Origin of the sequence: Streptomyces sp. Y20 (assembly GCF_043195475.1) — a bacterium.
Classification (GTDB): Bacteria; Actinomycetota; Actinomycetes; order Streptomycetales; family Streptomycetaceae; genus Streptomyces.
Genome location: NZ_JBIDDP010000015.1, coordinates 112,208 through 209,921, shown reverse-complemented (window position 1 = coordinate 209,921; position 97,714 = coordinate 112,208). Strand labels below are relative to the sequence as shown.

The 97,714-nt window shown below is 74.6% G+C and carries 68 protein-coding genes and 2 pseudogenes (1 of these 70 only partly in view); 27 read left to right on the top strand and 43 right to left on the bottom strand.

What is annotated here, in order from left to right; all coding sequences use genetic code 11:
* Together ACGFT1_RS30480 and ACGFT1_RS30475 are read right to left on the bottom strand one after the other, a co-directional pair.
* Window positions 1-838 (bottom strand): hypothetical protein (locus tag ACGFT1_RS30480; protein ID WP_373912201.1); only part of this gene is annotated, 838 nt, incomplete at its 3' end.
* Between the two features lie 141 nt (window positions 839-979).
* On the bottom strand, window positions 980-1,438 hold the full coding sequence (locus tag ACGFT1_RS30475) for a flavodoxin family protein (RefSeq protein WP_373912200.1): 459 nt from the start codon (window positions 1,436-1,438) through the stop codon (window positions 980-982).
* Window positions 1,439-1,557: 119 nt separating this feature from the next.
* On the opposite strand from ACGFT1_RS30475, the gene ACGFT1_RS30470 reads away from it, so the two are divergent.
* A complete protein-coding gene (locus ACGFT1_RS30470) occupies window positions 1,558-2,202 on the top strand; it encodes a class I SAM-dependent methyltransferase (RefSeq protein WP_373912199.1) in 645 nt (214 codons plus the stop codon).
* A 6-nt stretch (window positions 2,203-2,208) separates the two neighbouring features.
* On the opposite strand, the gene ACGFT1_RS30465 is transcribed toward ACGFT1_RS30470, so the two are convergent.
* Entirely contained in the window at window positions 2,209-3,537 is a 1,329-nt protein-coding gene (locus ACGFT1_RS30465) for a lipase family protein (RefSeq protein WP_373912198.1), read from the bottom strand.
* A 262-nt stretch (window positions 3,538-3,799) separates the two neighbouring features.
* Between ACGFT1_RS30465 and ACGFT1_RS30460 the strand changes: the two genes are divergently transcribed.
* Window positions 3,800-4,489 (top strand): lipoprotein, encoded by a 690-nt coding sequence (locus tag ACGFT1_RS30460; protein ID WP_373912197.1) that lies wholly within the window; start codon window positions 3,800-3,802, stop codon window positions 4,487-4,489.
* A 24-nt stretch (window positions 4,490-4,513) separates the two neighbouring features.
* Here the strand turns inward: ACGFT1_RS30460 and ACGFT1_RS30455 are convergent, their stop codons facing one another.
* Window positions 4,514-5,152: a GNAT family N-acetyltransferase gene (locus ACGFT1_RS30455; protein ID WP_373912196.1), complete on the bottom strand. Its 639-nt coding sequence runs from the start codon at window positions 5,150-5,152 to the stop codon at window positions 4,514-4,516.
* A gap of 55 nt (window positions 5,153-5,207) precedes the next feature.
* Here ACGFT1_RS30455 and ACGFT1_RS30450 point away from each other — a divergent pair.
* Window positions 5,208-6,021, top strand: a pseudogene (locus tag ACGFT1_RS30450) (DUF4158 domain-containing protein); the annotation flags it as partial.
* A 10-nt stretch (window positions 6,022-6,031) separates the two neighbouring features.
* On the opposite strand, the gene ACGFT1_RS30445 reads toward ACGFT1_RS30450, so the two are convergent.
* The 4 genes from ACGFT1_RS30445 to ACGFT1_RS30430 all read right to left on the bottom strand — a co-directional run bounded on the left by ACGFT1_RS30445 (window position 6,032) and on the right by ACGFT1_RS30430 (window position 9,472).
* Window positions 6,032-6,523: a hypothetical protein gene (locus ACGFT1_RS30445; protein WP_373912195.1), complete on the bottom strand. Its 492-nt coding sequence runs from the start codon at window positions 6,521-6,523 to the stop codon at window positions 6,032-6,034.
* A gap of 94 nt (window positions 6,524-6,617) precedes the next feature.
* The gene (locus ACGFT1_RS30440; protein WP_373912194.1) at window positions 6,618-7,130 is read right to left on the bottom strand and encodes a hypothetical protein; all 513 of its coding nucleotides are present in this window, start codon (window positions 7,128-7,130) and stop codon (window positions 6,618-6,620) included.
* Window positions 7,131-7,161: 31 nt separating this feature from the next.
* Window positions 7,162-7,770, bottom strand: a complete 609-nt coding sequence (locus tag ACGFT1_RS30435; RefSeq protein ID WP_373912193.1) for a DUF4328 domain-containing protein — start codon at window positions 7,768-7,770, stop codon at window positions 7,162-7,164.
* A 214-nt stretch (window positions 7,771-7,984) separates the two neighbouring features.
* On the bottom strand, window positions 7,985-9,472 hold the full coding sequence (locus ACGFT1_RS30430; protein ID WP_373912192.1) for a transferase: 1,488 nt from the start codon (window positions 9,470-9,472) through the stop codon (window positions 7,985-7,987).
* Window positions 9,473-9,621: 149 nt separating this feature from the next.
* On the opposite strand from ACGFT1_RS30430, the gene ACGFT1_RS30425 reads away from it, so the two are divergent.
* Window positions 9,622-9,774 (top strand): hypothetical protein, encoded by a 153-nt coding sequence (locus tag ACGFT1_RS30425; RefSeq protein WP_373912191.1) that lies wholly within the window; start codon window positions 9,622-9,624, stop codon window positions 9,772-9,774.
* Between the two features lie 62 nt (window positions 9,775-9,836).
* Complete coding sequence (locus ACGFT1_RS30420; protein WP_373912190.1) at window positions 9,837-10,262, top strand: recombinase family protein; 426 nt, start codon at window positions 9,837-9,839, stop codon at window positions 10,260-10,262.
* Window positions 10,263-10,413: 151 nt separating this feature from the next.
* Here ACGFT1_RS30420 and ACGFT1_RS30415 read toward each other — a convergent pair whose 3' ends face one another.
* On the bottom strand, window positions 10,414-12,510 hold the full coding sequence (locus ACGFT1_RS30415; protein WP_373912211.1) for a DUF1996 domain-containing protein: 2,097 nt from the start codon (window positions 12,508-12,510) through the stop codon (window positions 10,414-10,416).
* A 359-nt stretch (window positions 12,511-12,869) separates the two neighbouring features.
* Here ACGFT1_RS30415 and ACGFT1_RS30410 point away from each other — a divergent pair, with 359 nt between their 5' ends.
* The 4 genes from ACGFT1_RS30410 to ACGFT1_RS30395 all read left to right on the top strand — a co-directional run bounded on the left by ACGFT1_RS30410 (window position 12,870) and on the right by ACGFT1_RS30395 (window position 18,186).
* On the top strand, window positions 12,870-14,510 hold the full coding sequence (locus tag ACGFT1_RS30410) for an NlpC/P60 family protein (RefSeq protein WP_373912189.1): 1,641 nt from the start codon (window positions 12,870-12,872) through the stop codon (window positions 14,508-14,510).
* Window positions 14,511-14,679: 169 nt separating this feature from the next.
* Entirely contained in the window at window positions 14,680-16,044 is a 1,365-nt protein-coding gene (locus tag ACGFT1_RS30405; RefSeq protein ID WP_373912188.1) for an FAD-dependent oxidoreductase, read from the top strand.
* 551 nt (window positions 16,045-16,595) lie between these two features.
* Entirely contained in the window at window positions 16,596-17,849 is a 1,254-nt protein-coding gene (locus ACGFT1_RS30400) for a hypothetical protein (RefSeq protein WP_373912187.1), read from the top strand.
* A 49-nt stretch (window positions 17,850-17,898) separates the two neighbouring features.
* Window positions 17,899-18,186, top strand: coding sequence for a DUF1232 domain-containing protein (locus ACGFT1_RS30395; RefSeq protein ID WP_373912186.1), 288 nt, complete (start codon window positions 17,899-17,901; stop codon window positions 18,184-18,186).
* 216 nt (window positions 18,187-18,402) lie between these two features.
* Here ACGFT1_RS30395 and ACGFT1_RS30390 read toward each other — a convergent pair whose 3' ends face one another.
* Window positions 18,403-19,446 (bottom strand): hypothetical protein, encoded by a 1,044-nt coding sequence (locus ACGFT1_RS30390; protein WP_373912185.1) that lies wholly within the window; start codon window positions 19,444-19,446, stop codon window positions 18,403-18,405.
* Window positions 19,447-20,000: 554 nt separating this feature from the next.
* Here ACGFT1_RS30390 and ACGFT1_RS30385 point away from each other — a divergent pair.
* Window positions 20,001-22,589 (top strand): SpoIIE family protein phosphatase, encoded by a 2,589-nt coding sequence (locus tag ACGFT1_RS30385; RefSeq protein ID WP_373912184.1) that lies wholly within the window; start codon window positions 20,001-20,003, stop codon window positions 22,587-22,589.
* A 118-nt stretch (window positions 22,590-22,707) separates the two neighbouring features.
* Entirely contained in the window at window positions 22,708-25,446 is a 2,739-nt protein-coding gene (locus ACGFT1_RS30380; RefSeq protein WP_373912183.1) for a SpoIIE family protein phosphatase, read from the top strand.
* 98 nt (window positions 25,447-25,544) lie between these two features.
* Here the strand turns inward: ACGFT1_RS30380 and ACGFT1_RS30375 are convergent, their stop codons facing one another.
* Window positions 25,545-25,781 carry a hypothetical protein gene (locus ACGFT1_RS30375; protein ID WP_373912182.1) on the bottom strand — a complete coding sequence of 79 codons (237 nt, stop codon included), beginning with the start codon at window positions 25,779-25,781 and terminating at the stop codon, window positions 25,545-25,547.
* A gap of 174 nt (window positions 25,782-25,955) precedes the next feature.
* Window positions 25,956-27,791: a glycoside hydrolase family 15 protein gene (locus tag ACGFT1_RS30370; RefSeq protein WP_373912181.1), complete on the bottom strand. Its 1,836-nt coding sequence runs from the start codon at window positions 27,789-27,791 to the stop codon at window positions 25,956-25,958.
* Between the two features lie 226 nt (window positions 27,792-28,017).
* On the opposite strand from ACGFT1_RS30370, the gene ACGFT1_RS30365 reads away from it, so the two are divergent.
* The gene (locus ACGFT1_RS30365; protein WP_356822782.1) at window positions 28,018-28,227 is read left to right on the top strand and encodes a hypothetical protein; all 210 of its coding nucleotides are present in this window, start codon (window positions 28,018-28,020) and stop codon (window positions 28,225-28,227) included.
* Between the two features lie 129 nt (window positions 28,228-28,356).
* On the opposite strand, the gene ACGFT1_RS30360 is transcribed toward ACGFT1_RS30365, so the two are convergent.
* From ACGFT1_RS30360 to ACGFT1_RS30345, 4 genes are all read right to left on the bottom strand, one after another.
* Entirely contained in the window at window positions 28,357-28,842 is a 486-nt protein-coding gene (locus ACGFT1_RS30360; protein WP_373912180.1) for a DUF5709 domain-containing protein, read from the bottom strand.
* 282 nt (window positions 28,843-29,124) lie between these two features.
* Window positions 29,125-30,627: a hypothetical protein gene (locus tag ACGFT1_RS30355; protein WP_373912179.1), complete on the bottom strand. Its 1,503-nt coding sequence runs from the start codon at window positions 30,625-30,627 to the stop codon at window positions 29,125-29,127.
* 358 nt (window positions 30,628-30,985) lie between these two features.
* Window positions 30,986-33,340, bottom strand: a complete 2,355-nt coding sequence (locus tag ACGFT1_RS30350) for a glycoside hydrolase family 65 protein (protein WP_373912178.1) — start codon at window positions 33,338-33,340, stop codon at window positions 30,986-30,988.
* Window positions 33,337-34,074 (bottom strand): HAD family hydrolase, encoded by a 738-nt coding sequence (locus ACGFT1_RS30345; RefSeq protein WP_373912177.1) that lies wholly within the window; start codon window positions 34,072-34,074, stop codon window positions 33,337-33,339. Before ACGFT1_RS30345 ends, ACGFT1_RS30350 begins: the two co-directional genes overlap by 4 nt.
* Window positions 34,075-34,179: 105 nt before the next feature.
* Between ACGFT1_RS30345 and ACGFT1_RS30340 the strand changes: the two genes are divergently transcribed.
* The 5 genes from ACGFT1_RS30340 to ACGFT1_RS30320 all read left to right on the top strand — a co-directional run bounded on the left by ACGFT1_RS30340 (window position 34,180) and on the right by ACGFT1_RS30320 (window position 41,628).
* Entirely contained in the window at window positions 34,180-34,830 is a 651-nt protein-coding gene (locus ACGFT1_RS30340) for a nucleoside/nucleotide kinase family protein (RefSeq protein ID WP_373912176.1), read from the top strand.
* Between the two features lie 423 nt (window positions 34,831-35,253).
* A complete protein-coding gene (locus ACGFT1_RS30335; protein ID WP_373912175.1) occupies window positions 35,254-37,140 on the top strand; it encodes a phospholipid carrier-dependent glycosyltransferase in 1,887 nt (628 codons plus the stop codon).
* A gap of 78 nt (window positions 37,141-37,218) precedes the next feature.
* A complete protein-coding gene (locus ACGFT1_RS30330) occupies window positions 37,219-38,136 on the top strand; it encodes a MurR/RpiR family transcriptional regulator (RefSeq protein ID WP_373912174.1) in 918 nt (305 codons plus the stop codon).
* A gap of 411 nt (window positions 38,137-38,547) precedes the next feature.
* A complete protein-coding gene (locus ACGFT1_RS30325; RefSeq protein WP_356822797.1) occupies window positions 38,548-38,928 on the top strand; it encodes a hypothetical protein in 381 nt (126 codons plus the stop codon).
* Window positions 38,929-39,216: 288 nt separating this feature from the next.
* Window positions 39,217-41,628, top strand: coding sequence for a SpoIIE family protein phosphatase (locus ACGFT1_RS30320; protein ID WP_373912210.1), 2,412 nt, complete (start codon window positions 39,217-39,219; stop codon window positions 41,626-41,628).
* Between the two features lie 19 nt (window positions 41,629-41,647).
* On the opposite strand, the gene ACGFT1_RS30315 is transcribed toward ACGFT1_RS30320, so the two are convergent.
* The 3 genes from ACGFT1_RS30315 to ACGFT1_RS30305 form a co-directional block, all read right to left on the bottom strand.
* On the bottom strand, window positions 41,648-42,088 hold the full coding sequence (locus ACGFT1_RS30315; protein WP_373912209.1) for a flavin reductase family protein: 441 nt from the start codon (window positions 42,086-42,088) through the stop codon (window positions 41,648-41,650).
* A gap of 200 nt (window positions 42,089-42,288) precedes the next feature.
* Window positions 42,289-43,089: a peptidoglycan-binding protein gene (locus ACGFT1_RS30310; RefSeq protein WP_373912173.1), complete on the bottom strand. Its 801-nt coding sequence runs from the start codon at window positions 43,087-43,089 to the stop codon at window positions 42,289-42,291.
* A 113-nt stretch (window positions 43,090-43,202) separates the two neighbouring features.
* Window positions 43,203-44,051: a hypothetical protein gene (locus ACGFT1_RS30305; protein ID WP_373912172.1), complete on the bottom strand. Its 849-nt coding sequence runs from the start codon at window positions 44,049-44,051 to the stop codon at window positions 43,203-43,205.
* Between the two features lie 202 nt (window positions 44,052-44,253).
* On the opposite strand from ACGFT1_RS30305, the gene ACGFT1_RS30300 reads away from it, so the two are divergent.
* The 3 genes from ACGFT1_RS30300 (at window position 44,254) to ACGFT1_RS30290 (ending at window position 48,648) form a co-directional block, all read left to right on the top strand.
* Window positions 44,254-45,000: a TetR family transcriptional regulator gene (locus ACGFT1_RS30300; protein ID WP_373912171.1), complete on the top strand. Its 747-nt coding sequence runs from the start codon at window positions 44,254-44,256 to the stop codon at window positions 44,998-45,000.
* Between the two features lie 165 nt (window positions 45,001-45,165).
* Entirely contained in the window at window positions 45,166-45,582 is a 417-nt protein-coding gene (locus tag ACGFT1_RS30295; protein ID WP_373912170.1) for a Zn-ribbon domain-containing OB-fold protein, read from the top strand.
* A gap of 300 nt (window positions 45,583-45,882) precedes the next feature.
* Window positions 45,883-48,648, top strand: coding sequence for a hypothetical protein (locus ACGFT1_RS30290; RefSeq protein ID WP_373912169.1), 2,766 nt, complete (start codon window positions 45,883-45,885; stop codon window positions 48,646-48,648).
* 21 nt (window positions 48,649-48,669) lie between these two features.
* On the opposite strand, the gene ACGFT1_RS30285 is transcribed toward ACGFT1_RS30290, so the two are convergent.
* The gene (locus ACGFT1_RS30285) at window positions 48,670-49,056 is read right to left on the bottom strand and encodes a PPOX class F420-dependent oxidoreductase (RefSeq protein ID WP_373912168.1); all 387 of its coding nucleotides are present in this window, start codon (window positions 49,054-49,056) and stop codon (window positions 48,670-48,672) included.
* A 71-nt stretch (window positions 49,057-49,127) separates the two neighbouring features.
* Complete coding sequence (locus ACGFT1_RS30280) at window positions 49,128-50,306, bottom strand: MalY/PatB family protein (RefSeq protein ID WP_373912167.1); 1,179 nt, start codon at window positions 50,304-50,306, stop codon at window positions 49,128-49,130.
* 477 nt (window positions 50,307-50,783) lie between these two features.
* Here ACGFT1_RS30280 and ACGFT1_RS30275 point away from each other — a divergent pair, with 477 nt between their 5' ends.
* A complete protein-coding gene (locus ACGFT1_RS30275; protein ID WP_373912166.1) occupies window positions 50,784-52,178 on the top strand; it encodes a S1 family peptidase in 1,395 nt (464 codons plus the stop codon).
* 125 nt (window positions 52,179-52,303) lie between these two features.
* Here the strand turns inward: ACGFT1_RS30275 and ACGFT1_RS30270 are convergent, their stop codons facing one another.
* The 7 genes from ACGFT1_RS30270 to ACGFT1_RS30240 form a co-directional block, all read right to left on the bottom strand.
* Window positions 52,304-52,489 (bottom strand): hypothetical protein, encoded by a 186-nt coding sequence (locus ACGFT1_RS30270; RefSeq protein WP_356822814.1) that lies wholly within the window; start codon window positions 52,487-52,489, stop codon window positions 52,304-52,306.
* A gap of 191 nt (window positions 52,490-52,680) precedes the next feature.
* Window positions 52,681-53,376 (bottom strand): L,D-transpeptidase family protein, encoded by a 696-nt coding sequence (locus tag ACGFT1_RS30265; protein WP_373912165.1) that lies wholly within the window; start codon window positions 53,374-53,376, stop codon window positions 52,681-52,683.
* 190 nt (window positions 53,377-53,566) lie between these two features.
* Window positions 53,567-54,355, bottom strand: coding sequence for an SDR family NAD(P)-dependent oxidoreductase (locus ACGFT1_RS30260; RefSeq protein WP_373912164.1), 789 nt, complete (start codon window positions 54,353-54,355; stop codon window positions 53,567-53,569).
* Window positions 54,356-54,439: 84 nt separating this feature from the next.
* Window positions 54,440-54,808 carry a DUF4180 domain-containing protein gene (locus tag ACGFT1_RS30255; RefSeq protein WP_373912163.1) on the bottom strand — a complete coding sequence of 123 codons (369 nt, stop codon included), beginning with the start codon at window positions 54,806-54,808 and terminating at the stop codon, window positions 54,440-54,442.
* Between the two features lie 57 nt (window positions 54,809-54,865).
* On the bottom strand, window positions 54,866-55,495 hold the full coding sequence (locus ACGFT1_RS30250) for an MBL fold metallo-hydrolase (RefSeq protein ID WP_373912162.1): 630 nt from the start codon (window positions 55,493-55,495) through the stop codon (window positions 54,866-54,868).
* Window positions 55,495-56,583 (bottom strand): S-(hydroxymethyl)mycothiol dehydrogenase, encoded by a 1,089-nt coding sequence (locus tag ACGFT1_RS30245; protein WP_373912161.1) that lies wholly within the window; start codon window positions 56,581-56,583, stop codon window positions 55,495-55,497. Before ACGFT1_RS30245 ends, ACGFT1_RS30250 begins: the two co-directional genes overlap by 1 nt.
* A 143-nt stretch (window positions 56,584-56,726) precedes the next feature.
* The gene (locus ACGFT1_RS30240) at window positions 56,727-57,029 is read right to left on the bottom strand and encodes a hypothetical protein (RefSeq protein WP_373912160.1); all 303 of its coding nucleotides are present in this window, start codon (window positions 57,027-57,029) and stop codon (window positions 56,727-56,729) included.
* 170 nt (window positions 57,030-57,199) lie between these two features.
* On the opposite strand from ACGFT1_RS30240, the gene ACGFT1_RS30235 reads away from it, so the two are divergent.
* A complete protein-coding gene (locus tag ACGFT1_RS30235; RefSeq protein WP_373912159.1) occupies window positions 57,200-57,565 on the top strand; it encodes a nuclear transport factor 2 family protein in 366 nt (121 codons plus the stop codon).
* Between the two features lie 241 nt (window positions 57,566-57,806).
* Here ACGFT1_RS30235 and ACGFT1_RS30230 read toward each other — a convergent pair whose 3' ends face one another.
* Both ACGFT1_RS30230 and ACGFT1_RS30225 read right to left on the bottom strand, forming a co-directional pair.
* Window positions 57,807-58,781, bottom strand: coding sequence for a CU044_5270 family protein (locus ACGFT1_RS30230; protein ID WP_373912158.1), 975 nt, complete (start codon window positions 58,779-58,781; stop codon window positions 57,807-57,809).
* 736 nt (window positions 58,782-59,517) lie between these two features.
* A pseudogene (locus ACGFT1_RS30225) lies at window positions 59,518-60,018 on the bottom strand (RNA polymerase sigma factor); the annotation flags it as partial.
* 106 nt (window positions 60,019-60,124) lie between these two features.
* On the opposite strand from ACGFT1_RS30225, the gene ctaD reads away from it, so the two are divergent.
* A complete protein-coding gene (gene ctaD, locus ACGFT1_RS30220; RefSeq protein ID WP_373912157.1) occupies window positions 60,125-61,750 on the top strand; it encodes a cytochrome c oxidase subunit I in 1,626 nt (541 codons plus the stop codon).
* Between the two features lie 357 nt (window positions 61,751-62,107).
* Here ctaD and ACGFT1_RS30215 read toward each other — a convergent pair whose 3' ends face one another.
* Both ACGFT1_RS30215 and ACGFT1_RS30210 read right to left on the bottom strand, forming a co-directional pair.
* The gene (locus ACGFT1_RS30215; protein ID WP_373912156.1) at window positions 62,108-63,133 is read right to left on the bottom strand and encodes an alcohol dehydrogenase; all 1,026 of its coding nucleotides are present in this window, start codon (window positions 63,131-63,133) and stop codon (window positions 62,108-62,110) included.
* A 104-nt stretch (window positions 63,134-63,237) separates the two neighbouring features.
* Entirely contained in the window at window positions 63,238-63,900 is a 663-nt protein-coding gene (locus tag ACGFT1_RS30210) for a TetR/AcrR family transcriptional regulator (RefSeq protein WP_373912155.1), read from the bottom strand.
* 143 nt (window positions 63,901-64,043) lie between these two features.
* Between ACGFT1_RS30210 and ACGFT1_RS30205 the strand changes: the two genes are divergently transcribed.
* Window positions 64,044-65,297, top strand: coding sequence for a YncE family protein (locus ACGFT1_RS30205; protein ID WP_373912154.1), 1,254 nt, complete (start codon window positions 64,044-64,046; stop codon window positions 65,295-65,297).
* 247 nt (window positions 65,298-65,544) lie between these two features.
* On the opposite strand, the gene ACGFT1_RS30200 is transcribed toward ACGFT1_RS30205, so the two are convergent.
* Together ACGFT1_RS30200 and ACGFT1_RS30195 are read right to left on the bottom strand one after the other, a co-directional pair.
* On the bottom strand, window positions 65,545-66,045 hold the full coding sequence (locus tag ACGFT1_RS30200) for a metallophosphoesterase (RefSeq protein WP_373912153.1): 501 nt from the start codon (window positions 66,043-66,045) through the stop codon (window positions 65,545-65,547).
* Between the two features lie 9 nt (window positions 66,046-66,054).
* Window positions 66,055-67,065: an SDR family oxidoreductase gene (locus ACGFT1_RS30195; RefSeq protein WP_373912152.1), complete on the bottom strand. Its 1,011-nt coding sequence runs from the start codon at window positions 67,063-67,065 to the stop codon at window positions 66,055-66,057.
* Between the two features lie 481 nt (window positions 67,066-67,546).
* On the opposite strand from ACGFT1_RS30195, the gene ACGFT1_RS30190 reads away from it, so the two are divergent.
* Genes ACGFT1_RS30190 through ACGFT1_RS30180 form a run of 3 tightly spaced genes read left to right on the top strand, consistent with a single transcriptional unit; the run spans window position 67,547 to window position 69,970 of the window.
* Complete coding sequence (locus ACGFT1_RS30190; protein WP_356822865.1) at window positions 67,547-67,984, top strand: MarR family transcriptional regulator; 438 nt, start codon at window positions 67,547-67,549, stop codon at window positions 67,982-67,984.
* A complete protein-coding gene (locus ACGFT1_RS30185) occupies window positions 67,981-69,378 on the top strand; it encodes an MFS transporter (RefSeq protein WP_373912151.1) in 1,398 nt (465 codons plus the stop codon). Before ACGFT1_RS30190 ends, ACGFT1_RS30185 begins: the two co-directional genes overlap by 4 nt.
* A 7-nt stretch (window positions 69,379-69,385) precedes the next feature.
* Complete coding sequence (locus tag ACGFT1_RS30180; RefSeq protein WP_373912150.1) at window positions 69,386-69,970, top strand: isochorismatase family protein; 585 nt, start codon at window positions 69,386-69,388, stop codon at window positions 69,968-69,970.
* A gap of 34 nt (window positions 69,971-70,004) precedes the next feature.
* Here ACGFT1_RS30180 and ACGFT1_RS30175 read toward each other — a convergent pair whose 3' ends face one another.
* From ACGFT1_RS30175 to ACGFT1_RS30135, 9 genes are all read right to left on the bottom strand, one after another.
* Complete coding sequence (locus ACGFT1_RS30175) at window positions 70,005-70,190, bottom strand: hypothetical protein (protein WP_373912149.1); 186 nt, start codon at window positions 70,188-70,190, stop codon at window positions 70,005-70,007.
* 125 nt (window positions 70,191-70,315) lie between these two features.
* A complete protein-coding gene (locus ACGFT1_RS30170; protein ID WP_373912148.1) occupies window positions 70,316-70,681 on the bottom strand; it encodes a DUF6479 family protein in 366 nt (121 codons plus the stop codon).
* Between the two features lie 90 nt (window positions 70,682-70,771).
* Window positions 70,772-71,041, bottom strand: a complete 270-nt coding sequence (locus tag ACGFT1_RS30165) for a hypothetical protein (RefSeq protein ID WP_373912147.1) — start codon at window positions 71,039-71,041, stop codon at window positions 70,772-70,774.
* An 85-nt stretch (window positions 71,042-71,126) separates the two neighbouring features.
* The gene (locus ACGFT1_RS30160) at window positions 71,127-73,577 is read right to left on the bottom strand and encodes a SpoIIE family protein phosphatase (RefSeq protein WP_373912146.1); all 2,451 of its coding nucleotides are present in this window, start codon (window positions 73,575-73,577) and stop codon (window positions 71,127-71,129) included.
* Between the two features lie 50 nt (window positions 73,578-73,627).
* Window positions 73,628-74,878 carry an MFS transporter gene (locus ACGFT1_RS30155; protein ID WP_373912145.1) on the bottom strand — a complete coding sequence of 417 codons (1,251 nt, stop codon included), beginning with the start codon at window positions 74,876-74,878 and terminating at the stop codon, window positions 73,628-73,630.
* The gene (locus ACGFT1_RS30150; protein WP_373912144.1) at window positions 74,875-75,657 is read right to left on the bottom strand and encodes a GNAT family N-acetyltransferase; all 783 of its coding nucleotides are present in this window, start codon (window positions 75,655-75,657) and stop codon (window positions 74,875-74,877) included. The genes ACGFT1_RS30155 and ACGFT1_RS30150 overlap by 4 nt, the downstream gene beginning before the upstream one ends.
* Before the next feature lie 150 nt (window positions 75,658-75,807).
* Window positions 75,808-76,011: an MbtH family NRPS accessory protein gene (locus ACGFT1_RS30145; RefSeq protein ID WP_356822881.1), complete on the bottom strand. Its 204-nt coding sequence runs from the start codon at window positions 76,009-76,011 to the stop codon at window positions 75,808-75,810.
* Window positions 76,012-76,151: 140 nt separating this feature from the next.
* Window positions 76,152-96,104, bottom strand: coding sequence for a non-ribosomal peptide synthase/polyketide synthase (locus tag ACGFT1_RS30140; protein ID WP_373912143.1), 19,953 nt, complete (start codon window positions 96,102-96,104; stop codon window positions 76,152-76,154).
* A 13-nt stretch (window positions 96,105-96,117) separates the two neighbouring features.
* A protein-coding gene (locus ACGFT1_RS30135; RefSeq protein ID WP_373912142.1) for a non-ribosomal peptide synthase/polyketide synthase crosses the window boundary here: on the bottom strand, window positions 96,118-97,714 show its end. Its footprint extends 17,381 nt past the window's final position; the window shows 1,597 of its 18,978 coding nt (coding positions 17,382-18,978); its start codon lies off the right edge, out of view; the stop codon is at window positions 96,118-96,120.

The window sequence follows — 97,714 nt, the reverse complement described above, 5'->3', positions numbered from 1 at the left end:
GCCGGGGGGGTGGTGGGGGCGGGTACAACGTGAAGGAGCCGGACGCCTCGGCCGTCAGCAACGGCGGCCTCTCCGGGCAGCCGTCGGGCCGGAGGGTGCTGATCCGGTCGGTCCCGGTCACACGCCCCTCGCTGAAGTACCGGCCCGGAGGCCGCTCCACGGTCGCCCGGCAGCGCACGAAGTCCCCGGGGTCGAGGCTCGGGACGGTGTCGTCGCCGGCCGGGCAGACGATGCCGGGCGGCTGGAGCACGGGATCGGTGAGGCGGAGGTCGAACACCGGGCGGTTGCCGGTGTTCGACACGTCGTAGAGGACGGTGACCGGGCCGGGGGCCAGGGGCCGGCCCGGCACCCCCACCTCGGTCCCGACCGTCTCGGACAGGGCCAGCCGGCCGCCGACGCCGGCGTATCCGGAGCGGGCGGTGGCCCAGGACTCCTGGCCGAGGGAGGGGATGCGGCCGACGGCCGTGACGTCCGCGATCCAGGTGCCTTCGCGCGCGGTGGCCCACGCGGTGCAGGTGGCGGAGCCCAGGCCGCGGAGCATCGGGATGTGGTCGTCGCCGCCGGGGCAGCGGATCCTGGCGCCCGGCAGCCCCGGGTCGTTCACCCGCACGTCGTACAGGTCGGCTCCGCTGCGGTCGGTCAGCCGGTACGTCTTCACCAGCGGGTGGCCGACGCGGATGCCGGGGTGGGTCGCCCCGGTGCCCGGCCGGGTGTCGACGTCGACCTCCAGGGCGAGCCCGTCGCTGCCCGCGCCGTCGGCGACGGCGCGGTCCACCGGTCCGCCGGACACGGCCGCGAGCAGCGGCAGGACCACGGCGAGACGTGCCCCGAGGGCCACGCCAGCACCTCCCTAGTAGTCCTATGAACACACAAGTAGGACTAACAGAGCGGCTCGATGGCGTGCTCCGGTCCACGCCGTTCACGGCGCACAACCGCACAAGGATCACCCCGGTGGCCGCGCGGCCGGTACCGGGACGGCTCAGCCGTTCGGCATCAAACCCGCCGCGAGTGTGGCTCCCAGCTCCCAGCACGCCTGGGTGTCGCCCTTGTCCGGCGCACCGGTGACGGTCACCGCGTCGGCCGCCCGGCGCCAGGCGAGACCGGTGGTGACGGCCTCGACGGCGCGGACGGCTCCGGTGGCGTCGTTGCCGCCGTGGACGTAGTAGCCGAAGGGGCGGCCCCGGGTCTCGTCCAGGCAGGGGTAGTAGATCTGGTCGAAGAAGTGTTTGAGGGCGCCGGACATGTAGCCCAGGTTCGCGGGCGTGCCGAGCAGGTAGCCGTCGGCTTCGAGCACGTCGGAGGCGGTGGCGGACAGGGCCGCCCGGCGTACGACGCGCACGCCCTCGATCTCGGGTGTCGTCGCGCCGGCCACGACGGCTTCGAGCAGCGCCTGGCAGTTCGGGGACGGCGTGTGATGGACGATCAGCAAGGTAGGCACGCACCGCACCCTGCCGTGCGCACACCGCTGCCCGCAAACGCCGGGTGCCGGCAGGCGTCACCGGCGCCCGCCCGGGGTAGGACGGTTCCGGCAGCCCGCACGCGGCGACGGAAGGGGGCATGGTGGCGGAGGACGATCGCCGGGCACCGGCCGCCGAGGTGTTCGACGCGCTCGGAATCGCCTACGAGGAGGCGTTCGCCGCGTCCGAGCCGCACCGGGCGTCGCTGCGCAGGCTGCTGGAGCGGCTGGCGCCCGGCAGCAGGGTGCTTGACGTGGGCAGCGGGACCGGACGGCCGACCGCGCAGATCCTCACCGAGGCCGGGCACCGGGTGCTGGGCGTGGATGTCTCCCCGGTGATGACGGAGCTGGCCGCCCGACAGGTGCCCGCAGCGGATTTCCGGCTCGCCGACATCCGTGAACTGCCGCTGGACGATGCCTCGTTCGACGCCGTGTGCGCCTACTTCCCGTTGCTCCAGATGTCCCGCGTCGAGCAGGCCGCCGTCGTGGCGAAGCTGGCCCGCGCCGTGCGGCCCGGCGGGTCGGTCGCCCTGGCCACCGTGCCCCTCGACGTGGAGGACGCCGAGGGGTTCTTCATGGGACAGCCGGTACGGGTGACGAGCTTCACCGCCGGCGCCTTCACGGACCTGGTCACCCGGGTGGGCCTGACGGTGCTGGCCGAGGAGCACGCCGTGTTCACCCCGGCCCACCCCGGCGCCGTACCGGAGCCCCACCTGTTCCTGGACGCCCGGCGCGGGACGCCGTGACGCCGGTCAGGGCTGGAGGGGCAGCAGCCGGCAGGTCGAGCCGGCGGGCCGGCCCGCGAGCCGGTCGGTGAGCCAGTCGACGGCGTCACCCTGGTCGGCGAGCAGCGGCGCGAAATGGTTGAGCAGGGCCCGGCCCAACTGCGGTGCCAGCACCGGCACATAGGTGACGTCGGCGCCCTTGCGGCACCAGTCGACGGCCAGCCGGCGGGCCTGCGCGTGCGGGACCAGGTCGTCGTTGATCCCCGTCGCCACCCGCACCGGACCGGTGGGCCTCCCCGTGCCGATGCGCTGCCGGTCGAGGAAGTCCCGCAGAGCGGGCTCGGCCGCGACGACGTCGGCGAGGGAGGACCCGTCGGTGGTCCAGGCGGTGCTGTGCGCGGAGTTGTAAGAGAGGATCGCGTCGCCGACGCACATCGTGGACAGGTCGGCCAGCGCGGCCTTGCCCGCCGCGTTGAGATGCTTGTCGGCGATCGGCCTCAGCGCGGGGTCGGACTGCAGGAAGCCGTTGACGGCCCAGCCGAGCGCGCCGGCCAGGTCACTGCCGTCGATCGCCTCCGTCACCTTGGCGAGATCGGCGGGCGGTGCCCCCGAGTAGGTGCCGGACAGGGTGATGTCGGGGGCGTAGGAGGGCTGGAGTTCGGCCGCGGCGGCGGTCGCGCCGCCTCCCTGGCTGTAGCCGTACAGCCCGACGGGCGAGGCCGCCGTGACCGAGGCGCCCTCCAGGTTCCGGGCCGCGCGGACCGCGTCCAGCACGGCGTGGGCGCCGTCGAGCCGATTGACGTAGGTGTGCAGTCTGTCGGTCGTGCCGAGTCCGGCGTAGTCGGTGACGACGACGGCCACACCCTCGGCGAGCATCCGGTAGATCGCCAGGTCTTCGTAACCGACGGACACCGTGCGGCCGTTGAGGGTCAGCGGGTGTTCGAGGCCGAGCGAGGCAGCGCACTGGTCGCCCTGGCCCATGGTCCCGGGGGCCAGCGCGACCAGTGGGCGTGGTCCGCCGTGCTTCCACGAGGCCGCCGGTTCCAGGTAGGCGCCGGTCACCGCGACCGGCTGCCCGGCGGAGTCCGTCGACTTGTACATCAGCCGGGTGGCCCGGCCGGGCAGGGGTCCGTCGAGGCCCGGCAGGCTCAGCGCGAGCGGCAGCCGCTCGCTGCGCACGAGGGCGCCGTCGGCGGTGGGCAGCACGGAGGGCGGGGTGTAGAAGGCCGGGATGGTGACACCGCGGGACACGACGGTGTCCGTGGCGGTGGCGGGGAGCGCGGCGGCGGTCTGGGCGCCGAGGCAGGCGGCGACGGCGATCGCGAGGGCGGCGGGCACACGGGTGCGCACGGACATGGCGGACCTCCTGGGCGGCGGGGTGGGGCAGGGGGCTCCGGAGAGGCTGGCAGGGACCTTACTTTTCAGTAAGTTACTGGCGGTAGCCCCACGGCGGTCACGGTTGGGTAATGTTGACTTGTTGTCAGCAAGGGTTCCGAAGCCCGTCCGAGGCGCCGCTGTCCGCACGCTCGGCTACAGTGACCGGCCGGACAGCGGGGAGACGGAGGTGCAGGTCGAGGTGGGGGGCGTAAAGGCCGTGGGCTTCGTGCGGAGGGCAGCCATGGGCATGGGTGCGGCGGGCGCGGCCCTGCTGACGACGGTGCTCAGCGGATGCGCCGGGCCGAGTGGCACGGACGGCACGGGCCGACCGGGCGCATCCAGCACGGCACCGGCTTCAGCGTCGGCGTCGGCGTCGGCGTCGGCCAAGGCAGGTCCGAGCGGTGGCACGATCGGCGCCGCCGGCTCCGCCTGCGAACTGCCCGTCAGGTTCCACATCGCCCGGCACTGGAAGGCCAAGTCGATCGCCGCCGGGAATGAGCCCGGCGAGGGGTCGGACGAGAGTGACGGCGACCTCGGCGGGGCGCTCGCCGACAGCCTCCTCCGGCAGGGGCCGGTCACCGCGGCCTGTGAGATCGACGCCAAGCCCGCGGGGAACATCGGCTTCCTGCGCGTATGGACCGGCAGGACGGGCGATGCCGACGCCGGCGGCGTGCTGCGCGCGTTCGTCGCCGCGGAGGACGACGTCAGCAAGGCGACGTACCACTCCTTCACGACCGGCGGCGTCTCCGCCGTGGAGGTGGAGTACCTCTGCACGAGCAAACTCCTGGAGGAGACCAAGAGGGAGAGCGCCTTCGCGGTCAGCACGCCCGGCGGGCCGGTCGTCCTGCACCTCGGCGGCATGGACACCGAGGAGCACGAGGAGATGCGGCCCGCCTACGACCTCGCCAAGCGGACCCTCGAACTGGCCTGAGGGCCGTGCGGCCCCGCGGCGCGTTCAGGACGGGGCCGTCTCCCGGCCCAGGTAGGTGAGAGGGCCGGCGTCCGCGACCGGGATCACGTGGAAACCGAGCCGGTCGTAGAACGCGCGGGCGGCCGTGTTGGCGGTGACCATGCCGAGATGGACCGCCCGTACGCCCCGCCCGCACAGGGCGGCCAGGAAGGTGTGCAGCAACTCGCGGCCGTGGCCCCGCCGCTGCCAGTCCGGCAGCAGGTCGATGTGCAGATGGGCGGGATAGCCGGCGAGTTCGGGTACGAGCATCCGCTCCGGCCGGTGCAGGAGGTGGATCATCTCCTCGGTGGGTGTGCGGGGCGGCGCCGTGGGCTCAGGATAGCGGCCGGCCAGCCGGGGGATCCAGGCCTGCCGGAAGTCCCTGACGAAGCTTTCGGTGTCCGCGGTTCCGACGACGTACCCCACCGCCCGGCCCGTGCCGTCGTCCAGCACGAAGGCGAGGTCCGCATCGAAGTGGACGTACGGCTCGGCGAACAGCGCCGGCATGAGCCGCGTGTCGGGGTAGATCGCCCGGGAGTCGCCTCCGTTGTGCGCGGTGCGCACGCAGACGTCGGCCACGGCTTCGCGGTCGGTGGGGCGGCAGGGGCGGATAGCGGGAGCGGACCGCGGAGGAAGCGAAGGCATACCGGCATCCTGCATCCACTGGGAGCGCTCCCACAAGGGGATGGATCAGGATGCCATGCCAGTTGATTTCCTGTCTGACGATCAGGCCGAGGCGTACGGGACGTTCGCCGAGGAGCCGACGCGGCCCGAGCTGGAGCGGTTCTGCGTCCTGGATGACGTGGACCGGGAGCTGATCGCGCTGCGGCGTACGAAGCAGCACCAGCTCGGGTTCGCGCTTCGGATGGGCGCCGTGCGGTATGTGGGGCTGTTTCTGGGTGAGGATCCCTTGGCTGTGCCGTGGTCGGTGGTCGAGCATCTGGTATCGAGGACGCGTCGTGCGTGAAGCGGCGGTACGCGGAGCGGCGGCAGACGGTGTACGGCCACGCGTGGGAGATACGCGACGCGTACGGCTACCACGTGTACGAGGACCATGCGACGGGCCGGACGTCAGGGCGTTCCTGCACGGGCGGGCGTGGGCGGCGCACGCGGAGGGGCCGAAGGCGCTGTTCGATCACGCGGTGGGCTGGCTGCGCCGGAACCGCGTTCTGCGGACGGGTGTCTCGGTGCTGGCGCGGGAGGTGGCGGAGGTCCGGACGCTCGCGGAGAAGCGGCTGCACACCACGCTCGCGAAGGCCGCGCGACGGGTGGATCCGTCGTTGGCCGGGGACCTGGTGGCGCTACTGAAGACGCCGGAGGGCAAGCGGTACTCGTACCTGGAGCAACTGCGCCGGCCGCCGACGCGGACCACGGGCGCCGGGATGAAGAACGCGTTGCAGCGGGTGGATGAGATCGCCGCGTACCGGCTGGTCCGGGTGAAGCTGAACAAGGTCCCGCCGAACCGGTTGTCAGACCAGCCCCATGTCGTACTGCCTGCCGGCGGCCCGGAACTGGGCACAGGTGTCAGGTGCCGGACCTGAATGCATCAGGAGGCCATACGACGTCGACAGCCAACCCGGCCAGGCGGGCTGCGGCTACGGTGTCTGCCGTACCGCCGCCACGACCGGTGGGGGCGCTGCCGTCCCAAATGGCGACAAGGCGGTCCGCGCCCTGGAGAAGTCGGTGATTGGCCGCTTCGTAGGCGGCGCGGCCCGCGTGCTCGTACGGCAGGACCACCAATTCGGCGGCGGCGGCACGTAGAGCGTCGAAGGTGGCGAGGTCCGCTGGGCTGACGACCGCTTCCCGGTAGTCCCGGGACGGGATGATCGCCGACAGTCGGCCGCCGAGCGAGAGGATCTCCTCAGCGAAGACGGTGTCGGCGCCTCGGGCCAGGCACGAGCGCCCCACCAGCGCGTCGTCACTCAGGTCGGCCAGCAGCGCACGAAGGTCGGCCCGGATGCGGCCAACCGCCTCGTCGGCCAGGTCCATGTGACCGGTGACGGCGATGGTGACCATGTGACAACCCGCTTCCAGCCGAGGCATGTGCCCCTCACCCTAATCCGCTCCGGAGGCAGGGAGGGCGGGCGGGCCGTAGCGGGTAGCGTCGCCGTCACAGCCCGACGGCAGCGAAGCCCAGAAGGTAGGCCACGGCGAAGAGGACAGGGATCCAGCGTTCGACGCGGTTGAGCGGGAGATAGACGCGCCAGTCCCGCCCCTCGCCGAGGGCGCGCCATTCGGCGGCCACGAAGGCTCGGGCCGGCAACCGCTCCTCAAGCGCTCCTATCACCTCGAACTTGCCTCTGTTCAGCTGCTGGTAGGAACGAACGGTGAGCCACCAGGTGGCGCACATGCCCAGCAGGACGAGCAGTGCCGCGAGGGCGAGTGCGACCGGAGTCCGGCCGTGACGTTCCTGGGACAGCCAGGTGCTGAGGAAGACGAGCAGCGTGCTGTGGAGAGTCAGGAAGAAGGTGTTGGCGAGGTTGCGCCGAGCGCTGACGCGGTCGGCCATCTCCACGCACAGCTTGTACTGCTCGAAGATCGAGGCGTGATAGGTCGCGGCCGAGGCGCGGAAGTTCTCTGCGCTGATGTCCTCGTTCCACAGCGAGTCACTGATTCCGACCAAGGTGGCATCTCCGCTTCGTCGTTGAGGGGGCTCACACGGCGTTCCCGACATGCCCGCCGGTCTGCCACGTGGTGACGCGCCTGACGATGAGGAGCAGGAGCAGGCCGGCCGCCACGTAGAGCGCCGTGAGCAGGGTGGAGAGGTTCGCGTTGGTTAGCACCTGATGCTCGCTGTCCAAATTGTTGGCTACGCGCCACTGCATCGGCTTGACGACGATGTTGGCGGCCACGAACAGCGCCCACCAGGCGCTGACCAAGGTGACCGGGACGGATCGCCGGGGGGCGCTGGCCCGCCAAACGTCCGACACCACCTGGTACGGGATCCACAGATTGGCCACCGGCGTCATCCAGCCGCCCACCGCCCAGCCACGGGCCCGACGGTGCGCGGCGGCACCGCCCATCAGCTCGGAGTTGATCCGGGCCCGCCACAGCCAGACGGCCACCGCGATGCCGGCCGCGCCCCCTACCAGCACCAACACCCAGACCGATCCCAGCTTCGCGAGGGCATCGGAGTCGGCGGCCAGCACGTCCGCAGCCGTCGCCCTCCCGGCCAGGTAGTCGTGGAGGCGAAAGTACAGGCGCCAGTTGGCCACCGTGACCAATACCTCACGCACGAGTTCTGACGAGACCAGTAATGTCACGGCGGTGGCCGCTCCAGTCACCGCCCTGGGCCGCTCTGCACCGGCCTGGCTCGTATTCGCCGGCACGGGTTGTTGTGAACCGTCCATGATCGTCCCCCCCGGAGATCGCCGACCGCTCGCGCATGGCACGGGGGTCGGAATGCGGTTGGTCTTTGCCTCACGTACGTCCCCGGTTCCCCGTGACATCATGCGGGACGAACGTAACGGAACGGCACTAACCGAGGCCGAAGAGTTGCAGTGCTCGGCCCACGAGCCAGCCCAGCAGGCCAAGCACCGTGATCAACGCGAATCCCTTCCACAGCGACGTCTGCGTGGCGAAGTGGGCCCGCAAGGTCATAGTCCGCCTGCGGACGCCGGCGGACGCCAGAGCGTCCTTGATGGTGCGGGCCACGAGGTAGGCGGGCGTGTAGTTCATCATCGACGCCATGGCGGCCCTTGCGGCGCGGATTCCGCGGCGCAGGAGCGCGCGCCGCGGGAGCTCGGCACGGGTCACGGGTCCCACCGGGTGCAGTTGGGGAGTCCAGTCGGGGGCGAAGGTGATGACGGCGCCGGTCCAGGGATCGCCGCCGGTCACCTCGGCCAACCGGGACGCGGTCGGCAGGTGCGCGTCAAGCCGTTCGGCTACCTCGGGCACCCCGCCTGGCGCCAGCAGGACGAGCTTGCGGGCGGGCTGGGTGGCGCGGGCCTGCCCGACCTCCCACCACAGCCCCTCGCCCGGCCCCAGCCGTAACACGATGAATTGGGACAGTTCCATCAGCCGCAGCACCGTCGGCTGCCAGTCGTTGAGCGGCAGGTAGAACCGCGCCGCCCCCAGCCGCGGCATCGGCTCTCCGGGTCTGCCGACCGTGATCACGGGTCCGACGGCGCCCAACGCCCCCGTGAGCTGCTCCTCCCGCGAGTGGATGCTGACGAACGATGCCGAGTCGTCGACCTGGGCCGCCGCATCGTCGTCGGCGAAGCTGCGCAGGTAGAGCACCGGTTGGCGGCCGTCGGCCAGCAAGGCTTGAGCCGCGCCGCGCACCGAGCGCGGGCGGGTGTAGCGCAGACTCAGGAGTCCGGCACCGATCGCTGCCAGGCCGCCGACCAACGACCCCGCCATGGTCATCAGTGGCATCGTGTAGCCACGCCGCTGCGCCGCTCCGACGACGATGGCACCGCCCGCGAAAAGTACGTATCCGGTACCGCTGGCAAGCAGAAACACCGGACGCCGCCACCACGGCTGACGCGGCGCGAACCGGCTGACAACGCCGACGATCTCCGAGGCTCCCGACCGGCGCCGACGCCGCAGCCACAGCGCCACCCCGAGTAGCACCACGGCGGGCACCGCCCAGTACAGCGCGGTCGCGCGCGACGAGCCGAGTCTCCGGTCGAGCCTCAACCGGTCCCGCCGGATGTCCGCCGCCAGCCCTGCGACCCGCTCGCGAGCGAGGGAGCCACGGCCGTTCTCGACGCCAGCTGTGGCGGAGGAGACCACAGAGCGGCTCGCTCCCGACGGGGCGTTCTCCTTGAACCACGTGTCGCCCGCACGGATCTCGGCGCGCGCGGACTCCTCCCCGGCGGCATACCGGTCCAGGGCGGCCGTGAACGCGGTGGCCCGTGCGGGGGCATCGCGGAAGCGGTCGCAGGCCCGCAGGTCCATGCCCGCACTGATCGCCAGGTGTAGCGCGACATAGGCCGTGACGATCGCGACCGCCGTGATCAACCGGGTCAACGCCCGTAAACGCGAGGACACCTCGGCCCACCCCCCAGTCCCGCGGGCACCGCCACTCGGCGTGGACCGCGTCCCGTAGTACCACCTCGCCTCAACCGTGGCCAGTACAAGCCGCAACCACCAGCCGGGCGAAACCTCACATGCTCGCCAACGCACACTGCTCCCGCAGGTCCCGCGTGCTTCCGAGCACCGTCATCACCCGGGGCAGGCACAAGGGCAAGGGCAAGAACCCCAGCCTGCCCACCCTGTACCGCACCCTCGCCGAAGCCGCCGCACAGCGCGCGGACACATGACCACGACCGTGGGCTTGACCTGCTACGCGGCAAGATCAATCCCACCGATACTGGCTGTTCCGTTGGTCCCCAAGGCCGGTTACGGCCGCTCACTCAAGGACCTGGTGAACATGGTCGGCGAATCGCGACGCCGCGAGATCGGCTTCTGCTCGCTGCACGAGCGCCTCGACACCACCACCCCCGGAGGACGTCTGGTGTTCCACGTCTTCGCTGCCCCCGCCGCCGAGTCCATCCGAGAGCGAATAGTCTCCGGCACCCGCGAGGGTCTGGATGGCGCCCGCGCCCGCGGCCGGGTCGGGGGCCGCCCCACCGTCGCCACCCCCGAGATCGACCGCGCCGCCCGCGACATGCTCCCCAACCCCGAGAACTCGATCACCTCGATCGCCGAGATCCTCGGTGTCAGCCCCGGCACCCCCTACCACCACATCCCCGACCTGCAGGAACTCCGCGCCTCCGGCCGCATCCCCGGGCAGCTCACCTCAAGCTGACCGATACCGCTACTGGCCGTTCTGATCCTCCCCAGAGGCCAGGATTTGCCGCGGCGGCCCCCCTCGGTGGAGGAGGGCCGCCGTAGGGGCTGCCGGACGGACCGGCGTCGTCAGGTGCCGGGGGTCAGGGGCGGCCGGTGGGTGGCCGTGGTCAGTAGGGCAGGCGGCGGGCCCGGATCAGCATGAACAGGCCCGAGAGGGCGAGCAGCGTGCCGATGGCCGCGGGCCACAGGTGGGCCCCGGTCTCCGCCAGGCCGCCCCCGGCCGCCTGGGGCGGGGTCTGCGCGGTCGCGGGCGGGACGTACCCGGCGGCGGTGGCCCGGTCCGACGCCGAGGACGCGGGCGCCGACGGGGCCGGTACCGGCCGGGACGACGTGGGACGGGAAGGGGCCGAAGCGTCCGAAGCGGGCCTGCCTGCCCGGTCGCCCCCGCCCCCGGCGCCCGTCCCGTCCTGCTTGGTGGTGCGGGCCGGCGCGGTGGTCGCCTCGGTCCTCGGCGCCTCATCGGCGCGGGAGGCCGACGGCCCCGGCGCGGAAGTGGCGCCACCGCCGGGCTCCGTGGCCGTGTCCCCGCCGGGCTCCGTGCCGGTGTCCCCGCCGGGCTCCGTGCCGGTGTCCCCGCCGGGCTCCGTGCCGGTGCCCCCGCCGGGCTCCGTCGTGGTCCCGTAACCGGGGGCGGGGGTCGCCGGAGACCCGGAGGTCGCCGTGGGCGTCGCGGACGCACCCGGGCCGCCGGTACCCGCCGTGGGCGTCGCGCTCGCACCGTCGTCGCCGTCGCCGTTGCCGCCGACACCCCCGTTGCCGCCGGACGGACCGCACGTGCGGCCGGAGTTGATGCAGTCGACCATCTCGCGCATCAGGTCCTCGTCGAAGACGTTGATGAAGTCGCCGTGGTCGGTGACGGGCTTGTGCAGCTGCTCGGGGAAGGAGTCCACCGCGAACAGGGGGACGGTACGGCCGCCGTCCGCGAGGCTCGGTGCGGCGACGCCGTAGACGATGCGCTGCACCAGCTGCGGTATGGGCCGGAAGCCGGCCGGGCAGGAGCCGTCGACGGTGGCGAACGCGACGTGGGTGCGGTGGTTGGCGCTGTCGGTGTTGCGGCCGTCCCAGCAGCTCTGGAACCGGAAGGTGCGCACGACGTCGCTGCCCCGCGGGCACAGCGGATACTTGTCCTTCAGCTGCCGGTCCTCGTGACCGGTGCAGCTCCAGGACGCGTTGGCGTTGCCGGGACCGTTGACGAAGGCCTTGGCGTCGCCGGTGATGATGCGCAGCAGGCGCGGCATGGCGGTGACCTTGCCGCGCGGGTTGCCGACGAACGTCAGCGTCACCGCCTTGGGGGTGACGATCTGGCCGGCGTTGCCCTCCGTACCGCCGCCCGGGGCACCCGCGTCCCGTTCCTGCCTGCCGTTCTGCAGGCGCAGCACCGGCCAGTAGTACGTGGACCTGTCGCCCTGGTCGACACAGCTCGTGGCGGCCTTCGCCAGGTCGTCGTCGCCGGCGAAGGCGTTGTTGCCCTGGTTGCCGACGTAGTCGTGGAAGTGGTGGGCGCCGTTGGAGACGCCCGGGGCGACGATGACGTTGTCCGAGTTGAACAAGCCGTTCGCGTTGACGCCGCAGTCGGAGGTGAAGGAGCCGCGCGAGGCGTCGGACCCCGGGGAGGCGGCCGGCACGTCGGGCTGTACGGCGGTGATGTCCGCGTAGTCGGAGACGACCGGCCCGTTGCCGGCCTGACCCGCCCCGTTCTGGCCCTGGCCGGTACCGTTCTGTCCCTGCCCGGTTCCCCCCTGTCCCTGGCCCTGCCCGGTGCCGCTCGGGGTGGCCGTGGGCTGCCCGGTGTCGCCGGGGCGCAGGGTGCAGGCGGCCAGGTCGTCCAGGCCCCGCGGGTGCTCCCCCGCCCGGCCGAGGGCGTCCGTGATGCGCCCGATGGAGGCGGACCGCCTCCCCTTCAGCGGGTTCATGATCGCGTCGGGGGCGGATCCGGTGTCCTGGCCGGTGCCGCCCCGTCCCCACTGCTGGAGTTGCCGGTAGGCCGCCGCGGTCTGCTGGTCGAGCAGGGCGAGTTGGCGGTCGACGTCCGGGCGCGCTGCGTCCGGAACCGCCGTCAGCCGGCTGCCGACATCGGGGCAGTCGATCGTCGCCATACCCGTGGACAGCACGCGTGCGGTGGAGTCCGTGCCGGAGCCGTCGCCCCAGCCCTCGCCGGCCGAGGCGTAGACGTTCACCGCGGCCAAGCCGGCTCCGCCCAGCATCAGTGCGAGCGCCGCGAGGGTCGCGCGTCGTGCGCCGGTCGGGCGTCTGCGCCTGTTGCGTACCAAGGTCGTCCCCTGTGTGTGCTCGCGGTCGGACATGGAATTCCCCAGCCCCATACGGAGGACGGAGCCGTCGCGTTCAACGGAATCGCGAATTCACCGGAGTCTCACAGGAAAACACGCGCCTCGCCTCTTCCCACTCGAACCTCGTCGCGAACATCACGAATACGTATCGGACATTCCGCACCTCAACCTTCACACGAGGTACACACGTTGGCTAGGTTGACGCTCGGCCCGGCCGGCTCAGTCCCGGCGAGCGGCCCGACTGCCCCGCGGGGCGAGGAAGGAGCACCTCTTCCATGGCGCCGGAGAGCCGCGACGAGGTCCGTCAACGGATCGAGTCCCTCTATGACCAGGCCGAGAACGCGACCGGGAACTTCAACGCCACCCGGGCCATGGCCGCCCAGCGGCGTTCACGCGGCGTCCCGTTGGCCAAGCGGACGGGCAGGCGCGCGGAACCGGCGCTGGACACGATGGCCCGGCAGTGGTTCGACGCGGCCCGCGCCAAGCTCGGCCCGACCGTCCCCGCCGTACTGCCCCCCGACCGCCTGCCCGAACAGCCGGCCGCACCGGCGCGTTCCCAGGGCCACGACGGGGGCGGTGACCTGGCAGGCGGCGCGCGGGAGGCCCTGCCCCCGGGGCCGTCGGCACGCGCGCCCCAGGCGCTGGAGCGGGGCGCGGGAGGCGCAATCGGCGAGTTGCCGGCGGGGAGTACAACGGGAGGCGGGCAGAGCGTGGGCGAGCTGACCGCCGGACTCGCCGGTCACCCGTGGGCGGCCGAGGTGACCGGGACCCTGCCGGGCGGCGGCCACACGACGGGTGAACCCGCGGGCGGGCCGGTGGCGGTGGGCGCGGTCGGCCGGCCGACGGCGATGCCGGAAGGCGGACGGGCGGTACTGCCCGATCCGGGTCTGCCCCGACCCCTCACGGGCGCCTGGGACCCGGTCACCACCGAAGCGCCCGGCCGGAGCAGGGCCGAACTGGCGATGGCGGGCGGCCCGGTGGGCCTGCCGGCCCTCGTGGAGCCGGCGCCGTCCGATGCCGGCGCCGCCGAGACGGGGCTGCTCCCGGCCGCCGCGCTGCCCCTCGCGCAGGCGAACCGCGTCCGGACCCCCAGAACACTGCCCGGTGCCGCGCCGGGTCGCCCCTCCCCCACCGTGTCCAAGGGCGACAGCCGGCGCAAACTCGCCGCGGCACGCGACCTGCTCACCCGGCACGCCTACCTGCTCGCCCCGGCTTCCGGATCTGTTCAGCCCGCGTATGCGCAGACCGCGTGGAACTCCGGCGCCCAGCCGGCTCCCTGGCCCGCACATGCGGCGACGCCCGCGGTTCCGGCGATGCCTGACATGCCGTCAGCGGACTTCGCCTCCGGCCATGTTCCGGCCATGGCTGCGCCTGCCGTGACGCACACCGCCGGCTCCCTCCCCGCCGCGGCGCACCCGGCGGACGGCATGGTCGGCCACCCGGCCACGGCTCCCGCCATGGCCGCCACCATTCACGTCACGGACACGGGCGCGGACCCGTACGCGGACCCGTACCCGGCCGCATCCACATCCGTCGGCGCCGGCGTCGACTCCCGGGCCCTGCGGGCCGCCAAGGCGATCGCATTCGCCCGGGCGCAGGTCGGCAGGCCGTGCGTGTGGGGCGCGACCGGGCCGGGTTCGTACGACTGCTCCAGCCTCGTCCAGGCCGCGTGGAAGGCCGCCGGGGTCATGCTGCCGCGCGCGGCGCACGAGCAGGCCATGGCGGGCACCCCGGTCACGGTGGCCGGCGCGGAACCCGGTGACCTCGTCCTCTTCTTCGACGACGACCGGCATGTGGGTCTCTATGTCGGTGACGGGATGATGGTGCACGCCCCCGGGCCGGGGTCGACCATCCGCGAGGAGTCGGTCTACGGGGCCGGGGAGGCGGCGATCCACCGCGTCGTCCGGCCCGCGTGACCTGGAGGCGACAGGTGGGCCGGGTCGGCGGCACCGGCTCATGAGCCGGCCCTCGGCAACCCATAAGACGGCCTTATGACCTCATAGGCCGGACCCCCGTACTTACTTAGGGCTGCCTTAGCTTAGGCTTCCTGTTCGAGTCGCCGTTCACACTCGAAGGGAACTGATCATGCCGCGCCCCCTGCGGGTAGCCATCGTCGGAGCCGGCCCCGCCGGGATCTACGCCGCCGATGCCCTGCTCAAGTCCGAGGTGGCCGCCGACCCCGGTGTGTCCATCGACCTCTTCGAGCGGATGCCCGCCCCGTTCGGCCTGATCCGGTACGGCGTCGCGCCCGACCACCCGCGCATCAAGGGCATCATCACCGCCCTGCACCAGGTGCTCGACAAGCCGCAGATCCGCCTGTTCGGCAACGTCGACTACCCCACCGACATCAGCCTGGACGACCTGCGCGCCTTCTACGACGCGGTGATCTTCTCCACCGGCGCGATGGCCGACCGTGACCTGTCGATACCCGGCATCGAACTGGACGGCTCCTACGGCGCCGCCGACTTCGTCTCCTGGTACGACGGCCACCCGGACGTGCCGCGTACCTGGCCGCTGGAGGCGGAGAAGGTCGCCGTCCTCGGTGTCGGCAACGTCGCCCTCGACGTCGCCCGCATCCTGGCCAAGACCGCGGACGAGCTGCTGCCGACCGAGATCCCGCCGAACGTCTACGACGGCCTCAAGGCCAACAAGGCCGTGGAGATCCACGTGTTCGGCCGCCGTGGCCCGGCGCAGGCGAAGTTCAGCCCGATGGAGCTGCGCGAGCTGGACCACTCCCCGAGCATCGAGGTCATCGTCGACCCGGAGGACATCGACTACGACGAGGGGTCGATCGAGACCCGCCGTGGCAACAAGCAGGCCGACATGGTCGCCAAGACCCTGGAGAACTGGGCGATCCGGGACGTCGGCAACCGTCCGCACAAGCTGTTCCTGCACTTCTTCGAGTCTCCGGCGGAGATCCTCGGCGAGGACGGCAAGGTCGTCGGCCTGCGCACCGAACGCACCGCCCTGGACGGCACCGGCAACGTCAAGGGCACCGGCGAGTTCAAGGACTGGGACGTCACGGCGGTCTACCGGGCGGTCGGCTACCTCTCCGAGAAGCTGCCCAAGCTGCCCTGGGACATCGACTCCGGCACCGTCCCGGACAAGGGCGGCCGGGTGATCGAGGAGGGCGGCACCCCGCTGCGCTCCGCCTATGTCACCGGCTGGATCCGGCGCGGCCCCGTCGGCCTCATCGGCCACACCAAGGGTGATGCCAACGAGACCGTGGCCAACCTCCTGGACGACTACGCGAACGGCCGCCTGGAGACCCCGGTCACGCCCGAGCCGGAGGCCGTGGACGCCTTCCTGGCCGGCCGTGGCGTCCGCTTCACCACCTGGGAGGGCTGGTACCGGCTGGACGCCGCCGAGCGTGCCCTGGGAGAGCCGCAGAGCCGCGAGCGGGTGAAGATCGTCGAGCGCGAGGACATGCTGCGGGCCAGCGAGGCGTGAGTTCCGCAGGTTCCGCACCCGGCCGGACGTCGCGGGGGCGGAGGCCGGTGCACCGGCCCCCGCGCCGTTCGGGCCCGGACCGCCCGGGCGGACGGCTCGTGCGGCGGCACGGGTGGCACGGGTGGCACGGGTGGCACCCGACGTCCTGATGCCGGTGACTCGGGTCGCCGCGTCGCCGCGCTGCTGCTCGCCGCCCGGTGCGGCTGGGCCGCGTAGCGCGAGCCGCCGGGCGAAGGGGCCGGGCGCGGCGGGAGCAGGGCGGGGCGCGGCCTGCCCCGCCCTGAGCCCCGGCAGGGTGAACGGAGCCCGCCCCTGAGCGGATGGACGGGCGGGCCCCGTTCGCCGGACCATTGTCGACGCCCTACGCGGCGGCACGGCACGGGTGCGCCACGGTCGTGTGACGCGTACCGCGCGCGTCCCGGGCGCACGGCGCACACCGCGTGCGCGGGCGCACACCGATCCGTGACGCGCGGCGGCGGGCCCCGGCCGACGGATCGCCCGGGCCAGCGGTGATACTGGAGGCGCACCCGCCCCCATCAGCAGATTGGCCCATGTCGAACTCCGCCGGCGACCGCGCCACCATCCCGCAATCCGTCTGGGCGGCCCGGGGCCGCCACACCGGCCCCGGCCCCGAGGACGTCGTCCGCCGCGTCCTGCACCGGCGCAAGGAGAGCGGGGACATCGACGACTTCGCCGAGCCACCGCCGGCCGGCGAGGACCCGGCCGGGCGGGTCTTCGAGGCACGCTGGCGGGCCGCCGGCACGGTGACCGTACGGGCCCGGCTCACCCTCGTACCGCATCCGAGCCGGCCCGAGGAGCACGAGTGGCGGCTCGTCGCGGAGGCGGAAGGCCCGTGGGACGACACCTGGCCCTCGCCCGCCACCCTGTTCTGGCCCGAAGGTGGCGCGGAGGGGGGCGACGGCTCCTGGGATCATCACGCCACCGTCCCCGGCCTGCGGTTGCGGCAGGCCAACGCGCTGCCCGCGGACGACAAGGAGATGCGGCGCCGGCTGCGGGACGCGGCCCGCGAGGCCTGGTGCGTCAACGTGGTCGTGCACGAGGCGATGACGCCGGACGAGCGGGGCCGGCTGCCCCTGACCCGGCTGCTGCCGCCCGGCCTGCGGCACCGCGTGGTGGAGCACCGGGCCACGCCGCAGCAACTGCGGGCCGTGAACTGGGCGCTGAAGGACCTCGGTGTCGAGGTGCCGCGCGGTGGCGCGGTACTGCTGCCCCCCGACCCGGCGCCCAAGGACTACGACGGCCGGGAACACAGCGTGCGCAACGTCTTCCTGGACGGTTCGGAGCCGGCCGAGCTCGTCGCGGCGCTGCGGCACTTCACCGCCCAGCCCCGGCCCCTGCCCCAGGGTGCCGAGGAGGCGCTGACCGATCTGCGCGACCACTGGACCCTGAGGACCCTCCAGGAGGAGCTGGAGCGCGAGCGGCGGCTCGTCGCCATGTACGCCGAGGCGCTGGAGGCGATGACGAAGTCCCGGGATCTGTACAAGCAGGCCGCCGAGCAGGCGCTGGAGGCGCTGTCCGCCTACCGTGACGTCCCCGCACCCGCCCTGCCGCAGCAGCAGCGGCCCACCGCGCGGACGCCGGTCTCGCTGCACCAGTTGACACGGACGTTCGAGCGGCTGAAGTTCACGGCCAAGGGCCGCCAGCGGCCGGAGTCCACCGCGGGCGCCTCCCCGGACGGGACACCGGCTGACGGGACACCGGCTGACGGGACACCTGCCGACGGCGCGGCGGCGGACGGCGCGGGCACCGGTGCCTCCGGCGGCTCCGGCGGCCGGCTGGCGTAACCCGGAAGCGGGAGGGCAGAAGGGGCGGGAGGAGGCGGAAGGAGAGCGTATGGACACGTCCGGCACCCTGCTCGCGATCGCGGCCGTCGCCGCGGCGGCGTTGCTCGCCCTCGCCGTCGCCCTGCTCGTCCGGCTGGTACGGACCCGGCGTTCGCTGCGGCGGGCCGGTCTGCCGACGGGACCGCGCTGGGTGTTCTGGGGAGCGGTCGCGTATCTGATACTGCCCACCGACCTGCTGCCCGACCCCGTCTACCTGGACGACATCGGCGTCCTGCTCCTCGCCCTGCGCAGCCTGCGCGCGGCCCGGCCCCTGCCGCCCGGCCCGTCCGAGTCCTGACCGGCCACCGAGGCGGCCGGCCACCTCGCCGGGGGCCGGGGGCTCGGTGTGCGCCCCGACCAGGTGGCGATGTGGCGACAGGCCACGGACGTCACCGCCGTCGCGCCAGGCGTGGGGCCGCCGGACCGCCGCCGCCGGGGCCGGTCGAGCGGGTGACCGGTCTCGCGGTGCCGTGGGCCGGTGCCGGCGTGAACCGGCCGCGGCGCGCGGGCCCGCTCAGCGGCTTCGGCCTCGGCCTCCCTTCGCCGGGCGCCCGGTGCCCCCGGTCAGGGTGGTCAGCACGACCGTCAGTGCGGCGAGTGCGGCTGCCGCGGCCGTCATGCCGGCCATCCAGGGGGGCGCCAGCGTCGCCGCCGCCAGACGGGACGGGTCGGGCACGCCGAAACGTCCGCCGAGCGCCTGGCCCGCGGCGAGCACCGCCGTGACACCGGCCGCGGCCGTCGCCGCGACGAGCCGGGCCTGCGCCGCCCGCGCGGTCATGGCCAGCGCCAGCAGCCCGCACAGCGCCGAGGCGAGCAGCGTGGCCCCCAGTACGCCCTGGGGCAGTCCGGCCCAGTAGCGCGGGGCGTGAGCCGCCCCGCACAGCAGCACCACCGGTGCGGCACCACGTGCGGCATACGCCTGGGACCCCGCCCCCCGGCCGTCCGCGGGGCCGTTCCTGCCCTGCCTCTCGCCGGGCCGTTCCCCGTCCGCCCGCCTCCCGGCCGGGTTCTCCTTCGTCGACCGCTCCCCCGGGGCACGGTGCTCCGTGGCCGGTCTGCCGGCGGCAGGACGGCCGGGTCCGGCCGGCCTGGTGCGCGGCGCCTCGGTGCCGGGCGTGGGACGCGCGGCTGTGGTCCCGGGAGGCGCCGGCTCGGGCAGCGGACATTCACGCCCGCGGCGGTCCGCGGCCAGACGGCCGATCAGCTCGGCGAGTTCCTCGACGGGCCGGTGCTCGGCCACCGCCCGCACGGCCGCCTCACCGCAGTGCGGTTCCACCGGAGTCCGGTTCAGCAGCTGCATCAGCCGGGAGACCTCCTCCAGAGGGCGGTGCTCCGCGGCGGCTCGGATCACCTCGTCGGCGCTGTCCCTTCCCCGGGGCGGCTCGGTCAGCAGCGTCACCAGGCGGGTGACGTCCTCCACGGACCGGTCCACCCCGACCGCGCGCAGGGCGTCGGCCGTGGTCCGGGCGTGCTCGGGGGACTGTTCCAGCAGGGTGATGAGCCGGACGACGTCCTCCAGCGGACGGTCGGCGACGGCCGCGTGGACCAGGTCGCGCAAGGGGTCGCCGTACGCGGAGTCGTACGCGGAGTCCCGTGCGACGTCCTGTGCGGAACCCTGTGCCGGGTCCGGTGCGCAGTCCTCCGCGCGAGGTGGCTCGGGCGGCTCCCCGGGGGGCCGTGGGGGGCGTGTCACGAGATGGGGGGCGGGCGTGGGAACGCCGGTGGTGGCCGGTGCCGGAGGTATCAGCGAATCGTCGGGACGGGAGGGCGAAGAGCGGATGGTCATCTCGGCTCCAGGAGAAGGGCGCGACCGCGCACCTGGCCCCGTGTGCGGTCAAGGCGTCACGGAGTCCATTACTAGAAGCGGCTCCTCGGCGCCGCCACTCGGGCGGGGCACAGGTGTGAGACCACCGGGCGGCGCGGGGGGGGCGCGGTACGCACGCCGGAGCGCGGGCGGCCCCCGGCGGCCTCGGTCCGCTCCGGCCCCTGGCTCCCTCCCCCGGCGACCGCCCGGCCCCGGCCCCGCCCAGGTGCGTTGCGCGTGTCCGGTGGCGCATTCTTGCTGTGTCATCCATGTCATCCATCCGGAGGCGCACGGGACGAGGTAGGCCGATGACTGGGAGCGGCGAGCGGACGGTCCGTACGCGGGCCCGGCTGGCCGCGTTGCTGACCGATGCCTCGACCGGCGCGCTCGGCGCGGCCGGCGGCCGGGTAGCCGGCGTGTACCTGCGGTCGGGCACCCCGGGCACGCTGCGCCTCGCGGTGCTCGTGGGGCTCCCCGGCCAGCTGTTCAGGCCCTGGTGGCGACTGCACGTCGGCCGTCCCTTCCCCGTCGCCGACGCCTACCGGCTGGGTGTGCCGGTGGTCCTGCCGAACGCCACGGAGACGATGCGCCGGTATCCGCAGTTCGCGGCCGGTCTGCCGTTCCCGTTCGGCTCGGTGCACGTGCCGGTGCCGGGCGGGACCGAACCGCTGGGCGTCCTCACGGTGCTGCGCCCGTCGGTGGCGGAGACCCTCGACGACCTCCTCGACCGGGACCTGCTCGTCCAGCTCGCCGAGGGCCTCGGCGAGCGCCTGCGGGTCCTGGCCGACGGCGAGGAGAGCGCGGTGGCCTGGGACGGGGAGCCGCTGAGCGTCCGGCCGCCCGCGAGCCGGCCCGCACGCGCGCACGCGGGACGGTTCAGCTGGGACCCGGCGACCTCCGAGGTGCGCGCCGACGACCGGCTGCACGCGCTGCTCGGTCTGCGCCCCGGCGAGTTCGCGGGGACGGAGGCGGCGCTCGCGGACGCCGTGGCCCCGGCCGACGCGCACCGGATCCTGGCCGCGCTGCGCGACGCCGCCGCCGGGACACCGCCGGGCACGCCGCTGGACCTGCGGTCCCGGGACGGCACCCCGCGGCTGCTCGACCTGTGGCCGGCGACCGGTGGCGATACCGGGGCGTGGCCGGCGTCCGCCGGCGACAGGGGCTCGGCGGGGTGCGGGGTGGTCCGGGGGGTGGTGTTCGATCTGGGCCCGGGGGCTTCCGCGGACGGCGCGGCCGACCTGCTGCCGCAGGGCGTGTTCTGCCTGGACCGGCTGGGGCTGATCGTGTACGCGAATCCGGCCGCGGCCCGGTTCGCGGGCCGGGAGCGGGAGTGGCTGCTCGGGCGGGCGCTGTGGGAGGCGATGCCGTGGCTGTCCGGGCCGCCGTACGACGATCATCTGCGGGGTGCGCTGCTCGCCCGGGACCCGGTGCACTTCCACGCGCGCCGGCCGGCCGGGGACCGGGAGGAGGCGGGTGGGGGCGAGTGGCTGGCCGTCTCGGTGCATCCTGGTGCGGACCTGCTGACCTGCACGATCGTTCCGGCCAGCCGTATGGAGACCGCACTGGGGACGGTTCCCGAGGCGCATGTCCCGGAGGGCACGGTGGTGGCCGGTCACTCGATGGCGCCGCTGTACCGGCCGATCGCCCTCGCCATCGCGCTGACCGACGCGGTGACCGCCCGGCAGGTGTCGGCGGTGGTCATGCAGGAGCTGCTGCCCGCGTTCGGCGGGCGGCGCCTGGCCATCTACCTGCTCCAGGACCGCCACCTGTACCTTGCCTGGGAGACCGGCTTCCCGCAGGGCTTCCTCGCCGCGTTCGAGGGGGTCGGCCTGGACGCGCACCTGCCGGGCGTGGAGACCCTGACCACCGGCCGGCCGCTGTTCTTCGAGTCGATGCAGCAGCTGGCCGCCGCCTATCCGGGCATCGCGCTCGACGCCGACGAGGGCGCCCGGGCCTTCCTCCCGCTGATCGCCTCCGGCCGGCCGGTCGGCTCCTGCATCCTCGGCTTCGAGGGTGCGCGCGGCTTCAGCACGGAGGAGCGCACGGTCCTCACGGCGCTCGCCGGGCTGATCGCGCACGCGATGGAGCGGGCGCAGCGCTACGACAGCGAGGCGGCGCTGGCGCGCGGTCTCCAGCAGGCGCTGCTGCCCCGCCGGCTGGCGGCGCACCCGCGGGTGCAGACCGCGGGCCGCTATCTGCCCGGCACGCAGGGCATGGACGTGGGCGGTGACTGGTACGACGTGGTCGGGGCCGGGGACGGGCTCGCGCTGGTCATCGGCGATGTGCAGGGGCACGGGGTGCAGGCGGCGGCCACCATGGGGCAACTGCGCAGCGCCGTGCGCGCGTTCGCGCTGGGCGACCGGCCGCCGGACGAGGTGCTGAGCGGCACCAACCTCCTGCTGATCGACCTGGACCCGGGCCAGTTCGCCAGCTGCTGCTACCTGCGCCTCGACCCCCTCACCGGCCGGACCAGGATCGCCCGGGCCGGTCATCCGCCGCCGCTGCTGCGCGCTCCGGACGGCAGCACCGGCGTGCTGGACATCCCGGGTGGTGTCGTCCTCGGGGTGGACCCGGCCGCCCGGTACCCGGTCACCGAGGTGCTGCTGGAGCCGGACGCGATCCTCGCCCTGTACACGGACGGGCTGGTGGAGCGGCCGGGCGCCGACATCGACGACGGCATCACCGCGCTCCGGCTGGCGCTCGCCGAAGCCGGTGCGGGTGCCGGCCGGGCCGGCAGGCGGTCGCTGTCGGGGGTCGCCGACCAGCTCACGGCCACCGCCCGGCACGCCACCGACCGCCCCGACGACGTGGCGCTCCTGCTCGCCGCCCGCCGCCCGGCACCCGCGCCGCGGGACCGGCCGCCCTTTTCCACCGCGCCGCTCATGCCGCCCGGTTGACCCCGCCGCGTCCTGCCGCCCCGGGAAGGCCTGTCATCGGCCTCCCTTTTAGGGGCCGGCGGTGGGCAACCCGGCTGACGGTCTCGCCTGAGGGCGCCGGGCAGTGTAGACATGGCGCATGCTGCGACTGCCCGGCCGGCCCGCGACCCGGTCGTCCCGTTCTTCCGGGCACCCGCGCGCACCGCGAGTTCCGCCGCGGAGCGGGGACGATGCGGACGGCAGCCGGCCGGGGGTGCTGCGGTCGGCGGTGTCGGGGCGCAGCGTGGCCGGGCAGGTGTTCCTGCTCCAGGTGGCGATCGTGCTGCTGCTGGTCGTCTCGGCCGTGGTGGCACAGGTGCTCCAGGTGCGGCACGACAGCGACCTGGAGGCGACCAACCGCTCCCTCGCCGTGGCCGAGACGTTCGCCCACGCACCCGGCACGGCCGCCGCCCTGCGCTCCCCCGACCCCACGGCCGTGCTCCAGCCGCGCGCCGAGGCGACCCGCAGGGCGACCGGCGTGGACTTCGTCGTCGTGATGAACACCGACGGCATCCGCTACACCCATCCCAGGACCGACCGCATCGGCAGGAAGTTCGTCGGCACGATCGCCCCCGCCCTCGCGGGCGGCACGGTCACCGAACACGTCACCGGGACCATCGGCCCGCTGGTGCAGGTCGTGGTACCGGTCAGGGACCCCGCCGGCAAGGTCGTCGGCCTGGTGTCCGCCGGGGTCACCACGGCGCACGTGGGCGGGGCCGCCGACCAGCAGCTGCCGTTGCTGCTCGCGGCGGCGGCAGCGGCGCTCGCGCTGGCCACCGCGGGCACGGCCCTGGTCAGCCGGCGGCTGCTGCGCCAGACGCGCGGGCTCGGGCCGTACGAGATGACCCGCATGTACGAGCACCATGACGCGGTGCTGCACGCGGTGCGGGAGGGGGTGCTGATCGTCGGCGGCGACGGGCGGCTGCTGCTCGCCAACGACGAGGCGCACCGCTTGCTGGACCTGCCCGAGGACGCCGAGCGCCGGCATGTGCTGGAACTCGGCCTGGACGACGAGACGGCGGGGCTGCTGGCCTCCGGACGGATCGCCACGGACGAGGTGCACCTGGTCAAGGACCGTCTGCTGGCGGTCAATCAACGGCCCACCGATCTGCGCGGCGGGCCGCCCGGGAGCGTGACCACGCTGCGCGACTCCACCGAGTTGCGCGCCGTGTCCGGCCGCGCGGAGGTGGCCCGGGAGCGGCTGAACATGCTGTACGACGCCGGGGTGGGCATCGGCACCAGCCTGGACGTGACCCGGACCGCGGAGGAGCTGGCGCAGCTGGCGGTGCCCCGGTTCGCGGACTTCGCGACGGTGGACCTGTTCGACGCGGTGCTCAGCGGGGAGGAGCCGCGGCCCGGGACGGCGCTGCGCCGCGCGGCCTGTGCCGGCATCCGCAAGGACGCCCCGCTGTATCCGGTCGGCGAGCGGATCCGGTTCGTACCCACCTCACCGCAGGCCCGCAGCCTGGTCACCGGTCAGTCGGTGGTGGAGCCCCGGCTCCGTGCCTCGCCCGGCTGGCGCGCGCAGGACCTGGAGCGCACCGACCAGATCCTGGCGTACGGCGTCCACTCGCTGATCGCCGTGCCGCTGCGGGCGGGCAGTCTGGTGCTGGGGGTGGCGAACTTCTGGCGGTCGGAGAAGCCGCAGCCGTTCGACACGGAGGAACTGGCACTCGCCGAGGAGTTGGTGGCGCGGGCGGCGGTGTCGATCGACAACGCCCGCCGGTACACCCGCGAGCACAGCATGGCGGTCACCCTCCAGCGCAGTCTGCTGCCGCGGACGCTGCCGGTGCAGGGGGCGCTGGACATCGCCTACCGCTATCTGCCGGCGCAGGCCGGGGTGGGCGGCGACTGGTTCGACGTGCTGCCGCTGTCCGGTGCGCGGGTGGCGCTCGTCGTCGGTGATGTCGTGGGGCACGGGCTGCACGCGGCGGCGACCATGGGCCGGCTGCGTACGGCCGTGCACAACTTCTCCTCGCTCGATCTGCCGCCCGACGAACTCCTCGCCCTGCTGGACGAGCTGGTCGGGCGGATCGACCAGGACGAGGCCCCGGCGACGGGCGCGGCCGTGGTCACGGGCGCCACCTGCCTGTACGCGATCTATGATCCGGTGTCCCGGCGGTGCTCCATGGCGCGGGCCGGTCATCCGCCGCCCGCGCTGGCCCGCCCGGACGGCAGCGTGGAGTTCCTCGACCTGCCCGCGGGGCCGCCGCTGGGCCTGGGCGGACTGCCGTTCGAGACGGCGGAGCTGGAACTGCCGGAGGGCAGCCGGCTGGTGCTGTACACCGACGGTCTGGTGGAGGACCGGGAGTGGGACATCGACGAGGGGCTCGACCTGCTCCGCGACGCCCTGCTCCGCACGCCGGGCGCGTCACCGGAGGACACCTGCCGCACGGTGCTGGACCGGCTCCCGGCCCGGCCGAGCGACGACGTGGCGCTGATCGTGGCCCGCACCCGGGTGCTGGGCGGGGACCGGGTCGCCGAGTGGGAGGTGCCGTCCGATCCGGCGGCCGTGTCGGGGGTACGGGCCTCGGTGACCCGGCAGCTGGCCGACTGGGGTCTGCAGGAGCTGGCGTTCACGACCGAGCTGGCCCTGAGCGAGCTGGTGACCAACGCCATCCGCTATGGGCGCGGCCCGATCGGGGTACGGCTGCTGCGTGACCGCACGCTGATCTGCGAGGTCTCCGACCGCAGCACGACGTCCCCGCATCTGCGGTACGCGGGGAGCACCGACGAGGGCGGCAGGGGCCTGTTCCTGGTCGCCCAGCTCGCCGAGCGCTGGGGCACCCGCTACACCCCGCACGGCAAGGTCATCTGGGCGGAGCAGTCCCTGCCCTGAGCGGGCGGCCGCGGCAACGTGAAAGGCGCCGCGGTCGGCATGGCCGTCAGGGGACATGCCCGGCCGCGGCGCACGATCGGCGGGCGGGGCGGTGGCGGTCAGCCGTCGCTCAGCCGGGAGCGCAGCAGTCGCTTGCCCAGCTCGGCACCCTTGCGGCTGTCGGCCTGCGCCTTGCGGAACAGGTCGGCGACCTCGTTGTCCCCCTCCCGCTCCGCGTCCTGGATGTACTGCTCCAGGCGCAGCGCGTTGCTCAGGCACGCCTCGACGTACCAGATCAGGTTGTAGTCCTTGTCGCGGGTGCCGGTGACGTCGCCGGTCTCACTGGTGCTGGTCATCCGCCTCTCCTCCCTCTGTCGCCCCGGTGGCGACTCCGCTTGCGGAGCTGCCGGGTACCCGTGGCACGTTCCGGACACACCGCCCGATCCGGGCAAGTCGGTTGCTTCACCGGTGGGCGCGTCGACGGCGCTCAGCCGGCCGGTGACGAGGTCGCCGCAGCCGTCGTCGTCGGTTCAGCCGAGGGCGCGGTCCAGGTTGAAAGCGGCGCTGATGAGGGACAGGTGGGTGAACGCCTGCGGGAAGTTGCCCTGCTGGCGGCCGGTGCGGCCGATCTCCTCGGCGTACAGCCCGAGATGGTTGGCGTAGGTGAGCATCTTCTCGAAGGCCAGGCGGGCCTCGTCGAGGCGGCCGGCCCGGACGAGCGCCTCGACGTACCAGAAGGAGCAGATGGAGAACGTGCCCTCGTCGCCGCGGAGCCCGTCGGGACTGGCCTGCGGGTCGTAGCGGTAGACGAGGGAGTCGGAGACCAGGTCGTCGGTGAGGGCGTCCAGGGTGGACAGCCACTTGGGGTCGGTGGGGGCGATGAACTTGGCGAGCGGCATCATCAGCAGGGAGGCGTCCAGGACGTCGCCGCCCTCGTACTGCACGAAGGCGCCCCGGCGTTCGGACCAGCCGCGGTCCATGATCCGGCGGTAGACGGTGTCCCGGGACTGACGCCAGCGGGTCAGGTCGGCGGGCAGGCCGCGCCGGTTGGCGAGGCGGATGGCCCGCTCGATCGCGACCCAGCACATCAGCCGCGAGTAGAGGAAGTTCTTGCGCCCGCCGCGGGTCTCCCACACCCCCTCGTCGGGCTGGTCCCAGTGGTCGCAGACCCAGTCGACCAGCTGGCACACGTCGTCCCACTGGCCGCTGGAGATGGGCTGGGCCCACGTGTCGTAGAGGTAGATGGAGTCGATCAGAGCGCCGTAGATGTCGAGCTGGAGCTGGCCGGCGGCGGCGTTGCCGACGCGGACCGGTGCGGAGCCCTGGTACCCCTCCAGGTGCGGCAGCTCACGTTCGGGAAGGTCGGCGCGGCCGTCGATGCCGTACATGACCTGCAAGGGCCCGGTGCCGTCGCCGCAGCCGGGGCTGATGTGCGTGGTGACGAACCGCATGAAGGCCTCGGCCTCACCGCTGAAGCCGAGCCGCAGCAGCGCGTACACGCAGAACGCGGCGTCCCGCACCCACACGTAGCGGTAGTCCCAGTTGCGTTCGCCGCCGAGCTGTTCGGGCAGGCTGGTGGTGGGGGCGGCGATGATGGCGCCGGTGGGAGCGTAGGTGAGGAGCTTGAGGGTGAGCGCGGAGCGGTGCACCATCTCCCGCCAGCGGCCCCGGTAGCGGGACTGGTGGAGCCAGCGCCGCCAGTAGGCGACGGTGGCGGTGAACTCGTGCTCGGCCTCGGCGTGGGCGCAGCCGCGCGGGGTGATCCGGGCGCCGGCCTGGTCCAGGGCGAACACCGCGGAATCGCCCTCGTCGAGCTTGAAGTCGGCCCACGCGTCGCGGTCGCCGTACTCCAGGGTCGCCGTGGAGGTGAGTGTCAGGGACAGGTCGCGCGACTCGAACAGCACCATGCCGTCCAGGGCGCGCACCGTGTGCGGGGCGGCGCCGTAGTCGAAGCGCGGGGCGACCAGCGCCCGGAAGGGCACGGTGCCGCGGACGCAGACCACACGCCGGATGAGCCGGTGCCGGCCGGTCTCGGAGCCCGGCGTCCCGACGGGCATGAAGTCCTGCACCTCGCCGGCGCCGTCCTCGGTGAAGAACCGGGTGATCAGCACGTTGGTGTCGGGGAAGTAGAACTGTTTGGTGCGGGCCGGCACGGTGGGGGCCAGCTCGAACCGGCCGCCGCGCTCGGCGTCCAGGATCGCCGCGAACACGCTGGGGGCGTCGAAGGACGGGCAGCAGTACCAGTCGATCGTGCCGTCGGTGCCTACCAGGGCCACGCTGCGCAGGTCACCGATGAGTCCGTGGTCGGCGATGGGGAGGTAGCGGCGGCCGGGGGCCGCGTCCTCGGGAAACGGCGTCTCGGCCATCGGCGGCCTCCCGGTTCGGTACGGGCGTTGTCCCGCGATGCGGTTTCCCGCTTACGGGTGTTATCCAGCTTAGGAGCGAGTGGGCCCGCGTGGCGTGGGCAGGCGCTTGCTCGCCGCCCCCGGCGCTTTCCGGATGCAGGGAGCGCCGAGGCGGGCAATGGTGAGAGGGTGCCCCGTTCGGGGGCACCGGCACGGATGCGGTCATCCGGACCGAGGAGGAGGCATCATGTCGACATCCACACCCGAAGAGTCCCGGTCGACGTCGGACGACGTCCGCACCCCGGACGCCCTGCTCCACTCCGCTCCCTCGAGGGACGTCACCCCCGAGGACCTGGTGATGGCGGCGGGCAGGGACGTCACACCGAAGAACCTCGACTGGGCGCGGCAGAAGCTGGAGTCCGAGGGCTCCGCGGCCGTCGAGAAACTGCTGCCGTAGGGCGGTCCGGGGAATCGAGGGAAGCGGACGACGGTACGGGCCGGGCGAGGGAACGCCCGGCCCGTACCGTCGTGTGTGCCTTGGAGGTCGTGCGCCGTGACCCGTGCCGGAGGTCGCGGGCGCCGGCGGTCACTCGGGCAGGGCGGTGTCGTCCGGGATCACGTGCACGGCCGCCTCCTCGGCGCCCGCGGCTCCGCCGTCGATGCCCACGTCGTCGGCGATCTCTTCCTTGACCGTGTCGGTGTGGGCGCCCTCGTCCGGGGCGACCAGGCGGCCCGCGCGGGTCTCTCCGGCCTCGGAGTCGACCGGCTCGCCCTCGCCGCCCGGCAGGTCTCCGATCTCGTCGCCGGCCGGCGGGGTCACGTCCGGGACCTCCTGGCCGAGCCGCTGGTCCAGGGTCTCCCCCTCGTGCTGCTCGGCGGCCGTGATGCCGTGCTTGGTGACGCCCAGGGGACGTTCGGGCGGGGAGTAGCCCTCGTCGAGGATGTCGTCGTAGGTGCGCTCGCCCACCGCGTCCTGAAGGTCCAGGGGTGCGGCGTCCTCCTGTTCCTCGTTGGTTCCGGTGGGCTGGTAGGCGTCGTCCGCCATGGGGGTCTGTTCGGACTGGTCGTTCATGGTCGCCTCCTTCGCGGTGCGGTCCTGCTCCGCGTAACCCGCAAGAGGATCATTAACCCCGCCGTCACCCGGGCCGTGGCCGAACCGCCGCCCCTGATCAGCTCCTGCCGCGTCGGGAGCCGTGGACGCGGTGCCGGGCCGAGGACTGCGTCTCGGCGGGGCGGGGAGGGGCGGAGCGGGACCAGGGGCGGCCACCACCCAGCCTTGTGCCATCCCTCTGGCATATGCAACCCCTGTGCGGTAAAGCGCGCCACAGGCCTTCCCATGGCGGTGGGGCCGATGTCAGCCGCCGGGTCCGGGGACGACGTAGTACAGCCGTACGTCGCCCAGCGGTACGGACGTCCAGGCGCGGGCGTACCCGGGCGGTGAGGTCCCCGCCGGCACCAGCGTGGCGACCGGCGTCCGCCGGGCGGTCCGGGCGATGCCGTCGACGGTGGCGTTGGCGTTGGGTCCGGTGGTGGCGGCCGAGGAACAGCCCGCCTGGTAGGCGACCGGCAGGGCCTCCTCGCCGGTGACCAGGCAGGGCGGGCGGATGCCCCGGCGGTGCAGCTCCGCCGCGGTGCGGGACCAGGCCCGGTGGGCGGCGGCCGTGTTGCCGGCCGTGTGCACCAGGACCGCCAGCTGTACGGCGAGGTGGGCGGCGAGCCCGGCGCAGACCAGCGTCACGACGACCGGGCGCCGGGAGGGGCGCGGAGCCGTCATCAGGTGGACCAGCGCGTCGGCGACCGGGACGGCGAGGAGGGCATAGGCGGGCAGCAGGAAGCGGGGCGCCGCGTAGCCGATCAGGAAGAGGTAGGGGAAGGCGGCCGTCACCGCGCAGGCCAGCGGCAGGGCCGTGGCCGCCGTGCGCCGGGCGCGGACGGCGACGGCAAGCCCGAGCGCGGCGAGCGGCGGCAGCGCGAACCACCACACGGTGAGGGCGGGGTGCGGCGGGCCGCCGGTGCACGGCCGGCACAAGGTCCGCCCGCCGAGGCTGCGCAGCTGGTCGACGACGGCGAGGTGCCAGCCGAGGCCGCCCTGGATCGCCGAGCCGTCCGCCAGCCGCCGGGCCAGGCCGCCGTAGCGCGTGTACGCCTCGATCACCCACTCGGCGGCGCCGGCCGCGAGGCCGGTCAGCAGCACGAGCAGCGCCCGCCGGTGGCGTCGGCCCGCACCGAGGACGAGCAGCGGCACGGCCGCCCAGACGGCGTCCGTCGGCCGCATCCACGCCATGAGCGCCGCGCTCCCGGCGAGCGCCCCCAGAGCCGCCCGGTCCGTCCCGGCGCCGCCGGACCCGGCGCGCAGGAAGCAGCCGACGGCGGTGAGCGCGCCCACGGCGACCCAGTAGTTGGGCATGGCCTGCGGGCCGTAGAACAGGGTCACCCACAGGGAGGCGAAGAGGGCACCGGCGAGCGCCAGGACACGGACCGGGAACAGGCCCCGCCAGACGCGCAGCGCCAAGTACAGGGCGAGGCCGGAGAGGACCGCGAGGTAGATGCGCAGCAGGACCGTGGAGGACGACCAGGCGGCGACCGGCGCGACGAGCAGGGAGACGCCCCGGGCGCGCGGCGCGCTGAAGAACGAGGCCGGGGCGTGTGCGGCGACCTGACTGACGTACACCGTCTCGTCCCAGCCGAGACCGGTACCGGGGCCGAGGAGGAGCAGCTGGGCGAGGGTGAAGACGGCGGCGACGGCCGCGAGCGGGGCGGTGGCGCGGGCCCGGGTGCGACCGCCGGCGGTCGCCGGGTGCGCGGCGCTTCGCTCAGGGCGCGCGCCGGCGCGTGGGGCGTCCGTGCTGCCGGTCATGGATCACCGCTTCTCGCCTACAGCTTCCTCACGGCTGCTCCCCCACGGCTCACCCGCCCGTACGGGCCGGGCCCGGCGCCGGGAAGCCACCGCCAAGCTAGCCCGCTCCGTCCGCCCCCGCGGCGCGGGTACGGCCATCCGGCCCACGGACCGCTGAGCCACGGCGCGCGAGCGCCCTCCCCCTCACGACCAGGCCGCGCCCGAACCCCAGGGGCACGAGAACGCCCCGCACCCGGCGACCGGATCAAGGCCAGCCGGCCGCAGGGGCGCGGGGAACTGCGCGACCGGCGCAGGCACCCGGCACCCGGCACCCGGCGACGGAGACACACGCTCCCCGACGCCGGCCGGCCGGCGCAGGTCAGCCGCCGTTCGGTGCCCGGTGCGGCGGCTGGTCGGGCGCGGCACGGCGGACCGTCGGCGGTATGGCCCGGACGGCCGGTTCGTCGGTGCTGATCGTCAGGGACTCCCCGTGGTGACGGATGGTCAGCGGCGGCCCGTCCAGCAGCGCGTACGTCGCCTTGTCCGCGCCGATCTCCACCCGCAGCCGGCGCCCGCGGAACTGGACGTGGAAGGCGAGGCGGCTCAGCCGCTCGGGCAGGCGGGGCGCGAAGCGGGGCCCGTCGCCGTCGCGGCGCATGCCGCCGAAGCCCGCGACCAGCGCCATCCAGGTACCCGCGAGGGAGGCGATGTGCAGCCCGTCCCGGGTGTTGTGCTCCAGGTCGTGCAGGTCCATCAGCGCGGCTTCGCTGGTGTAGGCGTAGGCGAGGTCCAGATGTCCGGTGCGGGCGGCTATGACGGCCTGGCAGCAGGCGGACAGTGAGGAGTCGCGCACGGTGAGCGGCTCGTAGTAGGCGAAGTTCCGGGCGATCTGCTCCTCGTCGTACTCCTGCTCGAAGTAGTCCGCGCAGGTGTACATGGCCAGGACGAGGTCGGCCTGCTTGACGACCTGTTTGCGGTACAGGTCGAAGTAGGGGAAGTGGAGCAGCAGAGGGTACTGGTCGGCGCGGGTGCCGGCGAAGTCCCAGCGCTGGTAGCGGGTGAATCCGGCGTGCTGTTCGTGGACGGCGAGTTCGTCGTTGTACGGCAGGTGCATGGTGTCGGCGGCGTCCCGCCAGGCGGCGCTCTCCTCGTCGTCCACGCCGAGCCGCCGGGCCTCGCGCGGATGCCGTTCGACGGCGTCGGCGGCGGCGCGCAGGTTCTGCCGCGCCATCAGGTTGGTGTACGTGTTGTCGTCGGCGACCGCGCTGTACTCGTCGGGGCCGGTGACGCCGTCGAGGTGGAAGACGCCGTGCCGGTCGTGGTGGCCCAGCGACCGCCACAGCCGGGCGGTCTCCACCAGCAGCTCCACGCCGGTCTCGCGCTCGAAGGCGGTGTCGCCGGTGGCCTCGACGTACCGGACGACGGCGTCGGCCACGTCGGCGTTCACGTGGAAGGCGGCGGTGCCGGCCGGCCAGTACGCGGAGCCCTCGGGGCCGGCGATGGTCCGCCAGGGGAACGCGGCCCCGGCGAGCCCCAGCTGGGCCGCGCGTTCCCGGGCCTCGTCCAGGGTGTTGTACCGCCAGCGCAGTGCCTCGGCGACGGCGGCGGGCGCGGTGTGGGTGAGCACGGGCAGCACGAACATCTCGGTGTCCCAGAAGGCGTGCCCGTCGTACCCGGAGCCGGTGAGCCCCTTCGCGGGGATCGCGCGCTGTTCGGCGCGGGCCCCGGCCTGGAGGACGTGGAAGAGCGCGAAGCGGACGGCCTGCTGGATCTCCTCGTCGCCCTCCACCTCGACGTCGGCGCGGGCCCAGAAGTCGTCCAGGCAGGACCGCTGGTCGTCCAGCAGGCCCTGCCAGCCGTCGTGCCCGGCCGCGGCGAGCGCGGCGTCCACCTGGTCGGCCATCGCGGGCAGGGACCGGGCGCCGGACCAGCCGTGGGCGACCAGCTTCTCCACCCGCAGGGTCTGTCCGGGCTCCAGCACGGAGGTCACGGTCAGCCGGGCGACGTCGATGCCGCTCTCGCTGCGGGTGGTGGTGCGGTCGGGGCCGGTGACGACGTGGTCGGCGGCGACGGCGACCCTGAGGCCGCTGCGCCGGGTGCGGTGCACCAGCCGCAACCGGTTGCCGGCGGCGAAGCCGTCCTCCTGTTCCAGCGGCGACTTCAGCGCCCTGGCGGCGCGCGGGTCGCCGTCGGACTGCGGCAGGCTCTCGTTGGCGACCAGTTCCGACTGGATCACCACCCGGCTGCGGCTGTCGACGGCCTCCACCTCGTACGCGACGGCGGCCACCGCCCGCTGGGTCAGCGACACCAGCCGGGTGGAGCGCACCCGGACGGTCGAGCCGGCCGGCGAGGTCCACTCGCAGGTCCGCTCCAGCACGCCGCGGCGCAGGTCCAGCACGCGCTCGTGGGCGACGAGACGGCCGTAGCGCAGGTCGAACGGCTCGTCGTCCACCAGCAGGCGCAGGACCTTGCCGTTGGTGACGTTGATGACGGTCTGCCCGGACTCGGGGTAGCCGTAGCCGGCCTCCGCGTAGGGCAGGGGGTGCACTTCGTGGACGCCGTTGAGATAGCTGCCGGGCAGGCCGTGCGGTTCGCCCTCGTCGAGGTTGCCGCGCCAGCCGACGTGCCCGTTGGACAGGGCGAACACCGACTCGCTCTGAGCGAGGACGTCCAGGTCGAGGGTGGTCTCCCGGACGGTCCAGGGTTCGACGGCGTACGACCGCTCGGTGATCACTGCTTGTCCCCCAGCTCGGCGAGGTCGCGCACGACGGTGTCGGCGCCGTGCTTGTACAGCGCGTCGGTCTGGCCGACCCGGTCGACGCCGACGACGTACCCGAAGCCGCCCGCGCGGCCGGCGTCCATGCCGGCCAGGGCGTCCTCGAAGACGGCGGCGCGGGACGCCTCGACGCCGAGGTCGCGGGCGGCGGCGAGGAACGTGTCGGGGTGCGGCTTGCCCGGCAGGTTCCGCTCGGCGGCGACCACGCCGTCGATGCGGGTGTCGAAGAGGTGTTCGGCGCCGACGGCGCGCAGCACGTCCCGGCAGTTGGCGCTGGAGGAGACGATCGCGGTGCGCAGCCCCTGGGCGCGGACCGCCTCCAGATAGCGCAGGGTGCCCTCGTACGCCTCGACTCCGCCGGTGCGGATCTTCTCCAGCAGCAGCTCGTTCTTGCGGTTGCCGATGCCGTGGACGGTGCGGGCGTCGGGCGGGTCGCCGGGGCCGCCCTCGGGCAGGTGGATGCCGCGCGAGTCGAGGAAGGCGCGGACACCGTCGGCGCGGGGGCGGCCGTCGACGTACTCGTCGTAGTCGGCATCGCTGAACGGCCGTCCCTGCTCGCCGTCGTAGGCGCGCAGCAACGCGTCGAACGTCTCCTTCCAGGCCGCCGCGTGCACGACGGCCGTCTTGGTGACGACCCCGTCGAGGTCGAAGAGACAGGCCTGGATGGTGTCGGGCAGACCGAGCTGAGTCATACCCAGCACTGTTCCCCGTCGGGAGCGCTCCAGTGGGTGGCGCGCGCCACATGTTCGGCGAACGAGCCACATGTTCGGCGGACGGGCGATGCCACACTTGCCCGTGTGTCCCTGACCTTCGACGACCTTCTCCGCCGTGCCCGCGCCCTGCCCCGGGGCGGCGGGCGTGCCCTGCTCGGCATCGCGGGCAGCCCGGGCGCGGGCAAGACGACGCTCGCCGCCCGCCTGGTGGACGCCCTGAACGGCGGCGGTCCGCCGTGGGCGGTGCACGTGCCCATGGACGGCTTCCACCTCGCCGACGCCGAGCTGGACCGGCTGGGCCGCCGGGACCGCAAGGGCGCGCCGGACACGTTCGACCCGGCCGGGTACGCGGCGCTGCTGCGGCGGCTGCGGGAGGAGACCGGCGAGGTGGTGTACGCGCCGGCGTTCGAGCGGGTGCTGGAGCAGCCGCTCGCGGGCGCGATCCCGGTGCCGCCGGCCGCCCGGCTGGTGGTGACCGAGGGCAATTACCTGCTGGTGCGGGAGGGGGCGTGGGGGCGGGTGCGGGCGTGCCTGGACGAGGTCTGGTTCTGCGAGACCGACGAGGACGAGCGGGTGCGGCGGCTGATCGCCCGGCACGAGGAGTTCGGCAAGGACCACGCGGCGGCCGTGGCCTGGGTGCGGGGCACGGACCAGCGCAACGCCGACCTGGTCGCGGCGACCCGGGAACGGGCGGACCTGGTGCTACCGGCCACCCCGGAGCCCCAGCAGAGCTGACGCGCGGGCTCCGCCACCGGCGGCCGGGCCGCGGCGTACGACGGACGGTGCACGCCCGGTGCGGCCGAAGGTGCCGACGACCGGGTCCGCGTACGGCGGTGCGCGCCTCGTGCGTACGGCCGGACCAGGCCCGTCACCGGAAGGGACGGCCGCGCTCCGGTCGTACCGGTCAGGGGTCGGACTCGCGTGCCCCCCGTGGACGGCCCCGGTCGCGGGGGACGCCCCGGCGGCTCGCGGTCGTGCGGCCGGTTTCGTGCCGGTCGGGGTGAACTCCGGCGGGCCGTGGGCCGTACCGGTGTGTACGGCAGAGGGTCTGCCGGTACGACTTGTGCGGCGGTGGCGGGAGCGGTGCCCCGGCGGGACCGTGACGTGGCCCGCGGGCGCTGGTCCGGCGCGCGGGCCGGTGCCGCCGTGGGACGGACGATGACGCGCGAACAGCACTTGGTCCTCACGCCCGGGGCACCGGCCGCCGAGCCGGTACGGCGGGCGCGGGCCGCCCGGTACGTCCGGCTGCGGCGGCACGGGCGCCGGCTGACGCCGCTCGTCGTCGTGCTGCTGCTGGCGCAGATGGCCGCGGCGATGGTCACCACGGCCGTCCAGCAGACCCCCACCATCGACGAGCCCGTGTACGTGGCGACGGCCGCCGACTACCTGACCGCGCACCGGGTGCGCTACAACCCCGAGCATCCGCCGCTCGGGAAGCTCCTGATCGCGGCCGGGGTGGCGGTGGCGGACCCGCACTACGACCCGGCGTCCACCGGCGGCCAAGGGGAGGCGGGCCGGCGGCTGCTGTACGCGTCGGGCAATGATCCCTGGCGGGTGATGCTGTGGGCGCGGCTGCCGGTGATCACGCTGACCCTGCTGTGCGGGCTGGTCGCCTTCGCGTTCGCCCGGGAGGTGGCGGGCCCGGCGGGCGGACTGGTGGCGCTCGCCCTGTACGCCTTCTCGCCCGACCTGATCGCCCACGGCTCGCTGGCCACCCTGGACGTGCCGGCGGCCGGGTTCGTGCTGGTGTCGGCGTGGCTGGCGTGGCGGGCGCGGCGGCGGCCCGTCCCGTACCTCCCGGCGGCCGGGGCCGCGCTCGGGGCGGCCGTGGCGACGAAGATGAGCGCGCTGCCGGCGGTGCCGGTGCTGACCCTGCTGGCGGCGGTGTCCGCGGTGGCCGCGCACCGGTCCGCTCGGGCCGCGGAGTCCGGCCCGGTCACGCGCCGGTCCGCTCCGGCCGAGGAATCCACGCCCGACCCACACCCGTCCGCTCGGGCCGCGCGGTCCGCCCCGGACCCACGCCGGTTCTTCCCGGCCTTCCGGCCCGAACAGTGGGCCCGGCCGGCCCGGTCGGCCCGGCCGTGGTCCGGGGGCCGACGGCGGACGGCGGGGGCCGCGCTCGTGGGCGCCGCGGTCGTGGTGCTGGCGGCGCTCGCCGTCGTCTGGGCCGCGTACCTGGCCGTCGATCCCCGGCTGCGGTTCACGCCCGCCGAACCCGTCCCGGCCGTCCACGGGCTGCGCGGGCGCCTGGTGGACCTGCTGCCGGTGCCCGAGGCCTACCGGGCGGGGATGCGGGTGCAATTCGGGCTGGAGGACTACCCCTGGCAGGGTTATCTGTTCGGGCACGTGTACACCGGTTCGCTCTGGTACTACCTGCCGGCCGCCCTGCTGGTGAAGACGCCGCTCGGGCTGGCGGCGCTGGGCGCGGCCGGCGCGGTGGCCGTCGTCGCGGTGCGTCGGTTGCGGCCCGTGGCGCCGTACCTGCTGCTGCCGCCACTCGTCCTGCTGGCGGTGGCGATGACCGGGGCGCGGGACTTCGGCACCCGGTACGCCCTGTTCGTGCCGATGTTCCTCGCGGTGGCGGCGGGCTGCCTTCCCGCGCCGCACCGGGACCGGGACCGGGGCAGGCACCGGGCCGGTCCCCTGATCGGCACCCTCGTGCTGTTCGCGGCGGCGAGTTCGCTGCGGGCCTTCCCGTACTACCTGCCCTACGCGAACGAGGCCTTCGGCGGCCCGGCGCACACGCACCGGCTCCTGCACGACTCCAACGTGGACTGGGGGCAGGACCTGGGCCGGCTCGCCGACCGGCTCCGGCAGCGGTACCCGGGCGAGCGGGTGTGGCTGGTGTACAAGGGCAGCGGAGTGCCGTCGTACTACGGCATCCGCGCCGCCGATCCGCGCCGGGTGCCGCCCGAGCGGGTGCACGGACTGCTCGTGGTGTCCGACTCCGCGGCCGCCAAGGCGCGCGGGAGGCTGGCCGAACTGATCGCCGGCAGTCGGCCGGTCGGCGAAGTCGGCCATTCCATCAGTCTCTTCCGGCGGTGAGCCCGCCGGCTCAACCCCCTGGTCACGGCGGTCGGTGAGCTATGTTGAGTGCTCGTGGGAGACAAAGGAGACCGACCGGTGCCCTCGCCGCAGCAGGCACGCGCACAGGCATCAGCGATCACGTCGGGCAAGACCGTGCCCGAGGCCGAGGCCTCCCCGACCTCCCGGCTGCGGGAACTGTTCGACGGCCCCCGTCTGTCGCCGGGGCAGCGGCGCATCGCCCAGTACCTGATCGAGCACATCACCGAGGCCGCGTTCCTGCCGATCACCGAGCTGGCGGACCGGGTCGGGGTCAGCCAGCCCTCCGTCACCCGTTTCGCCGCCGCCGTCGGCTTCAGCGGCTATCCCGCGCTGCGGGAGAGGCTCCAGTCGATCGCGCTGAGCGGTCTGGCCGGCGGGCCGGGCGAGGAGAACCGGGCCAACGAGCTCCAGGCGGCCGTCGACGCCGAGATCCAGAACCTGGAGAACCTGCGGCGCGACTTCGCCGACCCCGACCGGGTGATCCACGTGGGCCGCGAGCTGTCCCGGTCCACCCCGCTGACCGTGCTGGGCCTGCGTATCTCGGTGTCGCTCGCCGAGTACTTCGGCTACGCCGCCCGTCGCATCCATCCCGACGTACGGCTGGTGACGCGGGGCGGCAGCGTGGCCTACGACGCGCTGCTCCAGGCCCGTGAGGCCGGCGGCAGCTGGGTGCTGGCCTTCGCGATGCCCCGGCACTCGCAGGAGACGCTCAACGCCCTGAGGGTGGCGCGCGGTGCCGGTCTGCGGGTCGCCCTGGTGACCGACCTGGCGCTCGGACCGCTGGCCGACGAGGCCGACGTGGCCTTCGCCACCGGTACCGGTTCGCGGCTGGTGTTCGACTCCTACTCCGCGCCCGGGGTGCTGGCCGCCGCGCTGCTCCAGGCCATGACCGACGCCGATCCGGAGCGGACCCAGGCCCGGCTGGAGAAGTACGAGCAGCTGTCGGACCACCACCAGTTCTTCCTCCGGGACTGAGCCGGCCTGCCGCCGGGGGCGCATCCTGCCGCCAGGGCCGCATCGGCTGTCACGGCGGCCGATCCTTCCGCGCCGGCCGCACATTCGTGAAGATCTTGCGGCCTCCCACCGCCTGAACGGGGACGATTCACCACAGACCGCGCATGAATTTTTTCATACGTCTTGCAAACCGGAAGGCATATATAAATACTGCTCACGGACCGCACCCGGCCGGCTCCGGGCACGGCCAGCACCCGGCACCCGGGGCCCCCGCACGGACACCCCGCGGCCCGCCGTCCCTACCCACGTCGGCGCCCGGGTGTTCCGGGGCGCGTCGCCCGCGCGAGGCGCCCGGGGCGGCCCCCGGCCATCCCCTGGGCCGGGGCCGCCCCGAACCCGTCGACCACCTCCCGACGCCGCACACCGGAAGCGATGATCATGCCCCTGACCAGCACGCGCATCAGTCCCGACTGGCCCTGTCAGGTCAAGACGCCGGGCTCCTACGACTGGGAACGCTCGGCGGCCAAGTGGCTGCGCGAACTGATCCCCGCGCGCTACTCCAGCTATCCGGCGCTCATCCGGCACCCCGTCCTGCTCGCCCGGCACGCGCAGATCCAGGTACAGCAGGAGATCCGGGTGGCACGGACCGCCCTCCAGACCGCGCGGGCCGAACTGCCGGTACTCGGGCTGCCGGAATCGGTGATCGAGCACACGATCAAGATGTACGCGGCCGAGGTCCTCCAGCTCCAGCACATCGCCCGCAGCGTCCGCGTGGTGAGCGAGGCGCTGGCCGGCCGCGGCACGAGCCGCTGACCCCGGTCCTGCTCCGAGCCGACCCGTCCGCCGCCGCCCTCCACCGTCGTCACACCCCGTCTGCGCCGCCGCCCGGGCCGTCGCGCCCTGCCCGCGCCGCAGCGTGTGTCCGCCCGTCCAGCGGGCCCGTCCGCGCCTGTCCCGGCCCCGTTCGCCCCGTTGGCGCGGCCCGCCCCCACGGTCGGAAATCTCGTACGACGGTCATATGAACCTGGACCTGGCAGACGAGTGATCGGACGGCCCCAGGTGTGCAATGCTCGTCGCGTGACGAGCGAGCCCGTGCCCCCGGTGGACCCCGGCAGCGGCGCCGATGTGGCGGCGCTGGCCAAGGTCGTGGCCCGGCAGCGGGCCGAGCTGGAACGGCTGCGGGACCGGGCGGCGACCACCGCCGTGCTGGAGCGGGCCAAGGGCGTGCTGATGGCCCTCACCGGGTGCATGCCGGACGCCGCGCAGAAGGAGCTGACGCGGCGGGCCAAGGACGGCAACCGCACCCTCCTCGAACAGTGCTGGCTCACCCTGGGCGGCCTGTCGGGCCCGGACGGGCCGGCCGCCACGGCACCGGCCCCGCCCGGCGGCACGGACCCCGCCCCGCCCGCCGGCACCGGATCCTGGGCGCCCCCGCCCGCCGGCACGGTGGACCTGGCGGAGGTGCTCGGGCACGCCGGCCGGGACCTGGTCCGGGTCGGTTCGCCGCACGAGCTGGCCGAATGCCTCCTGGAACACCTCACCCCCGAAGTGGGCGCCGACGCCGTGATGCTCTACGAGCGGCTGCCCGAGGGCGGCCTCGGACTGATCGGACACGCCGGCGTCGACACCACCCTCGCCGCCCAGTGGCGTCACGTCCCGCCGATGACCGGCGTCGCGGCGCTGGACGTCCTGCGGTCCGGGGAGCCCCGCTGGCTGGAGGATCCCGCCGCGGACAACGAGCGGTACCAGCTCATCGGCGACCCCCCGGAGCGCTGGCCCTCCCGCGCGTGGCTGCCCGTGCCGGCCGGGGACGCGGCGTCCTTCGCCCTCGGCGTGCTGCGCCGGCGTCGCGGACCGTTCACGACCCGCCAGCGGGAGCTGCTACGGGCCGTGGCCCGGCTGAGCGCGGGCCGGCTGCGGGCCTTCGACGGGCCGCGGGAGCGTGCGGCCGAGAGCGCCGCCCAGAGCGTGCAGGCGGTGTTCGACGCACTGCCCGGCGCGATCACCCTGCTGACCCCGTTGCGGGACACCTCCGGCCAGGTGGAGGACTACCGCATCGACGCCGCCACCCCCGGGGCGGTCGACGTGTTCGGCCGGGCCGGCCGGGACATGGTCGGCAGCCACATCCTGGAGAGCTATCCGTCGGTCGCCGGGGAACCACTGTGGGAGGGCTATCTCCAGGCGCTCGGGACCGGGGTGCCGTTCGAGGGCGAGCCCTTCGCCTACCAGGACGTCATCGACGGCGTGCCGGTCACCGCCACCTACTCGGTACGGGCGGCCCCGCTGGGCGACGGCCTGGTGGTGACCTGGCTGCGGCACGGCGGGAGGGACCGGCAGGAGCAGCGCCTGGCCGACGTGCAGCGGCTCGGCAATCTCGGCTGGGCCAACTGGAACCTGATCACCCAGGAGATCTCCTGGGCCGCGCAGACGTACACCGTGCTGGGCCGGTCCCCTGGGCGGCAGCCGGTCCGGCTGGAGAGGCTGCCCGGCCTGGCCGTACCGGAGGACGCGGGCCCGCTGGCCCACGCGATCGCCGGACTCGTCCGCCACGCGCACCCGTTCGACGTGCCCTTCCGCGTCGAGACGTCCGCGGGCGTCAGGCATCTGCGGATGGTCGCGGAGGCCGTCACGGCGCCCGACGGCACCCCGGTCGAGGTCCACGGCTTCGTCCAGGACCTCACCGCGCAGCGCAGCGCGGAGCTGGCGCTGGTGGAGAGCGAGCGCGCGATGCTGCTCCAGCGCGGCGTCCTCCAGGCCGAGCGGGCGCTGGCGACCCGGCTCCAGCACGCCCTGCTGCCGCTGCCCAGCAAGCCGGTGCGGCTGGCCGGGCTGCGCGTCGAGGTCGCCTACCTGCCGGCGCAGGCCGGGATCCACGTCGGCGGCGACTGGTTCAGCGCCATCGAACTGCCGGACTACGAAGCGCTGTTCGTGGTCGGTGACGTGGCGGGCCACGGCATCGGCGCCGTGGCCACCATGGCTCAGCTCCGGTTCACCGCGAAGGGCATGGTCAGCACCGGTTCGTCGCTGACCGGGGCCCTGGCGCGGCTCAACCGGCTGCTGCTGCACTCCCGTGACAGCCAGACCACCGCCACCATGGTCCTGGCCCGCTACGACCCCGCGGAGCACGTCCTGGCCTGGGCCCAGGCCGGGCACCCGCCGCCGCTGCTGGTGCGCCGGGGCGAGGTGCGCTACCTCGACCGGCCCGGAGGCATGCTGCTCGGCGCGACCGGCTCCCCCGTCTACGAGTCGGCGGAGCTGCGTCTGGAGCCCGGTGACCGGCTCCTGCTGTACACCGACGGTCTGGTGGAGCGTCCCGGTGAGGGGCTCGATGCGGGCTTCGACCGGCTGGCCGAGGCGGTGCGCGCCCACGGCCGCGGCCAGTCCGCCTCCCTGGAGGCGCTGCTCGCCACGATGCTGGCGGACGAGCGGCGGGACGACGTGTGCGTGCTCGACATCCGGATGCCGGCGGAGGACGAGCGGGACGCGACGGGGGCCGGGGGCGGCCGAGGGTGACGTCCCCGCTCGCCGGGCGTCAGTCCGCGGGATGGCCGGCCTCGATGGTGACGGCCTGGGAGAGCCGCAGCAGCGGTCCTTCCCGGCCCGTACCCGACCCGACCGGATCGAGCACGAAGCCGACGTGGTCGCCGCCGTCGGTGCGGTGGAGCACGCTGCCGACGAGCCAGGCCGCCGCGTCGTCCAGGACGGCGGTGCCGCCCGGCCCCTCCCGCCAGGCGAGCCGCGCGAACTTGTCGGTCTCGTCGCCCGTCTCGCCGCCGAACAGCTCCGCCAGGTCCCGCTGGTCGCGGGTGAGCAGATGGACGGTGAGGTACTGCGCGGCCCGAGCCACCCGGTAGGTGCGGTTGGCCTTGGACAGCCACACGGTGAACCGGGGCGGCTGGAGGGAGCACTGCGAGGCGAACCCCACCAGGCAGCCGGCCCGCTCGCCGTCCGCGACCGCCGTCACCACGCACATGTCAGGGTCCAGCCGCGCGAAGAAGCCCGCCACGTCCCCCTGGCCGGCCTCGCCCCCTTGGCCGTTCCCGTCCGTCTGCCCGTTGTCGTCCACGTCGGCAACTCCGTCCCGCCGATCCGCTCGGTTCACCCCGGCACCTCCGTCCGCCGCGCCCATCCGCTGCCGGCTCCCGGCGTCGCTGCTTGTTCCCGGTGTGCCGCTCATGAATCGTCTCCGGTGCCGGTGCGTGACTCCAGCGCGCGGCGGGTGTCGTCGCCGTAGACGCCCTTCTCGTCGCCGCTGATGCCGTACCAGAGCTGGAAGCGGGCCACGGCCTCGGTGAGTGCGGGGTCGTAGGTGCCGTTGGCGGTGCCGTCGCGGTAGACGTCCGGGACGCGGAGCAGGCGCCGCTGCAGTTCGGTGACCGGGGGTCCGGTGTCGCCCTGGCGGAGGGTGCCGGGGCCGTCGGGATCGGGCGCGGTGGCGGCGGCCGGTGGGGCGGACGAGGCGGCGGGTGGGGCGGCCGCGGTGGGCGCGGAAGCCGTGCTGGGCGGTGAGACCGGTGGGGCCGCGGTGGCCTGCTGGCGGCCGGGGAGGAGCAGGGCGCAGCCGAAACCGGCGAGGGCGGCCGCCGCGACGGCCACGGCGACGGCGGCCCGGCGCGGTCCCGGTCCGAGGCCGGACGCCCCCCGGGCGGGAACCTTCGGGGACCGGACCGGTCCGGGGCCGGACGCGCCTCGGGCGGAGGCCTGCGGGAGACGGCCCGGGCCGGGGCCGCGGGGGTTCCGGGCGGGGGATTGCGGGGGCCGGGCGGCGGGCACCGGCGGGAGTTCCCGGGTGTCCTCCTCGGCGGGAAGCGGATGCGGGGTGGGTGCCGAGCCGGAGGGCTCGTACGTCACCGGGTCCGGCCGGATCTCCCGCATCAGCTCGGCGAGGGCGTCGAAGCGGCGGGGCCGTAGCACCCGGATGGGCTCCGGCGCCGGTGAGGGCGGGGGCCGTTCGGGATCGGGCGGTGTCGGCACCTGGCTCTCCTTCCGTCCCCCGGAAGTACGGGGCTCGCGCGGTTCCCGCCCTGGGATACGGCGCTCGCGACGGACCCGTTCACGCCCGGCCCCTCCCCCGCCGGGCGTCCGGCTCACCCCGGGACCGGGCTGGGCGCTCCCTGCACGAACCGGCTCAGGGACGCCGTGAACGCCGTGACGAAGGCGTCCCGGGCCTCCTCCGGCAGGGCGTCCAAGGACAGGTAGGGGTTGAGGTCCTCCAGTTCGACCAGCAGCAGGCCGCCGTCGGCCGTGCGGCAGGCGTCGACGCGCTGGATGCCGTGTCCGAGGTCGTTCCAGTCGACGAAGCGCCGGGCGAACTCCAGGTCGGCGGCGGTGGCCGCGTAGGGCCGCAGCTCCCAGCGGCGACGCGGGTCGGGGGCGTACAGGGCGTACTGGTAGTCGTCGTCGACGAAGTAGAACGACACCTCGTGCACGAAGTCGACGCGCGGCTGGATCAGTACGTCGGCGGCGGTGAGGGAGGCGATCCGGCTTGCGGACACGGTCCGCAGCCCCAGGGAGTCCGCGCCGAGCCTGGGCTTGACCACGTACCGCGCGGCGGCCGGCAGCAGGTGCAGGTCCTCGGTGCTGCCGACGGTCGGGATGACGGGGAAGCCGGCGGCGGTCAGATCGAGCAGGTACTGCTTGCCGGCCATGTCCCCCTTGCCGGTGAGCGGGTTGTACACCCGTGCGCCGGTGGCCAGCGCCCGGGCGCGGAAGGCGTCGTACTCGCGCGGGTAGCCGAGTACGGGGCCGCTGTTGCGGACGACCACGGCGTCGTGACCGGCCATCAGGGCCGCCGCGTCCAGCGGGTGGCACAGGGCCAGGTCGAAGTGGGCGCGCAGCCGGGAGGTGAGGTGGATGTCCTCGTCGCAGTAGCGGCGCCCGCGGGCCCGGTACGCCAGGTCGGTGACGTAGAGCAGGCGGGGGCGGGCGGCGGGCATGGGAGGTCTCCTCGGGGCGGTGCGCGGCCGGTGCCAGCGGGGTGCAGAAAGGTTACGCCGCAGGGTGCGGGCGTGCGAGGCCGCCCCCGGGAGCCGTAGGTCAGCGACCCGCCACCCACCGCGAAAGCACTCAGTTCCCCGATAATGCCCCTGGAACTGCACTGAGTGTCACGGAAGCGTCCCGGGTGCTACGTTCCCGTTCATGAGCTCCAGCAGCGCGGCGCCGGCCGCGAAGCCACCGATGCGGGATGCCCTGGTGGCGGCGGCCTTCCGGCTCTTCCTGGAACGCGGGTACGAGCAGACCACCGTGGACGACATCGTGGCCCTGGCCGGTGTCGGCCGACGCTCGTTCTTCCGCTACTTCCCCTCCAAGGAGGACGTGGTCTTCCCCGACCACGAGCGCTGCCTGGCCGACATGACCGCCTTCCTCGGCGCGGGCGGCCCGGAGCACGAGCCGGTGCGGCGGGTGTGCGACGCGGCCCGGCTGGTGCTGCGGATGTACGCCGAGAACCCGACCTTCTCCGTGCAGCGCTATCGCCTCACCCGGCGGGTGCCGGGCCTGCGCGCCTACGAACTGTCGGTGGTGTGGCGCTACGAGCGCGCCCTCGCCGCGTATCTGCGCGGCCGGTTCGCCGGGCGGCCCGACGGCACCCTGCGGGCCGACGTGATCGCGGCGGCGGTGGTGGCCGCGCACAACAACGCCCTGCGTTCCTGGCTGCGGTCGGACGGTACGGGCGATCCGGGTGCGGCGGTCGACCACGCGCTGGGCTACGTGCACAGGACCTACGGCGGACCGACGGACTCCCCGGCGGCGTCCGCGCGGTCCGGCCCGGCGGGCTCCGGGGAGCGGGCAGGGCAGTCCGACGAGGTGGTGGTGCTGGTCTCCCGCCGGGACGCCCCGCTGTGGCGGGTGGTGCAGGAACTGGAGACGGCACTCGGCCGCGGCTGACCCCCGGCTCGCCGTCGCCCACAATTCTGGGTACGGAGTGCCTTTACGAGTGACACTCAGTGCCATACTCTGTCGGCGTGCGCGGTGGCACGGCGACCGCGCATCCGCGTGCGCGGTCCGCGCCGGGCACACGGGATTCCGGCCGAGCGCGAGGAGTTGACCAGCGTGTACCACCACTCAGCAAGCACCGCGCATCCGGCGGCCGGGTCCGCGACGGGTGTCCTCGACCCCGTCTCCGTGGACTCCCAGGACGCCATCCTCTTCCAGCGCTGCACCTGGTGCGCCACGGCGACCTACCACCGGCTGCTGTGTCCGGTGTGCCAGGGCAGCGAACTGCGCACGGAGCGCAGCGAGGGCGTCGGCACGGTCCGCCACTCCACCGTGGTGCACCGCAACACGCCCGCGGCGCGCAACGTGTCGCTGATAGAGATGGCCGAGGGGTTCGTCGTTCGGGGCCGGGTCATGGGGCCGCCGGTCGGGATCCACAGCGGCGACCGGGTCCGGCTGTCCACGGCGAAGGACCCGGTGCGCGGTGAGCCGGTCTTCCAGCTCCTGGACGAGCCCTACCGGGCCTGGACCTGACAGCACCCGTCCCCCGGGCCTGGACCTGACAGCACCCGTCCCCCGGGCCTGGACCTGACAGCACCCGTCCCCCGGGCCTGGATCTCACAACACCCTTACCTCCGGCCTGACCTGACGGTCACGCACCGCCGCACCCCTGCCTCCGCACTCCCGCCGCACCCACCCGCGCGCCCCGCCTCCCCTGGTGTGATCCACCACCTCCCGCGCACAGGCAACCCACAGCCTCCGCTGTTCATCCTCCGGGGACGAGGGGCGTCCCGGCGGGCCCGGGCGCCCGAGGTCGGGGTTCGAGGAGGAACAGTGGTCCGTGCCCGGCACATAGGGGTGACCGCCGCCGCGTTGCTCGCGGTGGCAGGAGCGTCCCCGGGGGTGGCGACAGCCCAGCCCCAACGAGGACCGGTCGAGGGGGCCTCGGCGGTCAAGGACGACGGCCCGCTGCCACCGGGATGGCGGCTGGCCGGCCGGAGTCAGGCGCCGCAGCTGGTGTGGCGGTCGGACCGGCCGGTGCCGATGGGTGACGCGCGGGTCGAATTCCGTTCCGGCGGGCGCCTGTTGGGCGTGCCGCGGCCGGGCTCGGACGGGCACACCTTCCGGCTGCCGCTCGACGGGCGGCGTTCACCGGGGCTGAGCGGGCTGGAAGTGTGGTCCGGCGGACGGCGGTTGGACGCGCGGGACGGCGCCGGGACCGCGTCGGCGGCGCGGCTGCCGGCCCCGCTCCCCGCGAACGGCGTGGACCCGGGCAAGCCCGGCTCGTACCGCACCAGGACGGGCGAGTACGCACTGAAGTCGGTCCGCCTGCCGGGCTTCTCGAAGCCGGTGGAGATGCGCGCGGTGGTCGTGGCACCGGTCGGCGCCTCGGGGAAGCGCCCGCTCGCGCTGTTCCTGCACGGCCGCCACTCCGTCTGCTACAAGGGCCGCGACGACACCACCGGTGACTGGCCGTGCCCGGCCGGCACCAAGCCGGTGCCCAGTCACCGCGGATATCTGCGGGACCAGAAACTCCTGGCGTCCCAGGGCTACATGACCGTGTCGGTCGCCGCGAACGGCATCAACGGGCAGGACTTCGCCGCTGAGGACGGTGGCGCGCAGGCCCGGTCCTCGCTCGTGCGGCTGCACCTGGCCCGCTGGGCCGACTGGACCGAACACCCCTCCACGGCACCGGCCGTGGTGCGCGCGGCGCCCCGCGCCGACCTCTCCCGGGTGCTGCTGGTCGGCCACTCGCGGGGCGGCGAGGGCGTCGACCGGGCCGCCCTGGACAGCCTCACGCCGCCACCCGCGGACCAGGACGGCTATCACGGGCCGGTGCGCTGGAAGATCCGCGGCACCGTCCTCATCGGGCCCACCGTCTTCGGGCAGAACCCGGTGCCCGACGTGCCGTCGGTGACGATCCTGCCGGGCTGCGACGGTGACGTCTCCGACCTCCAGGGCGAGGTGTACGTCGACGGCACGCGCGCCGTCGGCAACGGTACGGCGCTGCACAGCGCCGTGTACGTGATCGGCGCCAACCACAACTTCTTCAACTCCGAGTGGACGCCCGGTCAGGCCGCGGCGCCCGCCGAGGACGACTTCTCCGACGACCCCGGGCAGCGCGACCCGGTGTGCGGCAAGGGGGCCGCGACCCGGCTGACCGCCGACCAGCAGCACCGGGCCGGTTCGACGTACATCGCCGCCGCCGCGCGGCTCTTCCTCGCCGGGGACGACCGGGTACGTCCGCTGCTGGACGGTTCGGGGAAGCGGGCCCCGTCGGCGGACCCGGCGCGGGTGCTCAGCCACGCGGTGGGGGCCCGCCGGAGCGGCGGTCTCCTGCCGGACGGAGGCGTGTCGGTGACCGGTGGCCGGCTGTGCGACGCGGTGTCGCCCACCGCGGCCGAAGCGTGCCTGAACCAGGGCGCGCGCGGGCAGTCACCGCACTTCGCGCAGTGGGCGACCGACCGGGAGGCCGGCCGGCACGCGGTGGCGCTGCACTGGACGCGCGCCGGTGCCCCGGTCCGGGTGAGCGCGGCGAAGCCGGTGTCCCTGTCCGGGTCGAAGGCGCTCGCGCTGCGGCTGTTCGTACCGCCGAACTCCCGGGGGACGCGGCTGGACGTGTCCCTCACCGACGCCGCCGGCCGGAAGGCGAAGCTCGGCCGGGTCCAGGTGGACGGGCTGCCCGGCAGCGAACGGACCGCGTCCTACTGGGCGCGGGAGATCCGGGTGCCCCTGACGGCGGCCACCCGCGCCGGACTCGCTCTGGGGTCGGTCAAGTCGATGGAGCTGACGCCGCGTTCGGCGTCCGGGCGGGCCTGGCTGATGGACGCGTGGGGCTGGCGGCCCGGGACGCCCGCGGTGCGCACCGACGCGCTGCCGCGCGTGGACGTCGGCCGGACGACCGTGGACGAGGGTGACACGGGGGTGCGCACCTACCGGGTGCCGATCCGGGTCACGGGCACGGGGGGCAGCGGTCAGGTCCGGGTGTACGTCGTCGACCCCGCCACCGGCAGGGCCAGGGACCGCCTGGTGACGGTCCGTCCGGGCGGTCAGGGCATCGACGTACCGGTCCAGGTGAAGGGCAACACGCGGTACGGCACCGACGTGTCGTACGACGTGCTCGTCAAGGCGGTGCGGGGGGCGGTCGTCGGCTCCTACCGGGGCGGGATCACCGTCCACGACGACGACCCGGCGCCCACGATGACCGTCACGCCCGTCGCCGGCAAGGTGACCGAGGGGCAGCGGCTGAAGTGGCGGGTGTCCCTGTCCGAGGCGGTCGACGTGGACATGAGCGTGTTCTTCGGCGTCGTACCGGCGACCGCGCCGGAACTGTCCACCAAGGACGTCCCGGCGCGCTGGCTGCGGGACACGGCCGGCGCGTCGCCCGATCCCGCGCGTCCGCTGTCCAAGGTGGACGGGCTGTACCTGTGGGCGGACATCGCCCCTGGGCGCACCAGCGCCGACATCACCGTGCCGACCGTGAAGGACCGGGTCCGTGAGCCCGCGGAGTCGGTGCGGTTCGGGCAGCTCGACCCGGAGACCGGGAAGCCGGTGTCCGGTGGTCTGGAGCTGTCGGGGTCGGTTGTCGACGCGTCGTAGGACGCCCGTCCCGGGTGGCCCTCACCGGGCGAGGGTCACCCGGATGCCGACCGTTCCGTCCCGGCCTCGCCGCAGCCGGCTGCCCAGCAGGGTGAGCCGGCCGAGGATGCCGTACTTGCGGGCGATGAGGGCGCGGTAGCGGTCGGTGGTCTCCGGGCCGGTGATCTCGGCGGTGGCCGGCACCTGGTCGCCGGTGGGGTTGCCGCGTACGTCGCAGGGTCCGGCGAGGACATCGGGGCGGCGCCGGATCCGCTTGACCTTCCAGCTGTCGGCGGCCGTCCACACGCCGAGCGCGCCGCCGTCCCGCACCACCCACACCGGGGTGGCGACCGGGGTGCCGTTCTTGCGGTAGCTGGTCACCAGCAGGTACTTGCCGGAGCCGAGCCGGTCGAGCCGCGTGTCGTCCATGTCCGGCAGTCTAGGAGTCCGTCCGCCGCCCGGGCAGGCCGCGGGACGGCGGGCCGGCGGGGCGTGTCCGGTCAGCGCGGGGACGCCGCCATCCGCCGTACCGCCTCGGTGAGGATCCCGGGCGAGGTCGCCAGGTTCAGCCGTGCGTGCCCGGCGCCACCGGCGCCGAAGGGAGGGCCGGGGCTGAGGGCGACCCGGCCGCGGTCGAGGAAGACCTGGGCGGGATCGTCGCCGAGGCCGAGGGCCCGGCAGTCCAGCCAGACCAGATAGGTCGCCTCGGCGGGGTGCACGCGGATCGCGGGCAGGTGCGCGGCGAGCAGGCCGGTGAGCAGCCGCCGGTTGTCCTGGAGTCCGGCCAGCAGAGCGTCCAGCCAGGCGGTTCCGTCGCGCAGGGCGGCGGTGTGCGCGATGACGCCGAGGTGGCTGGGGCCGTGCCCCACCTCCTCGGGCAGGCGCGCGAGGTCGGCGGCGGCCTCGGGTCCGGCGACGGCGAGCGCGGCCTTGAGACCGGCCAGGTTCCACCCCTTGGACGCCGACATCAGGGACAGGCCGCGGTCGGCGCCGGGCACACCGAGGTACGGCACGAAGGTGACGCCGGGGGCGACGAGCGGGGCGTGGATCTCGTCCGCGACGACCCGGACGCCGTACCGCTCGGCGAGGGAGGCGACGGCCGTCAGCTCGGCCGCGGTGTGCACGGTACCGGTGGGATTGTGCGGGCTGCACAGCAGGTACGCGGCACGGCCGGGCCCGGCGGCCGCCTCCCGGAACGCCTCCTCCAGACCGGGCAGGTCGATGCGCAGACCGGCGTCGAGCGGGGCCTGCACCACCCGGCGGTCCAGGTGCTCGGCGAACTGGAAGAACGGCGGATACACCGGCGGGTTGACGATGACCGGGTCGCCGGGCCCGGTGACCAGCTTGAGCATCTCGACCACGCCCAGCATCACGTCCGGCACGACGGCGGTGCGCTCGACGGCGAGGCCGTCCCAGTTCCACCGCTCGGCGGCGAAGGCGGCGAGGGCCTCGGCGTAGGCGGTGCCGGCCGGGTACCCGGTGTCGCCGAGGGCGAGCGCGTCGGTGACGGCGCGGACGACGGGCTCGGCGAGCGGCACGTCCATCTCGGCCACCCACAGCGGCAGCACGTCGTCGGGGTAGGTGCGCCACTTCATGCTCGTACGGCGTCGCAGCCGCTCCAGCCCGAGCGCGCGCAGCGGATCCGGCTCGCCGGGGGTGCTGTGCGGGATGCTGGCCATGAGGCTCAAGATAGGGGGTCGGGGCGTGAGCGGGAACGGGGGCGCGGGACGGGCGGGTGACGCGGGGCCGTGCCGGGGAGCCTGCCGGGGTCGCCTGTGACGAGTCGGGGTCGGACGGGGGGAGGCTGGTCGGCGAAGCACCGATCCGGCTGACGGCGGCCCACCGGAGTGCCGGCGGGCGGCCGGTCGCGGTGGTGCACGACCGGGGAGTACGCGCTGACGCCGGGGCGGATCGCCCGGCTCGTCCGGGCCGCCCGGCGGGACGGGCCGCGCTCGGCGGGCTGCGGCTGGCCGACTCCGGGGACGACGCGCGGGGACGGGCGGAGCGCGGGCCCCGGCCCGGCGGGCGGAGATCGCCGATGGTGGTGAACGCCGTGGGCCCTGGGGCCGTATGGAGGGGCGGGCCCCCGACGACCCGGGGGTCCCGCGCTGCCGGTACGGGTGGCGTGCGTTCGGGTTCGGCTTCGGGAGCCATGCATGCGGCACGCACGACGACGGGTCGTCCGGCGACTGACACGGCTGACGGCGGTCGGCGGACTCCTCCTGGGGGGCACGATGGTCACCCAGGCGGCCATGGCGAGCGAGACACCGTCCGGATCCGCCAGAGTGCTCCGCTCCACCGGCGGTACCGGGGACACCGGAGCCGCCCTGGTGGCGCGGCTCGGCACCGCCCGCACGGCGGGCGACTGGGTCGGCGCCGACGGGCGTCCGGTCGTGGCGGTGACCGACGACGCGGCAGCGCGGGCGGTGCGGCGGGCCGGGGCCGAGGCGAAGGTCGTGCCGCACAGCATGAACGAGCTGAAGTCGGCCACCGCGTCGCTCGGTTCGGCGCCGCGGGTGCCGGGCACGGCCTGGGCGGTGGACTACCGGAGCAACCGGGTCGTGGTGCGGGCGGACCGCACGGTGTCCGCCGGTGACTGGTCGCGGCTGACCCGGGTGGCCGCGCGGATCGGCAGCTTCGTGCACATGGAGCGCACGAAGGGCGCGTTCACCACGCGGCTGAACGGCGCCCTGCCGATCCTGTCGACCGGCGGCCGCTGCTCGGCGGGTTTCAACGTCACCAACGGGCAGTCCGACTTCATCCTCACGGCCGGCCACTGCGGGCCCGCGGGATCCACCTGGTTCGCCGACAACCAGGGCGACCGGCAGCTGGGCAACACCGTGAACAGCGTCTTCCCCGGCAGCGACTTCTCGCTCGTGCAGTACGCCTCCGGCAAGGCCGGCGCGGGTGCCGGGGTCGTCGCGATCGGCGGCGGGAAGGGCGTGCGGATCACCGGAGTGGCCGATCCGGCGGTGGGGCAGCGGGTGTTCCGCAGCGGCAGCACCAGCGGTCTGCACGACGGCCGGGTCACCGCCCTGAACGCGACCGTCAACTATCCGGAGGGCACGGTCACCGGACTCGTCGAGACCACCGTGTGCGCCGAGCCCGGCGACAGCGGCGGCCCGCTGTTCTCGGAGGGCATCGCGCTCGGGGTCACCTCGGGCGGCAACGGGGACTGCACGGCGGGGGGGACGACGTTCTTCCAGCCGGTGACCAAGGCCCTGACGGCGCTCGGTGTGCGGCTGCTGGTGTCGGCGCAGGACGCTGGCGGTGCGGGCGGCGGCGCCGGTGCGGCGCCCTCTTCCGCGCCGTCGGCCTCCGCGGCGCAGGGCGCGATGGCGCCGAACGCGGCATCGCCGGGCACCTCGGCGCCGGTCACGGGCACGTCCGAGGGCAGCACCCTGCTGGCGCGGCTGACGGACACCCGGAACATCGGGCCCGGACTCCTGGTGATCGCGGGCAGTCTGATCGCGCTGGTCGCGACCCGGTTCATCCGGTCCGAGCAGGACCGCAAGGCGTACCGGCGGCACTACTCGGCGACGTGGGGCTGACGAGGGGCCGTGCGGGCCCCGGTACGGGAGGGGCCCGGCGCGGTGCCGGGCCGGAGGTGCTGCGAGAAGGGCACCCGTGCGCTCACGGGTGCCCTGGGCGGTACGGCGCGGTGCGCGCGGGTCGGTCAGGCCGCCCGGTGCGACTGCGGGGCCGCGGCGGCCCACTCCAACACGAGGCGCTGGTACTCCGCGCGCTGCTCGGTGCTCAGTGTCCCGCCCGACCGGCGCCACAGGGCCCGGATCTCCTCGTTGACCTCCGCGGCCGATCGCTCGGAGGCGGTTGCAACAGTGGTGGACATGCTGTGAAGCATATGCCGGACGACGTGAAGGCGCCGTGAGCAAGCACCTTCAATACGGACATTACGGACCGTGTTGCTCATCACGTCAAGAGGTCGACGGGAAGGGGTACTTCCTATCGGTTCGATACCGGATTGCCGCTGGCGCCACCGGCGCGCCCGCCGGGCTGCGGGGGCACGCCCGGTGCGGGGCGGCCGGACGTTGCTCAGGTGCCGGGCTTGCGGCCGTAGACGAAGACGTCGTCGCCGTTCCTCAGCAGCGACCAGTACGCCTTGGCCTCCGTCGGCGTCATGTTCACGCAGCCGTGCGAGCCCGGCGGGTTCCACATGCTCAGGCCCACCGAGTGGAAGGCCTGGCCGCCGTTGAAGAACTGGCTGTAGGGCATCGGCACGTCGTAGAGGTTGGAGACGTGGTCGATGTCGCGCCAGTAGATCTTCGTCAGGCCGGTCCGGGTCTCGAAGCCGTCGCGGCCGGTGCGCACCGGCACCGGGCCGTGGACGAGCTTCGCGCCGTCCTGGATCCAGCTGAGCTGGAGCGTGAGGTTCACGCAGGCGATGCGGCCCTTGTTCACCGGGCACTTGCCGTCCTTGTTCGGCTTGTTCCCGACGGCCTTCTGCTTGTTCATGAGGTCCATCACACCCCAGGTGACGGACCCGGCGTAGCCGATGTTCGGCGTGATGCCGTGCTTGTTCTGAAAGGCCTGGACGGCCTTGCAGTCGGCGGCGGACTGCCTGCCGTCGACCGGCCGGCCCAGGAACCGCTCCACCTGCTTCTGGTACGGACCCGCCTGCGAGGTGCAGCTCGCGGCCTGGGCCGGTGCCGCGGTGAGCGCGAGCGTGAGCGGCGCCACCAGTCCGGTGACGCCCAGTGCGACGACGCCTCTCGTGCGTGTGTCCCCCATGACGGCCTACCCTTCTCCCCTTGATCGCCCGGGGCCTCCACCGGGTGTTTCCCAGCGCACTTCCCACGGTCTCCCACCACTAGACACGGACGGAGCGGGGAAGGTTGTGTTTCCGGTCACCCCGTGACGAAATGGTGAACTTCGTCACCGCGTGGCGGTACAGGCGCGCGGGGCGGCGGCCCGGGGCCGGTCAGGGCTGGTGAACGGCCGCGTGGAAGCCGGTGTTGACGGTGGTGAGGCCGCCGTCGACCACAAGGGTGGTCCCGGTGATCCAGGCGGCGTCGTGGGACGCCAGGAAGGCGACCGCGGCGGCGATGTCCCGCGGCTCCCCGACCCGGCCGAGCGGGTACAGGCCGCGCACGGCGTCCAGTTCGTCGTCGCGGCCCTCCCACGCCGAGGTGCGGACCGTCCCCGGAGCCACGAGATTGACCCGTACTCCCCGGGCGGCGGCGTGCCCGGCCAGGGTCCGGGTGAGGGAACCGAGGCCGGCCTTGGCGGCGCTGTAGGCGTGGTTGCCGAAGTCCTGGAGGCCGTTGACGGAGCCGACGCTCACGATCGCCCCGCGGCCGGAGGCGGCCAGGTGCGGCAGGGCGGCGCGGCAACAGCGGTAGGCACCGGTGAGCGTGACGTCGAGGTCGCGGGTCCACGCCTCGTCGGGGTCGTCCTCGAACAGCGGGACGTCCGCGGTGCAGTGGGCGGCGCTGTTGACCAGGACGTCGAGGGAGCCGAACACGGTGACGGCGCGGGCGACGGCCGCCTCGACGGCGGCGCGGTCGGCCACGTCACAGGCGAACGCCTCCGCGGCCAGGCCCTGTCGGCGCAGTGTCGCCGCGGTCCGCTCGGCCTGGGGCAGGTCCCGGTCGGTCACCAGGACCCGGCCGCCCTCCTCGGCGAGCCGCCGGGCGACGGCGGCGCCGATGCCGCGGGCGGCGCCCGTGACGAGAACTCCGTGTCCTGCGAAGCGGGTCGGATCAGTCATGGGCCGACAGTACGGCTGCGGCGGCGGCCTTTCACCGCTACGGCGCGGCACCCGTGCCCGCGCTCGCAGCCCCGGAGGCTGCTTCTACCCGCGGAGTCGGGTGTCGAGTTCCGCGGCGTCCGCGAGGAACCACAGCTGCCGGCCCTGGTTGCACTCGTACACGAAGTCACGCAAAGCCGTGCTCCCGGCGACGTGCCCGGAGATGTCGCCGAGGACGGCGAGGCGCAACCGGTAGGACACGAACTTCTGGACGACCGCGCCGGCGACCCCGGAGCGCAGCCGGAAGAAGTCGTCGGCGATCCTCTCCACGGGCAGCGCGACCAGCTGTGCGTCGTGACCGTACGCGTCACCGATCAGGTCGAGCGCCGCGCTCTCGCCGTCCAGGAGCGGGCCGTCGGGAGCGCAGCGCAGGATCCGTACGCCGTGGAGGGTGTCGATCGTCTGTGCGGTCATGAGCGCGATCCTACGGTCGCGCCCGTGTGCCGCGCCCGGCATTTGCCCGGTACCCCGTCAGTGTCCGCGCGCGATCCACTCCTCCAGGTGGGACGCCTCGGCGCCGATGGTCGTGGCGTCCCCGTGGCCGGTGAGGACCTTCGTCTCCGGTGGGAGGGTGAGGAGCCGGTCCCGGATGGAGTCGATGATCGTCGGGAAGTGGGAGTAGGAGCGCCCGGTGGCCCCCGGGCCGCCCTGGAACAGGGTGTCGCCGGTGAACACGGTGCCGAGCCCGGGATCGTACAGGCAGACGGCGCCCGGGGCGTGGCCGGGAGTGTGCAGGACGGTCAGGTCGGCGCCGGCGGCCTCGATGACCTGGCCGTCGGTGAGGTGCCGGTCGGGGTCGCGGTCGGGGTGGGTGAGCTTCCACAGCGGCAGGTCGTCGGGGTGCAGCCAGATCACGGCGCCGGTGCGGTCGGCCAGTTCCGGCGCCGCGTTGACGTGGTCGTTGTGGGCGTGGGTGCACACGATCGCGGTGAGCCGGCGGTCGCCGACGGCGCGGGCGACGGCGTCGGCGTCGTGGGCGGCGTCGATGACGATCACCTCGTGGTCGTCGCCGACGAGCCACACGTTGTTCTCCACGTCCCAGGTGCCGTCGTCCAGGGTGAACTGGCCCGCGGTGACGAGGCGTTCGATCCGGGCGGCCATCAGAGCACCACCACCGAGCGCAGCACGTCGCCGTGGTGCATCCGCTCGAACGCCTTCTCCACCTCGTCGAGCTGGACGGTCTCGGTGACGAAGGCGTCGAGCGGGAGCCGGCCCTGGAGGTGGAGGTCGATCAGCATGGGGAAGTCCCGGGAGGGCAGGCAGTCGCCGTACCAGGAGGACTTCAGGGCGCCGCCGCGGCCGAAGACGTCCAGCAGGGGCAGTTCCAGCCTCATCTCCGGGGTGGGGACACCGACGAGGACTACCGTGCCGGCGAGGTCGCGGGCGTAGAAGGCCTGCTGGTAGGTCTCGGGGCGGCCGACGGCCTCGATGACGACGTCGGCGCCGAAGCCGCCGGTCAGTTCGCGGATCGCCTGGACCGGGTCGGTGTCCTTGGAGTTGACGGTGTGGGTGGCGCCCAGCGTGCGGGCCGTGTCCAGTTTGCGGTCGTCGATGTCCACGGCGATGACCTTCGCCGCGCCGGCCAGGTCCGCCCCGGCGATCGCCGCGCCGCCGACACCGCCGCAGCCGATGACGGCCACCGAGTCTCCTCGGCCGACGCCTGCGGTGTTGATCGCGGCGCCGATGCCGGCCATCACCCCGCAGCCCAGCAGTCCGGCGACCGCCGGGGAGACGGACGGGTCGACCTTGGTGCACTGGCCGGCGGCCACGAGCGTCTTCTCGGCGAACGCGCCGATACCGAGGGCCGGGGACAGTTCCTGCCCGGTCGCGGCGAGCGTCATCTTCTGCCGCGCGTTGTGGGTGTTGAAGCAGTACCAGGGCCGGCCGCGCAGACAGGCCCGGCACTGCCCGCACACGGCACGCCAGTTGAGGACGACGAAGTCACCGGGAGCGACGTCGGTGACGCCCTCGCCGACCGACTCCACCACACCGGCGGCCTCGTGGCCGAGCAGGAAGGGGAAGTCGTCCGAGATGCCGCCCTGTTTGTAGTGGAGATCGGTGTGGCAGACCCCGCAGGCCTGGATGCGCACGACGGCCTCGCCCGGCCCCGGGTCCGGGACCACGATCGTCTCGAGCCGTAGGGGCTCGTCCTTACCCGGTGCGATCACGCCGCGTACTTCCTGCGCCATGGCCTGGCCCCTTCCTTCGAATACCTTCGCTGCCGACCCTACGCGCCACCGATCGGCGGCGGGACGGTCCACGAGGACGGTCGTGGATCTTTCCGGGCGCACGGGCCGCCCCGGGCGGGACGGCCCTCGGGGCAGGGGCGGGATCAGGGGAGGACGGCGATCGGGCCGAGCACGGCTGCGGCGGGGGCGAGGGCCTGCTCCACCCGGCTGAGCCGGCTCAGGTCCTTGACGTGCTCCAGTGCCTGCATCTGGTCGGTGACCCGCGGCACCCGGCCCTGCTCGGATGCGGGCATGCCGGCGCCGGCGAGCGAGTCCGGCGCGGACAGCGCGCTGAGCTCTCCGACGAGCGGTGCACCGGCGTCGGCCGCGTTCGCCGACGGTACGGCGAGACCGGCGATCCCGGCGGCCAGGCCGACGGCGGCGGCGATGCGTCGTGTTGAGATCATGCCCTCACCAACGGGTGCGGGCCCGGCCGGACACGGGCGGCGGCCCGCGCTCACCCGTGAGGCCGATCCGGCCGCTGCGCTTGCCGTGGCCCTCCGGGCGGAGGAGTCTCGGAGGTGGGGTCCGTGCGGCCCGCTCCTCGTCGGGCCGCGGGCGCCTGAAGGAGGTCACCATGGGCACCGCGACGGGGTCCTCGTTCGACTCCGACACACTGCGCCGGGCCATAGAGGGGAACACCGGAAACACCCTTCTGTCGCTCTACACGGACGACGCGGAGATCCGCATCGTCGACCACAACCACCGGCCCAGCAGCCCCACGGTCCTGCACGGCCGGGGCCAGATCGCCGAGTTGCTGGACGACGTCTACAGCCGCGACATGACGCACAAACTGGAACGGTGCGTCGTCGAAGGCGAGCACGCCGCCTTCAGCGAGGCCTGCGAGTACGCGGACGGCACCCGCGTCCTCTCCGAGTCGATGGTCACCCTGCGGGACGGCAAGATCGCCGACCAGCTCATCGTCCAGGCCTGGGACGAATAGGAGCCGCCCGGGTACGGCGGCAGGCGTCCCGAGGAGGATCGCGCCGGTCCAGGTCACCTCCCGGGCGGCCTGGACCCGGTGAGCGGTCCGGGGATCGTACGCACGCTCGGTCACCCTGTGCCCGGGCCGTGACTGGCGCTGAGGTGGCGGTGAGTCCCGGACGGCCGGGCTTCGTCTCCCGCACGCCCGGCGGCATCCCGCGGCTGCTGGACGGCGGCCGGCGCGGAGCCGGCCGCGGTGGTCAGCGCATCCAGACCCGGTAGTCCATCACGTCCCCGGCCTTCACCCCGTACTCGGGGGCGTCCCGGGTGAAGGTGGTCTCCAGGCCCAGGACGGCACCCGTGCGCGGGTCGAGGATCAGCATCCGCCGGCCGCCCCCGCCCGCGTACACGTACGCCTGCCCCGGCCGGCCCAGGCGGTCCGTCACCCCTCCGGCCGGCCGCAGCCCCTCGGCGTCCGCCAGCACCCGGACCAGCGCCGCGGACTCGCGGACGCCGAGGGTCCAGTGCCCCAGCAACTCCTCGACGGCCTCGAACAGTTCGGAGGTGTCCAGGGAGCCGGTGCGTACGGTCTCGGCGAGGTAGGCGCGCAGGGCGGCCGGGGTGTGCGGCGGCGGCGCCTCGGGCGGGGCGTCGCTCCAGCTCGGCGGATACGTGATCCGGCTGAGGACGTGGCCGTCGGCCACCATGCAGGGGTCGTCGCCCTCGTCGGTGAGGACCGGGCGGCCCGGACGGCGCGGGTCGGTCGCCACGACCAGCTCGGTGTGGCTGTCGTCCGCGCGCCAGCGCACGACACGTTCCTCGGGCAGGGTGACGGGCGGCCTGCCATCGGCCATGCCGAGGCTCCAGGACTGCATGTGCGTGCCTCTGCGCAGGCGCGGGGAGCCGTCGGCGGCGGCAGCCGCGGCCATGTCGGCCAGTTCAGCCAGCGGTACGGGCGTGGACTGCGCGCGGACGGTCAGCGGGCGGGGCGCGGCGATGGCGGGCTGGGTGTTCGGCCCGCCGAGCAGCGTGGTGAGCGCGGTCGCCAGGACGACGCCGGTGGCGGCCAGACCCCACAGCAGCCGGGCGCGGGGGGCGCGGCGAGCCGGCCGGGCGCCGTGCAGCAGCCGCTCCAGCTGCCGCTCGGCACGGTGGCCCAGCGGGCCGTCACCGAAGTCGGGACCGTCGGCGGGGACCGGGTTGGCGTGGCGGAGGAGATCGAGTTCGTCAGGCATGTCGGGGGTCCTCGCACAGGCATGCGTCAACGGTGGGCACGGGGGACGACGGGACCGCGCCGGCGTCCGCCGGCGCCACGGACGGGGCGGGACCGGCGGGCGAACACCCCGGAGCGGTGTCACCGGCGGGCACCGGCGCGGCGGACCGGACGGGGCCGGCCGTCCGACGGCCCGCAACGGTGGCATCGGCGCATGCCTGGGCGGGGCCGGGCACCGCCCACCGCCGAACCGGAGCGGCCGTATCGGCGGACGCGGGCGCCGCGGCCCGGGGACGGTGCTCGCCGGGTACGTCGGCCGGCGGCCGCACCGGACGCGGGCGCTGACCGGAAGGGGGGGCGGCCGGTTGAGGTCCGGGCCGCAGGCCCTGGTGGAGCGATGCGTCGGCCGGCTGGGGCCCGGACCGCAGACGGTGCTCCGACGGCCCCTCGATCAGCCCCGGCGCCGGACGCACGCACTGGTCCAGTGACGCGTCGACCGACTGAGGACCGAGCCGCAGACCGTGCTCCGACGGCCCCTCGGTCGACCCCGGCGCCGGACGCACGCACGGGCCGGGCGGGGCGGCGGGCGGCTGAGGCCCGGGCCGCGGGTCCTGGTCGAGTGGTGCGTCGGCCCGCTGGGGTCCGGACCACGGACGGTGCTCCAGCGGCCCGTCGGTCAGCGGGGGCGCAGGACGCGCGCGCCGCTCCGGTGATATGTCGGCCGGCGGCGCCGCAGGGGCGTCGGGTGGGCGTGTCGTAGGTCGCAGGTGCTCGATCTCGGTACGGAGCCGTCGGCGGGCCCGGTGCAGGCGCATCGCTGCCGCGCGACGGCCGCAACCGAGGGCGACCGCGATCTCCTCGGCGCCGAGTTCCTCCCAGGCGGCGAGGCGCAGCACCTCCTGGTCGGCCGGGGACAGCCGGTCGAGGGCCTCGTGCACCCAGGCGCCCGGCGCCTCCGCGTCGGGGCCCACCGCGATGTGCCGGCCGTGCGCGGCCTCGTCGTTGCCGAGCCGGTCCACCAGCCGGCGCCGCCGCCCGTAGCCGCGTACCGCGTTGGCCAGGCAGTTGCGTGCCACCCCGTACAGCCAGGGCAGCGGCGCGGCCGGCAGGTCGGCCCGGCGCCGCCAGGCGACCGTGAACACCTCCGCCACCACTTCCTCCACCTCGTCGGCCCGCCCCTGAAGTCGCCTCGCGACATAGCGGCTGACCGCCCAGTAGTGCTCGCGATAGGCAGCGGCGAAGACCTCGTCGTTGCTCATGCTCGGTTCGTGTCCGGCAGCCCCCGGATCGTCACACCCTTCTTCCGTGATGCTCCTCGCGTCCCGCGAGTGTGACCCGTGCTCCGGGCGCGGACACAGGCGGGTCGTGAAGAGGATCAGAGACACCAGAGCCGTGCAGTGGCTCACCAGCACCGATCACAAGACGATCGGGACGCTCTACTTGGTCACCGCGTTCGCGTTCTTCCTGATCGGCGGCGTGATGGCGCTGCTCATGCGCGCCGAGCTGGCCCGGCCGGGCCTGCAGATCATGTCGAACGAGCAGTACAACCAGGCGTTCACGATGCACGGCACCGTGATGCTGCTGATGTTCGCGACCCCCCTGTTCGCCGGTTTCGCGAACTGGATCATGCCGCTCCAGATCGGCGCGCCCGACGTGGCGTTCCCCCGGCTGAACATGTTCGCCTACTGGCTGTACCTGTTCGGCTCGCTGGTCGCCGTCGCCGGCTTCCTCACCCCGCAGGGTGCCGCCGACTTCGGCTGGTTCGCCTATGCGCCGCTGTCGGACGCGGTGCGTTCGCCGGGCATGGGCGCCGACATGTGGATCATGGGCCTGGCCTTCTCCGGCTTCGGCACCATCCTCGGCTCGGTCAACTTCATCACCACGATCATCTGCATGCGCGCCCCGGGCATGACCATGTTCCGCATGCCGATCTTCGTGTGGAACGTCCTGCTGACCGGTGTCCTGGTCCTGCTGGCCTTCCCGGTGCTGGCCGCCGCCCTGTTCGCCCTGGAGGCGGACCGCAAGTTCGGTGCCCACGTCTTCGACGCCGCGAACGGCGGAGCGCTGCTGTGGCAGCACCTCTTCTGGTTCTTCGGCCATCCAGAGGTGTACATCATCGCGCTGCCGTTCTTCGGGATCATCTCCGAAGTGATCCCGGTGTTCAGCCGCAAGCCGATGTTCGGCTACATGGGGCTGATCGCCGCGACCATCGCGATCGCCGGCCTGTCCGTGACCGTGTGGGCCCACCACATGTACGTCACCGGTGGTGTGCTGCTGCCGTTCTTCTCCTTCATGACCTTCCTGATCGCCGTCCCGACCGGTGTGAAGTTCTTCAACTGGATCGGCACGATGTGGAAGGGCTCGCTGTCCTTCGAGACACCGATGCTCTGGGCCACCGGCTTCCTCATCACGTTCCTCTTCGGTGGTCTGACCGGCGTCATGCTCGCCTCGCCGCCCATCGACTTCCACATCTCCGACAGCTACTTCGTGGTGGCGCACTTCCACTACGTCGTGTTCGGAACGGTCGTCTTCGCCATGTTCTCCGGCTTCCACTTCTGGTGGCCGAAGTTCACCGGCAAGATGCTGGACGAGCGCCTCGGCAAGATCACCTTCTGGACGCTGTTCATCGGCTTCCACGGCACCTTCCTGGTCCAGCACTGGCTGGGCGCCGAAGGCATGCAGCGCCGGATTCCCGACTATCTCGCCGTCGAGGGGCTCACCACGCTCAACACGGTTTCCTCCGTCTTCTCGTTCCTGCTCGGCTCCTCCCTGCTGCCGTTCCTCTACAACGTGTGGAAGACCGCCAGGTACGGCAAGCCGGTCGACGTGGACGACCCGTGGGGCTACGGCCGCTCGCTGGAGTGGGCGACCTCCTGCCCGCCCCCGCGGCACAACTTCCTCACCCTGCCGCGGATCCGCAGCGAGTCCCCGGCGTTCGACCTGCACCACCCCGGTGCGGAACCGGTGGAAAGGGAGTTGACGGCGCGATGACGGCCCACGACGAGCGGGCCCTCGTCCGGCAGGTCGAGGGGCATCTGCTGCTGGCCGCCGCGCGGGAGGAGGGCCGTACCGCCGCGGTCCGGCTCGGTTCCCGGCTGGGCTGGCTCACCGACACCCAGCGTGACGACCTGAGCGGCAGTTCGAGGCGGAGTACCTGGCGCTGGCCCGGCTCTCGTGGCACCGCACGGCCGAGCGGTCGGAGGAGTTGCGGCGGGCGTACGAGGCACGGTACCGGGTGCTGCGCGCGCGGCTGCTGGCCTGCTGCGTACTGGGCTGTGCGGTGCTGTCGGCGACGGTGCTGCTGGCGCTGGCCGCCACCGTGTAGAGACGGCCGGGCCCTGCCATCGGTCACCGCGTGGTCAGGACCATCCGGAACCGGGCCGCGCCGGCGAGCATGCGGTCATAGGCCTCCCCGGCCTGCTCCAGGGGCACCGTCTCGGTCATCGGGCGGATGCCGTGCAGGACGCTGAACGCCATGGTGTCCTCGACGTCCTGGGCGGTACCGGAGGGGTGGCCGCGGATGACACGGCCGGCTCCGATCAGCTGGACCGGGCTGATGCCGAGCGGCTCGGGGGTGGCGCCGATGACCACCAGCTCGCCGCGCGGCGCGAGTCCGTCCACGGTGGCCGTGATGGCCTCGGAGTTGCCGGCGGTGGCCAGCACCACCTGCGCTCCGCCGAGGGCCTGGAGCGCCTCGGCCACCGGCGTCCCGGCGGTGCTGTCGACGTAGTGGTGGGCGCCCAGCTGCTTGACGAAGCCGGCCTTCTCCGCGCCCCGGGCGATGGCCACGGTCTCGAAACCCATCGCGACCGCGTACTGCACGCCGAGGTGGCCGAGGCCGCCGACGCCGAGCACCGCGACCAGGTCCCCCGGGCGGGCGGAGCTGCGCCGCAGCCCGTTGTACGTGGTGACGCCCGCGCAGGCCATGGGCCCCGCGTCGCTCGCCGCGAGCGTGTCGGGAATCCGGGCCAGGGCGTCGACGGGGGCGACGACCTGCTCGGCGAAGCCGCCGTCGTAGGCCCAGCCCGGGACCGCCAGCTCGGCGCAGAGGATGAAGTCGCCCCGGCGGCAGGCCCGGCAGTGGCCGCAGCTGCCACCGAACCAGCCGACCGCGACCCGGTCGCCGGCCTGCCATCCGCGGTCCCGCGCTCCCTCGCCGAGCGCTTCGATCCGCCCGGCGATCTCGTGCCCGGGGACCTCGGGAAACGTGATGCCCGGCAGTCCGGCGGTCACGAAGAAGGCGTCGCTGTGGCAGATGCCGCACGCCTCGACGGCGATGCGCACCCGGCCGGGGCCCGGCTGCGGCACCTCTCGCTCGGTCAGCTCGAACGCACCGCCCGCGGTGGTCACCTGCGCGACTCGGTAGGTACTCATGGGTCTCTCCGGAGAACGTGCGACGGCCCCCCGCACCAGCACATCAGCTCCTGACCGATCCCGCGCGCCGAAACCGGCCGGGGTACGGTCGCCGGCGTCCCGCGTCACTCGCCGCGGGGCCGCCAGCCCTCGGGCCGGAGCATGCCCAGCAGCAGCCGGACCAGCTCGTCCACCACCTCGTCCAGGGTCGCGTCCACCCAGCCCGCGGTCCAGTCGTGCAGCAGGCCGTTGACGCTGCCGATGAAGGCCGTGGCAGCCAGGCGGTAGTCGCGCGGCGCCGCCTCCCCGCGGGCCACGGCCGCGTCCGCCTCGGCACGGATGAGGTCGATCCAGCGGGCTCGGCGGGCCAGCCGCTGCTCCTCCAGGCGGGGGCTGACGCCGACGATCTCCACGAAGGTGATGCGGACGCGGTGCGGATCGCAGGTGACGCCGCGGGCATAGGCCCGGAAGAGCGCGGTGGCACGCTCTGCCAGCGGCAGGCCCTCGGCGGTGGCCAGGTCGTCCAGGACGGCCTGTTCCGCCCAGTCGTTGACCTGGAGGTGCAGGGCGGCGAGGACGTCCTCCAGGGTGCGGAACTCCTCGTAGAACTGGCGCGTGGACAGGCCGGCGGCCTGGCTGAGCGCGGCGACGGTGGTCCCCCGGTAGCCGGGGCTACCGCCGAACAGCCGCAGCGCCGCGTCGAGGAAGCGGCGGCGGCGCTCGGCCTGCCGCTCCTCGGCCGACCGGCCGCCGTAGCGTCCCGTCGGCGCCCTGAGCCTGCCTTCCACGTGTCCCCCTCCGTCATCCCGCCGCTCGCCCAATCTTGTCGTGCACACCTCTTGTCGAGAAGGCGGCCCCGTCCTTACTTTTCAGTAAGTTCACTGTGAAAGCACGCGTGTTCAGATTCCCCCACCGAGGAAAGAGAGCCGTCATGCCTGCTTCGAGAACCAGGCACCTGTGCTCCGTGGCCGCCGCCCTCGTCCTGGCCGCGGCCGGTCCCGCGACCGCCGCCTCAACGGCGCCCGCCGCGACCGACGACCTGCGGGAGGTGCTGTTCGTCGGCAACAACTGGGACGGCACCGCCGACGTCATCAGGTCCAGCGGTGACTTCGCGGAGGTCGGCCGCATCGACGTCATCCCCGACAAGGACGCGCGGATGAAGGAGATCAACGCGGACCCGGTCAAGTGGATCTACTTCCAGGCGATCCGCAACAGCGTCGGCGAGGGCCACGACCAGTACGCCGACGACATGTACTCCACCCCGGACGGCAGGTCGGTCGTGGTGTCCCGGCCCAGCTTCGCGGACGTCGTCTCGATCGACCTGGCCACCGGGAAGGTCAACTGGCGTTTTCCCGTTTCGGGTTACCGCGCCGACCACATGGCGGTCTCCCCGGACGGCACCCGGGTCGCCGTCTCCGCCTCGACCGCGAACACCGTGCACGTCCTGGACATCGCCACCGGCAAGCAGCTCGGGTCCTTCGCCACCGGCGACAAGCCGCACGAGAACATCTTCACCAGGGACGGCAAGTACATCTGGAACTTCGCCATCGGCGACGTCAACACGGCACTGGACGACCCGGGCTGGGACTGGACGAAGGGCGACCGGCACATCACGGTCGTGGACGCGACGACGTACAAGCAGGTCAAGATCATCGACATGCGGCAGCGGCTGGACGCGTTCGGGCTGAAGGACTTCTCCGACGCGGTGCGCCCGGCGGTCTTCTCCCCCGACGAGTCCAAGCTGTACTTCCAGGTGTCGTTCTTCAACGGCTTCCTGGAGTACGACATCGCCACCGACCGGATCACCCGGGTGAAGACCCTGCCGAAGAACCCGGCGACCAGCGAGGACCGCACGACCTGGGTCAACGACTCGCGGCACCACGGCATGTCGATGAACCCGGAGGGCACCAAGCTGTGCGTCGCGGGCACCATGGACGACTACGCGACCGTGGTCGACCGCGCCACCCTCCAGGAGGGCCCGCTGGTGGCGGCGTCCAAGCCGTACTGGGCGACGGTCAGCGGTGACGGCAAGGACTGCGTCATCTCCGAGAGCGGCGCGGACCGGGTGACGGCGATCGACTTCGCCACCGGCCGGAAGGTGGCCTCGGTCCCGGTCGGCGACCATCCGCAGCGCGTCCGCCTGGGGCACGTCCGGACCGGCTGGACGGCACCCGGCGGCAGTTGACCGGTCATCGGCCGGGCGCGGCTCGGACGGCGGCTGTCAGACGGTGGTCTCCGGGATGCCCCACTCACCCGGAGACCACCTCGCCGCGCGTCAGAACCGTGCCGCCACGCACGCGGCAGGCTCGGACCTCGCCGGCAGCACCGGCGGCTGCCGATACCGCCGGGCTCCGCAGCCACGGTGGCCGGGGCGTGGGCGGGCGGGGCGTACACCGGCGTGCCCGGTGCCACGGACGGTCAGGTGGCCTCGGTCAGCGCCGGGGAAGCCGGTGCAGGGTGACCTCGGTCAGGGTGGCGCCGGTGACCGTCGCCGTGAGGTAGGTGCAGTGGGGCTGACGGCGGCGGTCGGTCGGGGAGCCGGGGTTGAGGAGGCGCAGGCCGCCGGGGGCGGTGGTGTCCCAGGGGATGTGGCTGTGCCCGAAGACGAGGACGTCCACACCGGGGAAGCGGGCGGCGCAGCGGGCCTCGCGGCCCTGCGCGGGGCCGGTCTCGTGCACGACGGCGAAGCGCAGGCCGCCCAGCTCGGCGCGGGCCACCTCGGGGAGCCGGGCGCGCAGCTCGGGGCCGTCGTTGTTGCCGTACACGCCGATCAATCGGCGGCTGCGGCTCTCCAGCAGGTCGAGGGTGGCGGTGTCGACCCAGTCGCCGGCGTGCAGGACGGCGTCCGCGCGCGGGAGTTCGGCGAGCAGTTGCTCCGGGAGCCGCTTGGCCCGCTTGGGCAGGTGCGTGTCGGACATGAGCAGGAGGCGCACGCTGTCGGCCTAGGCGGATCGGGAGGTGAGGCGGCGGACGCCGCGCACGGTGCCGAGCACGACGGCGCCCGCGCCGAGGGCGGTGGCGGCCGGGTGCCGGACCAGGGCCTCCTGCCACGAGCGGGCGTGGGAGCTGTCGTCGAAGGCGCCGTGGGCGCCCTGATCGTCGGCGCGCTTCCGGTCCACCGGTTCGAAGAGGTTGTCCAGGCCGGCGGGCGGGATGCGGTCGGTCTGCTGGGAGTCGAATCCGGTGCGGGCCAGGTAGCGGTCGAGCAGGGCCGGGGCGAACCGGTTGGCCCAGATGGTGGCGGCGGTGGAGGCACCGACGTAGTACTGCTTGCGGCGCGGGTGGCCGGCCGCGTACAGCACGCTCCGCGCGGCGACCTCGGGCTGGTAGATCGGCGCGACCGGCGTGGGGTGCTTGGGCAGCCGGGAGCGGACCCACTGGAACTGGGGGGTGTTCACCGCGGGCATCTGGGCGACGGTGACGTGCACGTTGCTGCCGCGGTGCAGCAGTTCCGTGCGCAGGGCGGACGTGAAGCCGTTGATGGCGTGCTTGGCGCCGCAGTACGCCGATTGCAGCGGGATCGACCGCTCCCCCAGCGCCGAGCCGACCTGCACGATCGTGCCCCGGTCGCGGGGCAGCATGCGCTTCAGGGCCGTGCGGGTGCCGTTGACGAAGCCGAGGTAGGTCACCTCGGTGACCCGCTGGAACTCCTCGGCGGTGATCTCCTCGAACGGCGCGAACACGGTGGAGAACGCGCAGTTGATCCACACGTCGATGGGACCGAACGCCTTCTCCGCGGCGTCGGCGACGGCCTCCAGGCGGGCCGCGTCGGCCACGTCGGCCACCTGCACCAGAGGCCGTCCGCCCAGCGCGGCGACCTCGTCGGCCGCCTCCTTCAGGCCGCCCTCGCCGCGCGCGACCAGGACGACGTCGGCACCGCGCCGGGCGTACAGGCGGGCGGTGGCGCGACCGATGCCGGCGCTGGCACCGGTGATGACGACGGTGGGGGGCATGGGACCTCTCCTCTTTCGACGCGGTGTCTGCCGGCAGGGGTTCCCCGGCGGGGTGTCCGCCACTCCACCCGGCAGGGTGCCGTCCGCTCCTCGTGCCTCGGCGAGGCCGAAGCCGTTCGTCGGTGGCGATGCGGTCCAGGCCGGTGTAGCGGACGGGGGCGTCGAAGCGCGCGCACACCGGCACGGTCCGCGCGCCCGCCTCCACGGTGCGGGGGGGGGTGACGACGCCCAGGGGGAGCTGCCGGTAGTTCGAGCCGTCCGTCGCGTGGGCGCCGCGGCTGCCCGGGCCGAAGCGGACTTCGCCGTCCACCTCCGCGCCGGGAGCCACCTCCAGGCCGGACGTGTCCGGAGGCGTCATCTGTGCTCCCTGGGTCCACCGGTGTGCTGCCCCGTCCGGGCGGGCGGGTATCCGGGTAAACAGACAGGTAAAACTGAACAGTCTGAGCTGGACAGTTCCGCCTGCCGGTCCTAGCCTGGCCTCATGGCCGACATCTCCGACTCCGCCGCCCGGGCCGCGCGCGATCTGCGCGTGGTGTTCAGCAGGCTGCGGCGCCGCATCCGCGAGGTGGCGCGGGACGCCGACCTCAGCCCCTCCCAGGAGTCGGCGCTCACCCTGGCCGGCAAGCACGGCGCGGCCACGGCCAGCGCCCTCGCCGCCGCCGAGGGGGTGCGCCCGCAGTCCATGGCCACCACGCTGGCCGCCCTGGAGCAGCACGGGCTGGTCCGCCGCGCCCCCGATCCCGACGACGGGCGCCGCCAGCTGGTCACCCTGACCGACACCGGCCGGGCCCGCGTCGAAGGCAACAGGCAGGTACGTGAGGAGTGGCTCGCCCGGGCCTTCCAGGACCGCTACACGGAGGAGGAGCGGCAGACGGTCCTCGCCGCGCTGGAGCTGATGGAACGGCTGTCGCGGCCGTGATACCGAGGCTCAGGGCCCGCACCGGGACCACCGGCCCCTCCCCCGCCGGATTCGACCGCCGGCTCATCGCGCCGATGGTCCTCGGCTCGGTCCTGAACCCCGTCAACTCCTCGATGATCGCCGTGGCACTGGTGCCGATCGGCGTCGCCCTCGGCGCCCCGCCGGCCCGGACGGTGTGGCTGGTCTCCGCGCTCTACCTGGCGACCGCCGTCGGCCAGCCCGTCATGGGCCGCCTGGTGGACATGTACGGTCCGCGCGGGCTGTACCTCACCGGTACGGCCCTGGTGGGCGTCGCCGGTCTGCTGGGCGCGTCGGCCCCCTCGCTGGGGGCGCTGATCGCCGCCCGGGTGCTGCTGGGTCTGGGCACGTCGGCGGCGTACCCGGCGGCGATGCGGCTGACCCGGGGCGAGGCCGAGCGCACCGGGCGGGACAGCCCGGCGGGCGTCCTGGCCGTGCTGGCCGTCGCCAACCAGACGGTGGCCGTGGTCGGGCCCGCGCTCGGCGGGCTGCTGATCGGCGTGGCCGGCTGGCGGACCGTGTTCACCGTCAACGTCCCGCTGGCCGCGGCCTGTCTGGTACTGGGCGCCCTGCGGTTGCCGCGCACACCGGGGCGGCGGCAGCGGGGCGTGGACCTGCCCGGCATGATGCTGTTCGCGGCCCTTCTCGTCGCGCTGATGCTGTTCCTGACGGACCCGCGCGCGGACCACTGGTACCTCCCGGTCCTGTCCGCCGTCGCCGCCACCGGCTTCGCGGTGCGGGAGCTGCGGGTCCCCGGCCCCTTCATCGACCTGCGGGTGCTCGGCGGCAACGGCCCGCTGCTCGCCACCTATCTGCGCCAGTTCCTGGGCTACACCACGGCCTACGCCTTCATGTACGGCTACACGCAGTGGCTGGAACAGGGCCGCGGCCTGAGCGCCTCGACAGCCGGCCTCGCGCTGCTGCCGCTGTCGGTGTCCGCGCTCACCGTCTCCGCGCTGACCGGGCGCCGTGAGGCGGTGCGGGCCAAGCTGCTCACCGGTTCGCTCCTCCAGATCGCCGGCTGCGCCGCCCTGCTCCTGGTCGGCAGGGACAGCCCGCTGTGGCTGCTGCTCGCCGTCGGCGCGCTGCTCGGCGTCCCGCAGGGCCTGATCGGGCTCGCCACGCAGAACGCCCTGTACCGGCAGGCGGACCCCGAGCGGATCGCCTCGGCCGCCGGACTGCTGCGGACCTTCATGTACCTCGGCGCGCTCGGCGCGTCCGCCGCCACCGCGGCGTTCTACCCGCACCGCGCCGACACGGCCGGGCTGCACGGCCTGGCCCTGTTCATGCTCGCCGGCTCGACACTGCTGCTGGCGACGACCCTGCCCGACCGCTCCCTCGGCCGGCTGACCTCCCACACGCCCCGAAAGGCCTGACCGACCCATGTCGCTCACCACGCTCGACCCCCGTACCGCCCTCGTCGCGATCGACCTCCAGAACGGCATCGTGGCCATGCCCACCCAGCCGTACCCGGGCGCCGACGTCGTCTCCCGCACGGCCGGGCTCGCCGACGCCTTCCGCGCCCGCGGGCTGCCGGTGGTCCTGGTCCGGGTCTCCTTCGCGGCCGACTGGGCCGACGCCGTCCCGGGCCGCACCGAGCACCAGCCGCGCGGCCTCGCGTTCCCGGAGGGCTGGGACCTCATCGTGGACGAGCTGTCCGGGCACCCCGGGGACATCCGGGTCACCAAGCACAACTGGAGCGCCTTCCACGGCACCGACCTGGACGTCCAGCTGCGCCGCCGGGGCGTCACCCAGATCGTGCTGGCCGGCATCGCCACCAGCATCGGCGTCGAGTCCACCGCCCGGGACGCCTACGCCCACGGCTACCACGTCACCCTCGCCACGGACGCCATGGCCGACGCCGACCCGGGCGCACACGGCAACAGCGTCGAGCGGATCTTCCCGCGGCTCGGCGAGAGCGGCACCAGCGCCGAGATCCTGGAACTGCTCGGCAAGACCCACGCCTGACACCCGACCCGCCGTGGGGAGCCGGGTGCGGGTTTCAGTCCTCGCCGCGCACGATGTTGTCCTCGGTGTCCGCGCCCGGCAGCCGGGCGGAGGCCCGGTCCAGGACGGCGGGGAGGCAGGTGCGCACACCCCGCTCCCGTCGGCGATGGGCGTCGGCGCGGCCCGTCTCCGCCTCGGACACGGCCGGTTGCTCACTGGTGTGCGCGGTCACGGCGTTCATCTTCTTCCTGGGTCCCGCCGCTCGCGGGACCGGTCCGCCGGACCCGTCCGGGCCCGGGTGCGTTGACGTGCCCGACCGGGTCCCCCGGCCGCGCGCCCGCAAACACGGGCGGGCCGGGCGCCGGCTCAGGTCTGGCCACCGCCACCGCCGCCGAACGAGCCGCTGGAGCCGGACGACCAGCGCGAGCGGCTCTGGTCATCGGCGCGCCGGGTGCCGGAGTTGCCCAGCTCGTGAGGGGTGAGCCGGTCGCCGCCCTCCGTGCGGGGCACTTCGTCGGGCTCGCGGATCTCCTGGGTCTCGCGGACCGGCCCGGACGCCGGCATCCTCGGCTGCTCGTCGGGGCGGGGCGGCGCCGGCTCGCGCTCGCGCACCTTGAAACCCAGCCGGAACGCCCAGATGATGCCCGCGACCACGGCCACCCCGGCGACGAGGATGAGGATGTACCCGAAGACCTGGGGACCCGAGGCTGCTTCGTACATGGCAGTGTTCATGGTCGGCGGGTACCCGGCGAGGCGCGTGGGATGCGCGGACCGGCGCCCGTCAGCCGGCCGGCGCCGCGCACCGCGCGCCTTCCCGCGGGGTCAGGTATTCTCCGCCGCCGCCCGCTCGACCTCGGCCTCGATCTCACGGCGCGGCCGGCCCGTCTCCTTGGCGTACTCGCTGACCGCGGTCTGCACGTCGCGGGCCAGATCCCGCCAGGCGCGCAGGGCGGTCTCGTAGGTGCCCGACTGGACGCCCGTCATCCCCCGCTCGGCCGGCGGGCCGTAGGCGTCCCGCAGCTCCGCGACCATGGCGCGGGCCGCGTCGGCCGCGCACTGCTTCTGCACCAGTTCTTCGAAGGTGTGTGCCACACCAACCGACCCTAGGCACGGCTCGCGCGGCGCGCCTCCCCAACCTGTCCGAACGGCTCCCCGACGCCGCTGCCCGGCCCCCGGGTCAGCCGCCGAGCACCAGGTCCGCCCAGACCTGTTTCCCGCCGCTGACCGGGATCGTGCCCCAGGTCGCGGACACGGCCTCCACCAGCAGGATGCCCCGGCCGCCGGTGGCCTCCCAGCCGATGCTGGCCGGTTTGACGGGGCTGCGCGGCGAGGAGTCGGCCACGGCGAGCCGCAACCGGTGGTTGAACAGGCCGAGGTCGAGCCGCACCGGGCCGCCGGTGTGCACCAGGGCGTTGGTGACCAGCTCGGAGACGACCAGCAGGGCGGCGTCGACCGTGTCCCGGGGCACGTTCCAGGTCCGCAGGGTGCGCCGGGTGAAGCGGCGGGCGTGCCGCACCGCCTCCGGCACCCGCCACACCGTCCAGCTCTCCCGCAGCGGCCGTACGGCCATGCCGTCGTAGCGCATCAGCAGCAGGGCCACGTCGTCCCCGCGGTGCGCGCCGGTGAGCAGGGCGTCGGCGACCATCCCGAGGTGGGCGGGGTCGGCGGCGGCCAGTTCGCGGGCGAGGCGGTCCATGCCGGTGTCGAGGTCGGTGCCGACGGACTCCACCAGGCCGTCGGTGGTCAGTGCGATCACCGTGCCGGGCTGCAGCCGGAGCGGGGTCATCGGAAACTCGGCCTGCCCGAGCACGCCGAGCGGCGGACCGCCCTCGGCCTGCACGATCTCGGTGGTGCCGTCCGGGTGGCGCAGCACGGGTTGCACATGACCGGCGCGTACGCACCAGGCGGTGCCCTGTTCGACGTCGACGTCGACATAGGCGCAGGTCGCGAACAGGTCGGTCTCCATGTCCAGCAGCAGCCGGTTGGCGTGGGCGACGACGACGTCCGGGGTGTGGCCCTCGACGGCGTAGGCGCGTAGCGCGGTGCGCATCTGGCCCATCAGGGTGGCGGCGCCCGCGTTGTGGCCCTGGGCGTCCCCGATGACCAGGGCGACGTGGTTGTCGGCGAGCGGGATCACGTCGTACCAGTCGCCGCCGACCTCCAGGCCCGCCGTCGTCGGCAGATAGCGGGCGACGGCGACCGCGCCGGGCAGCCGGGGCAGGCGGCGCGGCAGCAGGCTGCGCTGGAGCATGCCGACGAGTTCGTGCTCGGCGTCGAAGGCGTGGGCGCGCAGCAGGGCCTGGCCGGTCAGCGCGGCGCAGGCGGTGAGCAGGGCGCGTTCGTCGGGGGCGAAGTCGTGCGGGCGGTCCCAGCCGATCAGGCAGGCGCCGGCCATGCGGCCGCCCGCGGGCAGGGGCAGTACGGCGAGGCCGCCGCGGCCCACGTCGGCGAGGGCCGGTTCCAGCGCCGAGCCGTCGGACCAGATCCGGGTGCGGCCCTCGCGCAGCGCGGCGGCCAGGGTGGGCATGGCCCGCACCGGGGCGTCGGGCCACTCGCTGCGCCACTCGCTGCGCCAGACGTCGGGCCAGGCCTCGGGCCGGGGCGGGTCGAGGACGGTGACCACGAGCCGGTCGTTCTCCAGTTCGGCGAGCGCGATCCGGTCGGCCTGGAGCGGCTTGCGCAGCGCGGCGACGACGGCCTGGCCGACGTCCTTGACGGTGCCCGCGGTGGCCAGCGCGGCGGCCAGGCGCTGCACACGGGCCACGTCGGTCACGCCGGAACGCTCCGTGGAGGCGTCGGTCACCGTGCCGACGAGCCGGGCGGAGCGGCCCCTGCCGCCGGGCAGCAGCCGGCCGCGCAGCCGCAGCCATCGGGGCGGCCCGGCGGGCTGGAGGATACGGAACTCCAGCTCGCGGTCGCCGATGGCCATGTGGTCGGCCTCGACGACGGACATCAGCGCGGGCAGGTCCTCGGGCACCGTGCGGCCGAGCAGCGACTCCACGCGGCCGTCGAACTCCTCCCGGCCGATCGCGAACAGCCGCAGGATCGCGTCGCCGACCTCCACCCGGCCGGTGTCCATGGCCAGGCTGAAGGCGTTCTCGGGCAGCTCGCCGGTGTCGTACGCGGTGTCCGGTGCGGGTACGGCGACCGCGTGGGCGATCAGCTCCAGACAGGCCCGCTCGTCGCCGCCGAAGCCGCCGGGGTGCTCGCCGACGGCCAGCAGGCAGCCGCCGCCGGCCGGGCCGAGCGGCAGGGCGCCCAGGGAGAAGTCGGGGGACGGGGTGCGGCGCGCGTCGGGACAGCCGGCCAGTTCGGCGGGGCCGAGCCACTGCGGCCGGCCGGTGCGGTGGACCTCGGCGACCGGGGACGCGCCGGTGGCCGCGTAGCCGTCCCGGAGGCCGTACAGGGTGCGGGGCAGGCCGGCCGACTCGGCGAGGAAGAGCTGCGCGGGGTCGTCGCCGGGCGTGTACACGCCGGCGAAGGACGCCCCCGCGAACACGAGGGCCTGTTCGAGGACCCGGCGGAGCCGGTCGGCGGTGGCCGGTGACGCCAGCAGCGACGCGAGGGCGGCTCCGGCGCGCTCCGGCGCCGTTCTGGTTCCGCTGATCGCAGCGCCCTCACTCACCACTTCGCCATTACAGCGCGTATCGGCCGCCCGCGCAGCCCCGGTGACGTCACTCAGCCGGTTGTCGTCCGGATGCCCCTGCTGAAGGTGGCGGTCAGCGCGGCGACGGCCACCAGTACCGGGAAGACCAGCAGGGCGGTCCTCGGCTCCCACCGGGCCAGCAGTGCTCCGGCGAGGGCGGGGGCGAGGGCGCTGGCCGAGCCGGCGGCGAGCAGCAGTCCGCCGACGACGCGGCCCTGGAGATGGTCCGGGGTGACGGCGGCCTGGCGTCCGAAGAGGGCGGCGTTCGCGGTGGGCCCGAGGAACACCGCGGCGGCCAGTGGTACGGCGGCCCAGACGGTGGTGGCCAGCAGGGTGCCGACCGTCATCAGCGCGGCGGTCACCCAGCACAGCAGCGTGATCAGGACGGGCAGGCGCAGCCGCCGCTGGAGCGTGGGGGCGGCGAAGGCGCCGAGGAGCCCGCCCAGCGCGAAGATCGTGCCGGCGAGGCCGACGAGGAACGGCGACAGGCCGGCGCGTCGGAGCGACAGGGTCATCGCGAAGATCATGCCGGTGAAGGCCATGTTGAGCGGCGCGGCGATCAGCAGCAGGGCCCGCAGGAACGGATGGCCGAGCAGGAACCGTACGCCCTGCGTGGCCGACGCGACGGCGGCCGGGGGCGCCTCCTGGCGGGGCTGCTGGAGGGGCCGGCGGATGAACAGGACGGCTGCCAGGGACAGCAGGAAACTGACCGCGTTGCCGAGGAAGGGCAGCGCCCGGCCGAGCCCGAACAGCAGGCCGCCCAGGGGTGGGCCGGCCAGTGAGACGCCGTAGGTCCGTGCCTCGTTGCGGGCGACGGCGGTGGTGAGCTGGTCGGTGCGGACCAGGTTGCGGACCGCGGCGTGCTCGGCGGTGCTGAAGACTGCGGTGGCGGCGGCGCCCGCGACGACCGCCGCGAGGATCAGCGGCATCGAGGCCGTGTCCGTGACGACCGCGCAGCCGAGGAGGGCGTACACGGCGATCCGCAGGGCATCGCAGACGATCATGAGCCGGCGCCGGTCGAAGCGGTCGGCGAGGACACCGGCCGGCAGCCGGCACACCATCGTGGTGACGAGGCCGGCGGTGCCGACGAGTCCGGCCCGCGCCGGGGAGCCGGTCCACTGCAGGACCAGCAGGGGCAGGGCCAGGTCCACCATGGCACCGCCCAGGTCGGACAGGCACTGACCGGTCCACAGCAGGTTGAAGTCGCGGTTGTGCCGGAGGCCGGGCGGCCGGGCGGTGTCCGCGCGCCCGGCGGCGCCCTCGGTGAGCGGTTGTCGGGTCACACGGGGTCCTTGGCGTCCGAGGGCTCCAGGGGAGCCGTGAGGGAGAGGGCGGGTGCGGCCGGTGGGGCCGGCGCGGTCGACGGGAGGGCCGGGGTGGCCACGGAGGCCGAAGCGGCCGCGGGCAGCGCGGCGCCCGCGGAAGCGTCCGCGGCGACCGCGCCGGCCGGCACTGCGGTCGTGGCGCCCGTGGGAGCGTCCAGGGCGACCACGCCGGTCGTGGCCGGAGTGCCGGTGACGGCCCCGGTCCCCGTCTCCGTGCCCGGGGCGTCCGCGCCGGCCGTCGTCGGGATGACGAGCAGCTTGGTGACGGTGCCGTCGTCGTCGACGACGTCCCGGACGTGCCGGAAGCCCAGGCGGCGGCACATGGCCAGGCTGGCGGTGTTCCCGGCGCCCACCATGCCGTACGCCTCGGTGAGTCCCAGGTTGCCGGCGGCGTGCCGGAGCAGGCCGCGCACCACCTCGCCGCCCAGTCCGCGCCCCCAGTAGCCGGGGGCCAGCGCGGTGACGAGTTCGTGGCCGTCGACGTTGCCGGTCGGCTTCACCTCGGCGTGACCGACGTACGTGCCGGACAGCCACAGACCCCACACGTCGAAGCGGCGGTGCGGGTAGACCTCGTCGAGGATGGCGTGGAACAGCCGGCGGATCTCCGGTTCGGGGACGAGGTCCTGGCCCATCCAGCGGCACACCTCCTCGTCGCGCAGCAGGCTGACGAAGGCGTCCTCGTGCTCGGGCCGGTACGGCAGGAACTCCAGGCGTTCGGTGCGCAGGACGGGGGTCATGGCGGGCTCCTCGGGAGTGATGCGGTGCGGTGCTGTGAGGGCCGAGGGCGGTGGGGCGCCGGGCGGGGAGGAGTGGGGGGCGTGGAGCGGGTGGAGGGGTGCCGGGCCGGCCCGGTGCGGCCGGCCCGGCGTGCCGGTGTCGCGGCCGGGTCAGGCTCCGGCGTTCTCCATGCGCTCGCGCAGGCTCTTGGGGCGCATGTCGGTCCAGACCTCGTCGACGTAGGCGGTGCACTCGGCCTCGGTGCCCTCCTTGCCGACGGGCTGCCAGCCGGCGGGTACCTCGATGTCGGCGGGCCAGAGGGAGTACTGCTCCTCGTCGTTGCGCAGGACCTGGTAGCGGGTGTTCTCGTCCATGTCGGGTTCCTTCGTCGTGTGGGTCGGGCGGTCGGTTCGGGTGGGTCGTGCGGGAGTGGGGGGACGGGTCGGGGCGCGGGGTGAGCGGGGGCCGTGCCGGTCGGTCCGCCGGCGCGGCGCCTCGCGGGGGCGGAGGATCGTCACCGGCCTCCCCTGGCGTGCCGGGCGAGCCGGCGCAGGGCCTCGGCGAAGTCCTCGGCCACGCGGCGCACGGTCGCGGTGTCGTGGACGCCGGGCCGGTGGTGCCAGGTGAAGGCGAGACGGCCGTGCTGGACCGCGCCCACCACCTCCAGCAGGTGCGAGCCCGGGTCCCGGGGGTCGTGGTCCTGCCCGAACGAGCCGTGTTCGGCGCGGACCAGGCCGCCGTCCGCCGTGTCGGGTCGGGCGTCCCACTGGCCGAGGTAGTTGAAGACCACCTCGCTGTGCGCGCTGCCGCCCAAGCGCTCGCGGACCTCCGGCGGTCCGAAGGTGCGCAGGGCGCCGAAGCCGATGCCGTTGCCGGGCACGGCCCGCAGCTGGCGGCGCACCGACTTCACCAGGGACCGCCAGTCGCGGTCCGGGCCGAGGTCGCCGGGCTCGGACACCTGGAGGGCGACCGGGTAGACGGTGGTGAACCAGCCGACCGTGCGGGAGAGGTCGACGCCGTCGAGCAGGTCCTCGCGGCCGTGGCCCTCCAGGTCCAGGCGGACCCGGTCGTGTCCGGTCCAGCGGGCCAGCGCCAGGGCGAGGGCGGTGAGCAGGACGTCGTTGACCCGGGTGCGGTAGGCGGTCGGCGCGGAGCGCAGCAGGGCCTCGGTGTCCTCCTCGCCGAGTTCCACGCTCACCACGGCCGCCGGTCCCGGCTCGGCCGCCGGGGCGGGGTCCGCCGGGGCGGGTCCGGCGTGCACCGCCTGTTCCCAGTGCGGCAGTTCGTGGTCGAGACCGCCCTCGGCGACGAACGCGGCGAGTCCCCGGGACCACGCGCGGAAACTGGTGCCGCGCTCCCCCAGCGTGACCGGGGCTCCCTGGAGCGCCTGCCGGTAGGCGGTCTCCAGGTCGTCGCGCAGGATGCGCCAGGAGACGGCGTCCACGACCAGGTGATGGGCGACGAGGAGGAGGAAGGCGGGCCGGTCCGGCTCGCCGGTGAACAGCGCGGCGCGCAGCTGCGGGCCGTGGGCCAGGTCGAGGCCCGCGTGCAGTTCGTCGGCGGTCTTCGCCATGGCCGCGTCGGCGTCCTCGGCGGACAGTCCGGTGAGGTCGTGGCGGGTGAGGACGTCGTGGCCGCCGGCGGGCGGCGGGTTGAACTGCCGCCAGCCGTCCGACTCCCGGGTGAACCGCATGCGCAGGGCGTCGTGGTGCTCCAGCAGCGCGTCGAGGGCGGCCCGCAGCGCCCGCGGGTCGGGGGTGCCGTCGAGTTCCAGCAGCGCCGACTGGTTGAAGTGGTGGTGGGCGGCGCGCGGGCTGGTCAGGAACCAGTGCTGGATCGGGGTGAGCGGCACCTCGCCGGTCACCGGGCCCTCCCCGGACCGCTGGGGCGCGCTGCGGACGACGGTGGCGAGTTCGGCGACGGTCTGGTGGGTGAACAGGTCCCGGGTCGCGATGTGCAGGCCGTCGCGGCGCAGCCGGGAGACGACCTGCATGCTCAGGACGGAGTCGCCGCCGAGCGCGAAGAAGTTGTCGTCGGCGCCGACCTCTTCGATACCCAGGACGTCGGCCCAGATCCGGGCGATGCGGCGTTCGGTCTCGGTGCGCGGCGCGGTCCGCGGCCCGTCGCCGGCGCGGGCGGGCCCGGGTGCGGGCAGGGCCCGCCGGTCCGTCTTGCCGTTCGGGGTGAGCGGCAGCCGGTCGAGGGCCACGAAGACGGACGGCACCATGTGCGGCGGCAGCAACCCGCCCAGGTGCAGCCGCAGCTCGCCGACGGGCAGCGGGGCGGACGGGTCGGCCTGGACGACGTAGGCCACGAGCCGGGCGGGGGCGCCGGGCGCATCCGCCTCGCGTACGGTCACGACCGCGTCCCGTACCAGGGGGCTGCGGCGCAGCGCGCTCTCGATCTCGCCGGGTTCGATGCGGAAGCCGCGCAGTTTGACCTGGTCGTCGGCGCGTCCGGCGAAGCGGAGCAGGCCGTCGGCGGTCCAGCGGACGAGGTCCCCGGTGCGGTACATCCGCTCCCCCGGTGCGCCGAACGGGTCGGCGACGAACCGCTGGGCGGTGAGTCCGGGCCGGCCCGGGTAGCCGCGGGCCAGTCCGGGACCGGTGATGTACAGCTCGCCGGTCACGCCGGGCGGGACGGGCCGCAGGGCGGCGTCGAGGACGTGGACGCGGGTGCTGCCGGCGGGGCGGCCGATGGGCGGGGCGCCGCTGCCGGGGGCCAGCGGGCCGGTCCAGGTGGCGACGACCGTGGCCTCGGTGGGCCCGTAGGAGTTGATCATGCGGCGGCCGGGCGCCCAGGTCTCCACGAGGTCGGCGGGGCAGGCCTCGGCGCCCACGATCAGCGTGCGCAGGGCGGGCAGGGCGGCGGCGGTCTCCGGCGCCACGGTGGCCAGCGCGGCCGGCGGGATCAGCGTGTGGGTGATGCGCCGCTCGGCGAGCACCTCCGCCAGCCGTTCCCCGACCAGCGGCCCCTCCTCACCGGTGACCAGGGCGGCCCCGCTGAGCAGGGAGACGCACAGCTCCAGTACGGAAGCGTCGAAGCTGGGCGAGGCGAACTGGAGCACCCGGTCGCCGGGGCCCGCCGCGTACTGTTCGGCGGCGGACGCGGCGAAGACGGCCAGGCCCCGGTGGGTGACCGCGACGCCCTTGGGGGTGCCGGTGGAGCCCGAGGTGTAGATGACGTAGGCGGGGTGCGCCGGGGTGAGCGCGGTGGGGCGGTCGGTGTCCGTGGGCGCGGTCGGTGGTCCGTCCGCGGTCCACACCTCGGCGGGATCGGCGAGGACGAGGTGGGCGCCCGCGTCGCGGATCATGAACTCACGTCGCTGCGGCGGGTAGTCCGGGTCGACGGGCAGGAAGGCGCCGCCGGCCTTGGCGACGGCGATCTGGGCCACGACCGTCGCCGCGGAGCGGGGCAGGGCCAGGGCCACGACCCGCTCCGGTCCGACGCCGTCCCGCAGCAGCCGGTGGGCCAGCCGGTTGGCCGCCCGGTCGACGTCCGCGTAGGTCAGCTCGCGGTCGCCGTCCACGAGTGCCACCGCGTCCGGGGTGCGGGCCGCCTGCCGTTCGAACAGGTCGGGCAGGGTTGCCTCGGGCACCGCGCGGAAGGTGCCGCGGCCGTGGTCCAGCAGGGTCTTCAGTTCGTCGTCCGAGGTCAGCGGCAGGGCGCCGAGCGGGCGGTCGGGGTTCTCGGCGACGGCGTCCAGCAGGGTGCCGAGCTGGCCTGCCATCCGTTCCGCGGTGGCCGCGTCGAACAGGTCGGTGTTGTAGGTGAGCAGGCCGTGCAGGGCTCCGGAGCCGGTCTCGGCGAACTCCAGGGTGAGGTCGAACGCGGCCTGCTCGGACTCCGGTTCCACGTCGGTGACGTCCAGGCCGGGCAGGTCGAGGTCGGCCGACGGGGTGTTCTGCAGGACGACCATGACCTGGAAGAGCGGACTGCGGCTGGTGTCGCGGACCGGCTGGACCTCGTCCACGACCCGCTCGAAGGGCACGTCCTGGTGGGCGAAGGCGTCGAGGACGGTTTCCCGCACCGCGCCCAGGAAGGCGGTGAAAGGCTGTTCGGCGTCGGTTCGGGACCGCAGGACCAGGGTGTTGACGAAGAACCCGACCAGGGCCTGGGTCTCGGCCCGGTCGCGGCCGGAGGTGACGGTGCCGACGGCGATGTCGTCGGTGCCGGAGAGCCGGGCCAGATAGGCCTGGGCGGCGGCGACGAGCGTGGTGAACAGGGTGGTTCCCCGGTCCCGGGCGAGCTCGGTCAGCCGCCGGGCCGTCCGGGCGGGCACGACCAGGGGGGTGGTGGCGCCGGCGCTGGTGCGCACCGGCGGCCGGGGCCGGTCGGTGGGCAGGTCCAGTGGTGCGGTGCCGGCCAGGTGCTGCTTCCAGTAGGCGAGCTGCCCGTCCGCGCCGGCGGCGCCGGCCGTGCGCTGCCAGTGCGCGTAGTCGCCGTACTGCACCGGCAGCGGCGGCAGGTCGTCCTGTACGGCACCCAGTCGTGCCCGGTAGAGGTGGGCGAGGTCGCCGAGCAGGACGGAGGTGGACCAGCCGTCGGTGACGATGTGGTGCAGGGTCAGGGTGAGGACGTGGTCGTGGTCGGCGAGCCGGACCAGGCCGGCGCGCAGCAGCGGTCCCTGACGCAGGTCGAAGGGGCGGGAGCGCTCCTCGGCGAGCAGGGCCCGCAGCGCGGGTTCCCGTTCGCCGTCGGTGAGGTGGGCCAGGTCGCGCACGGGGAGCGGTACGTCCCGGGGCGGGTGGACGCGCTGCACGCCGTGTCCGTCGACGCTGTCGAAGGTGGTGCGCAGCGACTCGTGCCGGGCCACCAGGGCGACGAGGGCCGCGTGGAGGGCGCCGCTGTCCAGGGTGCCGTGCAGGCGCAGGGCGAGCGCGGTCACGTACTCGGCGCCGCCGGGCGCGAACTCCTCCAGGAACCACAGGCGTTGCTGGGCGTACGACATCGGCGCGGCCCCCTCGCGGGCGACCGGGACGATCTCCGGCCGGCCGCTGCCCTGCCGGCTGCCGAGCAGCCGGGCCAGGCCGGCGGGCGTGGGGTGGCTGAACACCGCGCGGGGGGTGAGGTCGGTGTCGAAGTCCTCGGCGAGGCGGGAGGCGAGCCGGATGGAGAGGATCGAGTCGCCGCCGAGCCGGAAGAAGTCGTCCTCGGCGCCGGGCGGTTCGATGCCCAGCACCTCGCCGAAGACGTCCGCCGTGCGGCGCTCGGCCTCGGTACGCGGCTCGACCCGCCCGGCCCGTGCCGTGGCCCGGGGGGCGGGCAGCGCCGCCCGGTCCACCTTGCCGTTGCCGCTCAGCGGGAGGGCGTCGAGCGGGACGAAGGCGCCGGGGACGAGGTACTCGGGCAGGGCGCGGGCGGCGAAGGCCCGCAGCTCCTCGGTGTCCCGGCCGGCCGGGCCGACGACGTAGGCGACGAGCCGCCTGGCGCCCGGCCGGTCCTCGCGGGCCAGCACGGCCACGTCCACGACGCCGGGGTGGGCGGCGAGCGCCGCCTCGACCTCGCCGGGCTCGACCCGGAAGCCGCGGATCTTGACCTGGTCGTCGGCGCGGCCCAGGAACTCGACGGTGCCGTCCGGCCGCCGCCGGGCGAGGTCGCCCGTGCGGTACATCCGGGCTCCGGGCGGGCCGCAGGGGTCGGCGAGGAAGCGGGCGGCGGTGTCGCCGGGACGGCCCAGGTAGCCGCGGGCGACGCCCTCTCCGGCCACGTACAGCTCGCCCGCGCAGCCCGGCGGCACGGGCCGCAGCCGGGCGTCGAGGACGTGGACCCGCATGTCGTCCAGGGGGTGGCCGACGGGGACGGTGTCGGGCACCGCCGCCGGGTCCGTGAGCGCGCAGGAGGTCGCGAAGGTGGTGGTCTCGGTGGGGCCGTAGCCGTCCACCACGGTCAGTCCGGGGCAGGCGGACAGGACGCGGCGCACGGCCTGGGCGGGGACGACGTCTCCGCCGGTCCAGACCTGCCCGAGACCGCGGAAGCAGTCCGGCGCGTCCTGGGCGAGCAGCCGGAACAGGCCGGCGGTCAGCCACAGCGCGCTCAGCCCGTCACCGGCGGTCAGCCGGCGGATCAGGGCCGCGTCCACGCCGTCGCCGGGGGCCACGACCACGCAGCCGCCGTTGAGGAGGGGCGCCCACACCTCGAAGGTGGCCGCGTCGAAGGCCACCGGCGAGTGCAGCAGCACCCGGGCGGACACCCCGCCGGCGAACCGGCTGTCGGTGGCGAGCGCGGCGACGTCACGGTGGCGTACGGCGACCGCCTTGGGCCGGCCGGTGGAGCCGGAGGTGAACATCACGTACGCCAGCCGGTCGGGGTCGGCGGGCGGCGCCTGCTCCCCCGCGCCGGTGCCGGGCGCCGGCCGGCCGGTACCGGCGTCCGGTGTCCGCCCGTCCGGGGTCCCGGGGCGGGCGGCGGCCACCTCGGCGGCGGTGAGCCGGACGGTCGCGCCCGCCTGGGCGAGGAGGGTGCGCCGGCGCTCCTCGGGGGCCCGGGTGTCGACGGGCACGTAGGCGCCGCCCGCCATGAGCACCGCCAGCTGGGCGACGACGAGTTCGGCGGAGCGCTCCATCAGCAGCGCCACCCGGCCCTCGGGGGCCAGCCCGGCGGCGAGCAGCCGCGCGGACAGGGCGCGGGACCACTCGGCGAGTTCCCGGTAGGTCACCGCGCGGTCGCCGTCGGACACCGCTGTCGCGTCCGGGGCGCGGCGGGCCTGCTCCGCGAACAGGTCCACCGGGCTGCGCGGTGCGGTCGGGCGGGTGGTGGTGTTCCAGGCGGCCAGCAGGCCGCGGTCGGCCGGGGTGAGCAGGTCCAGGTCGCCGAGGCCGGCGCCGGACCCGTCGGCGAGGGTGGTGAGCAGGGCGGCGAACCGCTCCGCGGCGCGCTCGGCGGTGCCGGCGTCGAACAGGGCGGGGTCGTAGGAGAGGTCGAAGCCGAGCCGTTCGGCCAGGTGGGCGCGCAGGCACCAGGGGAAGGTGGTGGCGTCGTCGGCGCGCACCTCCTCGACGCGGACGCCGGTGCGGGCCGTGGCCTCCTCGTCCACGGGGTAGTTCTCGAAGACCACCATGCTGTCGAACAGCGGTTCCCCGGCGGGGATCTCGGTGGCGGCCTGGATGCGGGGCAGGGCGAGGAAGTCGAAGCGGCGGGCGTCGCTCTGCCGTTCCTGGAGGTCGCGCAGCCACGGCAGTACGGGTCCGGACGGGACGCGGACACGGGTCGGCACCGTGTTGATGAACATGCCGATCATGCCTTCGACGCCGGGCAGTTCGGCGGGGCGGCCGGAGACGGTGGTGCCGAACACCACGTCGTCCCGGCCGCTGTACCGGGCCAGCAGCAGCGCCCAGGCCCCCTCCACCACGGTGTTGACGGTGAGCCCTGCGCGGGCGGCGGTCTCCCGCAGCCGCCGCGAGACGCCGGCGTCCAGCTCGTGGTGGACGGCCGCGGCGGACCGGGCCCGGTGGGCCTCGGCGGGCGTGCGGTCGTACGGCAGCGGGGTGCGGGCGGTGAATCCGGCCAGGGCGTCGGCCCAGTGCCGTTCGGCCGCCGTCTCGTCCTGCTCGCCCAGCCAGTGCAGGAAGTCCGCGAACGGCCGCCGAACCGGGGGTGGCGTGTGCGGGCCGCCGGTCAGCCCGGCGTAGCGCGCGCAGACCTCGGTGAGCAGCTGTCCGGTGCTCCAGCCGTCGAGGACGATGTGGTGGGTGGACCACAGCAGCAGCACCTCGTCGCCGGGCAGGGCGGCCAGGGCGAGGCGGGTCAGCGGTGCGGTGGTGAGGTCCATGCCCGCCGCGCGGTCCTCGGCGAGCAGCCGGTCGGTCGCCTCGGCACGCTGTCCGGGGGTGAGGGCGCGCCAGTCGAGGCGGGTGACGGGCAGCTCGGCGCGGCGGTGGACGATCTGCACGGGGTGGGGCAGGCCCTGCCAGTGGACGCTCGTGCGCAGGGCCGGGGTGCGGTCGGTGACCTGCTGCCAGGCCGCGGCGAAGGCGTCCGGGTCGGCCACGCCGGACAGCCGTACGGCCGTGCGGTCGAAGTAGGCGTGCTCGGTGTCGACGAGGCCGTGGAAGAGCATGCCGGACTGGAGCGGGGTGAGCGGCAGGACGTCCTCGACGTGCCGGCCGTCTCCGACGAGCCGGTCCAGCCGGTCCTGGGTGAGGTGGGCGAGGGGGAAGTCGGAGGGTGTGCGGCCGCCCGCGCCGGGGCGGGCGCAGTGCGCCACCAGGTCGCGCAGGGCCGCGGTGGTCTCCTCGGCGAGCCGGGCGACGGTGGCCCGGTCGTAGATCTCCGCCGGGTAGGTCCAGCCGAGTTCGAGGCGGCCCTGCTGGACCACTCCGGTGATGTCCAGGAGGTAGGGGCGGGACTCGTCCGGGTCGGTGTCCCGGCCCGCCGGGGGCAGGGAGCCGCGGACCAGGCCGTCGGCGGTGGCGCCGCCGGCGTCCCACTGGCCGTGGTAGTTGAAGCCGACCTGCGGGGCCGGGGCGGAGGTGAGCGGGCTGCCGGGCCTCAGGTGGCGCAGGGCGCCGTGGCTCAGACCGTGCAGCGGTACGGCGCGCAGCTGCTCCTTGACGGAGCGGAGGGTGTCGTGCCAGCCGGCGTCGGGGTCGACGCGCAGGGCCAGGGGGAACTCGGCGGTGAACCAGCCCACGGTCCGCGACAGGTCGACGTCCTCGAACAGGTCTTCCCGGCCGTGGCCCTCCACGCCGAGCAGCACGGTGTCGCGCCCGCACCAGCGGGCCAGGGTGCGGCCGAGGGCGCTGAGGAGGACGTCGTTGACCTGGGTGCGGTAGACCTCGGGGACCTGCCGCAGCAGGGCGTCGGTGGTCCCGGCGTCCAGGGTGACGGTGACGGTGGCGGCGGTGCCGTGGGTGTTGGCGCCGGGCCGTCCGGCGGGCAGCCCGGCCGGGGCGGCGGTGGCGCGGGTCCAGTAGGGCAGGTCCGCGTCCAGGCCGCCGGAACGGGTGTGCCGGTCGAGGCGGGCGGCCCAGTGGCCGTAGGAGGTGCCGGGGGCGGGCAGTGCGGCGGGGTTCCCGGCCGCGGCGGCCCGGTGGGCGGTCTCCAGGTCGGCCAGCAGGATGCGCCAGGAGACACCGTCGATCACCAGGTGGTGCGCGGTGATGACGAGCTGTCCCGGCCGCCGCGGGCCGAGGTCGAGGAACAGGACGCGCACGACCCGGCCCTCGGCGGGGTCGAGGGCTGCCTGCGCCTCGTCCGTGAGCCGCTGCGCCTCCGCCTCCGCCGCCCCGTCGTCCAGGCCGGTCAGGTCGTGCCCGGTGAAGACGCCGTCCGGTGCCTCGTCCAGCACCTCCTGGCGCCAGCCGTCGGCGGTGCGGCGGAACCGCGTCCGCAGGGCCGCGTGGTGGCGTACGAGGGCGTCGGCGGCCTGCCGCAGGGCCGGGGCATCGGTGTCCGGGGCGAGCTCGAGACGCTGGGTCATGGTGAAGCGCAGCTTCTGCCCGGGGTCGCGCCCGTCCAGGTACCAGTGCTGGATCGGGGTGAGCGGCGCCTCGGCCGGGGTGTCCTCGCCGGTTGCCGTGGGGGGCGCCGACTCCCCGGTGCGCAGGGCGAGTTCGGCGACGGTCTGGTGGCGGAAGACGTCCTTGGTGGTGAGGGCGAGGCCGGCCTGCCGGGCGCGGGAGACGATCTGGATGCTGAGGATGGAGTCGCCGCCGAGCGCGAAGAAGTTGTCCCGGGTGCCGACCCGTTCGACGCCGAGGACCTCGGCCCAGATCGCGGCGAGGCGTTCCTCGGTGGCGGTCCGGGGGGCGGTGTACGCGGTGGCGCTGTCGGGCTGCGCGGGCGGGGCGGGCAGGGCGCGCCGGTCGGTCTTGCCGCTGGTGGTGCGCGGGATGCCGGCGAGCGTGACGAAGGCGGCGGGCACCATGTGGTCGGGCAGGGTCCGGCGCAGGGCGACCCGCAGTGCGTCGGCGGAGGGGGTCCGGCCGGCGGCGGGCACCACGTAGGCGACCAGCATGAGACGGCCGGCGTGCTCACGCGCGCTCACCGCCGCGTCGGTGACGTCGGGGTGGGCGAGGAGGGCGGCCTCGACCTCGCCGGGCTCGATGCGGAACCCGCGGATCTTGACCTGTTCGTCCACCCGCCCGAGGAACTCCAGCAGTCCGTCCCGGTCCCAGCGGGCCCGGTCCCCGGTGCGGTACATGCGCTCGCCGGGCGCGCCGAACGGGTCGGCGGGGAAGCGGGCGGCGGTCAGTCCGGGCCGGCCGAGGTAGCCGCGGGCGACCTGCGCCCCGGCGAGGTACAGCTCGCCGGGCGTCCCGGGTGGCACCGGGCGCAGCGCGCCGTCGAGGACGTAGGCCCGCAGGTTGCCGCCGGGACGGCCGAGGACCGGCCGGCCGGGCCGGTCGGCGCAGCGGCCGTAGACGGCGTCGACGGTGCATTCGGTGGGCCCGTACATGTTGTACACGGCCACGCCCAGTTCGTGTTCGGCGCGTACGAGCTCCTGCCAGGTGGCCGTGGTGACGGCCTCGCCGCCGACGAGCAGCAGCCCCGGGTGGTGGCGGCCGGGGGCGAGCAGGCGGGCGGAGGTGAGTTCCCGCAGGAAGGAGGGGGTGACGTTCACCAGGTCGATGCGGTGTGCGGCGACCTGGGCGCAGAACGCCTCCGGGTCCAGGCGTACGTCCTCGTCGACGAGGTGCACCTCGTGGCCGAGGGCGAGGAGCAGCGGTCCTTCCCAGGAGGTGTCGAAGGAGAAGGAGGCGCTGAGCGCGGCCCGCAGCCGCCGCCCGCCGGCGGTGTGCGGGGCGAGCAGGTGCTCGCGGTGGTCGTGGCAGAGGTTGACCAGCTGCCGGTGTTCGACGGCGACGCCCTTGGGGCGGCCGGTGGAGCCGGAGGTGTGGATGATGTAGGCGGTGTGCCCGGGCAGCAGCGGCCGGACGCGGTCCGTGTCGGCCGGGTCGTGGTCGGGCAGCCGGTCCCAGGGCACCGCGCCGAGGCCGGTCAGCAGGGTGTGCGGCCGGACGTCGTCGAGGAGGAACGCGACGCGGTCCTCCGGAAGCGCGGGGTCGAGGCAGACCAGGGTGGCGCCCGCCTTGAGGACCGCCAGCACCGCCACCACCAGGTCGGAGGTGCGCGGGAGCCGTACCGCGACGACGTCCTCGGGGCCGGCGCCGCCGGCGATGAGGTGGTGGGCGAGCCGGTTGGCCCGCTGGTTCAGCGCGGCGAAGTCCCAGGTGGCGTCCCGGGCCACCAGGGCGGTGTGGTGCGGGGTGCGGGCGGCCCGGTCCTCGAACAGGGCCGGGAAGGTGGTGTCCGGCTCGGGCAGGCGGGCGCCCGTGCCGTACCGGAGCACCTGCTGCCGCTCGTCGTCGGTCATCAGCGGCAGGGCGCCCACGGCCCGCTCCGGGTCCTCGGCGGCGGCCTCCAGCAGGATCCGCAGCCGGCCGGCGAGCCGCTCGGCGGTGGCGGCGTCGAACAGCCCGGTGTTGTACTCCAGGTAGCCGGTGAGGCCGCCGTCGTCCTCCACGAAGTCGAAGGCGAGGTCGAAGGTGGCGTTGCGGACCGGCGGGGTCACCGGTTCCACCGTGAGGCCGGGCAGCCGGAGCGTCTCGGCGCCCAGGTTGTGCAGCGCGACCATCACCTGGAACAGCGGGGTGCGGCTGGTGTCGCGTTCGGGCTGGAGGGCGTCCACGACCCGCTCGAAGGGGATGTCCTGGTGGGCGAACGCCTCCAGTACGGTGCCGCGCACCTCGGCCAGCAGTTCCCGGAAGGGCAGGTCGGGGCGGACGCGGGCGCGCAGCACGAGGGTGTTGACGAACATGCCGACCACGTCGTGCAGTTCGGGCCGCTCACGGCCGGCGGTGACGGTGCCGACGGTGACGTCCTCCTGGCCGGCCCAGCGGGCGAGCAGCACCTGGCAGGCCGTCACCAGGGTCATGTAGAGGGTGGCGTCGGCCTCCCGGCCGCGCTCGCGCAGCCGCGCGGTCAGCGCGGCGGGCAGGGTGAAGGTCACCAGGGCGCCGTCGCGGGTGCGGACGGCCGGGCGGGGCCGGTCGGTGGGCACTTCCAGCGGGGTCACACCGTCGAGGGCCCCGCGCCAGTACGCGAGGTCGGCCTCGGCGTGGCCGGTGCGTCCGCGCTGCCAGGCGGCGTAGTCGGTGTAGCGGACCGGCAGGTCGGGCAGTGCGGGGCGGCGGCCGTCCAGGGCCGCCGCGTACAGCTCCCCCAGGTCCCGGCCGAGGACGCCGACGGACCAGCCGTCGGTGGCGATGTGGTGCACGGCGAGGACGAGGACGTGCTCGTCCGCGGCGAGCCGGGCCAGGCGGGCGCGCAGCAGGGGTCCGGCGGCCAGGTCGAACGGGGTGGCGGCCTCGTCCTCGATGAGGGTGTCCAGGGCGGCGGGGTCCGCGAGGTCCTCCACGGGGAGGTCGACGGATCGCGGCGGGTGGACGATCTGCCGTGCCTGGCCGTCGTGTTCGGCGAAGGTGGTGCGCAGTGTGCCGTGCCGGGCGACCAGGCCGTCCAGGGCGGTGCGCAGCGCGCCGGCGTCGAGCGGGCCGCGCAGGCGCAGCACCGACAGGGTGGTGTACTCGGTGCTGCCCGGCTCGAACCGGTCCAGGAACCACAGTCGCTGCTGGGCGTACGACAGCGGGGCCGGGCCGTCCGCGCCGGCGGCCGGGACGGCGTCGGCGTCGCTCCCGGTCCCGGGGTCGCCCAGCGCCGCCGCGAGGGCGGACAGCGTGGGGTGGGTGAACAGCAGCCTCGGTGAGACGTCGGTGCCGAAGGCCGCGCGCAGCCGGGAGGTGACGCGGACGGCGAGGATGGAGTCGCCGCCGAGGGCGAAGAAGTCGTCGTCGGCGCCGACCTCGCCGGTGTCCAGGACGTCGGTCCACGCGGCGGCGACGAGCCGTTCGGCGGGGGTGCGCGGCGCGGTCCGCGCCGCGTCGGCGGCGAAGCCGTCGGGGCCGGGGGCGGGCAGGGCGCGCCGGTCGAGTTTGCCGTTGACGGTGAGCGGCAGGGCGGCCATCGGCACGTAGGCCGCGGGCACCATGTGCGCGGGCAGCAGCCGCTCCAGGTGGGCGCGGAGGTCCGCGGCGGAGGGGGGCGGCACGGTGCGGTCGCCGGTGCCGGTGCCGACGACGTGGGCCACCAGCCGGCGTGTCCCGGCGGTGTCCTCGTACACGCCGACGGCCGCCGCGCCCACGCCCGGGTGGGTGTGCAGGGCCGCCTCGATCTCGCCGGGTTCGATGCGGTAGCCGCGGATCTTGACCTGCTGGTCGGCGCGGCCCAGGTACTCCAGGGTGCCGTCGGCCCGCCGGCGGGCCCGGTCCCCGGTGCGGTACATGCGGGTGCCGGGCCGTCCGAACGGGTCGGCGGGGAAGCGGGTCGCGGTGAGGCCGGGCCGGTTCAGGTAGCCGCGCGCCAGGCCTTCGCCGGCCACGAACAGCTCCCCCACCGCGCCGGGCGGTACGGGGTTCATGGCGCCGTCGAGGACGTGGACCCGCAGGTCGGGGATGCCGGTGCCGATGGGGCTCGCGGTGCCGCCGCGGGCGGCGTCGCGGTCCAGGGGCGCGTAGGTGACGTGCACGGTGGTCTCGGTGATGCCGTACATGTTGACCAGGCGGGGCGCGGTGTCCGGGTGGCGGGCGTACCAGTCGGCGAGGCGGGTGACGTCGAGCGCCTCGCCGCCGAATATCACGGTGCGCAGCGCCAGCCGGTCGCCGGTGGCGGGGAGTTCGGCGTCCGCGCGGATCAGCGGGTAGAACGCGGAGGGCGTCTGGTTGAGGACGGTGACCTGTTCGTCGGCGAGCAGCCGCAGGAAGTCCTCCGGGGAGCGTGCGGTGTCCTCGGGGACGACGACGAGCCGGCCGCCGTGCAGCAGCGGGCCCCACAGCTCCCACACCGAGAAGTCGAAGGCGTAGGAGTGGAAGAGGGTCCACACGTCGTCGGGTCCGAAGCCGAACCACTGCCGGGTGCGGGTGAACAGCCGGACCACGTTGGCGTGCGGGACGACGACGCCCTTGGGGCGGCCGGTGGAGCCGGAGGTGTAGATGGCGTAGGCGGGGCTGTCGGGCAGCGGGCGGCGGTCCGGGTCCGCCGGGCCGGTGGCCGGACGCCGGGCCAGGTCCGCCCGTACGTCGGGGTCGTCCAGCAGCAGGACGGGGACGGTGGTTCCGGCCTCGGTGCTGGTGGTGGTGACCAGGGCCGCCGGCCGGGCGTCGGCGAGGATGCCGCGGACGCGTTCGGCGGGCAGCGCGGGGTCGACGGGCAGGTAGGCGGCGCCGGCCTTCAGCACGGCGAGGACGGCCACGACGAGGTCGGTGGAGCGGGGCAGCGCGAGGGCCACGAACGTCTCGGGTCCGGCGCCGAGTTCGGCGAGCCGGTGGGCGAGGCGGTTCGCCCGCGCGTCCAGGGTGGCGTAGTCGAGGCGGTCGGCGCCGCAGCCGACGGCCTCGGCGTGGGGGGTGCGGGCGGCCTGTGCCGCGAAGAGTTCGGGCAGCGTCTCGGCGGGCCGGCCCTCGGCGGTGCCGTTCCACTCGGTGAGCAGCCGGTGCCGCTCCCCGGCGGTGGTCCAGGCGAGGGCGCGCAGCGGGCGGTCGGGGTCGTCGGCCAGCTCCGTGAGCAGCAGGCACAGGCGGCCGGCGAGTGCCCGGACGGTCGCGGCGTCGAACAGGCCGGGGTCGTAGGCGAGGTCGAAGCCGAACCGTTCGCCCTGGTAGGCCCGCAGGACGAGGGGGTAGTTGGTGGCGTCCCGGGAGGAGACGTCCGTCAGGCGTATCCCGGAGCCGGCCGCGCCCGCCTCGTCGAAGGGGTAGTTCTCGAAGGCGACCATGCTGTCGAACAGCGGGCTGCCGGAGGGGACGTCGCTCAGGCCGGTCAGCTCGGCGAGGGACACCGCGGCGAACCGGCGGGCCTCGGCCTGCGCCTCCTGGAGTTCCCTGAGCCAGGCGGTGGCACTGCGGCCGCCGTCGACCCGGACGCGGGTGGGCAGGGTGTTGATGAACATGCCCACCATCGACTCGACGCCGGGCAGGTCGTCGGGGCGTCCGGAGACGGTGGTGCCGAACAGCACGTCCGGTTCGGCGCTGTAGCGGGACAGCAGCAGCGCCCAGGCCCCCTGCACCACGGTGCCGAGGGTGAGTCCGGCCGACCGGGCGGTGCGGGCCAGCCGTGCGGAGACCTCCTCGGACAGTCCGGCCGTGTACACGTCGGCGGAGCGGGTCTCGTGCCCGGGGCGGCGGACGCGGTCGGCGGGCAGCGGGGTGGGGGTGGCGAAGCCGTCGAGGACGGTCCGCCAGTGCGCGTGGGCGGCGTCGGTGTCCTGGGCGGCGAGCCAGCGCACGTAGTCGCCGAACGGCCGCCGTACCGGGGGCCGCGGCTCGGTGCCGGCGGTGAGCGCCGCGTACTGCGCGAACACGTCGGTGAGGACCTGGGCGAGGCTCCAGCCGTCCAGGATCAGGTGGTGGGAGGTCCACAGCAGGTGCAGCCGGGCATCGGGCAGCCGGACGAGCGTCAGCCGCATCAGGGGCGCGGTGTCGAGGTCGATGCCGCGGGCGAGGTCGTCGGCGCGCAGCCGGGCGAGCCGCTCGGCGCGCTCCGCCGCGTCCAGTTCCCGCCAGTCGTACCGCTCCACCGGCACGGTGACGGCGCGGTGCACGACCTGGAGCGGTATCGGCACGTCCTCCCACACCACACGCGTGCGCAGGGCGGGGGTGCGGTCGGTGACGCGCTGCCAGGCGACGGCCAGGGCGTCGGGGTCGCTGACGCCCTCCAGCAGCAGCGCGGCCTGGTCGACGTACACGTCGTCCGGTCCGCCGACGAGCCGGTGGAAGAGCATGCCCTCCTGGAGCGGGGTGAGCGGCAGGAGGTCCTCCACGTCCCGGCCGTCGCCGGCGATCCGGTCCACGCCGGCCTGGTCCAGGCGGGCGAGCGGGAAGTCGGAGGGGGTACGGCCGCCGGCGCCGGGGCGGGCGCAGTGCTCGGCGATGGCGGCGAGGGCGCCCACCATGCCGTCGGCCAGCCGCTGGACGGTGCCGGCCCGGTGCACCTGGTCGCTGTAGTGCCAGGTGATCTCCAGCTCGCCGTCGGAGACCACGGCGGAGACGTCCAGCAGGTGGTCCAGGGGCCGGGTGGGGTCCACGTCGCGGCCGGGTACGTCGGCGGTGGGCGCGAAGTCCCCGCCGGGGGCGGCCTCCCACTGGCCGTGGTAGGTGAAGCAGACCGGGGGCAGCGGGAGCGCGCCGAGGCCGCGGGCCTCCGGCCGGGGTGAGCCGAGGTGGCCGAGCGCCTGGTAGGTCAGCCCGCGGCGGGGTACGGCCCGCAGCCGCTCCTTGACGGCCTTGAGGGTGGCGCCCCAGTCGGCCGGGTCCCCCGGGGCGAGGGTCACCGGGTACTGGGTGGTGAACCAGCCCACCGTGCGGGACAGGTCGGCGCCCTCGGCGAGGTCCTCCTCGCGTCCGTGGCCCTCCAGGGCGACGGTCACCCGGTCGGTGCCCGTCCAGTCGGCGAGGACCCGGCCCAGCGCGCTCAGCAGCACGTCGTTGACCTGGGTGCGGTACGCGCCCGGCACGCGGCGCAGCAGCGCGTCGGTGGTGGCGCGGTCCACGCGGGTGCGTACGGTGCGCACGGACCCGGCGAGCGGGGTGCCGGGGAGGTCCACGGGCAGCGGGGTGCGGGGCTGGGCGGCCTCCTCGGTCCAGTACGCCAGGTCGTCGTCCAGGTCACCGGCGCGGACCCGGTCGGTGAGCCGGCGCGCCCAGTCGGCGAACGGGGTGTGTTCGGGTTCGAGCCGGGGTTCCCCGCCCGCCACGGCCTGCCGGTAGGCCAGTTCGAGGTCGGCGAGGACCACCCGCCAGGAGACGCTGTCGACCGCCAGGTGGTGGATGGTGAGGAACAGCCGGGGCCGCTCGCCGCCGGTCAGCAGGGCGGCGCGCAGCAGGGCGCCGGTGGCCGGGTCCAGGGCGGCGCGGGCGGCGTCGGCGGCCTCGGCGGGCGGGGTCGCGGGGTCGTGGCAGGTCAGCAGTGCGGTGGCCGGGCCGGTGCCCGGGTGCTGCCGCCAGGTCCGTTCCGTGCGGGTGAAACGGGCGCGCAGCGACGGGTGGTGGGCCACGACGGCTTCCAGCGCCCGTTCGAGGGCGGCCCGGTCGAGGTCGTGGGGCAGGTCGAGCAGCATCGACATGCTGAAGTGCCGCAGCGGGCCGTGGGTGGCGAGGAACCACTCCTGGACCGGGGTGAGCGGGGCGGGCCCGTCCTCGTGGGGGCGCCGGGGCGCGGGCACGGGGGCGGTGCGGTGGGACGCGGCGGCGGCCAGGTCGGCGACCGTCTGGTGGCGGAAGACGTCCTGGGAGCCGATCCGCAGGCCCGCGGCGCGGGCCCGGGCGACGGCCTGGATGCTGAGGATCGAGTCGCCGCCCAGCTCGAAGAAGTTGTCCGTGACGCCGACCCGGGGCACCCCGAGCACCTCGGCCCAGATGCCGGCCAGGGTCTCCTCGTCCGGGGTGCGGGGGGCGGCGAACTCGCGCTGCCCCTCGGTGGGCGCGGGGGCGGGCAGCGCGCGGCGGTCCAGCTTTCCGCTGGTGGTCAGCGGCAGCGCGTCGAGCGGGGTGAAGGACGACGGGACCAGGGGGTCCGGCAGGGTGCGGCGCAGCGCCGCCCGCAGGTCCGCGGGGGCGGGCCGGGGCGCGCCGGGCGCGGGGACGACGTAGGCGGCGAGGCGGGTGTGGCCGTGCGCGTCGGGTGCGGCGACGACCGCGGCGGCGCCGATCCCGGGCAGGGCGAGCAGGGCGGCCTCGATCTCCCCGGGCTCGATGCGGTGGCCGCGCACCTTGACCTGGTCGTCGGCGCGGCCGAGGTAGTCCAGGCGGCCGTCGGCGGTCCAGCGGGCCAGGTCGCCGGTGCGGTACATGCGGGTGCCGGGCGGCCCGTAGGGGTCGGCGGGGAAGCGTGCCGCGGTCAGGCCGGGGCGGCCGGTGTAGCCGCGGGCCAGCTGGTCGCCGGCGAGGTACAGCTCGCCGCCGACACCGGGCGGCACCGGCTGGAGGCGGTCGTCCAGGACGTAGGCGCGGACGCCGGGCAGGGGGCGGCCCACCAGCGGGCGGTCGCCGCCGTCGATACGGCAGGACAGCGCGTCGACCGTGCACTCGGTGGGGCCGTAGAAGTTGTGGGCCCGCACGTCCGGGTGGGCGGCCAGCTCGCGCCACAGGGCGGGGCCGACGGCCTCACCGCCGAGCATGAGGACGCGGGGGTGGTGCCGGGGGTCGGTGAGCAGTCCGGCGGGCAGCAGCTGCCGCAGGTAGGACGGGGTGACGTCGAGGAAGTCGACGCGGTGTTCGACCACGTACTCGACCAGGGCGGCCGGGTCCATCCGGGTGACCTCGTCGACCAGGTGCAGCGGGTGGCCGTCGGCCATCAGCAGCACGCCCTCCAGGGAGGTGTCGAAGGAGAAGGACGCGGTGAGGGCCACCCGCAGCGGGCCGCCGCCCGCGTCGGCGACGAAGCCCTCGCGGTGGGCGGCCAGCAGGCGCACGGCCGAGCGGTGGGCGACGGCGACGCCCTTGGGCCGGCCGGTGGAGCCGGAGGTGTAGATGACGTAGGCGGTGTTCCGCGGGTCCAGCGGGGCACGCCGGTCGGCGTCGGTGGGGTCGGTGTCCGGGGCTGTCGCGGGCACCGCGCGCAGGGCGGCCTCGTCCAGGACCAGGGCGGGGCGGGCGTCGTCGAGGAGGTACCGGACGCGTTCCTCGGGCAGGGCCGGGTCCAGGGGCAGGTAGCCGGCGCCGGACTTCCAGGTCGCCAGGATCGCCGTGATCATGTCGGCGGTGCGCGGCAGCCGCAGCGCGACCAGCCGTTCGGGGCCGGCGCCCAGGGCGATGAGGTGGTGGGCGAGCCGGTTGGCGCGGGCGTTGAGGGCGGCGTAGTCGAGCCGTTCGCCGCCGGCGACGAGGGCGAGGGCGTCGGGGGTGCGGGCGGCCCGCTGCTCGAAGAGGGCGGGGTAGGTGGTGTCGTCGACCGGCGGGGCGGCGGGGTTCCAGTCGTGGACGACCTGCCGGGTCTCCGCCTCGGACAGCAGGGGCAGGCTGCCCAGGGGCCGGTCGGGCGCGCCGGCGGCTCCCTCCAGGAGGCGCAGCAGCTGTCCGGTCATGCGCTCGGCGGTGGCCGGGTCGAACAGGTCGGTGCGGTACTCCAGCAGACCGGTCAGGTGCTCGCCGTCCGGGACGAACTCCACGCTCAGGTCGAAGGTGGCCGCCTGCCGGGGCACGGTGACCGGTTCGGTGGCGAGGCCCTGCGGGGCGGTCGCGGCGGGCGGGTCGGGGTGCAGCAGGACCAGCACGTCGAACAGCGGGTTGCGGCCCGCCTCACGGGGTGCGCCCACCGCTTCCACGATCCGCTCGAACGGCGTGTCGCCGTGCGCGAAGGCGCCGTTGACCGTGTCGGCCGCCTGTGCGAGCAGGTCGCGGAAGGTGGCGGAGGGGTCCACCGCGGTGCGCAGCACGACCGTGTTCACGAAGAAGCCGACGGTGCGTTCCAGGTCGGTGCGGGACCGGCCGGGGGTGAGGGAGCCGACGGTGATGTCGTCCTGGCCGGACCAGCGGGCCAGCAGGGCCTGGGTGGCGGCGACCAGGGTGGTGTGCAGGGTGGTGCGGTGGTCCCTGGCGAGGTCGCGCAGCCGGGCCGTGAGACGGGCGGGGACGGTGAAGGTGTGGACGGCGCCCGCACCGGCCTCCTCGCCGCGCCGCGGCCGGTCCAGGGGCAGTTCCGGGGCGACCGCGCCGGTCAGCCGGTCCTTCCAGTAGGCGAGGTGCTTTTCGAGGCGGGGCCCGGAGAGCTGGTCGCGCTGCCACACCGCGAAGTCCGGGTACTGCGTGGCCACCGGGGGCAGCTTTGGTGCGGCGCCCCGGGCGAGGGCGTCGTAGGCGGTGCACAGTTCGTCCAGGACCAGGCCCATCGACCAGCCGTCGGTGACGATGTGATGGGCGGTCAGCAGCAGCACGTGCGAGGTGGCGGACTCGCGCAGCAGCAGCGCCCGCAGCAGGGGGCCCTGCCGCAGGTCGAAGGGGCGGGAGTACTCCGCCCGCAGGTCCGCGTCCAGGTCAGCGGTGTCGCGGACGGGCAGTGGCACCGGGCCCGCCGGCCGCACGGTCTGCACGGGCCGGCCGTCGGTCTCCGCGAACGTGGTGCGCAGCGCCTCGTGCCGGGCCACCACGGCGGTCAGGGCCTCGCGCAGCGCCTCGTGGTCCGGGGTGCCGGTGAGGCGGAGCGCGACCGCGCTGTTGTAGCGCGCGTCGCCGGGGCGCAGGCGGTCCAGGAACCACAGGCGCTGCTGGGCGAAGGAGAGGGGCAGCGGGTGGTCCCGGCCGGCGCGCGGGATGCCCTGCCGGGTGCCCGGTGCGGCGGCGGCCCCGGTCCGTCCGGCGAGGCGCCGGCGCAGTGCCTCGCGCAGGTCGGCGGGGAGGGCCTCGGCGCGGTCCTGCCGGGCGGACGCCGGGGAGGCGGGGCGGTGGTCGGGGTTCGACGGGGTCGAAGACGTCATGGTCGTCGGTTCCTCACCGTTCGTCGTGGTCGGGGCCGCCGTACGCGGCGTCTTCGTCGTCAGGGGCGGGACTGCCGTGTCCCGGGGGCGGGCCGTCCTGGCCCTCGTGCGTGCCGTCCTCGCCGTCGTGGCCGTACGCGGCGGCTTCCAGTTCGCTGAGCACCTGGTCCTCCACGATTTCCGCCAGGGCGGCGACGGTGCGGGAGACGAGGATGTCGCGGGGGGTCAGGGTGACGCCGAACGCGTCGTTGGCGCGGGAGGCGATGAGCAGGGCGCGCATGGAGTCGCCGCCCAGCAGGTAGTAGTCGTCCTCGGCACCGACGGCCGTACCGAGGGTCTCCTCCCAGATGGCCGCCACGGCTTCCTCGGTGGGCGTGCGCGGTGCCACGTGCCCGGTCCGTTCCCGCTCCTCGGCCGGTGCCGGGGCGGGCAGGGCGGAGCGGTCGGTCTTGCCGTTCTCGGTGAGCGGGAAGCGGTCGAGCACCACGAACGCGGTGGGGACCATGTGGCCCGGCAGGAAGCGTGCGGCCAGGGTCCGCAGCGCGGCGGTGGTGGGCGGTTCGGCGCCGGGTGCCGTGAGCAGGTGGGCGACCAGGCGCGGGAGGCCCGGTTCGTCCTCCCGTACGGTCACCACGGCGTCCAGCACGCCCGGGTCCCGGACGAGGACGGCCTCGACCTCGCCCGCCTCGATGCGATGGCCGTGCAACTTGAGCTGGCGGTCGGTGCGGCCCAGGTAGTGCAGTTCGCCGTGGGCGTCGCGGCGCACCAGGTCGCCGGTGCGGTACATGCGGGTGCCCGGCGGCCCGAACGGGTCGGCGGTGAAGCGGGCGGCGGTCAGGCCGGGGCGGCCCAGGTACCCGCGGGCCAGCGCGGGCCCGGACAGCCACAGTTCGCCGGTGACGCCGTCGGGGACCGGCCGCAGCCGGGCGTCGAGGACGTAGGCGCCGGTGGCGGGCAGCGGGCGGCCGATGGGCGGGGCGGCGCCGTCCGGCCGCAGGGGCGCGGACCAGGTGGCGACGACGGTGGCCTCGGTGGGCCCGTAGGAGTTGACCATGCGGTGGTGCGGGGCCCAGCGGCCGACCAGTTCGGCACCGCACGCGTCGGCGCCGACGGTGAGCGTCTTCAGGTCCGGCAGGGTGCCGGGGGTGTCGGGGGGCAGCGTGGCGAGCGCGGCCGGCGGCAGCAGGGTGTGGGTGACGCGTTCGGTGCGCAGCACGTCGGCCAGCTGGGCGCCGAGCAGCGGCCCTGGCGGGGGGACGACCAGACGGGCGCCGTGCGGCAGGGACATGCACAGCTCCAGCACGGAGGCGTCGAAGCTGGGCGTGGCGAAGGCCAGCACCCGGTCGCCGGGGGCCACCTGGTAGTGGGCTGCCTCGGCGGCGGAGAACGCGGCGAGTCCGCGGTGGGTGACGACGACGCCCTTGGGGGTGCCGGTGGAGCCCGAGGTGTAGATGACGTAGGCCGGGTCGTCCAGGTCGAGCGGGCGCGTCCGGTCGGCGTCGGTGGGCCGGTGCCCGGGCGTGTCGTGCGGCGGTGCGGCGAGCAGGCCGGCGATCTCCTTGGCGTCGAGGGTCAGGGTGGGGGCCGCGTCCCGCAGCATGAGGGCGATC

Coding starts and splice junctions, on each gene's coding strand:
- ACGFT1_RS30470 (WP_373912199.1), top strand. CDS start 1,558: ATGGTGGCGGAGGACGATCGCCGGGCACCGGCCGCCGAGGTGTTCGAC.
- ACGFT1_RS30465 (WP_373912198.1), bottom strand. CDS start 3,537: ATGTCCGTGCGCACCCGTGTGCCCGCCGCCCTCGCGATCGCCGTCGCC.
- ACGFT1_RS30460 (WP_373912197.1), top strand. CDS start 3,800: ATGGGCATGGGTGCGGCGGGCGCGGCCCTGCTGACGACGGTGCTCAGC.
- ACGFT1_RS30455 (WP_373912196.1), bottom strand. CDS start 5,152: ATGCCTTCGCTTCCTCCGCGGTCCGCTCCCGCTATCCGCCCCTGCCGC.
- ACGFT1_RS30445 (WP_373912195.1), bottom strand. CDS start 6,523: ATGGTCACCATCGCCGTCACCGGTCACATGGACCTGGCCGACGAGGCG.
- ACGFT1_RS30425 (WP_373912191.1), top strand. CDS start 9,622: ATGCTCGCCAACGCACACTGCTCCCGCAGGTCCCGCGTGCTTCCGAGC.
- ACGFT1_RS30415 (WP_373912211.1), bottom strand. CDS start 12,510: ATGCTGGGCGGAGCCGGCTTGGCCGCGGTGAACGTCTACGCCTCGGCC.
- ACGFT1_RS30410 (WP_373912189.1), top strand. CDS start 12,870: ATGGCGCCGGAGAGCCGCGACGAGGTCCGTCAACGGATCGAGTCCCTC.
- ACGFT1_RS30405 (WP_373912188.1), top strand. CDS start 14,680: ATGCCGCGCCCCCTGCGGGTAGCCATCGTCGGAGCCGGCCCCGCCGGG.
- ACGFT1_RS30400 (WP_373912187.1), top strand. CDS start 16,596: ATGTCGAACTCCGCCGGCGACCGCGCCACCATCCCGCAATCCGTCTGG.
- ACGFT1_RS30395 (WP_373912186.1), top strand. CDS start 17,899: ATGGACACGTCCGGCACCCTGCTCGCGATCGCGGCCGTCGCCGCGGCG.
- ACGFT1_RS30385 (WP_373912184.1), top strand. CDS start 20,001: ATGACTGGGAGCGGCGAGCGGACGGTCCGTACGCGGGCCCGGCTGGCC.
- ACGFT1_RS30380 (WP_373912183.1), top strand. CDS start 22,708: ATGCTGCGACTGCCCGGCCGGCCCGCGACCCGGTCGTCCCGTTCTTCC.
- ACGFT1_RS30375 (WP_373912182.1), bottom strand. CDS start 25,781: ATGACCAGCACCAGTGAGACCGGCGACGTCACCGGCACCCGCGACAAG.
- ACGFT1_RS30370 (WP_373912181.1), bottom strand. CDS start 27,791: ATGGCCGAGACGCCGTTTCCCGAGGACGCGGCCCCCGGCCGCCGCTAC.
- ACGFT1_RS30365 (WP_356822782.1), top strand. CDS start 28,018: ATGTCGACATCCACACCCGAAGAGTCCCGGTCGACGTCGGACGACGTC.
- ACGFT1_RS30360 (WP_373912180.1), bottom strand. CDS start 28,842: ATGAACGACCAGTCCGAACAGACCCCCATGGCGGACGACGCCTACCAG.
- ACGFT1_RS30355 (WP_373912179.1), bottom strand. CDS start 30,627: ATGACCGGCAGCACGGACGCCCCACGCGCCGGCGCGCGCCCTGAGCGA.
- ACGFT1_RS30345 (WP_373912177.1), bottom strand. CDS start 34,074: ATGACTCAGCTCGGTCTGCCCGACACCATCCAGGCCTGTCTCTTCGAC.
- ACGFT1_RS30335 (WP_373912175.1), top strand. CDS start 35,254: ATGACGCGCGAACAGCACTTGGTCCTCACGCCCGGGGCACCGGCCGCC.
- ACGFT1_RS30325 (WP_356822797.1), top strand. CDS start 38,548: ATGATCATGCCCCTGACCAGCACGCGCATCAGTCCCGACTGGCCCTGT.
- ACGFT1_RS30315 (WP_373912209.1), bottom strand. CDS start 42,088: ATGTGCGTGGTGACGGCGGTCGCGGACGGCGAGCGGGCCGGCTGCCTG.
- ACGFT1_RS30305 (WP_373912172.1), bottom strand. CDS start 44,051: ATGCCCGCCGCCCGCCCCCGCCTGCTCTACGTCACCGACCTGGCGTAC.
- ACGFT1_RS30300 (WP_373912171.1), top strand. CDS start 44,254: ATGAGCTCCAGCAGCGCGGCGCCGGCCGCGAAGCCACCGATGCGGGAT.
- ACGFT1_RS30285 (WP_373912168.1), bottom strand. CDS start 49,056: ATGGACGACACGCGGCTCGACCGGCTCGGCTCCGGCAAGTACCTGCTG.
- ACGFT1_RS30280 (WP_373912167.1), bottom strand. CDS start 50,306: ATGGCCAGCATCCCGCACAGCACCCCCGGCGAGCCGGATCCGCTGCGC.
- ACGFT1_RS30275 (WP_373912166.1), top strand. CDS start 50,784: ATGCGGCACGCACGACGACGGGTCGTCCGGCGACTGACACGGCTGACG.
- ACGFT1_RS30270 (WP_356822814.1), bottom strand. CDS start 52,489: ATGCTTCACAGCATGTCCACCACTGTTGCAACCGCCTCCGAGCGATCG.
- ACGFT1_RS30265 (WP_373912165.1), bottom strand. CDS start 53,376: ATGGGGGACACACGCACGAGAGGCGTCGTCGCACTGGGCGTCACCGGA.
- ACGFT1_RS30260 (WP_373912164.1), bottom strand. CDS start 54,355: ATGACTGATCCGACCCGCTTCGCAGGACACGGAGTTCTCGTCACGGGC.
- ACGFT1_RS30255 (WP_373912163.1), bottom strand. CDS start 54,808: ATGACCGCACAGACGATCGACACCCTCCACGGCGTACGGATCCTGCGC.
- ACGFT1_RS30250 (WP_373912162.1), bottom strand. CDS start 55,495: ATGGCCGCCCGGATCGAACGCCTCGTCACCGCGGGCCAGTTCACCCTG.
- ACGFT1_RS30245 (WP_373912161.1), bottom strand. CDS start 56,583: ATGGCGCAGGAAGTACGCGGCGTGATCGCACCGGGTAAGGACGAGCCC.
- ACGFT1_RS30240 (WP_373912160.1), bottom strand. CDS start 57,029: ATGATCTCAACACGACGCATCGCCGCCGCCGTCGGCCTGGCCGCCGGG.
- ACGFT1_RS30235 (WP_373912159.1), top strand. CDS start 57,200: ATGGGCACCGCGACGGGGTCCTCGTTCGACTCCGACACACTGCGCCGG.
- ACGFT1_RS30230 (WP_373912158.1), bottom strand. CDS start 58,781: ATGCCTGACGAACTCGATCTCCTCCGCCACGCCAACCCGGTCCCCGCC.
- ACGFT1_RS30215 (WP_373912156.1), bottom strand. CDS start 63,133: ATGAGTACCTACCGAGTCGCGCAGGTGACCACCGCGGGCGGTGCGTTC.
- ACGFT1_RS30205 (WP_373912154.1), top strand. CDS start 64,044: ATGCCTGCTTCGAGAACCAGGCACCTGTGCTCCGTGGCCGCCGCCCTC.
- ACGFT1_RS30195 (WP_373912152.1), bottom strand. CDS start 67,065: ATGCCCCCCACCGTCGTCATCACCGGTGCCAGCGCCGGCATCGGTCGC.
- ACGFT1_RS30190 (WP_356822865.1), top strand. CDS start 67,547: ATGGCCGACATCTCCGACTCCGCCGCCCGGGCCGCGCGCGATCTGCGC.
- ACGFT1_RS30180 (WP_373912150.1), top strand. CDS start 69,386: ATGTCGCTCACCACGCTCGACCCCCGTACCGCCCTCGTCGCGATCGAC.
- ACGFT1_RS30175 (WP_373912149.1), bottom strand. CDS start 70,190: ATGAACGCCGTGACCGCGCACACCAGTGAGCAACCGGCCGTGTCCGAG.
- ACGFT1_RS30170 (WP_373912148.1), bottom strand. CDS start 70,681: ATGAACACTGCCATGTACGAAGCAGCCTCGGGTCCCCAGGTCTTCGGG.
- ACGFT1_RS30150 (WP_373912144.1), bottom strand. CDS start 75,657: ATGACCCCCGTCCTGCGCACCGAACGCCTGGAGTTCCTGCCGTACCGG.
- ACGFT1_RS30145 (WP_356822881.1), bottom strand. CDS start 76,011: ATGGACGAGAACACCCGCTACCAGGTCCTGCGCAACGACGAGGAGCAG.
- ACGFT1_RS30140 (WP_373912143.1), bottom strand. CDS start 96,104: ATGACGTCTTCGACCCCGTCGAACCCCGACCACCGCCCCGCCTCCCCG.